Source organism: Gilliamella sp. Pra-s60 (genome assembly GCF_009795755.1).
Classification (GTDB): Bacteria; Pseudomonadota; Gammaproteobacteria; order Enterobacterales; family Orbaceae; genus Gilliamella.
The window spans coordinates 1-114603 of the sequence record NZ_WTFA01000005.1 but is presented as its reverse complement, the minus strand read 5'-3'; the positions used below and the strand labels follow the sequence as shown (position 1 = coordinate 114603).

At 35.3% G+C, this 114603-nt stretch carries 110 protein-coding genes and 4 tRNA genes; 42 read left to right on the top strand and 72 right to left on the bottom strand.

Features of this window, described 5'->3' with window-relative positions; translation table 11 throughout:
* Window positions 1-73: 73 nt before the first annotated feature.
* Window positions 74-1714 (bottom strand): hypothetical protein, encoded by a 1641-nt coding sequence (locus tag GQ596_RS05830; protein WP_160400740.1) that lies wholly within the window; start codon window positions 1712-1714, stop codon window positions 74-76.
* A 312-nt stretch (window positions 1715-2026) separates the two neighbouring features.
* On the opposite strand from GQ596_RS05830, the gene GQ596_RS05825 reads away from it, so the two are divergent.
* Window positions 2027-2362 carry a zinc ribbon domain-containing protein YjdM gene (locus GQ596_RS05825; RefSeq protein ID WP_160400739.1) on the top strand — a complete coding sequence of 112 codons (336 nt, stop codon included), beginning with the start codon at window positions 2027-2029 and terminating at the stop codon, window positions 2360-2362.
* Window positions 2363-2523: 161 nt separating this feature from the next.
* Here GQ596_RS05825 and fliR read toward each other — a convergent pair whose 3' ends face one another.
* The 13 genes from fliR to fliF form a co-directional block, all read right to left on the bottom strand.
* A complete protein-coding gene (fliR, locus tag GQ596_RS05820; RefSeq protein ID WP_160400738.1) occupies window positions 2524-3318 on the bottom strand; it encodes a flagellar biosynthetic protein FliR in 795 nt (264 codons plus the stop codon).
* A 5-nt stretch (window positions 3319-3323) separates the two neighbouring features.
* Complete coding sequence (gene fliQ, locus GQ596_RS05815; RefSeq protein ID WP_160400737.1) at window positions 3324-3593, bottom strand: flagellar biosynthesis protein FliQ; 270 nt, start codon at window positions 3591-3593, stop codon at window positions 3324-3326.
* 8 nt (window positions 3594-3601) lie between these two features.
* The gene (gene fliP, locus GQ596_RS05810; protein ID WP_160400736.1) at window positions 3602-4339 is read right to left on the bottom strand and encodes a flagellar type III secretion system pore protein FliP; all 738 of its coding nucleotides are present in this window, start codon (window positions 4337-4339) and stop codon (window positions 3602-3604) included.
* 6 nt (window positions 4340-4345) lie between these two features.
* Window positions 4346-4777, bottom strand: coding sequence for a flagellar biosynthetic protein FliO (gene fliO, locus GQ596_RS05805; protein WP_160400735.1), 432 nt, complete (start codon window positions 4775-4777; stop codon window positions 4346-4348).
* Entirely contained in the window at window positions 4777-5157 is a 381-nt protein-coding gene (gene fliN, locus GQ596_RS05800) for a flagellar motor switch protein FliN (RefSeq protein ID WP_160400734.1), read from the bottom strand. The genes fliO and fliN overlap by 1 nt, the downstream gene beginning before the upstream one ends.
* Window positions 5135-6211, bottom strand: a complete 1077-nt coding sequence (gene fliM / locus GQ596_RS05795) for a flagellar motor switch protein FliM (RefSeq protein WP_160400733.1) — start codon at window positions 6209-6211, stop codon at window positions 5135-5137. Before fliM ends, fliN begins: the two co-directional genes overlap by 23 nt.
* A gap of 5 nt (window positions 6212-6216) precedes the next feature.
* Window positions 6217-6684 (bottom strand): flagellar basal body-associated FliL family protein, encoded by a 468-nt coding sequence (locus GQ596_RS05790; RefSeq protein ID WP_160400732.1) that lies wholly within the window; start codon window positions 6682-6684, stop codon window positions 6217-6219.
* A 156-nt stretch (window positions 6685-6840) separates the two neighbouring features.
* On the bottom strand, window positions 6841-8013 hold the full coding sequence (locus tag GQ596_RS05785) for a flagellar hook-length control protein FliK (RefSeq protein ID WP_160400731.1): 1173 nt from the start codon (window positions 8011-8013) through the stop codon (window positions 6841-6843).
* Window positions 8003-8464 carry a flagellar export protein FliJ gene (fliJ, locus tag GQ596_RS05780; RefSeq protein ID WP_160400730.1) on the bottom strand — a complete coding sequence of 154 codons (462 nt, stop codon included), beginning with the start codon at window positions 8462-8464 and terminating at the stop codon, window positions 8003-8005. The genes GQ596_RS05785 and fliJ overlap by 11 nt, the downstream gene beginning before the upstream one ends.
* 12 nt (window positions 8465-8476) lie before the next feature.
* A complete protein-coding gene (gene fliI, locus GQ596_RS05775) occupies window positions 8477-9862 on the bottom strand; it encodes a flagellar protein export ATPase FliI (RefSeq protein WP_202112548.1) in 1386 nt (461 codons plus the stop codon).
* Entirely contained in the window at window positions 9852-10646 is a 795-nt protein-coding gene (locus GQ596_RS05770) for a FliH/SctL family protein (RefSeq protein WP_160400728.1), read from the bottom strand. Before GQ596_RS05770 ends, fliI begins: the two co-directional genes overlap by 11 nt.
* On the bottom strand, window positions 10633-11631 hold the full coding sequence (gene fliG, locus GQ596_RS05765) for a flagellar motor switch protein FliG (RefSeq protein WP_160400727.1): 999 nt from the start codon (window positions 11629-11631) through the stop codon (window positions 10633-10635). Before fliG ends, GQ596_RS05770 begins: the two co-directional genes overlap by 14 nt.
* Window positions 11628-13346: a flagellar basal-body MS-ring/collar protein FliF gene (fliF, locus tag GQ596_RS05760; protein ID WP_160400726.1), complete on the bottom strand. Its 1719-nt coding sequence runs from the start codon at window positions 13344-13346 to the stop codon at window positions 11628-11630. Before fliF ends, fliG begins: the two co-directional genes overlap by 4 nt.
* A 175-nt stretch (window positions 13347-13521) precedes the next feature.
* On the opposite strand from fliF, the gene fliE reads away from it, so the two are divergent.
* Window positions 13522-13833: a flagellar hook-basal body complex protein FliE gene (gene fliE, locus GQ596_RS05755; protein WP_160400725.1), complete on the top strand. Its 312-nt coding sequence runs from the start codon at window positions 13522-13524 to the stop codon at window positions 13831-13833.
* A 164-nt stretch (window positions 13834-13997) separates the two neighbouring features.
* On the opposite strand, the gene GQ596_RS05750 is transcribed toward fliE, so the two are convergent.
* Genes GQ596_RS05750 through fliD form a run of 3 tightly spaced genes read right to left on the bottom strand, consistent with a single transcriptional unit; the run spans window position 13998 to window position 16181 of the window.
* Window positions 13998-14345, bottom strand: coding sequence for a hypothetical protein (locus tag GQ596_RS05750; RefSeq protein WP_160400724.1), 348 nt, complete (start codon window positions 14343-14345; stop codon window positions 13998-14000).
* 12 nt (window positions 14346-14357) lie between these two features.
* Window positions 14358-14738: a flagellar export chaperone FliS gene (fliS, locus tag GQ596_RS05745; RefSeq protein ID WP_160400723.1), complete on the bottom strand. Its 381-nt coding sequence runs from the start codon at window positions 14736-14738 to the stop codon at window positions 14358-14360.
* Window positions 14739-14747: 9 nt separating this feature from the next.
* A complete protein-coding gene (gene fliD / locus GQ596_RS05740; protein WP_160400722.1) occupies window positions 14748-16181 on the bottom strand; it encodes a flagellar filament capping protein FliD in 1434 nt (477 codons plus the stop codon).
* Window positions 16182-16517: 336 nt separating this feature from the next.
* On the opposite strand from fliD, the gene GQ596_RS05735 reads away from it, so the two are divergent.
* The 8 genes from GQ596_RS05735 (at window position 16518) to flgL (ending at window position 23926) form a co-directional block, all read left to right on the top strand.
* A complete protein-coding gene (locus GQ596_RS05735; protein WP_160400721.1) occupies window positions 16518-17330 on the top strand; it encodes a flagellin in 813 nt (270 codons plus the stop codon).
* 176 nt (window positions 17331-17506) lie between these two features.
* Window positions 17507-18223: an RNA polymerase sigma factor FliA gene (locus GQ596_RS05730; protein WP_160400720.1), complete on the top strand. Its 717-nt coding sequence runs from the start codon at window positions 17507-17509 to the stop codon at window positions 18221-18223.
* Window positions 18224-18412: 189 nt separating this feature from the next.
* The gene (flhD, locus tag GQ596_RS05725; protein ID WP_160400748.1) at window positions 18413-18733 is read left to right on the top strand and encodes a flagellar transcriptional regulator FlhD; all 321 of its coding nucleotides are present in this window, start codon (window positions 18413-18415) and stop codon (window positions 18731-18733) included.
* 13 nt (window positions 18734-18746) lie between these two features.
* A complete protein-coding gene (gene flhC, locus GQ596_RS05720; protein WP_160400719.1) occupies window positions 18747-19352 on the top strand; it encodes a flagellar transcriptional regulator FlhC in 606 nt (201 codons plus the stop codon).
* A gap of 60 nt (window positions 19353-19412) precedes the next feature.
* On the top strand, window positions 19413-20294 hold the full coding sequence (motA, locus tag GQ596_RS05715) for a flagellar motor stator protein MotA (RefSeq protein ID WP_160400718.1): 882 nt from the start codon (window positions 19413-19415) through the stop codon (window positions 20292-20294).
* Window positions 20294-21181, top strand: coding sequence for a flagellar motor protein MotB (motB, locus tag GQ596_RS05710; RefSeq protein WP_160400717.1), 888 nt, complete (start codon window positions 20294-20296; stop codon window positions 21179-21181). Before motA ends, motB begins: the two co-directional genes overlap by 1 nt.
* A 130-nt stretch (window positions 21182-21311) precedes the next feature.
* Window positions 21312-22955, top strand: coding sequence for a flagellar hook-associated protein FlgK (gene flgK / locus GQ596_RS05705; RefSeq protein ID WP_160400716.1), 1644 nt, complete (start codon window positions 21312-21314; stop codon window positions 22953-22955).
* A 14-nt stretch (window positions 22956-22969) separates the two neighbouring features.
* Entirely contained in the window at window positions 22970-23926 is a 957-nt protein-coding gene (gene flgL, locus GQ596_RS05700; protein WP_160400715.1) for a flagellar hook-associated protein FlgL, read from the top strand.
* Window positions 23927-24332: 406 nt separating this feature from the next.
* Here flgL and flgJ read toward each other — a convergent pair whose 3' ends face one another.
* The 9 genes from flgJ to flgB all read right to left on the bottom strand — a co-directional run bounded on the left by flgJ (window position 24333) and on the right by flgB (window position 31628).
* Entirely contained in the window at window positions 24333-25355 is a 1023-nt protein-coding gene (gene flgJ, locus GQ596_RS05695; protein WP_160400714.1) for a flagellar assembly peptidoglycan hydrolase FlgJ, read from the bottom strand.
* Between the two features lie 65 nt (window positions 25356-25420).
* Window positions 25421-26491 (bottom strand): flagellar basal body P-ring protein FlgI, encoded by a 1071-nt coding sequence (locus GQ596_RS05690; RefSeq protein WP_237399211.1) that lies wholly within the window; start codon window positions 26489-26491, stop codon window positions 25421-25423.
* A gap of 50 nt (window positions 26492-26541) precedes the next feature.
* Window positions 26542-27231, bottom strand: coding sequence for a flagellar basal body L-ring protein FlgH (locus tag GQ596_RS05685; RefSeq protein WP_160400712.1), 690 nt, complete (start codon window positions 27229-27231; stop codon window positions 26542-26544).
* Window positions 27232-27241: 10 nt separating this feature from the next.
* Window positions 27242-28024, bottom strand: coding sequence for a flagellar basal-body rod protein FlgG (flgG, locus tag GQ596_RS05680; RefSeq protein ID WP_160400711.1), 783 nt, complete (start codon window positions 28022-28024; stop codon window positions 27242-27244).
* Window positions 28025-28053: 29 nt separating this feature from the next.
* Window positions 28054-28812 carry a flagellar basal body rod protein FlgF gene (locus GQ596_RS05675; RefSeq protein ID WP_160400710.1) on the bottom strand — a complete coding sequence of 253 codons (759 nt, stop codon included), beginning with the start codon at window positions 28810-28812 and terminating at the stop codon, window positions 28054-28056.
* A gap of 14 nt (window positions 28813-28826) precedes the next feature.
* The gene (gene flgE, locus GQ596_RS05670; protein WP_160400709.1) at window positions 28827-30038 is read right to left on the bottom strand and encodes a flagellar hook protein FlgE; all 1212 of its coding nucleotides are present in this window, start codon (window positions 30036-30038) and stop codon (window positions 28827-28829) included.
* Window positions 30039-30053: 15 nt separating this feature from the next.
* Window positions 30054-30791: a flagellar hook assembly protein FlgD gene (locus tag GQ596_RS05665; RefSeq protein ID WP_160400708.1), complete on the bottom strand. Its 738-nt coding sequence runs from the start codon at window positions 30789-30791 to the stop codon at window positions 30054-30056.
* Between the two features lie 13 nt (window positions 30792-30804).
* The gene (gene flgC / locus GQ596_RS05660; protein WP_160400707.1) at window positions 30805-31215 is read right to left on the bottom strand and encodes a flagellar basal body rod protein FlgC; all 411 of its coding nucleotides are present in this window, start codon (window positions 31213-31215) and stop codon (window positions 30805-30807) included.
* A gap of 2 nt (window positions 31216-31217) precedes the next feature.
* Window positions 31218-31628: a flagellar basal body rod protein FlgB gene (gene flgB / locus GQ596_RS05655; protein ID WP_160400706.1), complete on the bottom strand. Its 411-nt coding sequence runs from the start codon at window positions 31626-31628 to the stop codon at window positions 31218-31220.
* A gap of 128 nt (window positions 31629-31756) precedes the next feature.
* On the opposite strand from flgB, the gene flgA reads away from it, so the two are divergent.
* The 5 genes from flgA (at window position 31757) to flhA (ending at window position 36651) form a co-directional block, all read left to right on the top strand.
* A complete protein-coding gene (gene flgA, locus GQ596_RS05650) occupies window positions 31757-32440 on the top strand; it encodes a flagellar basal body P-ring formation chaperone FlgA (protein ID WP_160400705.1) in 684 nt (227 codons plus the stop codon).
* A 73-nt stretch (window positions 32441-32513) separates the two neighbouring features.
* On the top strand, window positions 32514-32807 hold the full coding sequence (gene flgM / locus GQ596_RS05645) for a flagellar biosynthesis anti-sigma factor FlgM (RefSeq protein WP_160400704.1): 294 nt from the start codon (window positions 32514-32516) through the stop codon (window positions 32805-32807).
* A 33-nt stretch (window positions 32808-32840) separates the two neighbouring features.
* A complete protein-coding gene (locus GQ596_RS05640) occupies window positions 32841-33275 on the top strand; it encodes a flagella synthesis protein FlgN (protein ID WP_160400703.1) in 435 nt (144 codons plus the stop codon).
* A gap of 143 nt (window positions 33276-33418) precedes the next feature.
* Window positions 33419-34546 carry a flagellar biosynthesis protein FlhB gene (gene flhB / locus GQ596_RS05635; RefSeq protein WP_160400702.1) on the top strand — a complete coding sequence of 376 codons (1128 nt, stop codon included), beginning with the start codon at window positions 33419-33421 and terminating at the stop codon, window positions 34544-34546.
* Between the two features lie 17 nt (window positions 34547-34563).
* On the top strand, window positions 34564-36651 hold the full coding sequence (gene flhA, locus GQ596_RS05630; protein WP_160400701.1) for a flagellar biosynthesis protein FlhA: 2088 nt from the start codon (window positions 34564-34566) through the stop codon (window positions 36649-36651).
* Window positions 36652-36979: 328 nt separating this feature from the next.
* Here flhA and cas6f read toward each other — a convergent pair whose 3' ends face one another.
* The 7 genes from cas6f to carA all read right to left on the bottom strand — a co-directional run bounded on the left by cas6f (window position 36980) and on the right by carA (window position 48785).
* Window positions 36980-37549 carry a type I-F CRISPR-associated endoribonuclease Cas6/Csy4 gene (cas6f, locus tag GQ596_RS05625; RefSeq protein ID WP_160400700.1) on the bottom strand — a complete coding sequence of 190 codons (570 nt, stop codon included), beginning with the start codon at window positions 37547-37549 and terminating at the stop codon, window positions 36980-36982.
* Window positions 37550-37554: 5 nt separating this feature from the next.
* Entirely contained in the window at window positions 37555-38565 is a 1011-nt protein-coding gene (gene csy3, locus GQ596_RS05620; protein WP_160400699.1) for a type I-F CRISPR-associated protein Csy3, read from the bottom strand.
* A 35-nt stretch (window positions 38566-38600) separates the two neighbouring features.
* Window positions 38601-39524, bottom strand: coding sequence for a type I-F CRISPR-associated protein Csy2 (gene csy2 / locus GQ596_RS05615; RefSeq protein WP_160400698.1), 924 nt, complete (start codon window positions 39522-39524; stop codon window positions 38601-38603).
* On the bottom strand, window positions 39524-40903 hold the full coding sequence (gene csy1 / locus GQ596_RS05610; protein WP_160400697.1) for a type I-F CRISPR-associated protein Csy1: 1380 nt from the start codon (window positions 40901-40903) through the stop codon (window positions 39524-39526). The genes csy2 and csy1 overlap by 1 nt, the downstream gene beginning before the upstream one ends.
* Before the next feature lie 388 nt (window positions 40904-41291).
* Window positions 41292-44309 (bottom strand): type I-F CRISPR-associated helicase Cas3f, encoded by a 3018-nt coding sequence (cas3f, locus tag GQ596_RS05605; protein WP_160400696.1) that lies wholly within the window; start codon window positions 44307-44309, stop codon window positions 41292-41294.
* 97 nt (window positions 44310-44406) lie between these two features.
* Entirely contained in the window at window positions 44407-47622 is a 3216-nt protein-coding gene (gene carB, locus GQ596_RS05600) for a carbamoyl-phosphate synthase large subunit (protein WP_160400695.1), read from the bottom strand.
* Between the two features lie 2 nt (window positions 47623-47624).
* On the bottom strand, window positions 47625-48785 hold the full coding sequence (gene carA / locus GQ596_RS05595) for a glutamine-hydrolyzing carbamoyl-phosphate synthase small subunit (RefSeq protein WP_160400694.1): 1161 nt from the start codon (window positions 48783-48785) through the stop codon (window positions 47625-47627).
* A 271-nt stretch (window positions 48786-49056) separates the two neighbouring features.
* On the opposite strand from carA, the gene argF reads away from it, so the two are divergent.
* Window positions 49057-50067, top strand: coding sequence for an ornithine carbamoyltransferase (argF, locus tag GQ596_RS05590; RefSeq protein ID WP_160400693.1), 1011 nt, complete (start codon window positions 49057-49059; stop codon window positions 50065-50067).
* Between the two features lie 96 nt (window positions 50068-50163).
* Window positions 50164-50661 (top strand): phosphatidylglycerophosphatase A, encoded by a 498-nt coding sequence (locus GQ596_RS05585; protein WP_160400692.1) that lies wholly within the window; start codon window positions 50164-50166, stop codon window positions 50659-50661.
* A gap of 54 nt (window positions 50662-50715) precedes the next feature.
* Here the strand turns inward: GQ596_RS05585 and nadK are convergent, their stop codons facing one another.
* Complete coding sequence (gene nadK / locus GQ596_RS05580; protein WP_160400691.1) at window positions 50716-51594, bottom strand: NAD(+) kinase; 879 nt, start codon at window positions 51592-51594, stop codon at window positions 50716-50718.
* Window positions 51595-51747: 153 nt separating this feature from the next.
* Between nadK and grpE the strand changes: the two genes are divergently transcribed.
* Complete coding sequence (grpE, locus tag GQ596_RS05575) at window positions 51748-52341, top strand: nucleotide exchange factor GrpE (protein ID WP_160400690.1); 594 nt, start codon at window positions 51748-51750, stop codon at window positions 52339-52341.
* Between the two features lie 46 nt (window positions 52342-52387).
* Here grpE and def read toward each other — a convergent pair whose 3' ends face one another.
* Complete coding sequence (gene def / locus GQ596_RS05570; RefSeq protein WP_160400689.1) at window positions 52388-52900, bottom strand: peptide deformylase; 513 nt, start codon at window positions 52898-52900, stop codon at window positions 52388-52390.
* A gap of 155 nt (window positions 52901-53055) precedes the next feature.
* Here def and dprA point away from each other — a divergent pair, with 155 nt between their 5' ends.
* The gene (gene dprA, locus GQ596_RS05565) at window positions 53056-54162 is read left to right on the top strand and encodes a DNA-processing protein DprA (protein ID WP_160400688.1); all 1107 of its coding nucleotides are present in this window, start codon (window positions 53056-53058) and stop codon (window positions 54160-54162) included.
* A 97-nt stretch (window positions 54163-54259) separates the two neighbouring features.
* Here dprA and rraA read toward each other — a convergent pair whose 3' ends face one another.
* The 5 genes from rraA to GQ596_RS05540 form a co-directional block, all read right to left on the bottom strand.
* Window positions 54260-54751, bottom strand: a complete 492-nt coding sequence (gene rraA, locus GQ596_RS05560; protein ID WP_160400747.1) for a ribonuclease E activity regulator RraA — start codon at window positions 54749-54751, stop codon at window positions 54260-54262.
* An 89-nt stretch (window positions 54752-54840) separates the two neighbouring features.
* Complete coding sequence (locus GQ596_RS05555) at window positions 54841-55743, bottom strand: 1,4-dihydroxy-2-naphthoate polyprenyltransferase (RefSeq protein WP_160400687.1); 903 nt, start codon at window positions 55741-55743, stop codon at window positions 54841-54843.
* Window positions 55744-55838: 95 nt separating this feature from the next.
* The gene (locus GQ596_RS05550) at window positions 55839-56987 is read right to left on the bottom strand and encodes an ABC transporter permease (RefSeq protein ID WP_370516487.1); all 1149 of its coding nucleotides are present in this window, start codon (window positions 56985-56987) and stop codon (window positions 55839-55841) included.
* A 16-nt stretch (window positions 56988-57003) separates the two neighbouring features.
* Window positions 57004-58143, bottom strand: coding sequence for an ABC transporter permease (locus GQ596_RS05545; protein ID WP_160400685.1), 1140 nt, complete (start codon window positions 58141-58143; stop codon window positions 57004-57006).
* Window positions 58125-59096, bottom strand: a complete 972-nt coding sequence (locus GQ596_RS05540) for an HlyD family secretion protein (protein ID WP_160400684.1) — start codon at window positions 59094-59096, stop codon at window positions 58125-58127. Before GQ596_RS05540 ends, GQ596_RS05545 begins: the two co-directional genes overlap by 19 nt.
* Window positions 59097-59457: 361 nt before the next feature.
* On the opposite strand from GQ596_RS05540, the gene GQ596_RS05535 reads away from it, so the two are divergent.
* The gene (locus GQ596_RS05535; protein WP_160400683.1) at window positions 59458-60747 is read left to right on the top strand and encodes an NAD(P)/FAD-dependent oxidoreductase; all 1290 of its coding nucleotides are present in this window, start codon (window positions 59458-59460) and stop codon (window positions 60745-60747) included.
* A 109-nt stretch (window positions 60748-60856) separates the two neighbouring features.
* Entirely contained in the window at window positions 60857-61456 is a 600-nt protein-coding gene (locus tag GQ596_RS05530) for a YiiX family permuted papain-like enzyme (RefSeq protein WP_160400682.1), read from the top strand.
* Window positions 61457-61458: 2 nt separating this feature from the next.
* On the opposite strand, the gene rnhB is transcribed toward GQ596_RS05530, so the two are convergent.
* Genes rnhB through fabZ form a run of 4 tightly spaced genes read right to left on the bottom strand, consistent with a single transcriptional unit; the run spans window position 61459 to window position 64465 of the window.
* Window positions 61459-62049 (bottom strand): ribonuclease HII, encoded by a 591-nt coding sequence (gene rnhB / locus GQ596_RS05525; RefSeq protein ID WP_160400681.1) that lies wholly within the window; start codon window positions 62047-62049, stop codon window positions 61459-61461.
* On the bottom strand, window positions 62043-63194 hold the full coding sequence (lpxB, locus tag GQ596_RS05520) for a lipid-A-disaccharide synthase (RefSeq protein ID WP_160400680.1): 1152 nt from the start codon (window positions 63192-63194) through the stop codon (window positions 62043-62045). Before lpxB ends, rnhB begins: the two co-directional genes overlap by 7 nt.
* On the bottom strand, window positions 63194-63973 hold the full coding sequence (lpxA, locus tag GQ596_RS05515) for an acyl-ACP--UDP-N-acetylglucosamine O-acyltransferase (RefSeq protein ID WP_160400679.1): 780 nt from the start codon (window positions 63971-63973) through the stop codon (window positions 63194-63196). The genes lpxB and lpxA overlap by 1 nt, the downstream gene beginning before the upstream one ends.
* A 45-nt stretch (window positions 63974-64018) precedes the next feature.
* Entirely contained in the window at window positions 64019-64465 is a 447-nt protein-coding gene (fabZ, locus tag GQ596_RS05510; protein WP_160400678.1) for a 3-hydroxyacyl-ACP dehydratase FabZ, read from the bottom strand.
* A 231-nt stretch (window positions 64466-64696) separates the two neighbouring features.
* Between fabZ and fkpA the strand changes: the two genes are divergently transcribed.
* The 3 genes from fkpA to tusC are packed head-to-tail and all read left to right on the top strand — an operon-like array spanning window position 64697 to window position 66321.
* Window positions 64697-65569 (top strand): FKBP-type peptidyl-prolyl cis-trans isomerase, encoded by an 873-nt coding sequence (fkpA, locus tag GQ596_RS05505; protein ID WP_160400677.1) that lies wholly within the window; start codon window positions 64697-64699, stop codon window positions 65567-65569.
* The gene (gene tusD, locus GQ596_RS05500; RefSeq protein WP_160400746.1) at window positions 65538-65954 is read left to right on the top strand and encodes a sulfurtransferase complex subunit TusD; all 417 of its coding nucleotides are present in this window, start codon (window positions 65538-65540) and stop codon (window positions 65952-65954) included. The genes fkpA and tusD overlap by 32 nt, the downstream gene beginning before the upstream one ends.
* Entirely contained in the window at window positions 65914-66321 is a 408-nt protein-coding gene (gene tusC / locus GQ596_RS05495) for a sulfurtransferase complex subunit TusC (protein ID WP_370516486.1), read from the top strand. Before tusD ends, tusC begins: the two co-directional genes overlap by 41 nt.
* 255 nt (window positions 66322-66576) lie before the next feature.
* Here tusC and nagE read toward each other — a convergent pair whose 3' ends face one another.
* Entirely contained in the window at window positions 66577-68106 is a 1530-nt protein-coding gene (gene nagE, locus GQ596_RS05490; RefSeq protein ID WP_160400675.1) for an N-acetylglucosamine-specific PTS transporter subunit IIBC, read from the bottom strand.
* A gap of 249 nt (window positions 68107-68355) precedes the next feature.
* Here nagE and nagB point away from each other — a divergent pair, with 249 nt between their 5' ends.
* Genes nagB through GQ596_RS05475 form a run of 3 tightly spaced genes read left to right on the top strand, consistent with a single transcriptional unit; the run spans window position 68356 to window position 71579 of the window.
* Complete coding sequence (gene nagB, locus GQ596_RS05485; RefSeq protein ID WP_160400674.1) at window positions 68356-69162, top strand: glucosamine-6-phosphate deaminase; 807 nt, start codon at window positions 68356-68358, stop codon at window positions 69160-69162.
* A gap of 11 nt (window positions 69163-69173) precedes the next feature.
* Window positions 69174-70316: an N-acetylglucosamine-6-phosphate deacetylase gene (gene nagA, locus GQ596_RS05480; RefSeq protein ID WP_160400673.1), complete on the top strand. Its 1143-nt coding sequence runs from the start codon at window positions 69174-69176 to the stop codon at window positions 70314-70316.
* Between the two features lie 36 nt (window positions 70317-70352).
* The gene (locus GQ596_RS05475) at window positions 70353-71579 is read left to right on the top strand and encodes an ROK family protein (protein WP_160400672.1); all 1227 of its coding nucleotides are present in this window, start codon (window positions 70353-70355) and stop codon (window positions 71577-71579) included.
* A gap of 66 nt (window positions 71580-71645) precedes the next feature.
* On the opposite strand, the gene asd is transcribed toward GQ596_RS05475, so the two are convergent.
* The 11 genes from asd to GQ596_RS05420 all read right to left on the bottom strand — a co-directional run bounded on the left by asd (window position 71646) and on the right by GQ596_RS05420 (window position 80012).
* Window positions 71646-72749 (bottom strand): aspartate-semialdehyde dehydrogenase, encoded by a 1104-nt coding sequence (gene asd, locus GQ596_RS05470; RefSeq protein ID WP_160400671.1) that lies wholly within the window; start codon window positions 72747-72749, stop codon window positions 71646-71648.
* Window positions 72750-73466: 717 nt separating this feature from the next.
* Entirely contained in the window at window positions 73467-73910 is a 444-nt protein-coding gene (locus GQ596_RS05465; RefSeq protein ID WP_160400670.1) for a PTS sugar transporter subunit IIA, read from the bottom strand.
* Window positions 73911-73918: 8 nt separating this feature from the next.
* Window positions 73919-74917 carry an SIS domain-containing protein gene (locus tag GQ596_RS05460; protein ID WP_160400669.1) on the bottom strand — a complete coding sequence of 333 codons (999 nt, stop codon included), beginning with the start codon at window positions 74915-74917 and terminating at the stop codon, window positions 73919-73921.
* Complete coding sequence (locus GQ596_RS05455; protein WP_160400668.1) at window positions 74914-75999, bottom strand: SIS domain-containing protein; 1086 nt, start codon at window positions 75997-75999, stop codon at window positions 74914-74916. The genes GQ596_RS05460 and GQ596_RS05455 overlap by 4 nt, the downstream gene beginning before the upstream one ends.
* Window positions 76000-76011: 12 nt before the next feature.
* The gene (locus GQ596_RS05450) at window positions 76012-76833 is read right to left on the bottom strand and encodes a PTS system mannose/fructose/sorbose family transporter subunit IID (RefSeq protein WP_160400667.1); all 822 of its coding nucleotides are present in this window, start codon (window positions 76831-76833) and stop codon (window positions 76012-76014) included.
* Entirely contained in the window at window positions 76814-77650 is an 837-nt protein-coding gene (locus GQ596_RS05445) for a PTS sugar transporter subunit IIC (protein WP_160400666.1), read from the bottom strand. The genes GQ596_RS05450 and GQ596_RS05445 overlap by 20 nt, the downstream gene beginning before the upstream one ends.
* Before the next feature lie 17 nt (window positions 77651-77667).
* Window positions 77668-78135 carry a PTS sugar transporter subunit IIB gene (locus GQ596_RS05440; RefSeq protein WP_160400665.1) on the bottom strand — a complete coding sequence of 156 codons (468 nt, stop codon included), beginning with the start codon at window positions 78133-78135 and terminating at the stop codon, window positions 77668-77670.
* 11 nt (window positions 78136-78146) lie between these two features.
* Entirely contained in the window at window positions 78147-78830 is a 684-nt protein-coding gene (locus tag GQ596_RS05435; RefSeq protein ID WP_160400664.1) for a GntR family transcriptional regulator, read from the bottom strand.
* Window positions 78827-79549, bottom strand: coding sequence for a GntR family transcriptional regulator (locus GQ596_RS05430; protein ID WP_160400663.1), 723 nt, complete (start codon window positions 79547-79549; stop codon window positions 78827-78829). The genes GQ596_RS05435 and GQ596_RS05430 overlap by 4 nt, the downstream gene beginning before the upstream one ends.
* Window positions 79550-79838: 289 nt before the next feature.
* A tRNA-Pro gene (locus GQ596_RS05425) sits at window positions 79839-79915 on the bottom strand.
* A gap of 21 nt (window positions 79916-79936) precedes the next feature.
* Window positions 79937-80012: transfer RNA gene (locus GQ596_RS05420), tRNA-His, on the bottom strand.
* 497 nt (window positions 80013-80509) lie between these two features.
* On the opposite strand from GQ596_RS05420, the gene GQ596_RS05415 reads away from it, so the two are divergent.
* Together GQ596_RS05415 and GQ596_RS05410 are read left to right on the top strand one after the other, a co-directional pair.
* On the top strand, window positions 80510-81190 hold the full coding sequence (locus tag GQ596_RS05415) for a response regulator transcription factor (protein WP_160400745.1): 681 nt from the start codon (window positions 80510-80512) through the stop codon (window positions 81188-81190).
* An 18-nt stretch (window positions 81191-81208) separates the two neighbouring features.
* Window positions 81209-82504, top strand: a complete 1296-nt coding sequence (locus GQ596_RS05410; protein ID WP_160400662.1) for an ATP-binding protein — start codon at window positions 81209-81211, stop codon at window positions 82502-82504.
* A gap of 6 nt (window positions 82505-82510) precedes the next feature.
* On the opposite strand, the gene GQ596_RS05405 is transcribed toward GQ596_RS05410, so the two are convergent.
* A complete protein-coding gene (locus tag GQ596_RS05405) occupies window positions 82511-83182 on the bottom strand; it encodes a D-alanyl-D-alanine carboxypeptidase family protein (RefSeq protein WP_160400661.1) in 672 nt (223 codons plus the stop codon).
* A gap of 207 nt (window positions 83183-83389) precedes the next feature.
* Here GQ596_RS05405 and GQ596_RS05400 point away from each other — a divergent pair, with 207 nt between their 5' ends.
* Genes GQ596_RS05400 through GQ596_RS05390 form a run of 3 tightly spaced genes read left to right on the top strand, consistent with a single transcriptional unit; the run spans window position 83390 to window position 85808 of the window.
* Window positions 83390-84553, top strand: a complete 1164-nt coding sequence (locus tag GQ596_RS05400; RefSeq protein ID WP_160400744.1) for a bifunctional tRNA (adenosine(37)-C2)-methyltransferase TrmG/ribosomal RNA large subunit methyltransferase RlmN — start codon at window positions 83390-83392, stop codon at window positions 84551-84553.
* A 34-nt stretch (window positions 84554-84587) separates the two neighbouring features.
* A complete protein-coding gene (locus GQ596_RS05395; RefSeq protein ID WP_160400660.1) occupies window positions 84588-85205 on the top strand; it encodes a hypothetical protein in 618 nt (205 codons plus the stop codon).
* Between the two features lie 30 nt (window positions 85206-85235).
* Window positions 85236-85808 (top strand): manganese efflux pump MntP family protein, encoded by a 573-nt coding sequence (locus tag GQ596_RS05390; RefSeq protein WP_160400659.1) that lies wholly within the window; start codon window positions 85236-85238, stop codon window positions 85806-85808.
* Between the two features lie 156 nt (window positions 85809-85964).
* Here the strand turns inward: GQ596_RS05390 and GQ596_RS05385 are convergent, their stop codons facing one another.
* The 5 genes from GQ596_RS05385 to GQ596_RS05365 form a co-directional block, all read right to left on the bottom strand.
* Entirely contained in the window at window positions 85965-88094 is a 2130-nt protein-coding gene (locus GQ596_RS05385) for an AAA family ATPase (RefSeq protein ID WP_160400658.1), read from the bottom strand.
* Between the two features lie 14 nt (window positions 88095-88108).
* Window positions 88109-89743 carry a hypothetical protein gene (locus tag GQ596_RS05380; protein WP_160400657.1) on the bottom strand — a complete coding sequence of 545 codons (1635 nt, stop codon included), beginning with the start codon at window positions 89741-89743 and terminating at the stop codon, window positions 88109-88111.
* A gap of 287 nt (window positions 89744-90030) precedes the next feature.
* Window positions 90031-91677 carry a chaperonin GroEL gene (groL, locus tag GQ596_RS05375; protein ID WP_160400656.1) on the bottom strand — a complete coding sequence of 549 codons (1647 nt, stop codon included), beginning with the start codon at window positions 91675-91677 and terminating at the stop codon, window positions 90031-90033.
* Window positions 91678-91724: 47 nt separating this feature from the next.
* Entirely contained in the window at window positions 91725-92018 is a 294-nt protein-coding gene (locus GQ596_RS05370; RefSeq protein WP_034915350.1) for a co-chaperone GroES, read from the bottom strand.
* A 144-nt stretch (window positions 92019-92162) separates the two neighbouring features.
* Window positions 92163-92600: an FxsA family protein gene (locus GQ596_RS05365; RefSeq protein WP_160400655.1), complete on the bottom strand. Its 438-nt coding sequence runs from the start codon at window positions 92598-92600 to the stop codon at window positions 92163-92165.
* A gap of 159 nt (window positions 92601-92759) precedes the next feature.
* Between GQ596_RS05365 and GQ596_RS05360 the strand changes: the two genes are divergently transcribed.
* Together GQ596_RS05360 and GQ596_RS05355 are read left to right on the top strand one after the other, a co-directional pair.
* Window positions 92760-92835, top strand: a tRNA-Phe gene (locus GQ596_RS05360).
* A 211-nt stretch (window positions 92836-93046) separates the two neighbouring features.
* On the top strand, window positions 93047-93313 hold the full coding sequence (locus GQ596_RS05355) for a hypothetical protein (RefSeq protein WP_160400654.1): 267 nt from the start codon (window positions 93047-93049) through the stop codon (window positions 93311-93313).
* Between the two features lie 659 nt (window positions 93314-93972).
* Here GQ596_RS05355 and GQ596_RS05350 read toward each other — a convergent pair.
* The gene (locus tag GQ596_RS05350; RefSeq protein WP_160400653.1) at window positions 93973-95562 is read right to left on the bottom strand and encodes a hypothetical protein; all 1590 of its coding nucleotides are present in this window, start codon (window positions 95560-95562) and stop codon (window positions 93973-93975) included.
* Window positions 95563-96096: 534 nt separating this feature from the next.
* Here GQ596_RS05350 and GQ596_RS05345 point away from each other — a divergent pair.
* A tRNA-Met gene (locus GQ596_RS05345) sits at window positions 96097-96173 on the top strand.
* Between the two features lie 40 nt (window positions 96174-96213).
* Here GQ596_RS05345 and metF read toward each other — a convergent pair.
* From metF to GQ596_RS11250, 4 genes are all read right to left on the bottom strand, one after another.
* A complete protein-coding gene (metF, locus tag GQ596_RS05340) occupies window positions 96214-97089 on the bottom strand; it encodes a methylenetetrahydrofolate reductase [NAD(P)H] (RefSeq protein WP_160400652.1) in 876 nt (291 codons plus the stop codon).
* 134 nt (window positions 97090-97223) lie between these two features.
* Window positions 97224-99497 carry a 5-methyltetrahydropteroyltriglutamate--homocysteine S-methyltransferase gene (gene metE, locus GQ596_RS05335; protein WP_160400651.1) on the bottom strand — a complete coding sequence of 758 codons (2274 nt, stop codon included), beginning with the start codon at window positions 99495-99497 and terminating at the stop codon, window positions 97224-97226.
* Window positions 99498-99671: 174 nt separating this feature from the next.
* Entirely contained in the window at window positions 99672-100226 is a 555-nt protein-coding gene (locus tag GQ596_RS05330; RefSeq protein WP_160400650.1) for a DUF1440 domain-containing protein, read from the bottom strand.
* Between the two features lie 210 nt (window positions 100227-100436).
* On the bottom strand, window positions 100437-101546 hold the full coding sequence (locus GQ596_RS11250) for a restriction endonuclease (protein WP_160400743.1): 1110 nt from the start codon (window positions 101544-101546) through the stop codon (window positions 100437-100439).
* A 257-nt stretch (window positions 101547-101803) separates the two neighbouring features.
* Here GQ596_RS11250 and recN point away from each other — a divergent pair, with 257 nt between their 5' ends.
* The 5 genes from recN to GQ596_RS05300 are packed head-to-tail and all read left to right on the top strand — an operon-like array spanning window position 101804 to window position 106687.
* Window positions 101804-103465: a DNA repair protein RecN gene (recN, locus tag GQ596_RS05320; RefSeq protein ID WP_160400649.1), complete on the top strand. Its 1662-nt coding sequence runs from the start codon at window positions 101804-101806 to the stop codon at window positions 103463-103465.
* A gap of 52 nt (window positions 103466-103517) precedes the next feature.
* On the top strand, window positions 103518-104744 hold the full coding sequence (gene coaBC, locus GQ596_RS05315) for a bifunctional phosphopantothenoylcysteine decarboxylase/phosphopantothenate--cysteine ligase CoaBC (protein ID WP_160400648.1): 1227 nt from the start codon (window positions 103518-103520) through the stop codon (window positions 104742-104744).
* Window positions 104728-105186 carry a dUTP diphosphatase gene (gene dut, locus GQ596_RS05310; protein WP_034909576.1) on the top strand — a complete coding sequence of 153 codons (459 nt, stop codon included), beginning with the start codon at window positions 104728-104730 and terminating at the stop codon, window positions 105184-105186. Before coaBC ends, dut begins: the two co-directional genes overlap by 17 nt.
* Entirely contained in the window at window positions 105183-105776 is a 594-nt protein-coding gene (gene slmA / locus GQ596_RS05305) for a nucleoid occlusion factor SlmA (RefSeq protein WP_160400647.1), read from the top strand. The genes dut and slmA overlap by 4 nt, the downstream gene beginning before the upstream one ends.
* A 59-nt stretch (window positions 105777-105835) precedes the next feature.
* Window positions 105836-106687, top strand: a complete 852-nt coding sequence (locus GQ596_RS05300; protein ID WP_160400646.1) for a mechanosensitive ion channel domain-containing protein — start codon at window positions 105836-105838, stop codon at window positions 106685-106687.
* A 78-nt stretch (window positions 106688-106765) separates the two neighbouring features.
* On the opposite strand, the gene cysE is transcribed toward GQ596_RS05300, so the two are convergent.
* A complete protein-coding gene (cysE, locus tag GQ596_RS05295; RefSeq protein WP_160400742.1) occupies window positions 106766-107527 on the bottom strand; it encodes a serine O-acetyltransferase in 762 nt (253 codons plus the stop codon).
* Window positions 107528-107867: 340 nt separating this feature from the next.
* Between cysE and GQ596_RS05290 the strand changes: the two genes are divergently transcribed.
* A complete protein-coding gene (locus GQ596_RS05290) occupies window positions 107868-108872 on the top strand; it encodes a LacI family DNA-binding transcriptional regulator (protein ID WP_160400645.1) in 1005 nt (334 codons plus the stop codon).
* Between the two features lie 41 nt (window positions 108873-108913).
* Here the strand turns inward: GQ596_RS05290 and GQ596_RS05285 are convergent, their stop codons facing one another.
* Window positions 108914-110383, bottom strand: a complete 1470-nt coding sequence (locus GQ596_RS05285) for a glycoside hydrolase family 32 protein (protein WP_160400644.1) — start codon at window positions 110381-110383, stop codon at window positions 108914-108916.
* A 272-nt stretch (window positions 110384-110655) separates the two neighbouring features.
* Here GQ596_RS05285 and GQ596_RS05280 point away from each other — a divergent pair, with 272 nt between their 5' ends.
* Window positions 110656-111615, top strand: a complete 960-nt coding sequence (locus tag GQ596_RS05280) for an aminoimidazole riboside kinase (RefSeq protein WP_160400643.1) — start codon at window positions 110656-110658, stop codon at window positions 111613-111615.
* A 61-nt stretch (window positions 111616-111676) separates the two neighbouring features.
* On the opposite strand, the gene ispC is transcribed toward GQ596_RS05280, so the two are convergent.
* The 3 genes from ispC to deoC all read right to left on the bottom strand — a co-directional run bounded on the left by ispC (window position 111677) and on the right by deoC (window position 114351).
* Window positions 111677-112855, bottom strand: a complete 1179-nt coding sequence (gene ispC / locus GQ596_RS05275) for a 1-deoxy-D-xylulose-5-phosphate reductoisomerase (RefSeq protein ID WP_160400642.1) — start codon at window positions 112853-112855, stop codon at window positions 111677-111679.
* A gap of 1 nt (window position 112856) precedes the next feature.
* Entirely contained in the window at window positions 112857-113618 is a 762-nt protein-coding gene (gene deoR, locus GQ596_RS05270) for a DNA-binding transcriptional repressor DeoR (RefSeq protein WP_160400641.1), read from the bottom strand.
* 61 nt (window positions 113619-113679) lie between these two features.
* On the bottom strand, window positions 113680-114351 hold the full coding sequence (gene deoC, locus GQ596_RS05265) for a deoxyribose-phosphate aldolase (RefSeq protein ID WP_160400741.1): 672 nt from the start codon (window positions 114349-114351) through the stop codon (window positions 113680-113682).
* Window positions 114352-114603: the final 252 nt, after the last annotated feature.

The following is a 114603-nucleotide window of genomic DNA, read 5'->3' as shown; positions in this document are numbered from 1 at the left end:
CTTTTTTATATTATCCCCTCAGGCACCATAATCGCCCCCCGCGCCCTAAGGATTAAGAACTAAACGCTAAAAGCTAAGGTGCGGTGCAAAGGCCATTGTTGGAGTCCCTGGCGTTGAGGCTGGTGACGGTGCCGAGGTACGCGAAGACAAGGAACTGGTCGCTACTTGAAACGTCACTCGTCCAGTAGGCGTCGGCGGAGAAGCCCGCATCAGCGTAGTAGTTCATGTAGCCCCACTCCGTGAAAAATCCTGCTCCTATGTGACGCATGTAATCATTACCTGATGAACGAGGTGAGGCGCCTAAATTGTACCACTTTGAATTGGTTAAATCCCTTACCCGTACCATACGATAACCCAAACTTCTACACCATGCTGTTTGAGTAAAAGCGCTATCCAGTTTATTACCACGATGGACGAACCACTGCTTTAACACAAATCCATACCGAACCTCATTACCACTTCTATCCCTTCCCACCAACTCGAAAGTCTGTGGCAAAGATGGACGTGTAAGTCGACTTGGATTACCTGAGCTTATTTGACTACTACTTGCCCTTGGACCATGCAACGTTACCCGTGTTACATTTTTGGATTTATCACTAATCCATTTATCAGCTTGGACAGTATACCCAGCAGGGTCTCTGAATGTACCAGAACGAGGCCTTGTCCAACTCACCGTTGCGCTTATACTTCCACTTGTGTTAACTGTCCAACTTAACTGACTTGCGTCTAATCCACCTATATCTAAATCAAAATACAAGCCATCTGCTCCTGTAGTAGGAAAGTTCCTGTCGTAAGATGATGGACTCGTTGACTGAACTAAAAAGCCCTTAGTAGGAGACCATATGTTAGCAGGACCTGCATAGCGGGGGTTGTCCCCAGAAATGATGCCAGTTGTTCCACCAAACAACAAATTCGGCCTGACCGAACAAATACCTGCATAATCATATGGATTAATATAATAATCCACCGTTGCGCCACTAAAACTACTACTCCTTGGCACCCCATACTGCGTACTTAATGTGCCACCTGTACTTGTTAAAGTTACCTTATAAGGTGCACTACATATACTTAATGCATCGCTGCGATTAACCGTTCTACCGTTTTTATCCCTAAACGCCACCGATATACTCCCCGATGCCGTTACTCCACCTACTCCCTGTCCGTCTCCATCATCATCACCCCAATAACCCTGACTGACCAAATCATTCATCGTGATTGAACTCCTTGATGGTGGTACTATCGTCTCTATATGACTTAAGTTACTCCCCACATATGGCAACCTGATTGGATTAGTTGGCGTGGATGGGTTGGTTGACCTTGTGTATACCGTGCCATCCTGCAACTTTATTGACAATAAACGGTCTGTATTCGTTAATTTTGTCTGTCCATTATCAAACGTTAAATACGGCGCACTCCCCTCGATAGCCCTTGAAGTATAAGCCGTTAACGCCTCTGTATCCTGCGTATATGACAATAACAACAATGGCGCTAAGAATAATGCCGATTTTGATAATAATGGTGATTTAAATAGTAATGGCGGTTTGAGTAACCACTTGAATATCGGCGGTAATTTTGCCGATGACGGCGTCGATTTCGCTACGCGAAATGACTTCGGTAATGAAAATAACTGTGGCGCCCTATTTTGGCCACTGTGCGAATCAATAAGATTTAGGGCATAGGTTTGGCAGGCCAGATGCCAGATGCCAGATGCCAACCATGGTAATGCATTTTTTATTCCCTGTCAAGTAATTTCTTGTTTTTTCTCGATTTTTCTATCCGTTCGCTTTATTTTTGAGCGATTCCCTGCTTGAATAAGCCTTAAAATTATAGCTTGATGGCGAATAATCTGCCACTTTTTTTGTTAATTTATTGTAAAGATTTGTTATGTTGTGGGGTGGATTAATATTGATAATGTCTATGTATAAATAAAAGCAGTTAATAGAAACTTAGCGCTGAATGCTATGACTTAATAGCATTTTTTGCTATAGTAAGCGTCATTTTATTTAATTTGGAAGAATGATAACCCATGGAATCTATACCTAATTGCCCTGCTTGCCAATCGGAGCATACTTATCACGACGGTACTTTTTATGTTTGCCCTGAATGTGCGCATGAATGGGATCCAAACGAAGTTGCGGCTTCTGACGATGGATTACAAGTCAAAGATAGTAATGGTAACTTACTTGCCGATGGTGATGATATTATTTTGATTAAAGATCTTAAATTAAAAGGATCATCAACAGTGCTTAAAAAAGGTGCGAAAGCGAAAGGTATTCGTTTAGTCGAAGGCGATCACGAAATTGATTGTAAAGTTGATGGTATGAAAATCATGCTAAAAGCCTGCTTTGTTAAAAAGGCTTAATAGAAAAAAGCTAAATACTGTGTCAATGTTGGTCTATCAGCATTGATACAGTTTTTTAAACATCATGGCTTAATTTAATTTATTGCTAAAAAATGGTCAGGAAAGTTATTGATTTTATTGAAGTTTTTATTTTGTTTTTTTAATTTAATCCGTTATCAATATCACCACTTTAAATACCACAACACGTTCGAAATTTTTTCAAACATTTGTTCAAAAACAAATTCTACAAATGCTGGTAATGTTGTCATTAGGTAAGTGAGCATACATAATCCTAATAATAGCGTTGCAGGGTAGCCGACAACAAAGATTGATAATTGTGGTGTCATTCGGTTAAGTAGCCCTAGTGATATATTGACAATTAGCAGTAAGGTCATTAAGGGAAGTGCTAGCATAATACCGTTAATAAATAGTAGTTTGCTGATTTCGATCAGTACCAAATATCCATTTGCTTGCAATGACATTAATCCAATGGGAATAATGTCAAAACTGTTTGATATGCCATAGAGTAGCCATAAATGTCCATCAAGATTTAAAAATGTTAATAATGCAATAAGGTTTATTAGGCGTGATAATACCGATGTCGATGGTCCGCCGATTGGGTCAAAAAAAGTTGCCATTCCTAGCCCCATTTGCATGCCAATTAATTCACCAGCAAACCGCATGACCATAAACGCCAATTGCATAGTAAAGCCAATTAGTACGCCAATCATGACTTGTTGAGCTGTGATTATAACCCCCATTAAAGAGTATATTTTGATGCTGTCATCAAGATTTGGTAGCGGTAGTAAAATGGTAATAAGTAAGGCTAGGCTTATTTTGACACGGTTTGGGATCTCTTTTTCACCCAAAATAGGCGCAGTCGCAATTAACGCTAATATACGCACAAAAGGGAAAAAACTATTTTGCACAAAAGAAAAGAAATCAATATTAAATAAACTATTACTATCAAAATCCATTATAGTTAACGTGTTAAATTAGGTATGTCAGTAATGACAGTTTGTAGGTAGTCAATCATGGTCGATAACATGGTTGGCCCCCATAAGGTTAAGACGACAACAACGGCAATAATTTTAGGTATAAACGATAATGTCATTTCGTTAATTTGTGTTGCCGCTTGTAATAAGCTAATAATAAGCCCCGTAATTAAAGCAGCGAGTAATATTGGCCCTGCAAGTGATGCGGCAACTTTTACTGCCTGTATTGCTAAGGTGCTTATATATTCTGGTGACATGGTGTGACTCAACTAAAAAAGCTTTGCGCTAATGAACCTAGCAATAGATGCCATCCATCAGCCAAGACAAATAACATTAATTTAAACGGTAAAGACACGGTCGCTGGTGGCACCATCATCATACCTAATGCCATAAGTGTGCTAGCAACCACAAGGTCAATCACTAGGAAAGGAATAAAAATAGTAAAACCAATTTGAAATGCTGTTTTTAATTCACTGACAACAAAAGCTGGAACAAGCACTCTTAATGGAATGTCGTCACGGGTTTGAATGTTATTGGTGTGAGACATGTTGACAAATAGCGCTAGGTCGTTTTCTCGCGTTTGGGTTAACATAAATTGTTGTAATGGCTTGCTTGCTTTGTTTAAGCCTTCTTGCATAGTAATTTGATTTTGCGAGTAAGGTACATAAGCTTCTTCATAAATTTTATCAACCACTGGTGACATAATAAAAAAGGTCATAAAAAGCGCAATACCTAAAATAACTTGATTAGGTGGTGCTGACTGTGTGCCAAGTGCATTACGTAATAATCCTAGTACAATAATGATGCGTGTAAAGCTGGTCATCAAAAGTAATATGGCAGGAATAAAAGTAAGTAAACTTAAAAATACTAATGTTTCAACGGGTAATGCCCAACCTTGTTCACTACTGAGTGGTTGTGCGATAGCTGATAATGTGGATGTTTCAGCATAGCTTGGCAGACTAAATAACAATAAGCTTAGTAAAATAGTTAAATTTGATCGCACTTGTTGTTACTCCTTTTTGGTTTTCAACGCAGCTTGTAATATTTGTTGAAATGCATTATTTTGAGCCGAGTTTTTACCTGTTACATTTTGTTTAAGTAGCGTTTGAGTGCGTTGTTCATCGATGGTGTGAAGTAGTGTCATTTGTTGTGGCGTAACCCCAACAATTAATAATTGATTATCAACATGAACCATAATAATGCGTTCTTTTGGGGTAATGTTGTATGTCGCTTTGATATCTAACCATTGGTGGGATTTTTTTTTCCAGCCCATTCGTTTAGCTAGCCATCCACATAATAAAATAAAACCAATGACCACAATTAGCATTAGCCCCATTGATGATCCCACTTCGGTATAGATATTTAATTCAGAAGAAGGTGCCAATAAAGTGCTTGTTGTACCAATAGTTGGTTGTTCTAAAGAGGATTGTTTGCTTGTCATTAGCGACTCAATCTTCTTACTCGTTCTGCTGGGGTAATAATGTCGGTAATGCGTACACCGTAGTTATCGCCCACAACAACAATTTCACCTTGAGCAATTAAGTAGCCATTAATTAATATATCTAATGGCTCGCCTATCTGACCATCTAAAGCTATGACCGAGCCTTGGGTTAGATTTAAGAGATCTTTAATAGCCATTTTAGTTCTGCCTAATTCAACGCTTAAATTTACAGGAATATCAAGGATCAAATTGATATCATTTTTTTTATCTTCTGTTTGCTGTGGCGATAGTGTTTCAAAAATGGTCTCTTGAGTGATAATTTGGTCACTATTTATATTAGATGGTTGTTTGTCATCACTATTTTGTTTGATATCCGTCATTAAAAACTCCTTCATTCAATTGCTCTAATACAGGGTTAATGACCTGCTCAACTTGAATTGCATATTGTTTATTCATTTTGCCATAATGCCCCGTTAAAATAGGTACGCCCCCTACGGTGACATCAAGGCTTGTGGGTTTTTCGATCATTAAAACATCATCAGTCTTTAAGGCTAATAATTTGGCTACAGAAGTATTGACAGTAGCAAAATTAGCGACTAGTTCGACCGCAGATTGTTTGATTCCGCTAGTTAGCGAGCTCATCCAAACATTATCATCTTGGTAAGTTTGTTGCTCAATCGGTGGTTTGATGAGCAGCTCTTTGATAGGTTCAACCATTGAATAAGGAATGCAAACACAAAAAGTTGCTTTACTATTACCGACTTCGACTTTAAAGTTGCTTGTTAAAACAATATCATCAGGCGAATTGGTGATATTGGTAAATTTACTTTGTATTTCAGAGCGAATATATTCGGTTTCAATCGAGTAAACATCCGCCCATGAGTTTTGATAGATAACTAATGCTAACTCTAAGACTTTTTTAATAATTTGCTGTTCTGTGTGGGTAAACTCTCGTCCTTCTGTTTCAATTTGAGTCGAGTGTCCATCGCCACCAAATAAGGAATCAACAATAATAAAAACCAATTCAGGCGAAAATGAAAATAAGCTTGCACCTCTTAATGGGTTAAGGTGTACAAGATTTAAATGCGTTGCCGACGAAATTTCAGAAAATTCTTCAAATGTAAGTGGTTCAACGGGAGATGCTATCACATCGGTATTGCGACGTAATCGGTTAAATAAACCAATTCGAAATTGTCGAGCAAAACGTTCATTAATGATTTCTAATGCAGTTAAACGCTCAGGAATAAAGCGATGTTTAACGGATAGATCATAGGGTTTTACATTGGGCGTTTTACCCAATGTAGGAAAATTGAATGCAGCGTCAACCTTTGAATTGTTTGCAGAATTTTCTTCTGTTATTAATGAACAATCTAAGGTTTGCTCCTCGTTGTTATTTTCATCAAGGCTTGTTGTTGATTCATGATTATCAGACATGTTAATCACCGTATAATAAAATCAGTAAATAGCACTTCATCAATCTTAACAAAATGTTTTGCATCATATTGTCGGGATAAGGCAGTTTTTATCTGCTCTTGTAAATCGATTTTTCCTTTTTCTTGTTTTAGATTATTAACATATTGTTTTGAGGTTAAAAGTAGTACATCGCTTCTTACTTCGGGTAAATAATCTAATAACACTGTTTTTTGGTCTTCATTCGCCACACGTAAAACAATACCGACATATAGCGTTTTGTTAATGTCGATACGTTCTTCCGAAGCAGGCAATGAAAGAGTAAATGGCTTTAATGTTAAAAATACAGGCGATGTGACTTCAGGCTCTTCTGGTTCTTTAATTGTGCTGTGTGAACCTTTTTGAAACCACAAATAAGCTGCAGCGCCTACTGCTAACAGTGTAATAAGAATAAGAAATAAATTTAAAATACTTGATTTCTTTTTGGTTGTTGGCATGTTTATTCTTGTCTCTATAATATTTAAAAGGTTCTACAATTCATTTAGTGTCTATAGCGACAAGAATAATAAATCATATTTTTAAAATTGATTTGAAGAATAGGCAATAAAACATTACCTATTTAAACGCTTTACTCCATTGAGCTTGTATAAGCTTTAAGCAAGAATACTGATTCTTGTACTTAGTGATCGGTTTTCAAAGTGAATTGGATCAATATTATCATCTGCCGTATCAAGTAATATTTCTCTTTGTGGTTGGCTATTTTTTTTAGGGTGATGCATGGCTGATTGTTGTGAATCGCTCATCATCGAAAAGTCACCAATATTGGCTTGTTCTAGTGTAATGCCTTGATGTTCTAGTGATGTTTTTAAAAAAGGTAATGCCGATTCTAACATTCCCTTAACAACATGATGTGCAGCCATCATATTCAGGTTCATTTTATCGTCATTTATTTCAAGTTTAATGTGCAAAGATCCTAATTCTTGAGGCTGTAGTTTAATTTCAGCAGTTTTAAGGTTTTGACGATTAAACATAACAATTTGTTCAGTTAGCGAGGTTTGCCATTGTTCATTGCTAACTTGTGTTGCTAGGTTTATTGTCGATGGCTTTACCGTAGCATTTACTGACGATAATAACGAACTCGGCCCATTTGTATTCGGTGCTAATAAAAATTCTTTATTGTGATATTCAGTCGCATCTGGATTATAATTATTGGTTGCAAATTGAGTTTGTAAATTATCTATTTTTTGAATGATATTACTCGCATTTTGCTTATTTTTAGTGTGATTTATATTAGAATTAAACTCGCCCCTAATGTTTGCCGCTTGCTTACGAGTAAGCGCTGGCTTTACCTCTTTTTTATTATCCGCTAATAGCATGACATCGATTTGTGAATTCGTTTTATTAATTAAGTCTTCACTACCATAAATAGAAGAAAGCAACTTTGTTGCCTGCTCATTTGTTGCAGTATCAGTCGATAAATCCCCTAATGAATCAGTATTTATATTACCCGTTATTAATGAATTTTGATCAATGTCGAGATCACTATGTCCAGTTGCATCAAGCAAAGTAGAATGCATTTGATGTTGTGGTACGCTATTAAAAGGATAAATGGCGATAAATGACATGTCGGCATCGTTATCTTGATGTTCCTCATTCTCACCATTTGACTTGGCATTAATTATTTTTTTATTTTTCTCTGTTGGGTTTTCACTAAATTGCAATAGTTGCTGAAAATGATCATTATCGTTAACCATGCTATCGGTTTCAACAAGTTCTGATGGGCGAGAAGCGGTAAGATTTAAATCATTAATCAGATTAATATTCATTTAATATTCTCCTTGCTAATTGTAATTGCGCAAATTCATCTGTCAGTTTTTGTTGTAACCGATTTTGCTGTCGTAAATATTGGTTATGCTGTTTGTTGAGTAATGTGGCATACGTGTTTACGTTTTTTTGCGATTGATTAAGGTTTTTTATAATTTGCTTTTGTTTGAGATCTAACGATAACAACAATTTTTTTTGTTGCTCAATGCCTTGCTCAATAGACGCAATAAACGATGTAAAGTTGCTTAACTCACTGCCTTTTATGCCTTCAGATAAGGCATTATTTAATTTTTGTTGATATTCAACATAATAATCCGTTAACGCATTAAGCTGTGATTGTGCATTTTGTTGATTCTCATTCGCGCTTTTTAGCTTCATTAAATTATCGTCAACCGCTTTTTGTGCCAGTTTTTTTAATGTAGTAAAGGCTATTTTTGATGAATGTTTATTCATAGCACACGATTCCTAACGAGTTAGTTGCGGTGCAACTATGTCCGCTAATTGTTGATAGGCATCTTGATAACTGCAGTGTTCATAAATACCTTGTTGTAAAAATTTTTGCATTGTGGGATATAGTGTTATTGCTTTGTCTAATAAAGGATCAGTACCCGCTACATAAGCACCGACATTGATTAAATCACGGTTTCGTTGAAAACTTGAAAACAGTTTTTTAAATAATCGTGATTTTTTTTCGTCTTCGGGGGGGGTTAGGTCGGTCATAACTCGACTAATCGAAGCTTCAATATCAATAGCAGGATAGTGTCCTGATTCGGCAAGTGCTCGTGATAATACAATATGCCCATCTAAAATTGCTCGCGCAGAATCAGCAATCGGATCTTGTTGGTCGTCACCTTCAGTTAATACCGTATAAAAGGCAGTAATTGCACCTTTACCGCTTTCGTCATTACCTGCTCTTTCAACTAATGCCGGTAATTTTGCAAATACCGAAGGCGGATATCCTTTCGTCGCAGGGGGTTCGCCAATTGCTAAGGCAATTTCTCGTTGTGCCATGGCATAACGAGTTAATGAGTCCATAATCAATAAAACGTTAAACCCTTGATCACGAAAGCTTTCAGCAATTTTAGTGGCATAGGCCGCACCTTGTAAGCGCAATAAGGGGGATACATCAGCCGGTGCAGCAACCACAACCGCTCGAGCTAAACCTTCTTCACCCAATATGTTTTCGATAAAGTCTTTAACTTCTCGACCTCGTTCACCGATCAAACCAACCACAATGATGTCCGCTTGAGTATAACGCGCCATCATACCAAGCAAAACACTTTTACCCACGCCAGATCCTGCAAATAAGCCCATTCGTTGCCCTTGCCCTACGGTCAGTAACGCATTTATTGCTCTTACACCAACATCTAATACTTGGTGGATTGGCGTTCGTTGTAATGGATTAAGTGATTTACTTGCTAACCCCGCATACTCAATATGTTCTGGTAAAGGTTTGCCATCTAACGGCTTACCCATGGCATCAACAACTCTACCTAATAACCCCATGCCTACTGGCAATACTTTATGGCTAAAGTGTGTTAGATCATATTGTTTAGTATAAACTCGTGCACCCAATAAAATACCGTCTGTTGATTCAAAGGGCATTAAATAAAGCGTTTGATCTTTAAAGCCAACTACTTCGCACTCAACAGGCTCAATTTGCCCCTCTGTTTGTCGCTCAACTAGGCAGTTAGATCCTAAAGGTAATTTTAATCCAACCGCTTCAAGGACTAGTCCCGATGCTTTGACCAAGCGCCCATATTGACGAATTAAAGATAAAGATTCCAGTCGCTGTGTCGCTTGGGTAATTTTATCTGACCATAAAGATGAATATTTCACGTTAATGATCATCCTGTTGCAAACAGTCAGACATGATTTGCCAATGATTGTTGACACTGGCATCAATTTCGTTGGTGTCAGTAAAAATTTTACAGCCCCCTATTTCAATGTTAGGGTCTGCAATGAGTTGCCACTGATATTGTAAGTTTTCTCCATTAAGCATGGGTTCTAACCATTGCCAATCAGTGGGATTAAGGTGTAATGACATAGGTTCTGACAAAATTGAACACTGATCGACCAATATTTTTATCGTATGCATTAGTTGTTTTTGTTTGATTTTAGTAAGACTGCCGACTGTTTTTTCGGCAGCAATTAACGCTAAATCAAACAACTTAGGTACGATTAATTCATCAATATCATTAATTGATTGTGCAAAATTATTAGATATATCCGTTATAGCGCAAATAGTTTTGTGTTTTTCATCATTCAATTGTTGTTCAATCTGCTCTCGCCCTTCTTGTTGACCAAGAAGAAAGCCTTGTTCGTAACCTGCTTTTTTTCCTTCTTCAAATCCCGCCTCTTGACCTAAATTAAAGCCCTCTTGGTAGGCTTGTGTTTCCACTTCCTGCTTTAATTGCTCCAATGTTTGTTGGATAACTGCGGATTCTGAATTTTCGGTATTAAGTTCTGATTCTGGCTCTGGTTCAATCTCAAGATCAGGCTGTAACACACTAACTTCGGTTTGCTCTATCGCTTTGTTTTCGTTTTCGTTTGCATTCGATAGCGAACATGTAGCTAAATCCCGAAAATTTAGTGGTTGCCAGTTCAATTGATTGGATTGATTATACGTATTCATCATCACCACTAGTTAAGATCATTTCGCCACTTTCTGCTAATCGACGCGCAATAACCAAAATTTTCTTCTGTTCGGTTTCAACTTGCGATAAACGTACTGGCGGTCTGTTTTCAAGATCTTCACGTAAAATCGATGCGGCACGTTGCGACATGTTACTTAATAGTTTGTCACGTAATGCTGTTGACGCACCTTTTAAGGCGATGATGAGTACTTCGTTATCGACTTCTTTAAGTAGACGTTGGATACTTCTATCATCCACTTCAACAAGATTTTCAAATAAGAACATTTCATCAATAATTTTCTGTGCAAGCTCACCATCATAATCACGTAATGAGTTGATAACTTGCTCTTCTTGCTGAGATTTCATTAAGTTAATAATTTCAGCCGCTGTACGAATTCCACCCATATTATTCAGTTTAATATTTTGACCATGTAATAACGTTGATAATGATGCTGATAACACTTTAAGCGCTGATGGTTCAACACCACCAAATGTGGCTATTCGCAACATAACGTCATTACGTAACTCATCATCAAATAGATTCAAAATTTCAGCCGCTAAATCACGATTTAAATGCACTAATATTGTCGCAATAATTTGTGGATGTTCTTTTTTAACAAGATCAACCGCTCGTGCAGCATCAACAAAATTCAGCATTTCAAGACCGTCAGTTGCTTCTTCACGATCAGTATTTAATAGATCGTCAAGTAAGCGTTCGGTTTTTTCACTACCAATGGATTTTTCAAGTATTGTACGTAAGTATCCATCAGTGTCTGTATTTAAAACAGCACAATCATCAAGTGTTCCTTGACACTCATTAAGTATACTTTTTAACTGTTCTTGAGAAAGCTGAGGCAATGACATCATTGCACCACTGATTTGCTGTACTTCCTTCGAACTTAAATACTGCATCACTTTTGCAGCCAGCTCTTCACCTAATACCATTAATACGGTGGCCGCTTTTTGAGACTCACTTAAATTCATTGTTCGGTGTCCTCCTTATTCATCCAGCCACGAATTATCAATGCCATAACACGAGGATCTTTTTCGACAACTTTGCGGATGTATTGCTGTTGTTGCATGTTATCTTCAAATATTTTCTGCTGTTGTTTACTGTGCGCCTTATAATCTAATTTTTCCTCGGCAACAGTTGATGCGTCAGTGGTTTTATCACTTAAAATTAGATATTGTCGTTGTACTTTTACCCATAGCGAACGTAATACTTTTCGCCAAACAACCCATAAAATCAAAGTGTAAATCAAATACTTACCAATATTTTTAACCGTTTGATAAAATTCATTGGTTTTCCAAAATGCCAGGCTGTTATCTTCATCTAATTGTTGATCGGTGAATTTTAAGTTGGCTACAGTGAGTGAATCACCACGTACATCTGAAAATCCCATCGCTTGGCGGGCTAACAACTCAATATTTTTAAGTTCATCGTTATCTAGTTTTACCCATTGCTCAGTACTAGCTGGCTCCTGACTATCATCAGATTCAGATTCATTTTCACTGGGTTCGATTGTGACAAATTTATAATTAACTAAAACGGCAACAGATAAGCGTTTAATTCGCCCTTCTGGTATTTGACTGTGTATAACTTGCCGGTTTACTTCAAAGTTGACTGTATTATTTGATTGTAGGTTGTAAGATTGCGCTTTATCTGTTTTTTCAGTCGATGCGGTTTTTGTTTCATCTGCATCAATCGGTGCACTAGACGTTGGCAACGGTTGGTTAGATAGCGCACCAGGCACACCACCTATACCATAACTATTGGCGGATTGTTGGTTTTCCATTTTCTGCTTACTACGAATAGTTTGATTCGCAATATCGCTATTAGGATCATACGTTTCTGATGTTGATTCTTGTCGACTAAAATCAACATCGGCATTAACTTGTACTTTAACATTATTTTTACCTAGAATGGGTATAATAATCTTTTCTACTCGTTGGCGAATACTCTCTTCAATCCGTTCACTAAATTCGAGTTGAGCAACATTCGTATTTCTGTTTCGGTAACCTTCACCCGTTAATAAATGACCATGCTGATCGATGATAGTCACTTTATCTGCCTGTAATTCAGGCACACTGCTTGAAATTAAGTGAATAATAGCTTCGATTTGACCTTGTGATAAACTTCGGCCTGGTAGTAAAGTTAATGCAACAGAAGCTGATGGTGATTTTCGCTCACGAACAAATAACGACGGTTTTGGCATTGCCAAGTGCACTCTAGCATCATCAATACTACTGATGATCGATATTGTTCTGGATAATTCACCTTCTAGTGCGCGTTGATAATTGATTTGCTCATTGAATTGACTCATACCAAAGCTTTCTTTGTCGAGTAATTCAAAACCAACAGAACCACCTTTAGGTAATCCTTGTTGCGCTATACGTAAACGGGTATCATACACCTTGTCTTGTGGAATTAAGATTGTCGAACCTGAGGCAGAAAACTGATAAGGAATATTCATCTTATCAAGTTGACTAATTATTTCGCCACCATCTTTATCATTTAAATTACTAAATAAAACACTATAAGACTCATCCTTAGCCCATAAATAGATAAAACTAACAATAGCTATTGTAATTACACCTGCAATTAACAATGCCATTTTTTTGTTTTGTTTTAGTTGATCGGCAAAAGGCAACTTATTGAAAATTGACTCGCCCTTATTATTGACTGTTTCGCTAGCCATAGCATCCTGACTCTAAACTATTTAGATTAACTCTGTAGTTTATTATCCATGTATTTAAAAAATTCAATGGCAAGAAAAGCGCACAGTTTTCCCCTTACTTAAACTCTTTGATTTTTTGTTTTTATGATAAATTTAACGATACATTGGCAGAATAAACGAAAAAATAATTATCAAGATGAATACAATCAATATGTTAAACTCAATTGAACTGGCTAATTTAAATGAGTCAGCTTCTATTACCCCAAAAGCGCATATTACTGATAAAAAAAGCTTTGGTTCAGAGCTAAAAACGGCTTTGGATAAAATAAGTCAATTGCAAATACAAGCAAATCAACAAGCTACAGCATTTGAAATGGGTGATACTAATATTTCGCTAAACGAGGTAATGGTTAGCATGCAGAAATCATCAGTATCATTGCAGTTTGGCATTCAAGTGCGGAATAAACTGGTAGCTGCTTATCAAGAAATTATGAATATGAATGTTTAATTCATAGCCTCTATTAGATAAAAAATAAAAAGCGATATTTTGTGTGTGGCTGTTTTATGTATGATTATTCACATTGGCATAAAATACTATATTTAATCAACACAGTAATAGATTTTTATGGCCTTATTATAAAAAATAAGGCCCGAACCAAATGCTCCTAAAATTTATATTAAATTTGCAATTTTTTGGTAATTTCCTACTTTGTTCTGATAATCAACATGCTTACCAATCAACTCTCTAAGCTGAGTATGACGAGCAATGATCAATTGAGTCAGTTGTTGTTGATAACTAAGTATATTTTTAATATACATACGCACAATATCTTGATGCTGCGGGGGCATATTTTCAATGCTAGCGAAATCATCAACCAACATAATTCCTTTTGATAATTGAAGATATTTCGTTTGCCAACTCACTAATAAATCCCAGTTTTCATCTCTTGCATTAATTAACATTTGTTCAATAACATAATTAAATTGTTCGTATTGTTCTAGTAATTGATTTCCTTTCATAATCATCCTTTTTTATTTTGCAATTTCCCGCCAAGATTCAGCAATATTGTTTAATAAATCAAAACAAGATTGCAGTTTTTCTTTATCATTATGTAAATTGGCTAAGATTAATTGTTGGCTAATATAGTGATAAAGGCGATCTAAATTTTCGGCAATTTCGCCGCCTTTTTCTAAATCTAAACAGCTTTTAAGACCGTTATCAACAATATTAATTGCTTTAGAAATTGCCGCACCTTTACCTGCGATATTACCTTTTTGAATATATAAAATTGCTAATTTAATTGCGTTAAGTGCACCATCAAATAATAAAACAATTAATTGATGCGGCGAAGCCTGACTAACACGCGTTTCTAAATTGACTTGTTCATAGGCTTTCGAACCTAATTTATACATTATTTTCCTCTATTTTTTTAAGTTTGCCATCATATCAAATTGTGTTGTTAAATAATTACTCATACTATCTAAAGAATTAATTAAAACATCTAATTTAGTAAATTGAACTCGATAACGTTCAATAGTTTGCTCAATTGAATTACTTACTTGCTCGTGACGTTTATCCAATGACTTTAATGTTGCATTTAAACCGTTAGTTGCTGAATCAATCATGCCATCACTATCAATAAACCCACTAACTTTGGCGAAAACTTCATTAGCAATTCCGGTAGTTTTACCATCACCTGTAAACAATGTCGCTACGGCATCACTGTTTTCACTCAGTGCGTTTTTTAGCTTATTTTCATTAATGGTTAACGTACCATTCTTGTCCATATTAATACCAATTTGAGCTAATACCGAAAACTCGCCAGCTTGTCCTTTAGAAAATATGGAACGAATACTTTGATCTATATTACGTAATGTTGCATCACCAACAAGCGGACCATTACTACTGTTTAGCTCCTTGGAATTTTTTTCATCAGCGGTAAACTGGGTTAATGTTGATATTGTGGATTGTAGCTGATTAAATGCCTCTACCCACTCTTTAATCGCTTCTTCGGCTTTTTCATCATCCGCAGTTATCGCTAAATTTTGGCTGGTTGTTGTCGTTGCTTTTAACGTAAGATCTACACCTGCAACCACATCTTTGACGGTATTAGAACTGCTTGTTATAGCAATACCATTAAACGAAAACTTAGCATCTTGCGCTTTTGAAACTTCAGTCATATGGCTATTGTTCGGTTGATTAATATCAAACCCAATAATTTCATTTAACTTCTCATCATCAGATGTGATAGAGGTAATAGTTTGTAACTCACCAGTTTCTTTCGAAGTAATAGCTAATTGATAACGACCATCTCCAGAACGAACAACTGCAGCATTCATTGTTGATGGGCTTGTTTTTCCATTTTCATCAACAAATTGAGCATTGTTAATTGCGTTGGCGATTGCTTCTAATGAGGTTTCGTCTTTAGATAATGTTACATCAAGCTTATCGCCATTTGCTTGTTCAATAGTAATAGTTCGTGTTTCATTACCATTACCTAGCTGAGTTGCTTTATCATTGATAGCTGATGTTGCAACTCCATGAGAAGTCGCTAATTGATCCACGGTAACAGCATAATTACCTAATGCCGCTTTACTATTTACTTTTACTGAAAAATAATCATTATTACCCGTTGCCGTTCGACTTTGAAACAATTCCTTTTTTTGTAATTTTGCGGTTGCCGTATTAAATGTAGTTAATGCACTCTTTAATTTACCAAAACCACTAATTTTGGCATTAATCGCCTTTTGTTGCGTAGTGATTGGTGTTAACCGTGTTTTTTCTGCTGCTTCTAATTGATTTAAAATTTCACCCAGATCGATTCCAGAACCAATCCCTAATGCACTCATTGCCATGATTTAATCTGCCTATAACAATTATTCAATATTTATTATATCGGTTAGTTTTTCTAAAAATTTAGCATCAACTCAGTATTTATTTAATAGGGAAGAAACTGTCTGTTTTTACGAACAGAAAATAACCATTGAAAATTTATTTATAAAACAAATAACATAATGATTTATTTATTAATATTTATAGTTTTTGAAAAAAAATAACCTTTTTTAAAAAATATAAATGTTAAAAAAACTAAAGTTCCTTATTTTATTACCGATAAGTTATATATCAGCAAAAGTATTGAAAAAAATATCAATATATCGTTGATTTTATTATTTATATTAATGGAGATAAAAATGGCACAAGTAATTAATACTAATACAATGTCTTTAATGGCAAGAAATAATCTTAACAACTCTCAAAGCGTTCTTGGTACAGCAATTGAGCGTCTTTCTTCTGGTATGCGTATTAATAGCGCAAAAGATGATGCAGCAGGACAAGCTATTGCTAACCGTTTCTCTTCAAATATCAAAGGGTTGACTCAAGCAGCGCGTAATGCAAATGATGGAATTTCACTTGCACAAACTACTGAAGGTGCATTAAATGAAATCAACAACAACGTTCAACGTATTCGTGAACTAACTGTTCAAGCAGCAAATGGTACTAACTCTAAAAGTGACTTAGAGTCTATCCAAAATGAAATCGATCAACGTTTAGATGAGATTGATCGTGTTTCTAAACAAACTGATTTCAATGGTTCTAAAGTATTATCTGAAGATAAAACACTTAAAATCCAAGTAGGTGCAAATGACGGCGAAACCATTGAAATCAATTTGAAAAAAATTGATAGTTCAGAGCTTGGTTTAAAAGATTTTAACGTATCTGAAACTCCAACAGCAGATCCATTAAAAACCATTGATGCAGCATTATCAAAAATTGATGCATTACGTGGACAGCTTGGTGCGGTACAAAACCGTTTCGAATCAACAGTAACAAACATCAACAATACTGTAAACAACTTAAGTTCTGCACGTAGCCGAATTGAAGATGCAGATTATGCAACTGAAGTATCAAACATGACTCGTGGTCAAATTTTACAACAAGCAGGTACATCAGTATTAGCACAAGCTAACCAAGTACCACAATCTGTATTATCTTTATTACAGTAATTATGATCATCTATTTTTGGTCATTCTAAGTTTATCATATAGTCATAACGGTGTTTTTATAATGCTGTTATGACTAATATTTATAATTAGCTATTTTTTACCCCTTTATTCTGCCCATTAAATTTACCAACTATCGTCATAATACGGTTAAGCACTTTTTTAACATTGGTTCAAAAATGGATAATAGCTTATATAACTCGCATGGTGTAATAAACCAAATCGATTGGAAACAGTATATTCATTTGGTTCGTAATGAAGCTTTAAAATTAGCTGTTCGCTTACCTACAACAGTTGAACTGGATGATTTATTACAAGTTGGCTATATCGGTTTATTAGATACAATAAAGCGTTATGACAAATCACAAGGTAATACCTTTGCTACTTTTGCCATACCAAGAATTAAAGGCGCAATGCTAGATGAACTACGCAACCGTGATTGGCTGCCAAGAAAAACTCGAAAACAGATTAAAGATGTCACAACAGCCATTAATGAGTTAGAGAAACAGCTAGGAACATCCCCTAGCGATGAGCAAATTGCCCAATATTTAAAATTATCAATTAGTGAATACCGTAAGATTTTATTAGATTCAAATTGTAGTCAAATATGTTCATATGATGAAATTCATCAAAAACTTGGCGATAACATTGATGCCATTATTGAAAATGAAGAAGATAATAACCCTTTTTTAGCCATAATAGATGAAGAAATTCGTAATACAGTAATTCAACAAATTGAAAATTTACCTCAAAAAGAAAAACTCGTTTTATCACTTTATTACCAAGAAGATCTTAATTTAAAAGAGATTGGTAAAGTTATGGATATTAGTGAATCAAGAGTAAGCCAATTACATAGCCAAGCAATAAAAAGAATACAAAGTAAACTCACTTTTTAGAAAAAATAAAAAAATAAGTGAAATAAAATGCAAACAATCGAAAATAAATTGAAATAATTTTTTTATTGACCTTTGTCGTTTAAAAATGTAACTTTACGCATATAAAAAAATATTTTACTTTAATTTTACTATTTATTCGTTTTTTTACGCGAATAAAATAAATATAGATTGGTGGCAAAATTGGGAAATATATTAGATGACGATATTCTTAAATGTATACATCATTTGAATTTGTCGACACTACTATTAAGTCAGAAAATGATAGAAAAAGATAAAGTGATGGCAATGTATCGATTAGGTATTGATGAACAAACAGCAGATATACTTAGCAGTTTAAGTACCTCTCAAATGTTAGTTTTATCAGAAACCAATCAATTAATATTTCAATTAAGATTTGAAAACGCAGAAATGATGAAAAAACTGACAGAAGAATCGCGAGTTAGAGATATAAAGCAGATGCATACAGGGATTCTTTTATCAAGTTTGCTATTAGACTCACTTAATAAGTAGCTAAGGAAACAAAATGACAAGTACAAGTATTATTCAAAAATATCAAGAAACCCAGCTTGCCATCAAATTAATTTCCCTTGGTGGTAGAATTCAAATGTTGGAAAGTGAAACTAATTTAAGCCGAAATAAACTGATTAAGCTTTATAAAGAGATTCAAGGTTGTCCTCCTCCTAAAGGTTTATTGCCTTTTTCAACTTCGTGGTTTATGACATGGGAACCGAATATCCATGCCAGTATTTTTTATAATGCTTATGCTTTTTTAGTTAAAAACGGCCTAAAATCAGGCATTCAAACAATCCTAAAAGCCTATCAACTTTATCTGGAACAGTGTCAATTTTCACACAAAGAGGAGCCTGTTTTAGGATTAACCAGAGCCTGGATTTTAGTCAAATTTGTTGAAAAAAATATTATGCAACAATCATGCTGTACAGCTTGTCGTGGACTTTTTATTACACATGCTTATCACCCCAAAAACACGTTTACTTGTAGTTTATGCCAACCACCATCAAGGGCAGACAAGAATCATAAGACACCAAAAGAAAATAATGAAAAGTGTCTGAAAATGTTATCTACATTAAGCAATTTAAATTCATCCGTTGCCACACAAATAACGGCTTAAATAAATATTAAAAATATTTCAGCAAGTTAACTTTTATTTTATGGAGAAAGAAGAAAGTCAATGCTAATAATTATAGGGTATATTGTCGTCATCGCCTCAGCACTCGTTGGTTATGTGCTTAGTGGTGGCTATTTAGCAGTACTATTTCAACCACTTGAGTTATTGATTATTGGTGGTGCTGCAATTGGTGCTTTTATTGTCAGTAATGAACAAAAAACGATAAAAGCAACACTCAAATCGCTAGGGTCATTATTTAAAACATCTAAATATAATAAAAATCTGTATTTGACACTGATCAACTTAATGTACACCGTTTTAACCAAAATTCGTCAAAATGGAGGATTATCAATCGAATCAGATATTGATAATCCCCATGAAAGTGAATTATTTAAACAATATCCACTTATTTTAGATAACCCTAGAATCTGTGATTTTATCACCGATTACTTACGACTTATGATCAGCGGCAATATGGATGTATTTGAAATCGAAACACTTATGAGTGAAGAGATTGAAACCTTTGTTCATGAACTTGAAAAACCAGTTGATGCCATTTCAAGTATTGGCGATGGACTACCTGCATTTGGAATTGTTGCAGCGGTAATGGGAGTTATTAATACACTTGCACAAGCAGATAGACCCGCTAGTGAACTTGGTGAACTTATTGCACATGCGATGGTTGGGACATTTTTAGGGATCTTACTTGCTTATGGATTTGTTTCGCCATTAGCTGCTTTATTGAAACAAAGAAACGCCGACGTAATCAAAATATTAGAATGCACAAAAACCATACTAATTGCTAGCATGCATGATTATTCACCACAAATTTGCATTGAATTTGGACGAAAAACGATATTTTCTCATGAAAGACCGTCATTTTTTGAATTAGAAAAATATATCCAAGAAATTAAAGATAAAAATATCAATAAAAATAACGAGTAATGAAAGATCAATCTGTAAGAATAATAGTTAAAAAAAAATCGGGGCATGGTGGTGGGCATCATGGTGGTTCATGGAAAATCGCTTATGCTGACTTTATGACTGCCATGATGGCGCTGTTTTTAGTCATGTGGTTAATTTCGACATCTACACCACAAGAGTTGAAAGGCATTGCGGAATACTTCAGAACGCCTCTAATTATTGGTTACAATGGTGGTAAAAACATTAGTGATAGTGAAAGCCCTATCCCTGGTGGCGGCGATGATGTGAGTAAACAGCTTGGTGAACAAAAAAATGATGTTGTGTCACAGAATGAATTTGAAAAAAAGCAACTTGAAAAAATACAAATGATTGAAGCGGCACGAAAAATTTATGATATTTTCGATCTTGATGAAAAATTAAAAAAGTTAGCACCTAATCTTATTATTGAATTAACTGAAATGGGTTTACGAATTCAAATTTTAGCCTCTGACGATAAACCAATGTTTGATGTAGGTAGTGCAACAATCGATCCTAATATGCGAGAAATTCTGCAAACTTTAGCCCCAATTATTAATTCATTACCCAATAAAATTACGTTATCAGGACATACTGATGAACGGCAATACTCAACAGGCGATCGAGGATATAGCAACTGGGAATTATCAGCCGATAGAGCCAATTCATCAAGAAGAGAGCTTATTGCTGGTGGTTTAGATTCAAGCAAAATTATTCGTATTATTGCCTTAGCCGATACAGTAAATTTAAACAATCCAAACTACAGTAATGATGCCAACCGTCGTATTAGCATCTTGATCTTAAATAAAGCAGCACAAGAATATATTGAGTCTGAAAACAACATGACAGGTATTGATTTTTTAAAGCAAAGCCAATCCACTAGCGAGCAATAATCAAAAGATAAACCGTCCACGGCATTATCCAAAAAATAATTAAAGTTTTGGTGAATTGCGCCGATATAAACAGTAACCCGTTCGTTTAATAATAATATTATTAACTGAAACTATAAATTTAGGAGTTTTTATGACAAATTCATTGATGAATACAGGTATTAGTGGATTAAATGCTGCACAAAATATGCTGAATGTAATAAGCAATAATATTAGTAATGCCCATACAACAGGTTACAATCGTCAACAGCAAATTTTACGTCAAGCTAATGGAACTCAACATAGTTTTGGTTTTGTGGGTAATGGTGTTTCGGTTTCATCGGTGAACCGAGCCTTTAACCAATTTGTGGTTGGACAACTGCGCCAATCACAATCGCAAAGCGGTTCAATTAAAGCCTATTATAATGAATTATCAAAAGTCGATAACCTATTGGCAGAAAATGACAATAGTATTTCATCACAACTCAACAACCTTTTTGCAAGTTTAAATAAACTAGCTTCAAATGCAGGTGATGCATCAACAAAACAAACGGTGATTAGTGATCTCGCATCGTTAACTAGTCAGTTTAATAAAACAGAAAAGAACTTAAAAAATCAAATCGCTAATATTAATACTGAATTAAGTAGTAATGTAGATAAAATCAACACTTATACTCAGCAGATTGCTGATCTCAATCAAAAAATTTCACAACTACAATCAGTGGGTAACGGCCTTGAACCCAATGCATTACTTGATCAGCGTGATCAACTTGTTAACGAACTGAGTGAAATCATTGGTATTACCGTTACTGAGCAAAACGGACAATATAATTTATCATTAGCCAATGGATTAAATTTAGTTCAAGGTTCTTCTGTAAATGTATTATCAGTCCAACCTTCAGCAGATGATCCCTCGTTCAATACAATTATTTATACACACCATTCAGGCGCAACACAGGAATTAACTAGTCAGAACATCACATCAGGCTCATTAAATGGTCTATTAACCTTTCGAGAAGGCCCTTTAACCGACGCACGCAATCAACTAGGTTTAATCGCTCTCAATTTAGCAGAACGCTTTAACGAAGTGCATATGTCGGGTATCGATATTAATGGTAATCAAGGCGAAAAGTTATTTGATTATAACCATCCTAGTTGTATCACCAATACTAAAAATCAAGGTAATGCCTCGGCTAAAATCGAGTTTACATCGGTTACAGATGTAAAAGCATCTGATTACAAAATAGAATTCAATGGCAAAGATTGGGTTGTCACAAGATTATCCGATCATCAACAAATAACCCCAAAAATGGAAGGGAATAAATTGGTTTTTGATGGTCTATCTATTGAAATAAGCGGTAACGCAGTGAGTGGTGACTCTTTTATGATTAAACCCGTGGCGGATATTGCTTCGTCATTAGAACTGTTGGTTAAAGATGTCAATAAACTAGCAACAGGTTTTGATGACGAAGAAAATGGCGCTGGCGATAATCGTAATGTTGCTAAATTATTAGAAATCCAACATGAAAAACTTATCAATGGTACAACAACGCTAAAAAGTGCTTATACAACCTTAGTGAGTTACATTGGTAGCGAAACTCAAACAGCTAAAGTTTCATCTCAATCAACGCAAAATATAACTCAGCAAATTTATGAGCAAAATCAATCAATATCTGGAGTTAATCTTGAAGAAGAGTATATCTCAATGCAAGTTTATATGCAGTACTACCAAGCGAATGCAAAAGTGATTGATACGGCAACAACACTATTTGATACCATTTTAAGTTTAACTAAATGATAAAAGGATAAAAAATGCGCCTTAGTACAAACTCGCTCTATCAAAAAAATACACAAAGTATTTTAAATACTAATAGCAAATGGCAAAAATCTGGTTTACATCTAGCAACAGGAAAAAAAATTTTAACGCCATCAGATGATCCTATGGGAGCAGCACAGTCATTAATATTGAAACAAGCGCAAGCTCAAAATGAGCAGTTCCAAGCTACGCGAGAAAGTACTGAAAAAACACTAAGTCGCCAAGATACGCTTTTGTCGGAAATCAACACCGTCATTCAATCAATTCAAGAAACCTTAGTTTATGCTGCTAATGAAACATTAAATGAAGAAAATAGGCTAGATATTGCCAATAAATTACAAGGTTTAAAAGATCAACTGCTTTCGTTAGCTAACTCAAAAGACACAAACGGTAACTACATTTTTGCTGGTAAAAAAAATGACACACCTCCTTTTATAAAAAATGAATCAGGCGAAGTCACTTATATTGGTGGAAGTACCTCTGTAAATGTTCTGATTGATGACTCAAGAGAGGTCTCGGCAAGTTTTACAGGTATTCAAGTATTTATGACTGATGCCAATGTCAAAAATGCCGATGGTTCACCAGCAGAAAGCAATATTTTTGCCAGTATTGATTATGCACTCGATGCATTAAAATCAGACTTAAATTATGATGATGAAAAAAGTGTTGAAGCATTTAGAGAAGGGTTATCAAAAGCTCGCAACGGTGTCGACAATTCATTTAACAATATTTCAACGCTTAGAGCAGAAGGCGGTTCGGTATTATCCGAAGTAAACAGACTAATCACACTAGGCAAAACGTTAGATATTGAATTTCAAACACAAATTAGTCAATTTGAAGATGTAGATTGGTATGATGCCATTTCAGAATACGCCATACTACAAGCAAATTTACAAGCTGCACAATACACCTTTATGACAATGCAAAGTATGTCACTGTTTCAAATGAAATAAGCATTGCATGCTGATTTGTGCAACGTGATCTTACCCCCTAAAATAATTCATCCCCTATAGGAGGCTTAACGCCTCCTTTTTTGCAGAAATGTTCAACAAGTAATGCCATATCATGCAAGATAATCGATCAATGTAATGGTATAACTAACATAAAAAATTAAATTCAAAAAACTTTAATAAAATCAATAACTTTCCTGAACGATTTTTATCGCTGTTATGATATCTGTTTTTTAGCGTTTTGGTGTAACAAAGATTTTTATAAGTGATATGGTTTTTATAAGTGACATGGCGGCGGTGCTGTTTAAAACCATTTTGTGAAATTTAGTGATTTTCTAGTATGGTTTAGTCACTCGCCGTTTAAATAAAAACATATTGTGTATTGTATTTAAATCAAGTATTCCTATTCTCAATTAAACGCAATTTGCCTAAACCCCGATACCTTTGTGGGTGAACTATTTTGGGCTATTTGTTCAATACGTCCAATGATTTTAATCAATTTGTCGCTGTAATTTGGATCAGTGGCATAATGTGCCGCTTGTAGTGCTTTGGCTGCTGTTCTGGCGTCTGGCGCATTAACTACTGCACGATAACGGGGACTATTTGTTAATAAATTAATATAATCGGTAAGCGCATGTTGTTTGCTATTATAGACCTTAAATTGGTCTTGGATTTTTACCATATTATTATTAATGTATTCTTGGGTAGTTAATCTCGTTGAGCGTCCCTGCCATGATGATGGTGCTTTAATGCCAAAATAATTGTAGCTTGATTGATTATTCTCTGTTTTTATTTGCTTTTGTCCCCAGCCTGTTTCTAAAGCCGCTTGCGCAATAATAACCTCATAAGGAATACCTGAACGTTTTGCAGCCTGCTTGGCAGGTTCAAGCCATTCGGTTACAAATTTAACAATATGTTCGTCTTTTCCATCTTTTATGGGTGTTTTTAACGATAATTCGTTGGTTGAGTTTGTTGTCTGATTTGCCTTGTGTTGGCGATAAAGCATTTGCCCTAATGCCTGAGGTGATATATTAGATGATACATCACTAAATAAAGACTGCGCTAACCGAAGATTTTGCGGGGCATTATTGGTATTTGATTGTAAATTTACCTTTGTTGATGGCGATGCATGATGACTTAATTGTTTAGTAATAATGTCAGCCAGTCCAAAGCCTTTACCTGCCGCTTGCTGTGCAATTTGCTGATCAAACATTGAAGTAAACAGTTGTGTAGCGGAATGATTAAATAAACCACTTTCTGGTACGGCTTTGCGCATTGACTGCATCATCATATTGATAAATAGCGTTTCAAACTGCTCAGCAACTTGCCTAATGCTTCCTGCCGAACCATTTGCAACACTGCGTTTTAATTGATTAAGCCCAGAAAAATCATAAGCAAAATGATTTAAAGATTGACTTATTTTATTATTCATACTGTATTTTCTTTTTTTATCATGCCTAATTTATATTACTCATAAGCCATGTAATGACAAATAAGTTAAATTGTTTCTAAAGCTGCATGTAAGCAACCTGCTGTTTTTAGTGCTTCTAGTATCGACATTAATTCGGTCGGATTAGCGCCGAGCACATTGAGTGAATTAATTACATGATTTAAGTCTGCACCTGATGCTAGGTTGTGTAGTGCCCCCCCTTCTTGTTCTACACTGATTTGATTTTCAGGTGTGACAACTGTCGCGCCGCCAGCAAGTGGAGTATTGGGTTGGCTAACATTGAGTTTACGATTAATAACCACCGACAAATTACCGTGCGCCACAGCACAATTATCTAATCTAACTTTTTGGTTCATCACAACAACACCAGTTCGAGTATTGATTACCACTTTTGCCGATATAGGCGTTGCGGCTATTTCAAGGTTTTGTATTTGTGATAATAGCTTTACTTTTGCAGTATTTTCTTCTGGCATTTGCAAAGCGATTGTTGTGCCATCTAATGCGACAGCGATATTTTTTTGTAGTCTGTTAATTGCGTCCGAAATTTTTAACGCTCGGGTAAAATCAAATTCGTTAAGGTGTAAATGGATAATATTTTGTTCATTTAAGTTGATTTCTAACTCGCGTTCAATTGTTGCGCCATTAGGAATCGAAGCCCCTGCCATTTGGTTAATACTAACACTACTTCCTTTATTGCTTGCGCCCATTCCACCAACAAAAAGGTTACCTTGAGCAATAGCATAAACTTGATTATCAGCGCCTTTTAATGGCGTCATGATTAATGTGCCACCTCGTAAACTTTTGGCATTACCGAGTGAAGATACGACAACATCAATTTTTTGTCCAACTCGTGAATAAGAGGGTAATTTGGCTGTCACCATTACCGCTGCAACATTTTTCAGTTGCATATTGCTTCCTGACGGCACGGTAATACCTAGTTGAGATAACATATTAGTGATGCTTTGAATGGTAAAGGGGGTTTGTGATGTTTGATCGCCTGTTCCATCAAGCCCAACAACAATACCATAGCCAACTAAAGCGTTTTCTCTTACACCTTGAATAGTGACTAGATCACGTATACGTTCAGCATGTCCATTCGGTATGACCAATATCATCATAAAGATAACACTAAAAAAGGAACGCAGTTTTTTTATCATAATCAGACTCGTTAAAATGGGGAAAGATTTAAAAATAGACGCTGTAACCAGCCCATTGTTTGTGCTTCATCAATATAGCCATTGCCAACATATTCAATGCGAGCATCGGCAACTTGTGTTGATATAACGGTGTTATTACCACTTATGGTTCTTGGGTTAACCACCCCCGAAAAACGGATAAATTCGGTGCCTTGATTAATCGCAATCTGTTTTTCACCAATTACTTTTAAATTACCATTAATCATGACATCTTGAACGGTAACTGTGATAGTACCGCTAAATGTATTTTTGGCATTAGCGCCACCAGAACCTTTAAAGTCATTGCTTCCAGAAAGATCTGTTTCGGCTTTGCCTCGACCAACTAATCCATCTAAAAAAGTGGGGATTTTTTTTACCCCTAAATTTACTGAGCCATTACGCCCCGCATTAATAGATGAACTTTTACTGGCGCTCACGTTTTCTTGCAAAACAATTGTTAACACATCCCCTACATGACGAGGGCGACGATCTTCAAACATAGGCTGATAACCAAAGCTACTAGGTTGAGTAGCTTGGTAAATCGAACCACTGGTGTTCACAATTTCGGGCATTTGCGGCACTATGCTAGTTTCGCCTTCAACTAATGCTTTTTTAGGCAACTGTGCACAGCTAAATAAAAAGAAAGCAATTAGAATATAAAGATATCTTATTTTGTTTATCATAGACTCATGCTTATAACTGATTTAAACGCTGTAACATTTGATCAGATGCCGAAATGGCTTTACTATTAATTTCGTAAGCGCGTTGGACTTGAATCATATTAACCAGTTCTTCAGCAACGTTGACATTAGAGGTTTCTGTATAGCCCTGATATAGCAACCCTGCACCATTTAATCCTGGGGTATTTTCGGTCGATGTTCCCGAACTTTCGGTTTCTAAATACAGGTTTTCACCAATGCTTTCAAGTCCTGCATCATTCATGAATGTGTGTAACGTTAATTGACCAACTTGGACCTGTGTTGATTGATTAGCTAACGTCACATTTACTACGCCGTCACGGGCAACAGTCATTTTTGTTGCATTAGATGGAATCGTAATGGTGGGCTGAATTTCATAGCCTGCAGCCGTAACTAATTGACCATTTTGGTTAACTTGAAACGAACCATTACGAGTATAAGCTTGTGTTCCATCCGGTAATAAAACCTGAAAAAAGCCCTGACCATTAATCGCAATATCACTGCTATTATCAGTTGCTTCTAAATTTCCTTGGCTATGTAAACGCTCTGTTGCAACAGGGCGAACACCAGTACCAATTTGTAAACCTGATGGTAACGTTGTTTGCTCTGAAGATTGAGCCCCTGGTTGGCGAACAGTTTGATATAATAAATCTTCAAATACGGCTCTTTGTCTTTTAAAACCACTGGTACTAACATTGGCCAAATTATTAGAGATAATATCCATATTCATTTGTTGTGCCGTTAAGCCGGTTTTAGCAATCCATAATGATTTGATCATTTTTCTTCCTACTTAATATATTGATAAATCTAAGTTAGCGATAAAATTTGATTCGCTTTTTGTGCATTTTCATCAGCCGTCATGATTTCTTTCATCTGCATTTCAAAATGTCGAGAATGGCTAATCAAATCAACCATTGTTGAAACAGGATTGACATTACTACCTTCTAATACCCCTGACATGAGTTTTGCTTTTGGGTTATCTTGCAATACCGCGCCACGTTGGTTGCGAGCTTCGTCAGTAAGTTGAAAAAAACCATCATCACCACGAACAACTTCATGACGTTCAAGATGCACTTTTTTGATTTTACCTGCTTGGGCAATGGTGGTTGGTTTATTACCTGCACCCAATGCAGAAAGCGTTCCATCACTGCTTATACTCACTTGCGATTGTTGTGGCACGGTTAAAACACCATTATCACCAACTAAAGGGTATCCTTGAATATTCAGTGTGCCATTTTGGTCAATTTGAATAGCACCATTACGCGTATAAGCTTCACTACCATCAGGAAGTTGTATGGCTAACCAGTGGTCTTGGGCTAAAGCAACATCTAAATTTCTGCCTGTGTAATTAAATTCACCCATTGCTGAATCAAACATTGGCGTTGTGGCTGTAACCATAGTTCGTGTCGGCATCGTTTGACTCCCAACAATAGGCACAGCTTTCATTGCTGTTAACTGAGCCCGAAACCCTGTTGTAGAGACATTGGCTAGGTTATGGCTAGTGATTGCCTGTTGATGAAGCGTTTGGCTTGCTGCCGACATTGCTGTATAAATTACACGATCCATAAATAACCTTTCAATTAGCGTAAATTAACTAACGTGTTTAGAATCTGATCCTGTGTTTTAATAGTCTGTGAATTAGATTGATAATTACGCTGAGCAACGATCATATTCACTAATTCTTGGCTCATATCAACATTAGATGATTCAATCGCACCACTAGTTAGTGAACCAAATGTACCAGAACTTGCTGCGCCTAAAACTTCGGTACCAGAGTTAATTGTTGATCGCCAGTTATTGTTACCTGCTGATTCTAAGCCGTTAACATTAGCAAAATCAGCCATAGCAATTTGACCTAATAACATTGTTTGCTGATTTGAATAAACACCATAAATCGAACCATCATCATTAATACTATAGCCAACTAAATCACCTGGTGCGTAACCATCAACTATTGGTGTTTTAATGCTGCCGACTTCTTTGCCCATATTTTGCTGAGAACTATTCGCTAACGATAGCGTAAAGGTATTATCCGCTGAACCATTTAAACCATTAATATTAATAGTCATTTCAGGATCACTAATTAATTTACCAGAAGAATCAAACTCCATTTGCCCAATTCGTTGTAAGGTTGCATTAGGATCGCTACTATCAAGATAGTGAACATCCCATTGATTATCGGCTGTTTTTACATAAAAAAGCTGAACATTACGTTGATTACCCAAAGAATCATAAGTAGTAATAGTTGTAGAATAATTGAACGTATCAGCATCAAGTGCGTTAACAGGTTGTTTTGTTGGCACCTTGCTATTTGAATTTAAATTAGTTTGCAAAGAAGCTTTTGTGGTAGCCGATGCATTTAACATTTCTTGCGAAATTTTTAATGGTCCTGGCGCTGCACCTTGCTGTACTTTTGGTGGCGTTCCTGTTGCAAGATACCCAGTCAGTTGTAAGCCATCAGTAGACACAATATTTCGTTCCGCATCCAATTGAAATTGCCCATTACGGGTATAGTAAATTTGACCATTGCTATCAACTAAGCGAAAAAAACCATTTCCTGAAATCGCAACATCTAAGCTGTTATTGGTCGTTGTTGCTGTGCCATCATTAAAATTTTGCATCACACTGGCCACTTTTACGCCCATTCCCACTTTTGACCCAGCATAAATATCAGCAAATGAGATGCTTGCACTTTTAAAGCCGACGGTTGCCGAATTGGCGATGTTATTGCCAATAACATCTAATTGTTTTGATGCAGCATTCATGCCGCTTACTGCTTGAGAAAACCCCATAGAACTTCATCTCCTTTAAAGAATTTGACGAACTTCGTCAATACTAATAGAACCAAGAATACCTAAATCGAGTAATACTTTATTGTTAACTTTACTGTTAATCACGCCATACACGACTGAATAAGATAACGATGTAGAGGATACTTTTTGCCCATCATTAGTGGCATTGACTGAAAAGGTATAACTCCCATCAGGTGCAATTGTTCCATCATTTAACATGCCATCCCAAGTAAAAGAGCTGACCCCAGCAGGAATCGCACCTAAATCGACTTCACGAACCACATTCCCCTTTTCATCTTGGATGGTAATAACCACTGAATCTGCATCACGCATCAATTCAAAACCAAAAGGCGTTGTGATAGTTTCTTTATCTGGTTTGGTAGTATCAAACATATTGATACCATTAGGATCCGGGGTTGCTACTAAAATTTTATTGCCAGGTACCATAACGCCTTTACCAATCATATTGCTAGCATTAACCGATAAGCTATCGTCAATTTGCCCCGAAACCATGCCTAATGTGGTGTTAAGTCTTTCGATTCCTGCTAACGTATTAATCTGAGCAAGTTGTGAGGTTAACTGACTATTATCCATTGGGTTTGTTGGATCTTGGTTTTTCATTTGTGCAATCAATAACGTTAAGAAATTATCTTGTAACTCTTTACTAGAATTACCGTCAGACGTGTTTTTTTGCTTTGTTTGAGGACTTTTTACTCCTGAAGATTCTGAAACCAGTACATTCGATACTCCCATCAGTAACTCCTTATTATTGTCCTAATGTCAGTGTTTTTAGCATTAACGTTTTTGCTGTATTAATGACTTCAATATTTGCTTGATAACTGCGTGATGCAGAAATGGTATTAACCATTTCTGCAACTGCATCTACGTTTGTTTTTTGAATATAGCCTTTTGAGTCAGCTAAAGGGTGATTAGGTTCATAAACTAAATTCATTGGTGTTGGGTCATCAATAACCTGCGACACTTTAACCCCTGCAATACTATTATTAGGGAAACCTTGATTATCTACTTGAAAAACGACTTGCTTGGCACGGTAAGCCTTACCGGATGTACTTGTTACACTATCAGCATTGGCTAAATTACTAGCGCTAACATTCATTCGTTGGGTTTGCGCCATTAATGCTGACCCAGATATTGCAAAAATAGAAAAGCTCATCATTATTATCCTTTTTGTAATACTGACATAATATTTTTAAACTGTTCACCTAAAAACGTTAAATTGCTTTGGTAGTGAATACTATTATCAATAAAAGCAGTGCGCTCTTGATCCATTTCGACAGTATTACCATCGGCTGATGCCTGATAAGGAATTCGATAAAGCACATTTTGATTAGGCTTAATTGATACCGCTCCTCGGATATGATTATTTGAGGTTGTATTTAGGTTGAAATGATTAATATGGCTCTGGTTGTTAAGTGCCTTAGTTAACTCAGCATTAAAATCAATATCTCTAGCCTGATAGTTAGGCGTATCGCTGTTTGCGATATTTGTAGCTAATATGTTTTGTCGTTTTTCTCGTATATTTAATGCTTGCTGATGAAAATTAACAAAAGTATCTAATTTATCCAACATAAAATTGTCTCACTTTTTTTGATGGTGAGAATTTTAAGCGAATCAAAAAAAAGTCATTGAAGAAATAACGGTAAAAATTGCCCTTATTTCAAGATTCATTTAATACAATGATAAAGTAAAATCAGTTTATGAATAATTTAAAACAAGTAAATATGATTAAAATTGCAAAATTAACATTCGCTATTTTTATACTATTTAGTTCGAGTACGGTTTTAGCTAATTCACTTGATAAACAGATTAATAATTTACTATTTCAACAGATTAACCATAAAACTGATGAGATTGTAATTACTTATCTTTCATCTAAACCTAAATTGGATTGCGATACACCAATACTTTCACTATTAGATAAAAAAAAATTATGGGGCAACATAACTATTAGTGCTCAATGTGATAATAAGAAAACATTTATCCAAATGCATGTTGCTGTTGTAGGTAACTATATTGTTGCTAAACAGTCAATAAATGCGGGAGCAGTAATCAGCAAAGATCATATTCGTATACAATCAGGTCGGCTAGATAAATTACCTTCTTCGGTTATTTTAAATGAAGTTGATGTACTTAATCGTATCGCTTTGCGTCATATCAATCAGGACGAGCCAATAAAAACAACAATGCTTCAAAATAGTTGGCTAGTAAAAGCAGGACAAATAATTAAAGTGATAATTTATGGAGAAGGTTACGAAGTGTCAACAAGCGGTAAAACGCTTAGTAATGCCGTATTAAATGAGAAAATTAGAGTCAAACTAAATTCTAATAAGATTGTCGAAGGAACACTTACTCAACAAGGAGTAATCATTTTCAACAAATAATATTAATGATTTTTTTATTATTGCCGATAATAAAACTAAACACTTAAATCTTCAATTTGATTAAAGGTATTTTATGAGTATAGATGCAACAAAATCCGTTACAACCATATCAGGGCTACTTAAAAATGATGTCGTCAATGAGCAACAAAAAAATGAAACAGCATCTGTACAAGCAAAAAATTGTGTCAATGTGAGTACCAACGTAAGCATAACTCAACATTCAATGGATCTTCTACATTCAACCGATAAGGATATCGATGTAGAAAAAATTGAACAAATAAAACAAGCTATTACTAATGGTTCATGGGTTATTGATACACATAAAATTGCAGATAAGTTAATTGAACAATTATTAAAAAATATTTAAAAATAAATAAATCACAATGATAGGAATATAAAAATGCAAGAACTCAATAACACTCTTAACAAAATAACAGAAATGTTACAAATGCTTTCAGAAATCCTGCAAACAGAGCAACAAATATTAATTGAAAATAGCTTAACAACTCAGTTAAATGAAATTATTAATCAAAAAAGTCAGCTATTAATTCAATTAAAATTACTGGATGAGAACCGCATATTGTTAAGCAAACAATTTAACATTCACCCCCCTTATGAAGAAAACTCAACAATCGCAGCTCATTGGTTATCAATCACTGATACAACAGCATTATTATCAAAGATAAATCGTGATAACGGATTAATTATTCAAAACCGCATGAAAGTAACTCAGCAATCAATTAATTATCTTAAAGGTATAAATAATCCAGTTGTGTATACCAAAAACGGCTACCAACAATCCGATGTCATTTCGTCAAAACGCGCTAAAGCTTAGTAGGAAATAGATATTTTTGATGGTAAAGGCGATAAATAGCACCAAAAATACCCTCTTATTCAGCCAATAACTTGTGAGTAATTAGTTCATACTGTTAGCATTGTAACTGTTAAACAAACTATAAAGTTTTATTTAATGTCATCATGGCTGACGATAGTGATCTAGATAAAAGTGAACAACCTACCGATAGCAAAATAAGAAAGGCTAGAGAAAAGGGGCAGATCCCTAGATCTCGAGAATTAACCTCTTTGTTAATATTGCTAATAGGTATTTCTTTATTTTGGGTAATGGGATCACATTTAGTTAACCAATTAATCACAATTATAAAAACTGCAATCAAGGTTTCGTATAAAACCGATGATAGGTTAATTGTCTTTAATTTAGTTAACTTATTAATCCATGGTTTTTGGGCAGTTGTACCAATTTTTTTAGGTTTAGTTATTATTGCTATATTTGCACCACTTTGTGTTGGTGGTCTGTTATTTAGCTTGCAATCAATCAAACCTAATTTTAAAAAACTCAATCCAATATCAGGATTTGGCAGATTATTTAGTACTAAAATTTTTTCTGAATTGTTAAAGAGTGTGCTTAAAGTAATACTAATTACTATGGCTTCAACGCTGTTTTTAATGCATCATTTTTATGACATGTTATCGTTACCTAATATGTATTTAAATAATGCATTAACGAAATCAACACAGTTAATTATTCTTTGTGGAATTCTTAGTATTATTGCTTTAATACCGATGGTGGGTTTTGATATCTTTTATCAAATTTGGAGTAATTTAAAAAAATTAAAGATGTCAAAACAAGAAATCAAGGATGAATTTAAAGAGCAAGAAGGTAATCCACAAATCAAAGGGCGAATTCGTCAAATGCAACAAGCAATGGCAAGACGCCGAATGATGAAAGATGTGCCGAAAGCAAATGTCATTGTCACAAACCCAACCCATTATGCGGTTGCTCTGCAATATGATGAAAAAACAATGATGGCCCCAAAGTTATTGGCAAAAGGTACAGATAAAATTGCGCTACGCATTAAAGAAATTGCTAGTGAACATAACATTCCCCAATTAGAAGCACCTCCACTTGCACGAGCTTTATATCGTCACGGTGAAATAGGTGAAACGATTCCAACCGAACTATATGCTGCTGTTGCACAAATATTAGCTTGGGTATATCAATTAAAGCAGTGGCATAAATATGGTGGTGATAAACCAGCAAAACCAAATAATTTACCTATACCAGAGTCATTATCTGTAAATAAATAAAGGCACTTATACACCTTATGATTAAATCTAAACTTCTTAATTTATTATCGACCAATACATTAAAAAATGGTCATTATCAAATTTTAGCAGGTCCGCTGCTAATTTTATTGATTCTTTCAATGATGGTATTACCTCTGCCTGCATTTATTTTAGATCTGTTTTTTACGTTTAATATCGCTTTATCCATTATTATTTTAATAGTAGCGCTTTTTACTAAACGGGTGCTTGATTTTGCTGCTTTTCCAACAGTCTTACTTTTTGCTACTTTATTACGGTTATCGTTAAATGTCGCTTCAACCCGAGTAGTGTTATTGAAAGGACATACAGGTAGTGCTGCTGCGGGGCGAGTTATTGAGGCTTTTGGACACTTTTTGGTTGGTGGTAATTTTGCTATTGGTATTGTGGTATTTATTATTCTGGTCATTATTAACTTTATGGTTATCACCAAAGGGGCAGGTAGAATAGCCGAGGTTGGTGCACGTTTTGCATTAGATGGTATGCCAGGAAAACAAATGGCAATCGATGCCGACCTTAATGCTGGTCTAATTGGTGAAGATGAGGCCAAGTTGCGCCGAGCTGAAGTGACCCAAGAAGCAGATTTTTATGGTTCAATGGATGGTGCCAGTAAATTTGTACGAGGTGATGCTATTGCAGGCTTACTTATTATGGCAATTACCATTATAGGTGGTTTATTAGTAGGTGTTATGCAACATGGTATGGCCCTTTCTGATGCAAGTAAGACCTATGTATTGCTGACTATTGGTGATGGATTAGTTGCACAAATACCATCATTAATTATTTCAACCGCAGCTGGGGTTATTGTTACTCGTGTTACATCACAAGATAACATCAGCAATCAAATGCTCAACCAACTTTTTAATAATCCTCAGGTATTAATTTTAACTGCAGTAGTAATTGGCTTACTTGGATTAATACCAGGAATGCCAAATATCGTTTTTTTACTTTTTACCACTTTTTTATCACTTATCGCTTGGTGGTTAACAAAACAGAAAAAAACAGAACCCAAGGCAACAAATAAAATCAAAGAAACACAAGCAACTGCGCCTGCTAATATTGAAGCAACATGGTCTGATGTAAATATTGAAGATATTTTAGCAATGGAAGTAGGATATGGCTTAATTCCCATGGTTGATCAAAATCAAAATGGGGAATTATTAGGAAGAATTCGTAGTTTACGCAAGAAATTCGCGCAAACACTGGGCTTTTTACCCCCACAGGTACATATAAGAGATAACCTTTCATTAGCGCCTTATCAATACAAGATATTTATAAAAGGTGGCGAAATCGGCAGTGGGGAAATTGTTAATAATAAATGGTTAGCTATAAATCCCGGTAAGGTGACAGAAACCATTGAAGGTATTGCAACAACCGAACCAGCTTTTGGACTGCCTGCGGTTTGGATAGATGAAAGCAATAAGGAAAATGCGCAAATATTAGGGTATACCGTTGTTGACACTAGTACTATGATTGCTACTCACTTTAATCACTTATTACAACAGTTTGCTAGTGATTTATTGGGTCGATTGGAAACGCAAGAACTACTCGACAAAATAAAACAAGATATCCCCAAATTAGTGGAAGATTTTATTCCGGGTATTGTAACATTAACTACTTTTCATAAAATACTGCAAAACTTGATCGCAGAAAAGGTTTCAATTCGAGATATGCGAACTATCATTGAAACAATCTGCGAGCATGCACCAACCCAAAGTGACACTTATCAATTACTTAGTATGGTAAGAATCGCATTAGGTAGAGTAATTACTCAGCAATGGTTCCCCAGTACAGCACCAATCAATGTAATAGGGTTAAATATTAATTTAGAACGTTTATTATTACAAGCTCTCCAAAATACTAGCAATTTTGAACCAGGGCTTGCTGAACATATTATTGAGCAACTGCAAAAAGCGCTTAATCAACAAGAGGCAATTGGTGCACCACCAGTATTATTAGTAAACCATACATTAAGACCAATGCTTTCACAATTTTTAAGACCTAATTTTCCTCAATTAGCGGTATTGTCAAATTTAGAAATTACTGATAATCGAGAAATAAAAGTGAGTACGCAAATTGGGGCAGAATAGTTATGATAATGGTCAAAATTCAATCCGAAAGTTTTCAAATAATTTTCTACACTGCCTACGCGGCATTGAAGTGGTAAGAATAAAAGGGGCGCTTTTATGTTACTTTCTAAACTGCCTACACGGCATTGAAGGTTTTCTAAAACGATGAAACATTCGCAAAAGCTTTCTAAACTGCCTACACGGCATTGAAGTAGAATTTTATCTCAATAATGCCTTATTGTAAAAGAGCATACTGCACTTTTCCCAATTTTTACCCTTTTTTTGAGTCTATTTTAATATTAATAATAATCAATATGTTAAAATCATCCTCAAAAAAAGGGTTAATGATTTAAAAATCAGGAACTGTTGCGTTTTGGCTTAGTCCATAGCTATTAAATGTGCCTTGCACAGGCTCTGGGCATTTTTCTTGCTTTAACCACAAAATGAATCTTTGACCTGTACTTTTACTATTCAAATGAAGATGTGGGTATTGCAAATGAACACTTCCCCACTTTTCAACCATTTTATTTTTCACTTCAGGCGTCCATTTGCCTTGTGCTGTTAATCTTTTTTCAGCACGTCTTAACGCACTCTGACCTTTAGGATTAACACGACTAAAACGTAAATGGCCTTTTATCGTCGTCGGTACTGTTGTGATAGCCATCAATAAAGCATAATCACTAATCGATGATTTTTGCTGTATATCTGCTTTAAGTTTTTGTAATTCCTGCTCGGTACCAAATAGGCGAATCACTCCGCCTAATGTTCGGTGCAAATGGTAACAAGGAAAACTAATTGCGATATTTCCTTGGTGATTAACTAAAATTTGGTGCAGTGACTGCATGACTTGATTCATCACGTCCACCTCGGTTATCTCAATTTGCGAAATAGCTCGCAGCTCTAAATAGTGTGAGTGCATATTATTTACTCCTTGCCACTAGCACCAAAGACACCACCACGAATTAATACCGCAATCACATAATGTTGTTGCTCAAGCAATGGTTTTTCACCTTTTAATACCCAATTATCAAATAAGGTATAAAAGTCTAATTTCTGTTTTGGTTGTCGGAAAGCATGCCCCATTGATGTCACCGAGCCATACGGTTCTATTGCTATTGGGAATTGAGCATTATCGTCATACCAAGTATCGATAGTTCGAATTGCATTGCTGATTTTTTGTGAATGCATGGCCGCTTGTTTGTTCTTCTCATACAATACTTTACTTTTAGTTTTGCCAGTATCTAGAATTAATTCTTGTGACGGGTAGACTTCTTGACCTAAGCCCATTTTCAATTTGGCTTCAACGTTAAAAATCACAAACTCTTTACCACATAATCCTGCTTCAATCAGTGTAGCAAGATCATTCACCGATTTATCATCATAATCAAATGAGTTTAGTTGATATTGTTTAACATCACTGACTTCAATCATTGGTTTTTTTTCATCTTTTCGAGTAATCGAAAGGCTAATTTGCTCTGCTGCCATACGGTTACGCCATAACCAACGGCCACTTAAGATATTAATAGCATAACGCTTAGCTAGTGCTGTCAATCCTTGCGTTTGAATATAACCCTGCGTTGTTTTTTCTAGTTCTTTTTGATATTCGATATCATTACACACTGATGGTTTACCTAAAAATGGCAACACTTTACAGCTCCATGTAACGATCAAAGTATCTTTATCGGCATCTAACGAAGCGACATCTACTGTTTGTAAATTTGGTTTTTGTATTTCAGCATCTAATTTGGTTGGATCGTTTGCCACTGTATTTTTAAGACGATTTGAAATAGTGCCTCGGACTGATTTTTCAGTGACTACAACAGGATATAATTTACCGTTATCGGTATTATCTTGCTGTGCAAAAATCGCATCTGAAATATCAAAACTACGTTCAAAAGCAAGTACACTTGCGGTTGTCATTTTATCTTTACTCATAATGTATTCCTTAGTCTATAATTCTCTAAATTTATTTAATTGCTTTCTTGATTGATAATATAAATTTCTGCATCATTAGATTGCAATTCACTGCATTTATAACGCCAAAAAGCCTGTGATAAATTCTCTTTCAAACGTAAAGGAAAGACCCATTTACCAAGCCCATAAATACACTCCACAAATTGCGTAGCATGCTCATTACTGCGCGCATGTTCAACCTTACCCGCTGAAAATAACGGTGAAATAGCTTGATAACCCAAATGCAAAGGAACAAGCCAACCACGACCTTGTTTAACCGATGTGGTTTGCCAGTGATCTTTTTCTTGTGGATGATGATGCAACATCGCTGTTTCAATCAAGGCATCAAGCGCTGTAGCATTAGGATCTTGTTGCTGTAATTCAGTAGTGATATCTTGTAAATCTTGTGGTGCTTCAACTAAAACAAATGCTGGTAACAAAGCTTTAATTAAATCATCATGAGATTTAAAGGCAGGGAATAATTCTACCGATTCAATAGATTCTACATATCCACCAGCTATACGTTGCTGGTATAACTTATTCTTCATCTGTGTAATAAATTCTTCTTTATCTTCAGATTTATTCAAACAAGACCGAGACTGCACTTTTACTTCTACAACTAATGAAACATCCAGATGAACACGCCCTTCTTCAATAATTGAACGAGTACTACCATTTTTAGCTAGTGGATTGCGTGTTAATCGAAAAGTATAATCCGCATAGTTGTTTGGTCGATAAACTTGTACATCACATTCATGACAGGCGATTAACACACCATCTAAGTAAATAGGATTTTCTGATTCAATTTTACGACTTAAAGCATGAATCGCACCCAAAAACCCCGAAATAGCCGGAAAGCCATACGTTAATGGGCTAGAAATTGCATTGGCATTATGAATTTTGACATGATCAAATAATAAATAATAACGTAATGATGCCATTAAAAGATCCCCTCCCGTTTACGTTGACTTGCTTTTACCGCAGTTCTAAATTCACGACGCCATTCATTTGAATCATTATCAGAAAAATCTATTTTTAGATCTTTAAATTTTTCATCTAATGCATTTTCTATCCACTTAGAAAAATCTTTTTCTAAACTATTTAACCATTCACCTTGTTCATACAATCTTTTAAAGTCTTCTTCACCCTCTAGTTCAGCTCTTTTAGGATCAAGCCATAATTTTTGATTTAATTTAAGTAAATATTCTCGGCTCCAACCTGCTGGCATATTCTGTTGAATATGTTTCGCAAATTTTAGTAGTGGAGATAAGATTGCCACAAATGCATCTTTGCGATCATCACGTTCTTTTATTGTATTTTTAGAAGATTTAACCATGTCAAACAATGTATTAAAACCAAAACTGCAAAAATATTGCAGGGAATCATTAAAGATATTCTCTCTACGTTCAGTAATTGATGGAAAACATGATTTTTCAAATTTTGGAGGCATTGATGGTAATAAGAAATTACGTCCTCCCTGACTACTTGTTAATTGACTGACACCTTGAGGATTACTTCCACCCAATTTAACTACAGCCAAATGATGAAATGAAAAATAAGGCTGATGTTCAATCTCTTTAATTCGTCGTAGTTCTCGCGCTTTTTTATTTTCTTCCGAGAACCTTGTTTGCACTTTTTGATAAACTAAATTACATAATGAACTAGGATGTAGTGGAATTAATAAACGATAGTTATTTTCTTGCTGCGATAAATAAGTTTCTTCACTATTGGGCCAATATAATTGCTTATTAAGCTCCGAAGCTTTTGGATTTCCAAAATCATTAAAAATAGCTTTTTTAAAGTTAGCTAAATAAAGCGATGCTTTTTCTTTATCGTCAGAAAGCGCAGCTAAAACAGCAGGATGATCATTTACAATCAATTTTAAAAAGGTTACATCATCTATAATAAATTGATTTAATAGAGAAAAAATATCAAGAGCAGCAGCATTCCCAGAACAATCAAGCGGAAGGGTTATAGGTGTAGCTGAAGAAACATATAGCTGATTAATCGGTTGGGATTGTGTTGAATAATTGATATTATCACCAAGACTTGAAGAATGTATGCTTTTGCTATTATTAGTGCCCATTGAAATCCATAAGATTCTTCTTGTCGCAGCATCTTCCATCCACGTTTCAAAATCAAATCGTTGAGCAAGCTCATCTAACTTTTGCTGAGTTTCATTTACTGCAACCTGATCGCCTGCTTCTTTTGCTTTTTCTAACTTAGTAACTTCACTTTTATAACTACTATTATTGGCAAGTCGTTGTTGTAGAAATTCCAAAATTACCTTTCTTATATCTTGCCAAGAAATACTATTCATTGGCTCTCCTTATGTTTTCTTACATTTTAATAAAATTAGAATAAAATAAATCCTGCCAAAGATCAAACAAAAAATGATCAAAAAAAATAAACAAAAAAAGAAATAATAAAAGAAAAAATAATACTTAAAAGGATGTTTTATTTACACCAATCTCTCAAAAATTAACTAATTTATAGAGTAGGACTTTATTTTTTATAAACCGCTTATTCAGCGGTAAAATACTCTTCAAAGGAAAGAAAATACTTAAAATTTCTCAGCAACCTATGCGGTTGTTCATTTTAAGTATAAAAGAATTATTTCTTTTATACTAGTCGCTTTTATTTATCTGAAGATTTTTTGACAAAAAAATTTTATATAACTATATGTTTCAATATAAAAAAATATCCTTTTATTTCTTATTTTTATAAAATCCCAAACAAGGATTAAAACACCAACTTTTTTTACTATTTAAGTTAACACTACAAAATTCATTAGCTAATCGATATTGATTTTTATCAGGAAAATGTTGGGCTATTTTTTCTATGGCTTGTTGTACTGTATTGGTTAGCCATGGTTGAATTTGTGGGTTTTCAAAGGACCAATTTTCTAATTCGATTGCTCTATTTCTTTGTTTTAGCGATTTTTCATTTGGTGTTTGTCGTGCGATTTCGCTAAAAGTGAAATTCAATTTACCATCTTCGTCTATTTGACAGATCCATTCATCTTGCTGTTCATCGGATCTAAATGGCGAAATCGCCTGTAAATGGACACAATGGTGATGAGCTAAGCCTTGTTGCCAATAGCTGGTCACGTAATTACTTTTACGGGCATTAATCGCAAAGAGATCTGCCATGACCTTATGTTCTAATTCGGCGAGAGTCAGCCCATCTTCTGGGCAGGACTTAATACGTGGAACCGCATCAATATTTACTAACTGATGCTCAGGAATCAGTTCATGGGTTTTATGGGTTTTCAGCAAGAATAATGGCTCTTCTTCAAACCCTGGTTTAGTAAAACAGGCTTTATCCGTACGATACTTAGATTCAATTGCTTTTAAATTCGAGCCTAATATGGCCACATTGGCCTTTTGTGCAATTTTTTGTGGCCGGTGACGCCAAACGCGTCCAACTAACTGAATAATAGATCGCATGGATGATGGTTCGACAATCGCCCAATCATAATCGTGATCACGCCCGACTTCGGTGACGGGTGTGCCAATCACAATAAAGATATGATTTTCTTTTTTACTACCTTTTATCGCTTGGCGAATTTCTGGTTGGCTAAATAGAGCCTGTTCATCACTGCGATTTAAAATTCTATCAAGTTTTTCTTCTAATTGGCTACGCAATAACAGCAGTTGTCGAGCATGATAAACCACGATATGAAAAGCAGTATCACTAGGTAACTTCTTTTGTTCGTAAATTTGTTCGGTAAGTGAAATAACATCTTCTGTATGGGCAAAACGCATTAAACCGATACTTACCTTTTTTTGTGATTTTTTATCAATTTGATGATGATCTTGGTGAAATTGATAAGCTTGATCTAATAATTGTTTAGCTAGCACACCATAATTAATTTTTTGGTTTTCTGTTTTATTTTCTTGGTAATTTAGTAGATCTAAGATATGCCCTTGGCGACGAACTGCGCTTTGTGCTAATTGATGAATGCGCATTGCTACAAATTGTTGATGATGATCTCGAAACGTTTTAGTATCAGCAATTTGTGATATCGACTGTTCATATTCATCAAACCAACCACATACAATGGTATTATCGGCATATTGGTTATTTTGATTCCAAATTTTTCGTCCTGCTTGGTAAGCATCAAATAATCCGGCAATTAAATCTGGCGTTAAGGTCGCCGATGACAGTAGTACTTTGCTCCCAAACAATCCAGCTAAATGGACTAAACGCGCCAGCGCTGGCAAGTCGTGTTGATCAAAATCATCCGGTTCATCTAAAATCAAATCTGAGGTTAATAATCTTAACGTTGGTGCAATATATTTACCGCCTCGGATACATTCGCTAGCTTGAATAATATGGTCAATTGTACATGTCACAATAGGCGCATAAAGTAATTGCCGTGCTTTACTGTCTTCGATAATAGTACCTAATTCACAATCAGCAATACCACTTTCTGCTACATCAATATATTCATCAAGTAACGATTCGATAGATTCACTACCTTGGTTTTCTGATTTTTTTTGAGAATCGTTTTGTTCAATGTCTTCACTACTCAGTTCAAACAAGGTTTTTGTGGCTCGCCCACCCACTAAAATCGCCAGATGTTCATCACTTAAGTGTAATCTTTCTCTTAATGCTTTACCTGTTTGCAACGTTAAAACACGTAATCCCAATGCAATGGTAAAACGCACGCCCCGTTTTGGATTTGAAAGCGCATACATAATCCGCCCATTGGCTAAGGTTTTACCACAGCCAGTCGATGCCATATTAACACCAAAAAAGCCACATTCATCAGATAGTTGTTGATAACTTTTTGCTAAATCAAAAGCATGATTTTGCCATTGGAAGCGTTCGACAGTTGTATGTTCAGTAAAATATTTGTGTTGATTAATTGTAGGGAGTTGGGTAGTAATTTTAGTTAATAAGTTAGCAAAACTCTCTGAATATTCAGCAACACCTAACAAATGTTCATCCAAATACTGCTTAGTTTGCTTGCCTTCTTCACCTAGATAGGTGTTGGCAATTAGTGTTTGTTGGTAATTATTCTTTTTAGCTGTAGGTGGCAAACTGGAATAATTGTAGTCAGCCGTCATCAAACATAAGCGCGAAATATGTAATAAAAAAGGATCTACTTGGCTTAACTGTATTAATGATTCTTGATTTAAACCTGCTGTAGCATATTCATTTAGTTTGTGTAGCCACAGTTTACTATTTGTTACGCTATCTTGAAGTTCCCAGAAATTTTCAGGTGCAGGATGCTGACTAAAATTGTTTTTAACCCATCCTTCAACTGCAGTTAAATTTTCATAAAAGCTATCTATCGTTAACTTAGAAATATCAAAATCATCATTTTGCATACCTTTAAAATCTTTTGGTTCTACGAGTACAAAAAATGGCATTCTATGATGCGAAACTATAAGCCAAGCAATCCATTGTGCTAATATTGGTAATATTGTGAGATCATTATATTCAATTTTGGTTAATTCTTTATGCCAATCTAGGGTTTGATTTTGAAATTCAGTAAAATTTGCTAAGCGCTCCAATACAGCTTGATTGGTAGTACAGCCTTGAATCATCAATAAAAATAGTTGTAATGAAATCCATTCATGACGATAAGGATCAGCTGCAACAAGACCTTTATTTAATTTATCTTGAAAGCCAACTGTTGCTTTGCCAAGGTCATGTAGTAATGCAGAAATAGCCGTAATTAATTGAATGTCTTTTAGATAAGAAGAATGAATCATATCCATGATAATAACTAATTAAATTGATTGAAATATAGCAAATAAATTAACATTATTCTGTATTAAAGACGAGTGATACTCGTCTTTATCTTTGTGATTAGCAATAAAGTTGCTGTAATGGCGTTACAGTTTGTGCCGGATCGTAATCTAGCGCTGCAGTTGTAGCATAAGCAGCATTCATCGTGGTATCGTAATGTACCTTATATTGAATGGCACTTCGACGTAATACTTTTGACGCTTCAATAGCTGCTCGTCCAGAAGTGGTATTAAGAATATAGCTATATTCGCCATTTTTTATATGGTCATGGATATTTGGTCGCCCTTCATTTTCTTTTTTTACAATTTGGCATGGTATATTTGCTTGTTGTAATACCTTTGCCGTGCCAATAGTTGCATCAATACTAAATCCATGATTAATTAATCGTTTAGCTACCTCTAACAGCCTTGTTTTATCCTGATCGCGAACCGATAATAATGCTTTTCCTGATTTTTTCATATTGGATAAACTACCAAGTTGTGCTTTAGCAAAGGCTTCTGCAAAGGTTTTACCGATTCCCATGACTTCCCCCGTTGAGCGCATTTCAGGACCTAAGATTGGGTCGACGCCACTGAATTTATTAAACGGTAATACCACTTCTTTTACCGAATAATAAGGAGGAATCACCTCTTTAGTCACATTTTGCTTGGCAAGTGATTGCCCCGTCATCACGCGAGCCGCTATTTTCGCCAGAGGTAAACCCGTTGCTTTTGAGACAAAAGGTACAGTGCGAGCTGCACGAGGATTGATTTCGATCAAATAAATTTGATTATCTTTCACCGCAAATTGCCCATTCATTAAACCTTTTACATTGAGTTCAAGTGCTAATTGTTTGGCCTGCAGTCGTAGTTTGTCTAAAATATCTGCAGTTAAGGTGTGTGTTGGTAGCGAGCAAGCAGAGTCGCCCGAATGAATTCCTGCTTGTTCAATATGTTCCATAATGCCACCAATCAGGATTTGCTCACCATCAGCAATGACATCAATATCAACTTCAATTGCATCATCTAAAAAGTGATCAAGTAAGACTGGTGCATTATTTGATTCGCTTACCGCTGTTTTAAAATAACGCCTTAAATCTTGTTCATTATAGACAATTTCCATTGCTCGACCACCTAATACATAAGAAGGTCTAACCACTAATGGGTAACCTATTTTTTCTGCTTCAATGACAGCCTCGTTAATATCGGTCACTGTGGCGTTGACAGGTTGTTTTAATTCCAGTTTATCGACGACTTCTTGAAAGCGTTTACGATCTTCGGCTTTATCTATAGCATCAGGTGAGGTACCAATAATTGGTAGCCCAGCAGCTTCAAGCGCACGAGCCAGTTTTAGCGGTGTTTGCCCACCGTATTGCACAACAACACCATCTGGTTTTTCAACATGTGCAATTTCAAGCACATCTTCAAGCGTAACTGGCTCAAAATAGAGGCGGTCAGAAGTATCGTAATCGGTTGAAACCGTTTCTGGATTACAGTTAACCATAATGGTCTCATAACCATCCTCGCGCAGTGCCAATGCCGCATGTACACAGCAATAATCAAACTCAATACCTTGCCCAATCCGATTAGGACCACCACCAAGGATCATAATTTTTTTACGACTAAATTGAGGATTAGCTTCACATTCTTGCTCATAGGTTGAATAAAGATAAGCGGTATCTGTTGCAAATTCAGCCGCACAGGTATCAACACGTTTATAAACAGGGTGAATTTGATATTGATGACGTAAATCGCGAACAGCTTGTTCTGTGGTATTAAGCAATTTGGCGATGCGTAAATCTGAAAAACCTTTACGTTTTAATTGCCACAATGTTTCTTGATCAAGCTGTGCAAGTGATTGTTCCTTTAGCTTGTTTTCAAGGTTAACCAACTCTTCAATTTGTACTAAAAACCAACGATCAATATTGGTTAGTAAAAAGATATCTTCTAAGTTGAATCCTGCTCTAAAAGCATCAGCAATATACCAAATCCGATCAGCGCCCGCTTCTTGGAGCTCATAACGAATTTTGGTGATATTTTTTTCATCAGCATAATTATCAATTTTAGGATCAAATCCTGAAGCGCCAACTTCAAGCCCTCGCAACGCTTTTTGTATCGATTCTTGGAAGGTACGCCCAATGGCCATGACTTCGCCAACCGATTTCATTTGTGTGGTTAAACGGTCGTTACAACCAGCAAACTTTTCAAAATTAAAGCGTGGAATTTTGGTTACAACATAATCGATTGATGGTTCAAATGAAGCGGGTGTTTTCCCCCCTGTGATATCGTTAGATAATTCGTCAAGTGTATAACCAACTGCCAACTTAGCTGCGATCTTAGCAATTGGGAATCCTGTTGCTTTCGAAGCTAAGGCTGATGAGCGTGATACCCGTGGATTCATTTCAATAACGATCAAACGCCCTGTTTTAGGATCGACTGAGAATTGCACATTGGAGCCACCAGTTTCAACACCTATTTCACGCAGAACCGCAATTGAAGCGTTACGCATAATTTGGTATTCTTTATCCGTCAAAGTTTGTGCTGGAGCCACCGTAATTGAATCGCCAGTATGAATTCCCATTGGGTCAAAGTTTTCAATGGAGCAAACAATAATGCAGTTATCATTTTTATCACGCACTACTTCCATTTCATATTCTTTCCAACCAATCAACGATTCATCAATCAGTAACTCATTAGTTGGCGAGAGATCAAGTCCGCGAGTACAAATTTCGTCAAATTCTTCAGTGTTATAGGCAATACCGCCACCAGTTCCGCCCATAGTAAATGACGGACGAATAATGCAGGGAAAACCAACTTGTTCAAGTACGGAATAAGCCTCTTTAAGTGAATGTGCAATACCTGATCGTGCGGTATCTAGTCCGATTTTTTTCATCGCTTCATCAAAGCGTTTGCGATCTTCAGCTTTATCAATAGCATCAGCTTTTGCACCAATCATTTCAACATTAAATTCTTTCAATACGCCTTGTTTTTCAAGCTCTAAGGCGCAATTTAGTGCTGTTTGCCCGCCCATAGTCGGTAAAATAGCATCAGGTCTTTCTTGTTCAATAATCTTGCGAACACTTGTCCAGTGAATCGGTTCAATATAAGTAGCATCAGCCATTTCAGGATCAGTCATGATAGTTGCTGGATTTGAATTGACTAAAATAACCCTGTAACCTTCTTCACGCAGGGCTTTACAAGCTTGTGCGCCTGAGTAATCAAATTCACATGCTTGACCAATAACAATTGGGCCTGCGCCAATAATTAGTATACTTTTTATATCTGTTCGCTTAGCCATAATTATTGCTCCTGCTTATAAATTTTAATTAACTCAATAAAGTGATCAAAAAGAGGGGCGGCATCATGAGGTCCAGGACTAGCTTCAGGATGACCTTGAAAACTAAAAGCCGGTTTTTTGTTGTGGTGAATACCTTGCAATGAGCCATCGAACAGTGATTTATGTGTCGCTCGTAAATGAGCAGGTAAACTTGCTTCATCTACCGCAAAACCATGATTTTGTGCCGTGATCATTACCTTCTTATTTTCTAGATCTTTAACTGGATGATTACCACCATGATGACCAAACTTCATTTTGATAGTTCTGGCACCACAAGCAAGCGCAAGAAGTTGATGCCCTAAGCAAATACCAAAAATAGGAATATTTGTATTTAAAAACTGCTTAATGGCATCAATGGCATAAGTGCATGGTGCAGGATCACCGGGGCCATTAGACAAAAAAATACCATCAGGATTTAATGCGATTACTTCGTCTGCCGTTGTTTTTGCCGGTACGACAGTTAATTGACAACCACGTTCAACTAACATTCGTAAAATATTATGTTTTACACCAAAATCATAAGCAACAACATGGTAAGGTAGTTCATTTTCTAATTTTGAATTTTTGTGTTCATTTTGTCTTGTCCATAAACCTTGAGTCCATCTATAACTATTAGAGCAAGTTACAACTTTGGCTAAATCAAGTCCATTTAATCCTTTAAAATTTATTGCCTGTTGCTTAGCATCCGCGGCTTTTGCTAACAAGGATTGTTTATCTTTTGCCGTTATAATCACACCATGTTGTGCACCTTTTTCACGCAAAATACGTGTTAAATGACGTGTATCAATATCAGCAATGGCAACTACATTATGTTTTTTTAAATAGCTAGAAAGATCGAGTTCATTTCGATAATTACTAGATAATAATGGTAAGTCACGAATGATTAGCCCTTTTGCATAAACTTGCTCTGACTCGGCATCTTCATTGTTAGTGCCAACATTACCAATATGTGGATAAGTTAATGTCACCAATTGCTCGCAATAAGAAGGATCAGTAAGAATCTCTTGGTAACCGGTCATTGATGTATTAAACACTACCTCACCAACAGCTTGTCCGTCAGCACCAATTGACTTACCAACAAATTGTGAACCATCTTGTAACATAAGGAGGGCATAAGTTCGCATGATTTAAAAGGCCTTTTTGAATAAAAAATCATTATAAATGAATAAAAAAACAATTATACTTGTTTGCAGTAGACAATATTTAAGCATTTTATTACAATTTTTTAAACAAAAAAAGCAATATCATAAAAAATAAATAGATAATAATGTCTAATTTTTGAGACGTTATGACTGAAATAAACAAAATATTATCTCTATTATCATGTTTAGCTTGAATTTGCATAATTATTCAAATAGAATCATGTAAATATTTGTCGTCATTTAGGAGCTTATCATGCACGGTTTTTATCAGCGCCATTTTTTACGGTTACTTGATTTTACCCCTACCGAAATTAATCAATTAATTGATCTTGCTATTGAATTAAAACAAGCTAAACAACAAGGCAATGAAAAAAAACATCTGATAGGTAAAAATATTGCGCTTATCTTTGAGAAAGACTCTACCCGTACTCGTTGTGCTTTTGAAGTGGGCGCTTTTGACCAAGGGGCTCAAGTTACCTATTTAGGACCAAGTGGTAGTCAAATTGGGCATAAAGAGTCAATTGCTGATACCGCTCGAGTACTTGGCCGAATGTATGACGGTATTGAATATCGTGGTTATGGCCAAGAGATCGTTGAAACCTTAGCAAAATATTCTGGAGTCCCTGTTTGGAATGGTTTAACTACCGAAGCACATCCAACCCAAATTTTAGCTGACTTTATGACCATGAAAGAACATGTCGGCCAACGTGAATTAAAAACTGTTAAGTTTGCTTATTTAGGCGATGCACGTAATAACATGGGAAATTCGTTAATGGAAGGCGCTGCGTTAATGGGAATGGAAATTCGTCTTGTTGCGCCAAAAGCTTGCCAACCCGAAGCTGAACTGTTACAAAAATGTCAAGAAATTGCGAAAACGACAGGAGCCAAAATCATCTTAACCGAAAATGTTACTGAAGGGGTTAAAAATATCGACTTTTTATATACTGATGTGTGGGTATCAATGGGTGAACCTAAAGAGGTTTGGGATGAGCGGGTTAAATTATTAACGCCTTATCAAGTAAATGAAAATGTAATCAAACTCACCAATAATCCAAATGTCAAATTTATGCACTGTTTACCTGCCTTTCATGATATGAATACTACTGTTGGTAAACAAATGGCTGCTCAATATGGTTTAACCAATGGACTTGAAGTGACTAATGAGGTGTTTGAATCTAAGCACAGTATTGTTTTTGATGAAGCAGAAAATCGCCTGCACACCATTAAAGCGGTAATGGTTGCAACATTAACTAAAGATGAATAATATTGTCGTAATCAATACATAGATACTTAGCTAAATTAAGTATTTCCTCTTTGCCGGCTTAACGTCGGCAAATTTTATTTAAAAGAATATTGAATCATGACAAAACAAGAACGAAATAAAGATTTTAAAAAATTCCTAAGACTAAGTAATCCTATTCATTTTTTAGCTGTTGGACTAGGAAGTGGTATGTCGCCAATTATGCCGGGAACAATGGGATCACTAATGGCTATCCCTTTATGGTTAATGTTTTGTGATTTGCAACCAGCTTTATATTGGGTATTTATTTTTGTGACATTTATTTTTGGTTGTTTTGTTTGTCAAAGAACATCCGATGATACACACACTCATGACTCAGGGCATATTGTTTGGGATGAATTTGTGGGAATGTGGATAACTTTATTTTTTATACCACAAACCTCACTGCTATGGATTGCTATAGCATTTTTGGCTTTTAGAGTTTTTGATATGACAAAGCCTTGGCCAATTCGTTGGTTTGACAAACGAGTACCAGGTGGATTTGGCATTATGGTGGATGATGTAATTGCCGCAATATTTTCATCATTCACCGTTTATGTTATAACACTGATAATTTAAGTTGTGATTTTATACGGAAAAACATATTTTCTTGAAAGTTTTCTACAAAAAAGGCTAAAACATCTTTTGCGACCACCCTAACTTAGTAGAAAGATTATTAAAATAATCATAATCTTTGGTATGAATCAAATTAAATTCATACAAAGATCGACGAATAATTACATCTTGAGTTGGTTTGACTGGTAAAATAATCTGACTATCACAAGCAATATTGAGATCCAGTGCTGTTGTTGGAAATTTTAGGCGTATAGGATTATCACTTTTAATCACTAATGGTCTGACCGCTAGCGAGTGAGGAAACATTGGTGTAATAATTAAAGCATCTAAATGGGGTGCTAAAATAGGTCCACCAGCTGATAGTGAATAAGCGGTAGAGCCTGTCGGTGTCGCAATAATTAAGCCATCAGCCCGTTGTGAAAATGCATTGTGTTCATTAATGTAGACATCGTAATCAATCATATGAGCAACAGTATTTGGCGTTACGACAATTTCGTTAACTGCAAACCCTGAATTAATTAATTTACCATTATCATAAATAGAAACTTCAAGTAAAAATCGGGGATCATTATCATATTGGCCAGCAATAACAGGACTTAATTGTTCAATCACTTGTTCATGAGAGATATCAGTTAAAAAACCTAAATTACCTCGATTAACACCAATTACCTTAATTTTATAGTGTGATAAATAGCGTGCGGAACGCAACATATTACCATCACCACCCACCACAATAGCCAGATCCGCTTGTGTTCCTATTGTTTCTAGTGATGCATACTGCTTAACAGAAAATGAGATATGCTCTTTTAACCGTTCTTCAACTAACACTCGAATGCCAAGTCCAACCAGCCAATCATAAAGCACTTGATGGGTTTCCATTGCCTCTAACTTACGTGGAAGCCCAATAAGGCCGATGCATTTAAATGGTGTATCCATAAAATATCCTTGTGTTTTTCATATAACTATATGTATTTTTTAGTTTTAATTCAAAAAAACATATATCAACATGCCGAGGAGCTTGTAATAATAAAATTTATCCCCATAATAACTGTTATTCACTCAGTTTTCGACTACATTATGGAGTACCTTATGACAGAACAAGATAAAAATATGTCAGAAAATGAAACTAACGAAACTAATATTGACACATCAGCAGAAGAAACAATCGAGCAAGAAGCCCCTGCACAACCCAATATTGAAGAGCAACTAAAAGCAAAAGATGTTCGCATTGCAGAGCTTGAGCAAGCATTACAATTGGCTAAAAAAAATGAAAGTGAAGCAATGATTCGTGCTCGAGCAGAAATTGATAATGTTCGTAAACGTGTTGAACAAGATGTTGATAAAGCTCGTAAGTTTGCGCTAGAAAAATTTGCTAATGAATTATTACCCGTTATTGATAATCTAGAGAGAGCTTTAGAATCTACAGATAAAACCAACCCAGAGCATAAAGCTACTGTTGAAGGATTAGAGTTAACATTAAAATCATTTTTAGATACTGTTAAAAAATTTGGTATTGAAGTGGTAAATACCGAAGATTCGCAATTAAATCCTGATATGCACCAAGCAATTAGTATGGTGGAATCGCCAGAACATCAATCAGGGCAAATCGTTAATACCATTCAAAAAGGTTATACATTAAATGGCCGATTAATTCGCCCTGCAATGGTAATTGTTGCTAAATAACTTATTAGATAAAAAAACTAACGCCACAAATTAGTGGCGTATTATTTTATTTATTTCGTTGCTCTTCACGAGCAAGTTTCTTCATTTTTTGCTCGATTCGTTGACGTTTAAGTGGAGAAAGGTAATCAACAAAAAGTTTACCTTTCAAGTGATCCATTTCGTGCTGGATACAAATAGCAAGTATCTCATCGGCATCAATTTCATAAGGATTGCCATGACGATCTAGTGCTTTAATTTTGATTTTTTCTGCTCTTGGCACAAAACCACGACAATCTGGTACCGATAAGCATCCTTCCTCAATACCTGTTTCACCTTCTTGGCTTATCACTTCAGGATTGATGATCACATAAACTTGGCTTTTATCTTCTGATACATCAATAACAATAATTTGTTCATGCACATCAATTTGGGTTGCAGCAAGACCAATTCCGTTTTCATCGTACATAGTTTCAATCATGTTATCAATGATCGTTTGTAACTCAGGGGTGAACTCGGTAACAGGCTTAGCAACTTTGCGAAGTCGTTCATCAGGAAAACGTAATACCGGTAAAATAGCCATAAATTATTCGATCTACTCCTCAAATTTTGGTTTTATTCAATCTGCTGTTTATTGTAAACATTTATCATACTGATGAATAGCTTTTGTTAGCTATTGATAGTATTTATCTTATCAATTCAAAATATCTAAATTATTTAACATGAGTGCAAAAAGTCATGATGAGTAAATATGAGTTTTTATTACGAATTTCAATGCTTAGTTATGGGAAACGAGCCATTTTTGTAAAAATTGGGCAGATCTTTACAAACAACTTACCTAATAGTATTCAAAACGTTTCTTATGTATTAGATAAGTTGAAATTGTCTGATGCTCAATTAGCGCTATTTTATGAGACTTCATATCTCCATTTTGAACCAATACTTGAATGGCTAGATTCACCTAGCCCTCCAAAATATCTTATTGCCTATTGTGATAATGACTATCCATTATTACTTAAACAAATTTGCTCTCCACCTTTATTATTGTTTGTTTTAGGTAATCGTCAGCTATTACATTCGCCTCAACTAGCTATGGTCGGAAGTCGAGAATTTAGTGAATACGGAGCACAATGGGGAAGATACTTCGCTAGTGAGTTAGCTATTAATGGTTTAACAATAACCAGTGGTTTAGCATTGGGCTTAGATGCTATTTGCCATCGTGGAGCACTTGATGTGTCGGGTTATACTGTTGCGGTATTGGGTAGTGGTTTAGCAAAGATAGCGCCAAGGTCAAATCTAAATTTAGCTAATGATATTTTGTCGCAAGATGGGGCGATTGTATCGGAATTTTTACCGTTTGAAAAAGCCAGATCGGTTTATTTTCCTCGCCGAAACCGAATTATTAGCGGGTTAAGTTTGGGTACCTTTGTGGTTGAAGCTTCAGAAAAAAGTGGTTCATTAATTACTGCACGTTATGCACTTGAACAAAATCGCGATGTATTTGCCTTACCAGGTGATATTAATAATGAAAACTGTAGTGGAACACATTATTTGATTAAACAAGGCGCTTATTTAGTTTCTAAACCTACTGATATTTTAGAGCATTATTGTAGTTATTTATCAGTAGTAAATAATTCTCATAATCAGCCTAAAGAAAAACCATGTAATTCTATTTTGTACCCTGAAATTTTTTCTATTATTCACCATCAGCCGATTCCTGTTGATATTATTGCTCAGCAAGTGAATATGTCGATTTCAGAAGTTACCACTAAATTGTTAGATATGGAACTAGCAGGATTAATTAAAACGGTAACTGGTGGTTACATTCGTAATCTAGTAATTTAAAATTAAAAAGATTTTTGTTAAAAATTTTCAGATAAGTAGATGTTTAAGTATAAAACCCGCCGATAAATATCGACGGTTTGAGTGTTGAGGTTATTTTTTATTTATCTTCAATTTCAAGAGCAATTTCAGATAATATAATACCGGTGTTATCGGCATAAACAAAATCACCTGAAAAAAAGGTTACACCACCAAAATTAACACGAATATCAATTTCTCCAACACCTTGGTCTTCGGCTCCTACTGGAATAGCAGCTAGAGCTTGAATGCCAATATCAGCTTCAGCCAGATAATCAACTTGGCGAACAGCACCATAAACAATAATTCCTTCCCATTGATTTTGAACAGCAATATCTATCAGCTCTGCATCAATTAACGCACGACGAACAGAGCCCCCCCCATCAATGACAAGGATTTTACCTGCACCATTGGATTGTAAAATTTCGTATAGTAAGCCGTTATCTTCAAAACATTTAACCGTTACAGCTTGACCTGAAAACGATGTTACGCCACCAAAATTACTGAACATTGGTTCAACTACGTTAACATCTTCTGGATAATAATCGCAAAGAATTGAAGTATCAAACTCCATCATCAAATCTCCTTTTGCTGTCATGTTTAATGATATTTAGTATAACGCTAACATTAAGTAAAACGATATTAAATTTAAATAAACGTGAGCTAGCTCAAAATAATACCCAAACAATAAAGTAAATTAGTGAATAAAGCAAGCTTAACCATTTGTATTAATAAAGGCACGGCCGTTTTTATACTATTAAATTTAAACAAATCATTAATATGTTTGATATATAACGGTAAGATTAAAAGAAATAATCCACTATAAATTGTGTGTAAATAGTAATAAGCAAATAGGCTAAATAAAATAAATGAACTTAGCAATAACAATAGATGGTAATATTTTCCTAAAGTTTTCCCCATTAATACAACCAATGTTCTTTTATTATTTGTGCTATCGCTATCAATATCACGAAGATTGTTAATATTTAAAACAGCAACAGCAAGCAATCCACTACTAACCGCAGGTAATATAATTGATACAGGTAATAATTTTACTTGTAAAAAATAACTACCTATTACACCCACTAGACCAAAAAATATCAATACAGATAAATCACCTAATCCAATATAACCATAAGGTTTTTTTCCTATCGTATAAGTAATTGCGGCAATAATAGATAGTAACCCTAGTAATATAAAAATCAAAAATTGATAAGTATTATGGCAGGCAATGATGATCAAACTCAAGCCTGATACAATACATAAGAAAATGTTAATATACAGGGCTATTTTTAACTGCTCAAGAGTAATAAGCCCTAATTGAATCCCTCGAGTATGAGCAAGCACATTTTTCCTATCACTCCCTTTAACTGCATCACCATAATCATTGGCTAAATTAGATAATATCTGTAATAAGCTGGCAGTAATGAGTGAAAGTAACAATATAAGTACATCGAAAGATTGTTGCCAATAGGCCAATGCATTACCCAATAAAATAGAAGAAAAAGAAAGTGCTAAAGTTTTAGGACGAAAACTGATAATCCATGGATAAAATTTCATGTGCATTTAATATATCATTTATAACTAGCAAAATAAGTGTTTACATAATAGACATCAAGATGTGTTACATTTTAACAGCTAATAATGAGCTTGTTAGTATTTTATTTTTTTGTTTGCATTTTGTAGTTTTTAAATAATCGTCTTATTCGACCATCTCGTAATGCAGCAATAAAAATACCCAGTGAACCATATATAATTCCGAGTAATAAAATCATAAACACATTAAATAAATTATCTTTTAGACCTAATCCCATTTGATTTACACCTGCAATCATATTCGTTGCCCAAGTTGATGGTAACATTTTAGAAACAACTTGCACCCAAAATGGCATCGCATCAAGTGGCCAAATTGTGCCTGATAAATAAAAGACCGGAGTTGTCAAAAATGCTAGCGTTAAATAAATCATTTCGGTTTTTCGTAAGCATTCTGTTAGTAATTTACTGAGTCCTAAAACACCAAGCAATAAGGGAAATGTCATAATTAAAATTTCTGGAATATTAGCAAGCTGTCGATAGCCAAGAATCCAAGGCCATAAGCCAAATAGTACAATAGATAAAAATAACCAGATAGGAATTAATCCACTTAAGCTACCCAATATAACTATTTTAGGTGGCTTACCTTGAGGTAGAGAACTTAATGTAATATTGGTACGTGTTGTCGCAATTAAGAAAGAGTGTTGCAATAACATAACTAATAAGCCTGGAAACGTAATAGCAGCAAAACTGATACCGGGGTTATAAAGTGGTTCTGTTTGCCCTTTGATTGGCGATAAAATGATATTAATCTGTTTATCTGAAAATCCATTATTACGCATTATTCGAGTATTATATTCAGTTAATATCTGCTGATAGATCCCTTTTATATCAACTTGTATTAGCCCATTAGCTAAACGACTTGAGGCATCACCATAGGCAGGTATAGTGACTTCCTGACCACTTAATAAACGTTTTTCAAAATCATTAGGGATAGTAAATACTGCAAAAAGTTTATGATCATTAATATCATCATAAGCCTGTAATGAACTATCATACATAACTGTTTCAATTTTAGAGCTGGTATTTAAAGAACGAATTAAACTCCGACTTGTTGATGTATGATCTTGATCAACAATAGCAACCGGTAAACTAGTGATAGTACCATTACTATAAACTAAGCTCATTAATGAAACAGATAATAGTAATAATAACCACATTGGTCTTACTAACATAAATAAAAATATTTTTACGAATGCAGAACAAAATATTTTAATCATCCTAGTATTCCTCCTACTGTGAATGTAACCGTCTTACTAGGCGTTTTCTTACTAAGACTGTAATAATTATTGGGTAGATCATCAAAATACCACAGGTTTTTAACACAGAAAGATAACTAGAATGGCGTAAAAACAGATCAAACAACTTATTAAGCGCATAAGTTAAAGGCTCAAGTGATGAAATAAATCTTGCAATCCAAGGCATTGAAAGTTCTGGAACAACAATGCCAGAATAAGTTAATGCAAGCCCGACTAATATTCCTATATAGGTATAAGCATCAATAGCTGTTTTGGTAAAACTATAAAGCAAAATACCAATACTTTGCGCTGCAATGACATAGAAAAATACAACAATAATCATGGCAAATGGCGAGCCTGATACACGTGCATCAGAAAACAGAACTAACATCGCAATTTCAAAAATAAGTAACATTGTATACCAAATGGTATAGGGGGCTAACTTACCAAGGACAAATGGGTAAGTAGGCCGTGTTCTTTTGGGTAGTTGCGATAAAATATGTATTGTGGTTGTTACCACAAATAATTGTAACAAATGAACTACTGCTGAAAACTGTTGAAAGTACATTGAGTTACCGCTAGCATTAAATAACCCATCATAATTAAAATTGACTTTTGCAAGTGGGGGGACTGGTAGCCCAATACTGGTTGCCAATGTGGTGCGATATTGGGTATTTAATGATGCAATTAAACCCGAATAATCCATAATGGAATACAACCCAGCACTGTAATATAACGCATTATAATACAGCATTGGGGTTGGTTGATGACCGGCTAATACATCTGATTCAAAATTAGGGGGGATATATAAAATGGCATAAATTTTTGCTTTTTGTAAATCACCTTTGGCCAAAGAAAGCTGATTGCCGTAGTTGATAAGATTAGCATGCGCACCGGCATTAAGATCACGTACTATTTCACGTGATAAAACACTTTTATCATTATCAATATAACCAACAGGAAGATCGAATAAAACACCACGATAGAAGATACTACTGATTAATACAAAAATAATAAGAGGTAAAATCCACATTAACCAGTGAAACGTAAACCGCTTAAATATAACAAGTATTTCTGCATTAAATGCTTGTTTAAAACGACACCAAAAATCCCAAATTAGTTGTCTAATTTCCATAATGCACTCATACCTGCACGTAAACCCTCAACAGGTTTAATTGGATAAAGCCGAACTTCAAAGGTTTTTAAATCAAAATCCCCTGTTGCTCGTGTTGCACGCTTTGTAGCATAATCCCCCATTGGAGCAATGTAACGAATCTCGGCCTCAATTTCTTTACCACCAAGTGCAGGAACATCAAGCTTAACATGATCGCCTTTATGAATATTGGGCATAATATTTTCACGAAGATTAAATATAAAGTAAGCTTGAGGAAGTTGAATAATAGTCAATAATGGACTATTGGCGTTAAACAGTTCACCGACTTCGGCAGGTACTGAGCCAACTTCGCCACCTACAGGAGCTTTTACTTGTAAATCGTCATATTGAATTTGTAATTGTTTAAGTTGTTCTTCTGCTTGTTTTAATTGCGCATCATAAATTTGTCGTTGTTCAGCACGATCACCATTTTTAGCTTGATCTAAATTTGCCTGCGCTGACTGCACTTGTTGAAAGGCTGCATCACGAGTTTTTAGTGCATTATCTAATATTGATTGTGACAAAAACCCCTTTACTGAAATAGCTTTATTGCGATCATACTCTTTAGATGCATTATCATAAGCTACTTTGGCTTGTTGAAGTAACGCTTCATAGTAACGAATGCTTTCTTCACGTGTACCATGTTTAGAAAGCTCAACTTGAGCTTTTGCTTGTTCACAAACCGCTTCGGCAGCTTTAACCTGCGCCAATAACTCTGGGCTATCAAGCGTAATTAAAACATCGTTAGGCTTAACATCATCCCCACGATTAATATGAATGACTTGCACTCGCCCCTTGGCTTTAGACACAACATTAATATTCGGCGCATCTACTTCACCTTGTAATATAAGCGGGCTATTGTGTGAGCGAATTAAAATCGTCATTGATATCAAAATAACGATCAACGTAATCATAATAAAAATTTTTTTATTCATAAAATTTTGTGTATAGAGTGATGGTAAAGACGTAAGGCATAAAGAATGAAAATCATCATACGCTATATTCTGCAAATATATGACTATTTTTATTCTAATATTATACGAAAAGTGCTTTATAATTGTTAAATAAAACAAAAAATCATTTTAAATCAATATAATTAATACTATTTAAACTATCATAGTAAATAATTTTCGTTTTTATACTATAAATAGCTATAGATGGTTTTTAACAATTGTAAACCATCATTTTAATAGATTTTATATATAAATGATATTAGTTAAAAGAAATAGATAAAAACCTACTTATTTAGTAAGATATTAACAAAGTTAAAATATAAAGTATTAAAAAGGATTAAATATGATAAGAATAATTATTATTGGTGGCGGTGCAGGAGGATTAGAATTAGCAACTGACCTTGGTGATAAACTAGGAAAAGGAAACCAAGCTGAAATTACACTAATAGATAAAAATAGCTATCATATTTGGAAACCTTTATTACATGAAGTTGCCACAGGTGTTTTAAACGAACAAGCAGATAGAATTGATTATACTGCACAAGGTCAACAACACGCTTTTCAATTTATTCAAGGTACTTTTACCACTCTTAATCGTGAAGAAAAACAAGTTATTATTAACAACTCAAATGATGAATTTATTTCGGTTCCATATGATATTTTAGTTGTAGCAATTGGTAGTACTTCAAACGATTTTGGAACACCAGGAGTAAAAGAACATTGTATTTTTTTAGATGACCAAAATGCTGCAATTCGTTTACGTGAGACTCTCATTGCAAAATTTGCAAGTTTTTGTTCAATTATTGATGAAAATCAAACAAAAGATGAAGACAAAATCCGTATTGCTATTGTTGGTGGTGGAGCAACTGGTATTGAATTAGCTTCAGAATTACCCCACATGGTTGAAACATTTGGTGCTTGTGGGCGTAATAAAATGTGTTCGGACTTACTGGATGTATCGGTTATTGAAGCAACTGATCGTATTTTACCCGCATTACCAGAAAAAACAGCATTAAGTATTACTAAAACCTTACAACAACGTGGAATTCATGTATTAACTAAAACCATGATAACTAAAGCGGAAATCGATGGTTTTTATCCAAAAGAAGGCGATACTATAAATGCAGATATTATGATCTGGACCGCAGGGGTAAAAGCACCCGATTTTTTAAAGGAAATTGCAGGTTTAGAATCAAGCCGTTCTAATCAACTTGTTGTTAAACCAACATTACAAACCACACGTGATGATAATATTTTTGTAATTGGTGATTGTGCTTACGCAATGCAAGATAGCGGTAAAGCTTCTCCCGCTACGGCACAAGCAGCACATCAGATGGCAAAAATATGTTATGAAAACATTATTAACAAATTAAATAATAAACCAATGAAATCATTTAAATATACAGATAATGGTACTATTATTTCTTTACACGACACCGCACAAGGAGTGGTTAAAATTGCCGGTAAAGGAGAAATGAACGTTAAAGGATTCTTTGCTTTAATGATCCATCGCCTGTTGTATCGTATGCATCAAGCAAGTTTGTTAGGTATTGTCAAAACAATCCGATTTGCTAAAGCGAGTAAAGAAATGTATAAAAATAAATTTGCTTCTATATTTACTCATCAAGACTAATTTACTCTCTCCCTCTTTTTTTTCTTCAATAGCTACTTATAAATGCACTTTTATAAGTAGCTATCTTATTTTATACTCCAATATATTGTAAATTTTCTTGGTAAACCTAATGCGTTTTATTTTTATGCTTACCTTATTGAGTGCTAGTTTTATAAGTATTGCTAGCTATACACCCAAAGATGGAGATATTATTTTTCAATCTTCACAATCAAGACAAAGTCTGGCTGTTGAACAAGCAACAAATTCGCCATATAGCCATATGGGTATCATTTTAATTAAAAATGGCAAACCATATGTTTTTGAAGCAGCTAACAAAGTCGTTTATACACCACTAAATAGTTGGATTGCTCGTGGTAAAAATAAAAAATATGTAGTTAAGCGTTTAAAAGATCATAATCTGTCGAATAATGATGTTAGAAATTTAAAAAAAATTGCACAAACGTTTGAAAATAAACCATATGATATTTGGTTCGGATGGGATGATCGTTATATTTATTGCTCAGAATTAGTTTGGAAAATCTATAATAGAGCCCTAAAATTAAAAATAGGTCAATTGCAAACTATCAAAGAGTTCAATCTTTCATCGCCTGCAGTTAAACAAAAAATAAAAGAACGTTATGGAAATAGGATCCCCTATCAAGAAACGGTTATTTCACCCGTTTCTATGTTTAATTCACCACTACTAACAACAGTTGATAAGCAATGGTAATATTAAAATAACGTTAGATTTTTGACTGGTGCAAAACTTTTTCGGTACAAATGATTAACACCATGTTGCTCAATTGCCGCTAAATGTGCTTTAGTTGGGTAGCCTTTATGTTTAGCAAGGCCATATTTTGGATATAATTTATCTAACTCAATCATTTCACGATCACGAGTAACTTTAGCTAGGATTGAAGCAGCGCTGATTTCTGCAACCAACAAATCCCCTTTAATAACCGCTTGAGTTTGAATACCAAAATCAGGACAACGGTTGCCATCAACTAATACAAAATTGGGTTTTATGGGTAATCCAGATACTGCCCGCTGCATAGCAAGCATGGTGGCATGTAATATATTTAATTTATCAATTTCATCAACCGAGGCTCTTGCAATACACCAAGCTAATGCATCTTGTTTAATAATATCAAACAGTTGTTCACGTTTTTTTTCAGTCAGTTTTTTGGAGTCAGTTAACCCTTTTATTGATTTGTTAGGATCTAAAATAACCGCTGCGGTAACTACATCACCACAAAGTGGACCTCGTCCAACTTCATCAACCCCTGCAATTAAGGTAGCATCTGGATAGGTAAACTCTAGCAATGTGGCTCCTTTAATACATCAAGTACAGCTTTAGCGGCTTGTTCATCAGCATTACAACGAATTTGATTATGCAAAGATAAAAATGTCTGCTTTAGCTCTGAATTATCACCTTCTAAAAAAGGGATAATGTGATTAACAATATTTTCAGCAGTGCAATCTTGTTGTAATAATTCTGGCACAATCTCTTTACCCGCTAAAATATTCGGTAATGAGACATAAGGTGTTTTAATCAATTTTTTTGCAAGCCAAAAGGTAAAAGGCTTCATTTTGTAGCCAACAACCATTGGGCATTTAGCTAGCATGCATTCTAATGCCACAGTACCCGAAGCCAAAATTGACGCATTACTTGCAATCATTGCTTCCCGAGCATGACCTTCTAATAACTGCATTTCAAGTTGGGGAGCAATTTCTGTTTTAATCTTCTCAAACTCTTGTCGCCTTTTTTCGTTAACTAAAGGTACTAAAATATGTAAATCAGGGTAGCGTTGGCGTAATAACTGTGCTGCTTTTAAAAAGGGAGCCGATAATAATGTCACTTCAGCATGACGGCTACCTGGCAATAAAGCTAAGCAACGACAATGTAGTGGAATACCTAATTGTTGACGCATTGCTGTTTGATCTGGATTAAGTGGAATATCGTCTGCCATTTTATGACCAATAAAACGACAAGGTACATCAAACTTATCATAAAAGGCTTTTTCAAACGGTAAAAAAGCTAAAATGAGGTTGGTATTACGTTTGATCTTGAATACACGTTTTTGTTTCCAAGCCCAAACCGATGGACTCACATAATGGATTGTTTTAATGCCTGCTTGTTTTAACTTGCCTTCTAAAGAAAGATTAAAGTCAGGTGCATCAATGCCAATAAATATATCTGGCTTAAGTACGATTAAACGCCTAGTAATATCTTTGCGAATTGCCAAAATGCGGCGTAATCGCCCCAAGACTTCAACAATACCCATCACTGATAACTCATCCATTTCATACCAAGCTTCACAGCCTTCGGCTTGCATTTTAGGACCAGCAATACCAACAAAATGAATGTTAGGATGATGATGTTTGAGTGAACGAATTAGACCTGCGCCAAGAATGTCGCCAGAGGGTTCACCAGCGACTAAAGCTACAGTTAATGGTTTATTGGTCATTAACGGATAATGCCTCGCGTAGAACGCGTAAAAAAGTCAACAAACAGTTGCACTTCAGGATGTTGCTTTGCAATGGTTTCGATTTCAATTTTAGCTTCATCTAACGTCAAACCATTTCGATAAAGGATTTTATAAGTATTACGAATCGCCTGTAGAGCATCTTTACTAAACCCTCGACGTTTTAAACCTTCGTAATTGACGCCATGTGGAGTGGCATGATTACCTTGCGCTATAACATAAGGCGGAACATCCTGCGCAATGCCCGAACAGCCACCAACCATAACATGCGATCCAATCACACAAAATTGATGAACAGCAGTCATGCCACCAATAATGACATAATCATCTAATTGAACATGTCCGCCTAACGTCGCATTATTGGCTAAAATACAACGATTCCCAATATGACAATCATGAGCAACGTGAGCATTAATCATCAATAGGTTATCGCTACCAATACGTGTTAGCTCGCCTCCTTGAACTGTACCACGATGAATTGTCACACTTTCGCGAATCATATTGCGATCGCCAATTTCAGTGCGAGTTGGTTCTCCACGATATTTTAAATCTTGGTTTACTTCGCCAATTGAAACAAATTGATAAATTTGGTTATCTTTACCAATTTTGGTATGCCCATTGACGACGACATGCGATTTTAAAAAAGTTCCATCACCAATTTCAACATGTTCACCAATAAAACAAAAAGGTCCAATTTTAACGTTTTCACCAATCTTTGCCCCTTTTTCAATTACTGAACTAGGGTGTATTTCTGTTGCCATAGCCGTTCCTTAATACTGCTTTGGAGATACTCTAAAAAATTGATGTTATTTGCGAGCACACATCATTTCTGCTTCGCAAACTAACTTACCATCAACGGTTGCAACACCATGGAATAGCGCAATGCCTCGACGTTCTTTGATATATTCAACATCTAACACAATTTGATCGCCAGGTACAACTGGACGCTTAAAGCGTGCTTTATCGATTGATGCAAAATAATAAAGCTGCCCAGGTGAGAGTTCTTCAATGCTCTTAAATGCCAAAATCCCTGTTGCTTGCGCCATAGCTTCTAGAATTAATACCCCAGGGAAAATGGGTTTATTAGGAAAGTGCCCTTGGAAGAAAGGCTCATTAACCGTGACATTTTTGATGGCTTTTAATGTTTTACCTTTTTCATAACTAAGTACGCGATCAACCATTAAAAATGGATAACGATGAGGTAACAAACTGATGATTTCTTCAACATCAAGGGTATTAAGTTCGGTAGTCAAAATAGCTATCCTTATACATTATTTACTATAAATTTTATGCATTATAACTGAGGATACCACTTTCACTCAAGGATGATTTCAATTGCAAAATATTGCTTATTTTATTTTATTACCAATACAGTGATATAATTTCTAAAATAAATGAGTTACAAACCCTATGTTATCTTTTGCTAAATAAGATATAATAATCAAATTGACTATCTAAAAGAATTTCTAACTTGGAGAAGTAGAATGAAATCATTAATTAAAATGACCTTAATAAGTAGTGCAATTATATTAACATTAGCTGGTTGTGATGATAAAAAATCATCCGACACAAGTAGTTCAACTATTGAAACAAATAAAACTACAATTTCAACTGATACGCAAAAAAAAGCCGACACAAGCAGTTCAACTACTGAAACAAATAAAATTACAATTTCAACTGATGCACAAAAAGAAGCCTATGCATTAGGCTCTTCGTTTGCAACATTCATGAAAACAAATTTAGAACGTAACGAAGTTGAAGCAGATCAAAAATATTTAATCAGTGGTTTTAATGAAACATTCAACGGTGCATCACAACTAAACGAAAATGAAGTTAAAACTATTTTAGATGCATTTGATAAACGAATTCAAAAAGAAAGCCGAGAGCGTTTTGAAAAACAAAAAATCGAAAACACAGCTACTGGTAACAAGTTCCGTGAAGAATTTGCAAAACAGGACGGCGTTAAAAAAACTAAATCTGGTTTACTTTATAAAATTCTGGAAAATGGCTCAGAACAACATCCAACAGAAAGTGATACCGTTATCGTTCATTATACAGGTACATTAACTGATGGTCGTAAATTTGATAGTTCTTATGATCGTAGCGAACCAGTTAAATTCCCTCTTAATGGAGTAATAAAAGGTTGGATTGAAGGAATTCAATTAATTGGTGTTGGTGGAAAAATCAAACTTGTTGTACCACCAGATCTTGGTTATGGCGATCAAAATATTCCAGGTCAAGAAGGCAAAGCTGGAATTCAACCTGCATCAACATTAGTATTTGAAGTTGAATTACTAGGAATTGATAGTGATAAAAATGATACAAATGAAGAGCCAATGGAAGAACAAGCAGAATAACAAACCGCTTACTCACTTGATTGATTCTTTAAGTTATACGCTTATTATTATGGGTCCTGCTTATGGGACCCAATCTGCTTATTGTGCATATCAATTTGCACAAGCTTTACTGTCCAGCTCTTCTCACACGATTAAAAATATCTTTTTTTATGCTGATGGCGTTTATAATGGCAATAGCTACACCGATCCTGCCAGTGATGAGTTTAATTTAGTTTCAGCTTGGCAAGAACTAGCAAAAACACACAACTTAACATTAACTATTTGTGTTGCTGCTGCGCAACGACGCGGTGTTATCAAAAACAATCTTGCAGATTATTTTCAATTAACCGGTCTTGGTGAACTTAGTGAATCAATTGCAACAACCGATCGAACCATTCAATTTTAACATTAAGGCTGAAATGAAAAAATTAGCAATTCTTATCTACTCTCCACCTCATGGAAAAGCCAAAGGTCGAGAAGCACTTGATATTGCATTGGCCACATCAGCTATTAATCAAGTTTCAGTTTTTTTTGTCGATGATGGTGTCTTTCATTTATTACCAAATCAACAACCTGATAGCATTTTAATGCGGGATTATATTGCAACATTAAATATGCTTGAACTTTATGATATTGATGATGTGTATGTCTGTGAATCTTCACTTAAATCAAGAAACTTAACCCAGATAGCCAGAAATATCCCGAGTAAAATCATTAATACCCAGTTATTAAATCAACTATTAACGACTAAAGATGTAATTTTGCGATTCTAGTTTTATGCCAAAAGAAAAATCTTAAACCACAACAACAAGCTTATATCTAAGCAAAAATAAGTCAGGAAAGCCATTGATTTAATTGAGGTTTTTATTTTGTTGTTTTTTATCAAAATATATATTGTAGCGTTTATAAATAGAGCAAAAGATCTATAAAGTTAAATCAAATAAACAATCCACTCTATTTTTGCTTATTTAAATAAAGTGGATTATTGTGTTAGTTTTATTTAACTTGGTTCTTATTTTACTGATTGACTAAACAAGTTTTTTCATCTCATCGGCAATTTTTTCAGCCTGAGTACCAACAATAATTTGTACACCTGTTTTACCGAGTTTAATTACAGCCATAGCGCCAAGTGCTTTAGCAGCTTGCTCATCAACCAATTCTGAATCATTTACACCTAAACGCAAGCGGGTAATACAAGAGTCAATGTTAGTTAAGTTTCCTTTCCCACCAACAACCACTAGATATTGTTCAGCAAGTTTAGATGTATCCCCAATGACTTGTTTTTTCTGGGTACTTTCAGTTGACGAAACAGTCGTATCTTCATCTTCTCGACCCGGTGTTTTAAGGTTGAATTTTACAATTACAAAACGGAATACTACATAGTAGACCACAAAGAATACTAAACCTTGAAGGATTAACATATACCAATGGACAGCAAGTGGATTACCAGATTGAAGTACCATGTCAATTAAACCTGCGCTAAAACCAAATCCACATATCCATTGCATTGCTGCTGCAATATAAAGTGAGATACCTGCTAAAACCGCATGTAAAAAATAAAGTACAGGCGCAACAAACATAAAAGCAAATTCTAGTGGTTCAGTAATACCAGTAAAAAATGCAGCAATAGAGGCTGCAAACATGATTGATGCAGTTTTATCTTTATTGCCTTTTTTAGCCGTATGGTACATAGCTAATGCTGCACCAGGCAGACCAAACATCATAACAGGGAAGAATCCAGCTTGGTAACGGCCTGTAATACCTATAACAGCATTACCTGCATCAATAGAAGTTTGTCCACCTAAGAAATAAGGGATATCGTTAATTCCAGCCACATCAAACCAAAATACTGAGTTTAAAGCATGATGTAAACCAACAGGAATAAGTAAGCGGTTAAAGAATCCATAAATGCCAGCCCCCACAGATCCTAATTCTTTAATATATTTACCAAAAGCAACTAGTGCGTCATAAATCGTTGGCCAAACAAAATATAAAACAGCTGAAACTAACAGCATCACAACTGAAACAACAATTGGTACCAATCTTTTTCCACTAAAGAAAGATAGCGCTTTATGTAATTCAACCTGACTAAAGCGATTATAAAGTTCGGCTGCAATAATACCAACAAGAATACCAATAAATTGGTTATTGATACTATTAAATGCTGGTGGTACTAGTTTTTGCCAATCTTTAACGGTCTCTGTATCTATTCCCTGAAAGAAAGCAATCGATTTTGGTGATAATAAGGTAGTTATAATTAAAAATCCCACTAAACCAGAAAGTGCTGCAGCACCATCTTTATCTTTAGACATACCATAAGCCACACCAATAGCAAAAAGTATTGGCATATTACTTAAAATAGCACTACCAGATGTCACTAAAAACTTAGCAATAATACTAGCATCCCATTCCATAAGTCCAAACAAGTTTACATGATTAACCCACTCTATATGACTAATCCACTGACCAATCCCTAGTAGTATTGCAGCGGCAGGCAGAACTGCCACAGGCACCATAAGTGAACGCCCGATACGTTGTAAATAAGCTAAAATTCCCATAAGTTTAACCTCATATAGTTATTAGGGGGTTATAATAAAAAGTAATGAAATTTTACATCTTTAAGCGATGATAATTAAGTATTATTATTTCACTCTATATTATTTATTTTACTTCGCAAATTAATTGTTCCTTTTTTGTGATTTAAATCACCATTTTTTTTGATTAATTGGTTTAATATAGTAAAATAAAGCCAACATATTTTATTTTAAGAAAAAAGTTTTTAATTATATCACAAAAGGTAAAACCACATGAGACTTATTCCTTTAGAAAATGCACAAGAAGTCGGTGCTTGGGTTGCACAGCGCATTGTTAATAAAATTAACGAGTTTAAGCCTACTGCAGATCGTCCTTTTTTATTGGGGCTACCAACAGGTAGTTCACCATTAGTTATGTATCAACAATTGATTAAACAATATAAAGCAGGTAACGTCAGCTTTAAACATGTTGTAACCTTTAATATGGATGAATATGTTGGCATTCCAGAAGATCATCCGCAAAGCTACCACACATTTATGTACGAAAATTTTTTCAATCATATTGATATTGATAAAAACAATATCCATATATTAAATGGTAATGCGCCAGATATTGATCAAGAGTGCCGTCAATATGAAGCAAAGATCAAAGCTTACGGTAAAATAAATATCTTTGTTGGAGGTGTAGGTCAAGATGGGCATATTGCTTTTAATGAACCGGGATCTTCGCTTTGTTCACGTACACGCATCAAGACATTAACAGAAGATACACGCATTGCTAATTCACGCTTTTTTGATAATGACGTGAATCAAGTACCAAAACATGCGTTAACCATTGGTGTTGCGACTTTAATGGATGCTCAAGAAGTTATTTTATTAGTTTGTGGTCATAACAAAAGCTTAGCATTACAAGCAGGTGTTGAAGGGGCGATTAATCACCTTTGGACTGTCACAGCACTACAAATGCACCCTGCATCAATTATTGTTTGTGATGAACCAAGTACTGATGATCTTAAAGTTAAAACGCTAAAATATTTTAAACAAATGGAAGCTAATAACCTAAAAGTGACCATTTTATAAAGGATAACTCAATGTATGCATTAACAAATTGCCGTTTTTATACAGGTTATGAAATTCTTGATAACCATGCTGTTATTATTAACGGTGATAAAATTACAAAAGTCTGTAAACAAAACGAATTACCTGCAGATATCAAGATTGAAAATCTACAAGGCGCAATTGTTGCGCCTGGATTTATTGATATCCAAGTTAATGGTTGTGGTGGTGTGCAATTTAATGAAACGCTTGATGCACTGAGCGTTGAAACATTAGAAACGATGCAAGCCACAAATATCATTTCTGGTTGTACTAGCTATTTGCCTACATTAATTACATCAACTGATGAGTTTATGATAAAGGCAGTTAACGTGATGCGTGAATACTTAACTAAGCACCCTAATCAAGCTCTTGGTTTGCATCTTGAAGGACCTTATATCAGCCCTGAAAAAAAGGGAATTCATGATGAAAATATTATTCGACAACCGTCACAAGAAATGATTGACTTCCTTTGCAAAAATGCTGATGTGATTAAAATCATTACGTTAGCGCCAGAAAGAGTTGAAAGCCATTTCATCAAGCAATTGGTTAATGCTGGCATTCATGTTTCGGTTGGTCATTCCAATGGTCATTATGATGACTGCCGTCGGGGGTTTAATGATGGTATTCGTTTAGGAACACATTTATTTAATGCTATGCCTTATATTTCTGGGCGAGAACCTGGTGTGGTTGGTGCAATTTATGATGAGCCAGACGTTTATGTCGGTATTATTGCTGATGGTCAACATGTTAGTTGGGCAAATATTCGCAATAGTCATAAAATCAAACAAGATCACTTAATTTTAATTACTGATGCGATGTTACTTGCCGCTTCTAATTTAGAATCAGGCGTATTTGCCGGTAAAACCATTTATTATAAAGATGGTCGCTGTGTTGATGAAAATGGCACATTGGGTGGTTCATCGTTAACCATGATTGAAGCCGTAAAGAATGCAGTTGAATGTGTCGGTATTGCATTAGACGAAGCGTTAAGAATGGCAACACTTTACCCCGCCAAAGCAATCGGTGTGGATAAAGAACTTGGTAGTATTAATGAAGGAAAAATTGCAAATCTTGTTATTTTTAATCGTGATTTTTCAATCGTTAAAACAGTTGTTAACGGAGAGATGAGTCGCTAAAATACCAGATAATTGTTCAAAAATATTGAGTAGTATATGACATTTAATTATCTGAATTTAGTGGGTAATGCGGAATTAATTAAGCAACTAAATTATGCAATGATTTATCGCTTGATTGTTCAGCAAGCACCACTCTCTCGCATTCAATTGGCTGAAATCAGCCAATTGGCTCCAGCAAGCATTACCAAAATAACCCGTCAACTGATTAAAAAGAAATTAATTAAAGAAGTCGATGCTCAGCAATCAACGGGCGGCCGCCCTGCTGTTTCAATTGAAGCAAAATATGGACAATATCAAGCTATTGCGGTGCAATTAAGCCGTTCACATATCACAATTGAGCTATTTGATTTAGGGGCAAAATGTTTGGTATCAAAAAGATATTCACTTACTAACTTTACCGAGCAACAGGTGCAAGACTATTTAATTGCATTACTTGAAGGTTTTATTCAAGAAAATAGCAAGAAAATAAAATGTTTAGTCGCGATATCGATTGTATTACCGGGATTAATTGATTCAGTCAATGGTATTATCCGTTATACGCCACATATTCAAGTAAAAGAATGGGCTTTAGCCAACATACTACAAAAACACTTTAATGTTTCCATTTTTGTTGGGAATGATATTCAAAGCTTAGCATTAGCTGAAAGTTATTTTGGATCAACCCAAAATGTCGATGATTCTATATTAATTCGTGTTCATCGAGGAGTAGGATCTGGTGTTATTGTTAATCAGCAACTATTAACAAACCACAATCAAAGCGCTTGTGAAGTAGGGCATATTCAAGTAGATGCATTAGGTGAACGTTGCCATTGCGGTAACTTCGGCTGCTTAGAAAATCGTGTCGTTAATAAAGCCATTGAACAGCGTGCTAAACAGATGATTGAACAAGGTTATATTTCAAAACTTACTGCCGAGCAGTGCAATATCAATCATATCTGCCAATATGCAAACCAAGGTGATGAACTAGCGATAAAACTCGTCAAAGATGCTGGCGAAAATCTTGGCAGAGCAGTTGCCATCATGGTTAATATTTTCAACCCGCAACGAATTGTATTAGCAGGTGAAATAACTAAATCACCTGAAATTCTATTAAATGCAGTAAATAGCGCTCTAAATGCACAAAGTTTAGAAGATCTGCGCAAAAACCTTACTATTACTTGCTCACCGTTAGATGATAAGTCGGCAATTGGCGCATTTGCATTAGTGCAACAAGCTTTATTTAATGGTTCACTACTGATGACGCTACTTGAAGAGAATCTATAGTATACCTTATCATATATAAAAGCCCGATAATTCGGGCTTTTTTAATTAAGTTTGAGCTACTACAAATTAAGCTAAAATGCGTAACATTCTACGCAGTGGTTCTGCAGCGCCCCATAACAGTTGGTCACCGACAGTAAAAGCAGACAAATAGTCTTTACCCATATTCAATTTACGTAAACGCCCAACAGGTGTAGTTAATGTACCAGTAACTGCTGCTGGGGTTAATTCTCGCATTGAAATTTCGCGATCATTAGGAACGACTTTTACCCAATCATTGTGCGCAGCAAGAAGCTTTTCAATTTCTGGCACACTAATATCTTTTTTCAATTTAATCGTAAACGATTGACTATGACAACGCAAAGCTCCAATACGAACACAAAGTCCATCAACAGGAATAATCTGACTTGTTCCCAAAATTTTATTGGTTTCGGCTTGCCCTTTCCATTCTTCTTTACTTTGTCCATTATCTAGTGCTTTATCGATCCAAGGAATTAAACTTCCTGCTAATGGCACACCGAAATTATCAGTAGGTAAACTACCATCACGCATTTTTTGTGTCACTTTACGCTCAATATCCAAAATAGAGGAATGCGGATCTTGTAGCTCTTTTGCTACTTCGGCATTTAACATACCCATTTGCGTTAATAGTTCACGCATATGGCGAGCACCACCACCAGATGCCGCTTGATAAGTCGAAACAGAAACCCAATCTATAAGATTTTCAGCAAATAACCCACCTAATGACATTAACATCAAACTAACCGTACAGTTACCACCTACAAAAGTTTTAATACCACTATCTAAAGCGGTATAAATGTTAGTTTTGTTTACAGGATCAAGAACGATAATTGCATCATCTTCCATTCGTAACGTTGAAGCTGCATCAATCCAATACCCCTGCCAACCTGTTGCGCGTAATTTTGCATAAATCTCTGAGGTATAATCACCACCTTGGCAAGTGACAATAATATCTAATGCCTTTAAAGCATCAATATTATCTGCGCTTTGTAATATACCTGTTTTTCCACCAAAAGTTGGGGCTGCTTGACCCGCTTGAGAAGTAGAAAAGAAAACAGGATTGATATAATCAAAATCATGCTCTTCAACCATACGTTGCATAAGCACAGAGCCCACCATTCCACGCCAACCGACAAAACCAACATTTTTCATAATTTATTTCCAATAAGTAGAGGTTATATAAAGCAATATTTTATCTATTAAAACAAAATATCACCATAAAACAAGTAAGATAAGAATTATTTTTAGATAGGAGTAAATAATAACGTGGTGTTATATATTGAAAGACAAAACAACGACAATAACAAACAAAAAAACGAATCATCATCTGTACCAAATACTTTTCCTGAATAATTTTATTTATTACGCTAACATTTTGATTAATTTTATCTATTTTATTTTCTAAAATGATCAGATTATTAGCCGACTTATTTATAACAGGTTATATGTGTCTAACATTTTTGTTAGTTGGTATACTTCTTCGTGCGTGTTGGCACATTCAGAGTAAAAAAGTTGTCTATTTTATGTGTTTTGCCAGATGTTTTATTCCCTTTTATTTATTATACAAAATAATCAAATGTATAATTGTGAAGATGAACAAAATACAAAACGATTAAATAATAAAGAACATAATAAAAAACACAGAAGAGCAATAAAGAAACAAGAAAGAAAAAGAATAAAAAAACTTGAAAAGAACTCAAATAAATAACTTAATCATAAAATTCAAATGATTGTTAATTTAGCGCAAATGGATATATGACAAAGATATAAACACTATTAATATTTAAATTATTTATAGGAATATTATAGAATTTGGTGACAGAATTAACTGTCACCTGTAAATAGAAATACACAAAATATAGGATGAAATCAGAAATCCTCATCCTGACTTTTATTATCCATTATTGAAACAATGTTATATCGTTCAATACTTTTTACCGATGCATCAATTACTTCTGATAGCAAATCATTCAGTTTATTTTCGTCATCGGTTCTTAACGTAAAAGTTGTCAATAACATTGGAATATTAACACCCGCTATAACTTCTAATCGAGGATATTTAGAAACCAAATTAACCACCGTATTAAACGGTGTCCCTCCTTTTAAATCAACAAAACATAAAACATCAGAGCTTTCACGGGTTAACTTTTCTAACTTCTGCTCAATCTGCTGTTGAAAATCATCTAAGGATTGCCCCATTAGAAAAGGCACTGCCTCGCATTGAGCTTGTTTACCACAAATCATTTCAACCGTTTCAATCATACTGTTAGCTGTTGATCCATGAGTACTTATTAATACCGCAACCATTGACATTACTCTCCTTAATAATCCAAGCAACGATAATAACGGCGAATCGTCATTGGATGGCGATTTAAATGTTCAACATATGCATCAATACGATTATTAATAGTACGAAAAACAAATGGAGAAAGATGACCGCGATATTTTTCTGATATACCTGGTAGTTCGTAGTCTTTAGTATCAATGATAGTGTAATTTCCACAAATTTTAGGTAAAAACTTTGCAACCCTTTCGCTTAATGGGCGTTGAGTATCTTCACCAACATACACTGTAACAGCTGTATCACGATCAATAATTTCTAGTGTACCATGGAAAAATTCAGCTGACTCAATAGATTTTGAACGTAGCCAATGTTGCTCTTCCCAATAACACATTGCATGAGAATAAGTCGCCCCCCATTGATTACCCGCACCAACAAAATAATGCATCGTATCATTATGATGTTTTTCAGCCACTTCTTGCCCAAACTTATCAGCTTTTTTAGCAACAGCAACAATATTTTTAGCAAAGTGCTGATCCATTTGTTGATAAAACTCATCATAATCAGGAAACTCATCAGCTAAAAACATTAAACGATCAGCTGTCATAAAGAATTTTAATTGTTCATTCATTGGATAAGAAATAACATGATCAACCATTTTTCCTAATGGAGAGTCTGCTTTATCTAAAAAAGCTAACACTGTAGCTCCAACTTCTTTTTGAATCTTATCGATAGCTTGAACTACTTCTTGGGTTGAACCCGTTACAGATGAAATAATAATTAATGTGTCTTTAGTAATTCTCTTATTACCGGTTACTAAGTACTCTGCAGCATGTTGAATAAAAGTCTCAATAGCCGATTTTTCCTTCATATGTACAACAGCTTGCATTGAAGATGCATAAGTACCACCAATACCCAACCAACAAACATTGCTATAACCACGTTTGTGGATTTGATCAATAAATTGATTAATTTTAGGGCGTAAAGCTAATGCTCCATTCATACTGTCTAGTTCTTTTTGTTCGTCAAATTTTCTCATTTTGTAATCCTTTTAATTTTAGATTTTGTTATTTGGTCAAATTCTGGATATGTCGATTTTTCAAGATTGTAGCCTTTTAATTGCGATATCTGATAGCTTAATAAGTGAATAGGAATAGTCATAAATAATGAAGTTAATAGTTCATCACATTCAATATTTAGGCATAAATCACATACTCCTAAACCACTCGCGTTATGTGCATAAATAGTTGAAATATTTGGAACATATTGATTTAAAAATTCTTTTAAACTCTCCGATCTTTTCACTAAACGACCATGTGGTTCGATAAAGATAATACAATCATCAGAATGTAAACCTAAGTACGGACCATGCATGTACTCTTCTAGTTCTTTACCAAAAGCACTATTTCGTACTGTCTCTGTAAATTTGGTTTCTCCTTCTCTAGCTACACCATAAGTTGCTCCATAACCAATCAGAATGATTCTTTCAGCACGATAAAAAAGATTCTCATGTCGATTAACCCAATCTTTTGATTGTTTAATAATTTGAGGTAATGATTGAGTAATTTTTTGTATCTGCTTGAAATAAAATTCAAATTGTTCACTATTCAAACACTCTATTTTTTGACCAATAGTTAAAGTGATTAACATTAAATCAAGAATAGTCACACTATAACCAGCACTAACATATGGCATTTCTTCAATAGGTATTCCCATAGATAACACATGGTTACTTACCTTATATAATGGACTTTTGGGATTGCTCGTAAGGGTATAAATAGTTTGGTTGTTATTAACAAATTGTTCGACCAAGTGAATGGTTGAGTAACTCTCCCCTCCTTGCGAAATAGCAAAATATAAGGTATTAGGATCATCATAATATAAATAATTAGCGGCCATTGATGGATCTTCAATATAGACAGGTATTTTTAATAACTTGCTCATTAAAGGTCTTGCACCATAAGCTGCATTAGCACTAGATCCTGTAGCAAATATAACAATTGAATTAAGTTTTTTAATCCCAGTTAAATCAATAGTACTACAAAATAGTGTTTGATAATTATTTAGAATACTTTGATAATATTCAGGTTCTAACTCAACATAATCAGCAATGCTTTTCATTTTTTTTCCTTGTTATCCCAATATCCCACTCCAAGCACCAAAAATACCAATAAAGGCAATTAATAAAAGAATCCAATGAGCCTTAATATCTTTCTTAACTAACGCAAAAATAAACACTGTAAACAATAAAGGAAGAATTTGAGGTATAATCCCATCAAAGATATCTTGTAACGACGAAGCATCTGTGCCTGAACCTATTTTTAGCGGCATATTTAATGTTACCATCGTAGCCACCATCGCACCTACTACACAAAGTCCTAAAACCGATGCACCATAGGATAATTTATCCATCAAGCCTGTCTTTTGAACTTTTTCAATAAACGATGTACCAATGTTATACCCTATTAACAAACCAAAATAACGAGCTAACATCGCAGGAATGTTGAAAATTAATAAAAATAAAAGAGGTCCTAAAATATTACCTTCAAGAGCTAATGAAGTACCTATACCAGTTGCGATAACACGTAATGTTCCCCAAAAAAATGAATCACCTAAACCACTTAATGGTCCCATCAATGCAATTTTCACATCATTAATTGAGCTTTTATCAAAATCACTATCTGTAGCGTTTTGCTCTTCCATAGCAATAGAAATCCCTAAAGGGAAGGTAATTAACCATGGTGTGATATTGTAAAATTCTAAGTGCCTTTGATAAGCATCAGTTAATTTTTCTTTATTATCACCATATATTTTTTCTAAAGCTGGACGCATGGCATAGGAATAGCCTAAATTCATTTGTCGTTCGTAATTCCATGACCATTCAGCGGTAAAAGACCGCCAGAACGTCCTTGTCAATTCTTTATTAGTTATTAATTTAGAATTCTTCATTTTCATAATTGATCTCCTGCACATTTACAGTGTTATCCATATTATTATTTAACTTCTGGTTACCATCTTCTATTACGTCTTTTTTCCCATTAAATGCAGAGTAACCGGTCAAAATTAAAGCGATACAAGCGCCAAAAATTGCAACCCCAGTAACAGGTACCTTCATATATACGGCTAAAGCAAAACCAAAGATAAAAAAGGTTGCATTTGTTTTTTTTATCATTATTTTCATTAACATAGCAAAACCAAACGCAGGTAGTAAGCCCGTTGCAATACCTAAACCATCAATAATAAATTTTGGAATTACTTCTAATAAATCATTGACAGCTGAGCTACCAAATAAATAGGATAAGCCTACAACTAAGCCTATTGGAAGATTAACAGAAAAAAATCCACCTAATAAATTCATTCTATCCATACCTTTACCATTACCTTCAGATGCATATTTATCAGCTTTATGAACAAAATAAGGAAGGATAAAAAGAAAACATAAATTTTTGACTAATAAAACTAATGAAGCAATTGGAATACCTAATGTTAAAGCAATTTCTGTACTTTTACCCGCACCAATAGCAAAAGCAGTACCTAACACACTTCCAGAAATAATTTCAGGAGGTATAGATGCACCAATAGAAAACGATCCAACAAAAGCTAATTCTAATGTTGCTCCAATAATAATACCTTGTGTAATATCCCCCATGACCAAACCAGCTAAGGTACAAGTAACTAATGGTCTAGATAACATTGATGAACCTAAAAGGTATTCACCATTTGCTAACATCGCAATTAAAGCTAAAAAAACGGCTGTTAATTCTATGCTCATTTTTTGTTCCCTCTAGACTATTTCTCAAATTTTTGCTTTGTTTCATTTGGAACTTGCTGAATGTAGACATCAACACCATCTTGTTGCAATCCTGTTAATAAATCTGCTTCTATATCATTTAGGTTAATGGTTTTAGAATAATTTTTAGTTCCTTCTCGTGGTTTAGTCCCTCCTAAATTTAGGCTTATTATTTTACCTTGCGTTCCCCGTATTAATTTTTCAGCATCAGCAACAGATTCTACAACAATTAGCATTTGATACTTATCTGTTATGCCCGAATTAATGGCATCTATACTGTCATCTATTGATTTCATCACTAATTTTGCATTTTCAGGTTTAGCTAAACGAATAGCAGACTTTCGTAATTCGTCATTTGCAACAATATTGTTAGCAACTAAAATCGTATTTGCTCCAACACTTTCGAACCATGAAACAACAACTTGACCATGCAATAAGCGGTGATCGACGCGTAATAATTTAATCATTGGTATACCTCCTAGGTAAAATCAACTACATATTTGGTATTGCAAGAAAACTTGAGCTCAATGGCTATTGGTTCGCTATTAATATCAAAATAGTAGTTAGATATTTTAAATAATGGGTCATTTATTTTGCATTGAAACTGTTTAGCTAATTCAGCATTAGCTACAATTAACTGCAAATCTTGCTTTAATTTATCTACTTTTTTCTTTCCAGAGTTAGTGATTTCAAGTGCTGAAAGCACTTTTATTATAGAAATTTGAAAGTCTGGAAAATAGCAAAGAGGTAATAAAAAAATCTCTTTCACTACACTTCTATCAGAGACTTCTAAAAAACTAATGTAATAAATCAGTTCTGCTGATTTTATTTTTAATAATTGACTATAGTAATTTCCAGCTTGTCTTAGATAAAATTCTTTAATAACTTTTTTATGGCTTTGATAAGTATGGGGTTTAATAATACCTGTCATTTTTAGAATAGTTTGAGTAGAAAGTGTTGGTGCAACAAACAAACCAATACCTTTTTTTCTAATAACCATATTTTTATCAACTAATAGATCAATTGCTTTTCGAATAGTTGTTCTGCTTACGTTATAATCTTTTTGTAGCTTTCCTTCTGGAGGTAATTCCGAACCTACACCATATTGTCCTGTATTAATTTGCTCCATTAAATGAGCAGCTATTTTTTCAAACAAACTCATTCACATTTTTCCTTGTAATCAAAAATATTTTCAGCAGATAAATGATATCTAAATTTATTTCCGACTAAATATTGAATAGTATATTCAAAAGGATGAAAATTAGCATCAAAACTACTACTAGATACTTTATAAATCGGTGTGCCTTCAATCACTTGTAGATACATAGCTTTATCTTCGATTGCAACCTCACAACTGATTTCCTCACGTCCGTGACTAGGTACAAGATGGTAGTGCTCTTTCAAAAATTGATATAGAGAAACATCATTTAAATCTACTTGATCTAAATTTCTGAACTTATTAGATGATAAATAGGTGATTTCGTAGGATAACGGAAACTCATCCAATAAACGTTGCCGTATAATTCTAGTTAATTGCTCATTTGAACCAAAAAATGTTCTCAGTTCCTCGGGCATTCTAATTATTTGGTTAGAAAGAACTCTTATTTTTGTTTGGGCCCTATCGCTTTTTTTTACTTCTTCACTAAATGAAGACATTTTCAACATGTTTATCTCAAAAACTTGGCTCCATTCTAAGTTCTTCCCATTATGGAATAAATGACCTTCCATTATTAAGTCATTTAATGCTTTTCTCACTGTTGTTCGACTAACATTAAAGTATTCAGCAAGTCCTCTTTCTGTTGATATTCTACTAACAATAGATGGATTTGCCTTAATTTGTTCTTCGACATAAGTTCTAGAAGCAATATCACGATATTCCATAGATACTTCCCACTTTATTTGGATCTATTTATCCAAGATATGTATCTAAATCTACATAACAATAGGAAAGAAAGAAACAAAAAAATACATGTTACTAGATTTTAGTGCCAATATTGTTGCCTTGATCACAATTTTCAGCATCAATAAACTAAGTCATAAAAAAAAATAGAGCAAAGCAGTAACTTTGAATGAAATTTATAGTGAAAAGTGAACAATATTTTTAGTTGTTTATAAAAGAAGGTAATAATAAAAAAGCCTGCTCAGTTGAGCAGGCTTTTTTATTGAAAATTGGTCGGCGAGAGAGGATTCGAACCTCCGACCCACTGGTCCCAAACCAGTTGCGCTACCAAGCTGCGCTACTCGCCGTTAGATTTTTTCTCTACTAAATGGGGTGGCTAATGGGATTCGAACCCACGACAACTGGAATCACAATCCAGGGCTCTACCAACTGAGCTATAGCCACCATAGAAGCAGGACGAAATATTACGCATAAAAAATGATATTGTCCAGTATAATTTTTAAAAAACTCACCAATTGATTACATAAAAAGCGTTAAAGGTATAAAATTTGATAAACGAAATACCTTAAATTGTAATCAAATTTTGTAAATATTGACTTTCATACTACTTGTTGTTTTATTTTTTATCTCCATATTATTAATAGAAATGCTAGTAGTAAGACTATTTTTCAAATGATATAGATTTTGTTTTAGTTTATTCTTATTTCAAGATTGAATAGTATTTTTTTTAAAGTGAGCTGATAATGGTATTTTTCTTTTAGATAATGTTGAAAATATATACTAAAACATAAAATTAATCTCAAACTTCTTTGTATAATTAGATAGTAAATTAAATAATCAGGAATAGTTTAAAATATGTAATATTTTAGTAAAAATACCTGACTTTTTTTTATTATTGCAATAATGTAAAGACCTAAAATTAGATTATGGTGGCGATTATGATAAATATTTTATTAATTGATGATGATGTTGAATTATCACAAATGCTTAGCGAATATTTGACTAATGAAGGTTTTAATACCAAGAGTGTTTATTTGGGTAAAGATGGCATTGATGAAGCATTATCAGGAAAATATCGTGCTGCAATTTTAGATATAATGTTACCCGATATTAATGGAATTGATGTTCTTAAAAGTATACGTCAACAATGTAATATGCCTGTTATTATGTTAACAGCTAAAGGCGATAATATCGATCGCGTTTTAGGGTTAGAATTAGGTGCTGACGACTATATCCCTAAACCATGTTACCCTCGTGAATTATTAGCAAGACTACGTGCTGTTCTACGCCGATTTGATGAACGTGCAGTAGAAACGGTCGATGATAAAAAATACCATTTTAATGGTTTAACATTAGATTTACCACAACGATTATGTACTTGGAATGGACAAGTTATTGACTTAACGTCAACCGAGTTTAATTTGTTAGTATTACTTGTAAAACATAACGAACGAGTAGTTACGAAAGAAGAACTATCTGAAGTCGGATTAGGTAGAGCTCGTGAGCTTTACGATCGTAGTGTCGATGTGCACATTAGTAATATTCGTCAAAAACTACACCAAATTGCACAAAATGATGTAGCGATAGAGACTATTCGAGCTGTCGGTTACCGTATCCGTTAATAACCTGATAGGCTTGATATGAATCGTCGATTATTTTGGAAAATACTTATTATATTTGGGGTTATTTTTTATCTTACCTTCCAGTTAACTTGGATTGCATTTTCTATTTATGTAGGAAATAAAAATCAAAGATTCCTCAATCATATGCCGACAAAAGTCGATATGATTGCTCAGTTATTACATGTGGCAGGTGAAGATGAAACGCTTAATTTTATAGCACACTTACCTGAGCGAGAAAAAACTTTACTGTCAATAAAATTAGTTTCCCCATTTAATGAACAAGTCAATATTCTAAACGATGAATTAGAAACCCCAACATATGCTTATCAACGCATGGCCGCAGCACCAGACGGAACGCTTTATTCAGTTTCATTTAAAGAGGATAAGGATGATCATGATACAAAAGCATTATTCAATATGCCAATGACAATTGTATTACTTGGAATATGTGTTGGCCTTGTTTTTAGCCTCTTTTTAGCTTGGAACCTAACCAGACCAATGAGACTATTAAGGCAAGGTTTTTTTAGAGTATCCCAAGGTGATCTTTCTGTTAGATTGTTCAATAAATTAAAACCTCGTCGCGATGAATTAAGTGAGCTTGGTAAAGATTTTGATATGATGGTTGAACAACTCAATATTTTGCTCTCTGATCGTCAATCCCTTCTTCATGACGTTTCTCATGAACTTAGAACTCCACTAGCTCGTTTGCAGTTAGCAATTGGACTTGCTCAACAGAATAAACAAAATATTGATACAGCTTTAGCTAGAATTGAATTAGAATCAGAACGGTTAGATCAGTTGATTGGAGAGATTCTAAATTATTCTCGTGCAGAAATGAATAATCGTACCGATGAGTATTTTGATTTAAAAGACTTAATTAGTGTGGTGATAAATGATGCTAATTATGAAGCTAATCATCAGTTAATTGATGTACATTTCAATTTATCACCGATAACACATTCTATTGTTAAAGGGAATTCAGAGCAAATTCGGCGTGCAGTTGAAAACATTATTCGTAATGCTATTCGTTTTTCAACATCTGGACAAGCTGTAGACGTTTCGTTAAAAGAAACGGGTAAATATTTACAAATTGAAGTTAAAGATCGTGGTCCTGGTGTTGAAGAAAATAAATTATCCAGTATCTTTGAACCATTTGTCCGTATTCAGTCTCCTCAATTGGGTAAAGGTTATGGATTAGGACTTGCGATAGCAAGAAAGACCGTTATTATGCATAACGGTACTATTCAAGCAACAAATCGTGATGGCGGAGGGCTTATTGTAACAATATGTTTACCTTATTGGAGAAAGCTTTAATAAGAGTTAGTAACAATCGTTATTAACAGTTAATACATACTCTTTAACTAAGCTTTCTAGTCTGATTTTATCGTGACCAATAAAGTTTAATGTTTTCATGATAACGTTTGGATCACTCTCTAATATGGCTTTATATTGTGTAATATATTGGCTAGCAATGGGCTGATATGACCAGTGCCATTCTTCAAGTTGATATCCGCCTTTTCTACCACTATTAAATGCTTGGCAAAAACCATATTTTGGTAGATTCTCTTGAAGCCACTTATAAAGAATAATTCCTTTTTTATCATTTCTAAAATATTCCGAAGAAACGCTAGTAATATCAACATCAGTCCCCCAATGATGCCTTGATGTACCAGGCATTGATGAATATTTTAAAATTTCCTCGGCAATTTTTTGGGGATTGTTGAATTTAGCTGATAAAGTATCCCATTTTCGTTGCCAAATTCCATTTTGGTAAGTGTAATTACGCGTTGCACTTACCACTATAAAAGGAATATTTGGATGCGTACTTCTAAAGTCTTTAAAAGCCTTTATTAACTGCTCAGTTGCTTCTCTTTGCAGGTACATTCCTTTTTTATTAACAAGTAATTCGGTCGAGTCCAATGCAACAAAATCACTGTCCTTTTTTTCATCAAATTGCCCGGTTAGTTTATTTAATGGAATTGTTTGTGCCATAGTAAAACTCGAATAGAAAAGTAATGTTACTGTCTGAATTAAAATAAAAAATATATTTAATTTTGTTGGTTTTATTTTCATCTTAAATATTACATCGATTCTTTAATAGCAAGATAAGGTAAAAACCAGTATAATCTTTTCCCTAAAAATTGAAATAGCCATAATGTGTAAAAACGAGGCCTTATGTCAACATCATGTACATCCAACATGTCTGCTTGTTCAGACTCTCCAAACGCAATGAACCTAACAACAATGAATTCAAGTAACGAAAAAATAAATTTACTCAATTTTACGCGCAAGCAATTAAGAGAATTTTTTATTTCACTAGGCGAAAAGCCATTTAGAGCCGATCAAGTGATGAAATGGATTTATCACTTTGGAATAGATGATTTCGATCAAATGACCGATATCAACAAAAAACTACGAGAACAATTAAAAACTTTGACAGAAATTAAAGCTCCAAAAATTGCCATAGAACAACGTTCATCTGACGGCACAATAAAATGGGCTCTTGATGTGGGTAATAACCAGATGATCGAGTCTGTTTATATACCAGAGCGAGATCGAGCAACGTTGTGTGTTTCGTCACAAGTAGGTTGTGCATTAGAGTGTAAATTTTGCTCAACAGCTCAACAAGGGTTTAATCGAAATTTAACGGTCTCTGAAATTATTGGTCAAGTATGGCGTGCATCAAATGCGATTGGTGTAACGGGAAAATTAGCCGATAGACCTATTACCAATGTAGTTATGATGGGAATGGGTGAACCATTACTCAATCTATCTAATGTTGCCCCCGCCATGGAAATTATGTTAGATGATTTTGGCTATGGTTTATCCAAAAGGCGAGTAACCCTTTCTACATCTGGTGTTGTTCCAGCTTTGGATAAATTGGCAGGTATGATTGATGTTGCATTAGCTATCTCACTTCATGCACCAAATGATAAGATTCGTAGTGAAATTATGCCAATAAATCAAAAATATAACATGGCAATGTTACGTGATTCTATTTTGCGTTATCTTTCTACTTCAAATGCAAATCACGGTAAGGTAACGATTGAATATGTACTACTTAATCAAATTAACGATAGCGTTGAGCATGCTCATGAACTTGCTACATTTCTAAAAAATGTACCTAGTAAAATTAATTTAATTCCTTGGAACCCGTTTCCTGGCGCACCTTATTCACGTTGTTCAAATACTCGTATTGATCGTTTTATGAAAACATTAATGGGATATGGATTTACAGTCATTGTCCGTAAAACACGTGGAGATGATATCGATGCCGCATGCGGTCAATTAGCTGGTGAGGTTGTTGATCGTACAAAAAGAACACTTTATAAAAAACAAAACATTATCCAACAAACTATATAAGACTACATTTGTATAAAGAAAAAAGGAAGGATAAATGAAAAAACTGTTAATTATATTTAGCTGTTTTTTGATAATCATACTATCTGGCTGTCAAATGAAAAATAGTGATGAATTTGACCCAGAAAAAGCCGCTTTAGCAAGAATGCGACTTGGGTTGGGTTATCTTGCTAAAGCAAATGAATCAGAAGAAAACGTTAAAGCAGCACATTATAATCTAAAATTAGCAGCGCAATACTCACCAAACAATCCTCAAGTCATGTTGGCGATGGCTATGTTTGATCAACATGTGGGTGAATATAACGAAGCCGAAATGATTTACGAACGCATTACACTAATGCAACCAGGTAACGGATTATATCATGTTCATTACGGATCTTTTTTATGCGGACGAGAGCGTTATCAAGAGGCTAAAAAACAATTTCAACAAAGTCTTGATTTAGATCGCCACCGTTGGAAAGCCGATGCTTATGAACAGTATGGCTATTGTGCAATCCAAAACAATGATCGAAAAACAGCTGATTTGATGTTTAAGCAACTTTTTCAATACGATGCAAACCGTCGAGAAAATGTAAAAAAAACAGCTGAACTTTATCAAAATAAAGGCGATATAAAAATCGCAAATTATTTATTTTCTATAATAAAAAATAAATAATCACAATAATTTAAAGCAAGAGTATATGTCATGAGTTTTTTTGCTATTTTATTACTGGCACTGGCTATGTCAACCGATGCCTTTGCTGTCGCTGTATGTCGGGGAATATCACTTAAATCAATGCCGTTTTTAGGTGCTTTAAAAGTTGGTATCTTATTTGGTATTGTCGAGGCTATTACGCCATTACTTGGTTGGCTAGTTGGTTATATCGCACTTCAATATGTTGAGCAATGGGATCATTGGGTTGTTTTTGCTGTTATGCTATTTTTAGGTACTAACATGATCTATAACAGCTTTAAAAAGCCAGATGATTGCCAAGATGATAAAAGTATATCATCTAAAAAATCGTTTTTGATGTTAATTTTTACGGCAATATCAACCAGTATCGACGCATTTGCTGTCGGCGTAGGGTTAGCATTAGCAAGTGTTAATATTTATTTTGCAGCAGGAATGATTGGGATAGCAACGTGTATTATGGTGACGATTGGATTATTGCTAGGGAAAAAAATGGGCTGTTTAATTGGTAAACGGGCTGAGTTTTTGGGTGGGATAGTGCTTATTTCGATCGGTGTAATCACTCTTTATCAACATCTAATTAATTAGCCTTTTTCTCTCTTTATCTAATGACACCTTTTATCTTAAAAAGTATTATAATTTTTCAACTAGTTAAAAGATAAAATTAAAGTAAACCATACTAATTTAGAAATAAACTGTTACCTTATTGGTAACAGTTTATAAAAAAATCTATTTCATACTTTTTTAAATTTTACAAAATGTCATATCAAAGCTATGGGTTTGTTGATTATAAACTGCACTGAATATACCTTTATCATTAGGGTTTTGTAAAATATGATTTACGATAAATGGCCTAATATTCGTTTTAATATAACCAGGTAATCCCCTAGCACCACGAATTAAATCGTAATGATCATGGCAAAATGCACTTATACTAGAATCAGATATTTCTATAGTAAAACCTCGATGCTGATATGCTTGATTCAACTTATTAATTTCGCGACAAATAATCTGCTCAATTACTTCCATAGGCAAACGTTTAAAATGGAGAATATTTTCACGACCATTAAACCGATTAAGTAATTCCGAACGATAAGTATTATTGAGTTCATTTGTCGCCAATCCACGAGCTTCTTCATCTGTAAGGTTAGGATCTAAATAGTAAGGTTGTCCGATATTTGAAGTCATAATAATCATAATATCAGAAAAATCGACTGTTCGACCAACATTATCGGTTAACCGACCATCTGACAAAATCTGCAAAAAGATATTAAATACATCAGGATGAGCCTTTTCTATCTCATCAAATAGATAGATACCAACGGGTTTTGCTCTAACTGAGTTAGTTAATATACCGCCAGCTTCAAATCCTTCATATCCTGGTGGTGCACCAATCAATTTAGCGACAGCGTGTTTTTCCATGTATTCAGACATATCAAAACGAACTAATGACTTTTCATCACCATAGACATACTTCGCTAATGCTTTAGCCATTTCGGTTTTACCCACCCCTGATGGCCCTAAAAACAAGTAGGACATCGCAGGACCCGATTCTTCTAGTTCATCGACTTTAGCAACTTTTACTGAATTAGCAACATGTTTAACAATACTATCTTGACCAAAGATTCGTGATAATAAATTTGCTTCCAAATTAATCAAATTTTCAACTTCATTTTCATCAAGTTTATTTGCAGGAATTCCTGAAACTTTACTAAATTCAGTAATCACCTCTTGACGATTAAGCCTCAAATCTTTATTGGCTAACATCACCAATTTTTGATGTTGATTGTTATTCTGAGCAATTTCTGTATCGATTTGTCGAATCTTTTCTTTTAATTTAGCCACTGCAGGCGAATCAAATCCACCAGCAGTAAATTGAGCAAATGTCTTTATGGTAGTTGGTTGTGAATTATTGCTGTTATCCTCTTCTTCTTGCAATTGAGTGATTTCATCTTGCAATTGGAAACGTAATGTTTCAGCATCACGTTGATATTGATAAGTTTTATTAATTTCTGACTTTAATTCTTGCCAATCTTTTTGCCATTGCTCAAGTTGTTGTTGCAAATCTTGTTGTTCCACTTCATTAGTACTTTTTGCAATCTTATCCATTAATTCAACAATTTTAGGATGCTGTTTATGCGTAAGTTGTCGGTAACTAGCCAGTGCGCGATCTAGCAATGAAATTGCTCTTTGAGGTTGTGCTCCTCCCAAACCTAAACTATCACGATACTTACTGGTTAAGTGTATAGCTTCATCAATAGCATCTTCAGTAATTTGAATTTTATGATGTTCAGAAAGGTCTTTTGCTACCACTGAGACAATCGCTTTCAAATCATCTCCCACCGGTTCTTTAACATCGTAAAGTGTGTAAAGTTCTGGCATTTTGGTACTAGCTTTTAATACACTACTAAGCTTATCGTCTCGCACTTCTAAAATAACTTGAAAATTACTTGATTTATCGGCGTTATTTAACGCATTGATAAAATGAGCATTACCTGTATTATGTGCTCCCTCTAAAAAATTAGCCGTATCGGTAATAATTAGCACAGATTCAGGCGTTTGCTTTAACTTTTTTAAGATACTTTGAAACTCATTATTAATCTTAGCGCTGTCACCACTCGAAAATAGTGCATCACAATTCAACCAAAATAGCTTTTTTACAATCAAATCAAACGGTGTATCGGGGCTACTTTTAATAGCTTGTAAACCAAGGGTAAGCATTGAAACACCTACCCCTGCAGGTCCTGTTAATAAAAGTGAGTTGGATGATTTTCGAATAAGAATAGACGATATTCGTTCTAAATCATGCTCCCTGCCAACTAAAGTAAAATTAGGATACTGCGCTAAATATTCACGCCCTCTAACTAATAACATTATGCATTCCTTTATTACAGTTTAAAGGGGGACGTTGTGCCACTAGTGCTTTCATTTTTGGTTTCAGATTTTTCTGATAAAACATCACCTGTCACCGCAATAAATTCACGCGTATCGTTTTGAACGTCTTTAGACATTTTTTCAATTTCATCTAAATTCGCACGCATTGTTTCTAGTGCTGAGCGAGTAATTTCAGTCGCCTCTCTTTGGGTATCACCAAATTCTGCTAAGTTTTGTAACATAGCTTCTAAATCATTATTAATTTCATCACGCCCAGTTGCAATTCGTATTGCTTCATTTTTTGCAATATCGTTTGTGACTCGTGTCATTTCGGCTAAAGTATTACTCGCCATTGATTGTGCTTCATTAATTGCAGCGGAATTAACAGCTGTTACCACAACACTAAGTTGAGAGGCTACAGATGCAATACCTCGTGAATGCATTGCTCTTGCGCTTTCAACTTGTTTTTTGGTTGCTGCTTGCATATTGCGAATTTTGATGGCTTCAGTTGTTAATTCACCATAAGTTTGCATGGTATCAACTGTTGCAGTTGACACTGTGTCAATATGTTCATCTAAATTACGTCTTGCTTCATCAAGCTTCATTGACTCTAATAGATTATCGCCAACATCTTTATTTTCAAGTTCCTCTCTACGTTCCCGATGTACTTTTTCAACTTTTTTAGTGGCTTCATTCATAATGGCATAAATTTGTATCATATTGCCATTATTGTCGCTAAGTCCTTCAATTTGTTTAACCATTTTCTCAAGATGATTACGAATCGCACCAAAACGCTCTTTACCTTGATTAACAAATTTTAACGCTGATTCAACCATATCGGCCTGACGCAATGTATGCTGTTCTGAGGTTAAATTCAGTAACTCTTTTAATTTTTCAACATCCATTGATTCGGTACGTTGCTCATGGCGCTGAGTAATTTCTGTTTGGATATCATTTAACTCTTTATGTTTATTTTGTATTTGATCTCTTAACTTGGCTATTTTTTCTTCATTAATATCAATTTTTTCTTTTGATGCTGCTTTAATTTGTCCAAGACCAAAGAATTTTTTATCCTGCTGCAATAACACTATTTCTTTTTGTAAGTCAGATATTTGTTTTTCTATATTGGTAATTTTGCTTTGAACATTGATTTTTTGTTCCGCTTTTTCTTCATCCCATTCTTGATCGGCTTTGATTTGAGCTAAAGCATTGCGAGTTTCACCATTTTGGCGTAAGTTATACAGCGCATCGGTAAGTTCGGTAAGAGGTTTGATTTTTTCAATAAAGTCATTAAGATCATTATTAAAATCCGCATAAACTCTTTGTAACTCAGCAAACACTTCGGTATCGGTCATTTCGATACGTTGCTTAGACATCTCTTCTGAAATGGATTGCAAATATTCTTTAAAAGTATCAAATTCTTGAATTTTAGCTCTATCAGCCTCTTTATTATCAGTAAATTCTAAAATATGAGTGACTTCTTCTACTTTTTGTTCAAGTGAAAGGCTATCTGAAAAAATAACTTTAAAAAAAGTATTATCTTTAATGTTATCTAGTGGGCTTTCTGTTTTAGTTGTTTTTTGTCGTTGTCTAGCCGCGTAATCATTTTGTTCTATACTAGCCACTTTTTTTCTTGAAGATACACTCATTATTTCTTTCCTTATTATTTCTATATTTAATTATTACTTACCTATTTTTACCCCTATTTTCAATAAAAGGGATAAAGTTTGTAAAACTAATCTACTCTTACCACAAGATAAGTTACGTTTTTTTATCATTTTATTATCTATTTAACATTTTATTTTGACAAGTAAAAACAGCAATTAATACTAGAAAATAACAAATAAATACAAAATAAAAGAAAGGAGTTTATAAAAAAACCACTCGCATAACGAGTGGTTTATATTGAAATGTATCTGTTGTATTAACGGTAGAATTACATCATACCACCCATACCACCCATGCCGCCCATACCACCAGCAGCACCTAAATCAGCTTTATCATCTTTAGGTAGGTCAGTTACCATACATTCAGTTGTAATCATAAGACCAGCAACAGACGCAGCATATTGTAATGCGCTACGAGTTACTTTAGTTGGATCTAAAATACCCATTGCAATCATATCGCCATATTCTTCAGTAGCAGCATTATAACCATAGTTACCTTTACCGCCTTTAACAGCATTAACTACAACTGACGCTTCTTCACCACAGTTAGTAACGATTTGACGTAATGGAGCTTCCATAGCACGTAGTGCAACTTTAATACCTACGTTCTGATCTTCGTTAGCGCCCTTAAGGTCTAAAATTGCTGATGCTGCACGAACTAAAGCAACACCACCACCAGCAACAACACCTTCTTCAACCGCTGCACGAGTTGCGTGTAACGCGTCTTCAACGCGTGCTTTTTTCTCTTTCATTTCAACTTCAGTTGCCGCACCAACTTTAATAACAGCAACACCACCAGCAAGTTTAGCAACGCGTTCTTGAAGTTTTTCTTTATCGTAATCAGAAGTTGACTCTTCAATTTGTTTACGAATTTGTTCAACACGAGCAGAAATTAAAGACTCTTCACCAACACCATCAATGATAGTCGTATTATCTTTATTGATAACAACACGTTTTGCTTGACCTAAATCTTCAAGTGTTGTTTTTTCAAGCTCTAAACCAATTTCTTCTGAAATCACAGTACCCGCAGTTAAAATTGCAATATCTTGTAACATTGCTTTACGACGATCACCAAAACCAGGTGCTTTAACCGCAGCAACTTTAACAATACCACGCATAGTGTTAACTACTAATGTTGCTAACGCTTCACCTTCAACATCTTCGGCAATAATTAATAATGATTTACCTGCTTTAGCAACAGCTTCTAGAACTGGTAATAATTCACGGATATTAGAAACTTTTTTATCAGCTAATAAAATATATGGATTGTCTAATTCAACTGTTGCTGTTTCTGGTTTATTAATGAAATATGGAGATAAGTAACCACGGTCAAATTGCATACCTTCAACAACATCAAGTTCATCTTGTAAACCAGTACCATCTTCAACAGTGATAACACCTTCTTTACCCACTTTTTCCATTGCTTGAGCGATTAAAGTACCAACTGTTTCATCAGAGTTAGCAGAAATAGTACCTACTTGAGCGATAGCTTTAGAATCAGCGCAAGGAGAAGATAATTTTTTAAGCTCTTCAACAGCTGCAACAACTGCTTTATCAATACCACGCTTTAAATCCATTGGATTCATACCTGCAGCAACCGCTTTCAAACCTTCATTAACAATTGCTTGAGCAAGTACTGTTGCAGTAGTTGTACCGTCACCTGCTGCATCATTTGCTTTAGATGCAACTTCTTTAACCATTTGTGCACCCATGTTTTCGAATTTATCTTCTAATTCGATTTCACGAGCAACAGAAACACCATCTTTAGTAATGGTTGGTGCACCAAATGATTTATCTAATACTACATTACGACCTTTTGGACCTAAAGTCACTTTAACTGCATCAGCTAACACATTAACGCCTTGAAGCATTTTAACACGAGCGTCATTACCAAATTTTACATCTTTAGCTGCCATTTTCGTCTTTCTCCTAAATTCTGTATATAAGTTAAACTATTTACTAATTATGCTTGAACAATGGCTAAAATATCGCTTTCTGATAAGATAAGCACTTCTTCATTATCGATTTTTTCTGTTTTAACGCCATATCCTTCATTAAAAATCACGATATCACCAACTTTAACATCTAATGGTTGAACTTGGCCATTTTCTAAAATGCGACCATTACCTACAGCTAAAACCTCACCACGAGTTGATTTACCTGCAGCCGAACCAGTTAACACAATACCGCCAGCTGATTTTGATTCTACTTCTTTGCGTTTAATGATCACACGATCATGCAATGGACGAATTTTCATTAGTTATCTCCTAGCACTAATTTTTAAATAGATAATTATTAAAAATAAATCATAAAATTACGATTTTATAATATAGTTCACTTTACATGGGGGTTATTTTAAAATCTTCAAGAGGATAAAATAAAAAAAAGTTTAATTGATTGATTATTCGTCATCTTTGTATTTAAACTCACCTTCAATAATATCATTATTCTGGTCAAATGTTTGTGATGATACAAATCTTGATTTAATTGGCATTTTTCGAACAAGAAACCTCATAATATGCTCTTGAACATTAGGAATTAATAGCACAGCACCTAAAATATCGGTCAAAAACCCTGGAATAAGTAGTAAAAAACCGGAAAAAAGCAAGGCGACACTTTTAATGATTTCATCTTTAGGATTTTGATTATTAGCTATCTTTTGCTTCATAATACTAAAATTCTTTACCCCCTGAGTTTTAACTAATGAAAAACCAAGAATTGATGTTGCAATAATACAAACTAAAGCAAGAAAAACACCGATTGAATTTGCAACTACTATAAAAAAACTGATCTCAAAATAAACGTAAACAAAAAAGATAATAAAACCAATAAATCGCATACAACAATTCCTATAAGCATAAAAACAGATTAGTAAAAACTTGCTATTAATATGAAGATGATTAGCTAATTTTCAACCAAACAATACATGTTTTTAAAAATATCTTACAAAAGGGATTGACTGATAATCGTAAATCGTGTTTAATGTGCATCCATTGTTGCCCGGATAGCTCAGTCGGTAGAGCAGGGGATTGAAAATCCCCGTGTCCGTGGTTCGATTCCGCGTCCGGGCACCAATCACCAAATTCTAAGACCTGCTTCTAGCAGGTTTTTTTATGTCTAAAGCCTTTTCAAATAAGCCTTTCAGCTTGTTTCACTACTCAACCGAATTCAACTGGAATTGAAGGACTAAAACCCGTCACAAAACCAAGGTGTTTTTCTCCGGAGTTTAAATACAAAGTGGTCAGGTATTTTATAGACAATCATCTTTCACAAAATAAAACTGCTTTGGCGTTTGATATCCACTTTGGATATGTAGGTCGCTGGTTTAAAATATATCAAAAATATGGCAAAGCAGGTTTTTCAATGACACTGAATCCACCACAGGGAAAAGCGGATAAAAAAATGGCTCAAAAAGTTAAAAAAAATAGTGAAAAAACAAAAGAAGAATTGCTCGAAATGGTCAGTGACCTTGAAGTGGAGGTGGCTTATCTAAAAAAGTTGGATGCCTTACTTCGGCAAAAGAGATTGGAAAAAAAGAAAAGTATCAAATAGTTGATGAATTAAGGAAAAAATACCCCTTAAATAGTTAGTTGTTGGTGTTTAATGCTAATTATGCAAGCGGTTGATTTTGTTTGAAAAGAGTTAAATAAAAACTTCAATAAAATCAATACCTTTCCTGACCGTTTTTTTGGAGTTTTTGCGTTTTTTTTATAAAAAAGTGACTCATAAAAGCCACTCAAGGTTATGTTGTTGTCTTGTTACGACGGCGGACAAATTTGTCTGGAACAAATTTGAACATCTGAGCACAGCGAAGATGGCCTCGTAGAGGCGAGTATCAGGATGATACGAGTATTGCCGTAGGCCACATTCTGTAGCCAAAGCGTGGGTTTGCAAAGGGAATTCGCTTTAATTCCCTTTGCTCGGACGTTGTCACTGTAGCTATTTTGTTCACCAAAGGTCAAAACGTCCGAAACCTTGCCGTACTAAAAATAGACCACCGCTTTAAACCGCCACAGCGTAATCCACTAAAACTGCCATCGACACTTTCAGCGTCGGCGGCGGGGGGCGGCGCTATTGTGGCTTTGCCACAACGGCGCAACCCTAAGGGAAACGCCCCAACTTACGCGGGGGCTTGATTCTTTGTTATATTATCCCCTCAGGCACCATAATCGCCCCCCGCGCCCTAAGGATTAAGAACTAAACGCTAAAAGCTAAGGTGCGGTGCAAACAGCGAAAGAGCTGTAGCTGGCTCGGCCGCTGTAGACGTTGCCGCTGGTCGAGTAGACAGAAAACTGGTCGCTACCCGGCGCGTCGCTCGTCCAGTAGCCGTAGGTGACGAAGCCCGCACCAGCGTAGATGCTCATGTAGCCCCACTCCGTGAAAAATCCTGCACCTATGTGACGCATATAAATATTACCAGATGAGCTAGGTGCTGCGCCTAAATTATTATAGTTTGAATTGGTTAAATCCCTTACCTTAGACAATCGATAACCCAAACTTCTACACCATGCTAATTGATTAGAAGCGTTAGTTCTATTATTACCCCGATTGACGAACCACTGCTTTAACACAAAACCGTAACGAACCTCATTACCATTACTACCTCTACCTACCAACTCGAAAGTCTGTGGCAAAGATGGGCGTGTTAGTGAACTTGGATTACTTGAACTTATTTGACTACTACTTGCCCTTGGACCGCTCAATTTTACCCGTGCTACCCGTTTCCCTCTATCAACACGAGGAATCCAACTATCATTAGCTGCTACCACCGATACTGTAGCTGTTATTCCACCACGTGTGACCGGAGACCAAGTTAACTGAGCTACATCTAACCCCCCTATATCCAAATCAAAATACAAGCCATCTGCTCCTGTTGTTGGAAAGTTCCTGTCGTAAGATGATGGACTCGTTGACTGAACTAAAAAGCCCTTACTAGGATTCCATATGTTAGCAGGACCTGCATAGCTGCCTGTGCCCCGTTCTAGATTCGGCCTGACCGAACAAATACCGGCATTATCATATGGATTAATATAATAATCCACCGTAGCGCCACTAAAACTACTACTCCTTGGTACCCCATACTGCGTACTTAATGTGCCACCTGTACTTGTTAAAGTTACCTTATAAGGGGCACTACATATACTTAATGCATCGCTGCGATTAACCGTAGTACCGTTTTTATCGGTAAACGTTACCGATATACTCCCCGATGCCGTTACTCCACCTACTCCCTGTCCGTCTCCATCATCATCTCGCCAATATCCCTGACTGACCAAATCATTCATCGTGATTGAACTCCTTGATGGCGGTACTATCGTCTCTATATGACTTAAGTTACTCCCCACATATGGCAACCTGATTGGATTAGTTGGCGTGGATGGGTTGGTTGACCTTGTGTATACCGTGCCATCCTGCAACTTTATTGACAATAAACGGTCTGTATTCGTTAATTTTGTTACCCCTCCATCAAACGTTAAATACGGCGCACTCCCCTCTATAGCCCTTGATGTATAAGCCGTTAACGCCTCTGTGTCCTGCGTATATGACAATAACAACAATGGCGCTAAGAATAATGCCGATTTACATAATAATGGTGATTTAAATAGCAATGGCGGTTTTAATAACCACTTGGATATCGGCGATAATTTTGCCAAAGATTTTGCCGATGACGGCGTCGATTTCGCTACGCGAAATGACTTCGATGATAAAAATAACTGTGGCGCTCTATTTTGAACACCGTGCGAATCAATAAGATTTAGGGCATAGGTTTGGCAGGCCAGATGCCAGATGCCAGATGCCAACCATGGTAATGCATTTTTATTCCCTTGTCAAGTAATTTATTGTTTTTTCTCGATTTTTATATCCGTTCGCTTTGTTTTTGAGCGATTCCCTGCTTGAATAAGCCTAAAAATTATAACTTGATGGTGCATAATCTGCCACTTTTTTTGTTAATTTATTGTAAAGATTTGTTAGGGCGTGAGGAGGGGTTGCTTTGTTTTTTTGGGGGAAGTGGCATTTTTTATGAGTGCTTGAGTGGTCGTTTTTAGTCGCTGTTTTAGGTAGCGGTTTTTAATCGCGATTTTGGTAAAAAACACCTCAAAAAAAACTTCAATAAAATCAATACCTTTCCTGACTGATTTTTGTTAAGTTTGGTTCGTTTTTTTATAAAATAAGGTATTACTATTTTTCTATTATAGATGTAAAGATTTAATAATTATTGTGGTTTTTTTATTATACTTGGCAAGTATATTGTTATTTTTGTTTAAAAATAATGCTTTCACAACAAACAAGCCTTGCTTTATTATTTAATTACTATAATATGGTCACCTCTTTGACGCGGGGTGGAGCAGCTTGGTAGCTCGTCGGGCTCATAACCCGAAGGTCGTTGGTTCAAATCCAGCCCCCGCAACCAATTCTAAATCATTCTTTATATTTTCCTGTTTTTATATTCACTATTCCGATTTTGGCACCGCCAGCAATGTTGATACTGCTTCGCTAATGCGTCTTGCTATGTAGCTATTGTTCATAGTGTATAAATGAATGCCATCGACATTTTGTGAAACTAAATCAACAATCTGATCAATTGCATAAGCAATACCAGCATCACGAAATGCTTCTGGGTGGTGTTCGTATTTTGCCATCATTTGTTTGAATTTTTTAGGTAAATTCACTCCACACATCGATACCATGCGCTCGATTTGATTTTTATTGGTTACTGGCATAATGCCTGCTTCAATAGGTATCTTAATGCCCATATCGTAAGCTTTATCTAAAAAAGAATAAAAATAGTCATTATCAAAAAATAGCTGTGAAATAAGTTGATCAGTACCTGCATTGACCTTTTCTTTTAAGTGGATCAGATCTTGTTTTAGGGTTGAGGCTTCAAGATGTCCTTCAGGATAACATGCGCCAATCACGTTAAAATCACCGTTTTCTTTAATAAATGTTACCAGTTCGCTGGCAAAGCGAAAGTCATCTTTAGGTTGCACGTTAGGGCTGATATCACCACGTAACGCAAGCACATTATCAATTCCTGCACATTTAAGGTCATGTAGGATTTTTTGCATTTCGGCTTTATCAAAATTAATCCCCGGCAAATGAGCAACGCTTTCAATGCCATAAGTGTGTTTTACCGAATGGGCAATATCAATGGTGGTTTGTCCATTTAAGCTACCACCAGCACCATAAGTGACACTGATAAAGTCGGGTTTGAAGTAGCCAAGTTCCCGTAAGGTGCTATAAATTGTCTCTAACGGCGAGGTTTTTTTAGGCGGAAAAACTTCAAAAGAGAACACGGTTTTTTTATTAAATAATAGATTTGTTTTCATTTATCTTATCCATTCGTTAGGTCGCTTATTTCCCTTATTGACGTTTCCGCCGCCAAAATAGGCGGCGGAAGTGTAAAGCTAGGCAAAGTTCAATGTCTTTATAAAAAAGCACAACAACTTTGTAAAAACAGTGCCTAATTCAGTGTTTTTCTAACTTCTAAAGTAGCTTGAACAAGGTGTTGCAAGCTTTCAACGACTTCTTTTTCGCCACGCGTTTTTAAGCCACAGTCTGGATTGATCCATAATTTTTGGTTATCAATCTTCGCCAGTAACTTTTCAATCGTTGCTTTGATTTCGGCTACGGGTGGTACGCGTGGTGAATGGATGTCGTAAACCCCTGGCCCCACTTCGGTTTTAAAGTTGTTTGCATTTAGTACGTCAATCAACTGCAAATTAGAGCGAGAAGCCTCGAACGAAATAACATCGGCGTCCATTGCATCAATATCTTTAATAATGTCAGCAAATTCGCTATAACACATATGGGTGTGAATTTGCGTATCAGCTTGTACTTTGCTGTGTACCAATCTAAATGCAGGGATCGCCCAATCAAGGTATTCACTGTTCCAGTCGGCTTTACGCAGTGGTAGTTTTTCTTTCAATGCGGCTTCGTCAATTTGAATAACTTTAATGCCTGCGGCTTCAAGATCTAACACTTCGTCACCAATAGCCAATCCAATTTGGAATACTGATTCTTTTTGTGAAATATCTTCCCGTGGGAATGACCAATTTAGAATAGTCACAGGGCCTGTTAACATACCTTTTACGGGTTTATCAGTCAGACTTTGTGCATATTTTGAATATTCAACGGTAATCGGTTTAGAGCGTGAAATATCACCCCAAACAATCGGTGGCTTAACGCAACGTGTGCCATAAGATTGTACCCATGCTTTTTCGGTAAAGACAAAGCCATTTAAGCTTTCGCCAAAATATTCGACCATGTCATTACGTTCAAATTCACCATGAACTAAAACATCAATACCAATTTCTTCTTGTAATTTAATACACTGCGCAATTTTTTGTTTATTAAATTCAGTATATTCATTTAAGCAAATTTCGCCTTTTTTGAATTTAGCACGATTTAAACGTACGTCAGGCGTTTGTGGGAATGATCCAATCGTAGTGGTTGGTAATAGTGGTAAATTAAAGGCCTTTTTCTGCGCTGCTTCACGCACGGAAAATTCAGGTAAACGAGTAAAGTCTGAATCTTTTAACGCGGCCACTTTTTGGCGTACCACTTGGTTTGCGCCTTCGCGTTCACGAGTAAATAATGTTTGGTTAGCTTTATAAGTGGCATTATTTTCAGCGTTTGCTTCTTTAAATAACTGACCGAGTTCAGCAAGTTCTTGTAGCTTTTCTTGAGCAAAAGCAAAATAAGCACGTTGTTGAATGGTTAATTTGGTCTCATTTTGTAAAGTATAAGGCACATGCAATAATGAGCATGAAGTATTGATCACAATATTTGTGGTTTTTTGTTTGATTTTGCTTAGCAATGCTAAGGTTTTTTGGTAATTGTTTTTCCAAATATTTTTGCCATTAACCACACCAGCAAATAACACTTTATCAGCAGGGAAACCATTATTTTCAAGCAAAGTTAATGACTGTTTACCTTCAACAAAATCAAGTCCAATACCGTCAAAAGGTAATGCGATAAGTTCTTTATAACAATCACGCACATCACCAAAATAAGTTTGTAAAACAATCTTAGTTTGTCCTTTTACCGATAAAATGGCTTGATAAAGCTCCGTAAATAAAGCGATATCGTCTTTATTTAGATCCGTCACTAAAATTGGCTCGTCAATTTGGATCCACTCAGCACCCAGTGCGGTAAATTTTTGGATGATGTCTTGATAAGCTTTAATAATATCGGCTTTAAAATCAATAAGCTGTTTTTTACCTAAATACTGCGCTAATTTAAAAAACGTTAACGGACCAACCACAACAGGCTTAGTTTGAATGCCTAGTGCTTTGGCTTCTTGATATTCATCAAATGGTTTAGAGCCCGCTAATTTGATTTGTACTGAATCTTCAATCTCAGGCACTAAATAGTGGTAATTAGTGTTGAACCATTTTTTCATTGCAAGCGCACGAACATCGCCTTTTTCACCTTGATAACCACGTGCCATGGCAAAATAGCGGTCAAGTTCAGGCAAGCCCAGATCTTGATAACGTTGTGGAATGACATTAAGTAAACATGCTGTATCTAATACCGCATCATAAAATGAAAAATCATTAGATGAAATAAACGCGATTTTTTGTGATGCTTGTTGTTGTAAATGTTCAGCTCGTAACGCTTTAGCTTCGTTTAATAATTCGGTTTGTGTTTTATTGCCTTTAAAATAGGCTTCTGTTGCAAATTTCAGTTCACGAAGTTTACCAACTCGAGGGTATCCAATAACAGCAGTATTCATTTTTTATTTCCTTTTTATCGTTTTTATTTAGTGATAAAGAAGATAACAAAAAAAATAGATATTGAATAATTCTTGTTTTTTATTGGTTGATATAGTTTTTTTTTATACCAAATAAAATAAAAAATCCCACTATTGTTAAATAGTAGGATTTATTATTAATTCTATAACTTTAAATCATTTTTGACGCCATTCACCATGAATAGGTCTTGAAAAGTGGGCAAGTACCGCAATCATACAGACTTCGATCGATGCTCCCCAATAAATATGACCTAAAATTTCGCTCCAAAGCTCATAACCATTTAAATTCCATAACCAACCAACTGTGCCTTCGGCATCATAAGCAGGGTGACGAAAACCAAGCAATGGGATTAAAAAGCCATGCATCACAACCGTAATAATGATGCCATAAAATGCCCCATACCATAGGCGGATTTTATTCCAATAATATGCACCAGCCACATAAACAAAGGCAAAAGCAAAACTGAATAACCAGTGGTAAAGCGTCACCGCACCTAAAACACTTGCACCTTGATAAAGGTAATCGAGCGAATGAGAATCAATCCCAAGCCAACCCAGCCATGCATCAATATGTGCCGCTGGCGGTGAAATTTCACCCGGTACTCGTGGAGGCATATTAACTTCTGAACCCCATTTTACTAATGAACTGAAAAATCCGCCAATGATTGTTGTCCAAATGATAACTTGACGATTTGTTTTATTTCCAAACATATTTAGGTTCCCGTTGTTATGATAGATATGTGTTCAGATTATACTCCTGTGTAATTTGGGATAAAAGAGGAATAAGTGGGGTTGGTGGTAATTATTTATAGAGCGGTTTACACCGCTTTTGGGGTAGCTAGTTTTCAGGAGTATTTTCTATTTTCGTTTAAAATAAAGCAATTGATTAACAAAATATATTCTATATAGGCAACTAACTTTTTAATTTAAATCTTCAATCTGTTCTTCAAATACTGACATATCAATACTAAGTAATTCTAAAGAGTGATTCCGTTTAATACCTACTCCATTTTCAATAAGTAATTCAATTAATCGAGAGCCATCAATTAACGTAATTGGGGCTGCGCCTGGATAATTTGCTGCTTCGGCACAACCAGATGAAAATTTCCCGGTTGTGATTAATGTGCCTCGAATGGCTTTATGATAAGGTAAAGCTCCTCTTAGCTGATCAATCAATGGGCGATTAACAGAATTTTGCATACGCTTTACCTGAACGACTTCGGTAATTCTCGTAATCCCCACTTGCACATTACCAATAACATCAATTCCTTTATCACCAGATGCTTTTGTCACGTTCACATCTTCATAGCCCATCGCTTGTAATAATTGACCAATCAGTGCTTCAAAATGATATGGATTCATATTCTGTAACTGTTCTGATAATAATTTTTTTTGTTGCTCATTATAACGAACAATAGAATCCATAATTTCATCTAACGGATCACTGAGTTTTGCTTGTGGTGTTGTGTCTAACCATTTTCGACCACTATCTGTTATGTGATAAATAATCCCTTCGCGTTTTAAGAGTTTACGATCGACTAAATTTACAAGGCGAGCATATAACGTAGATTTACATGCTTGTTCACTATTCCATTTAGAATTTTGACGTAAATAAGTCATCCATTCAGGTAATAAATCTCCATTTTTAGCTTGTCCTCTAACGCTTAACAATTCTAATAATTGCAATACACCTTCCGAATCATCCAGCTCTAGCCAAACGTCTTTATCTCCCTTTAAAAAAGCTTGTCCTTTTGGTGAAGGTTGCCAATAACCTTGTATATCGACAGTCATTAGAGCGTTATTATTTATAAACATATAAGCACCATAGCTATGACGAGGATTTAACACATGATTATCCTGTATCCATATTTTATTTGCTATTTCAGCATATTCACCACTTAGTCGTTCACCAATCCAACTATCAGGTTCTGACCAATCGACTGGGTTCTGTGGAGTTCCTGACTGGCCACGAATATCGCTAATCATCCCATGTACAGACTTTTTACTGTAACCAGACACGGCTTTAATCATTGCAATAGTTTGTGCATATGTTGGAAATAGTGGCGTTATTGTTTTATATTTCACAGCTGATACCTTATGCTTTTGTGATAAGTTAACATATTAAAAATAATTAATTAAATAATAACTCTTTTTAATTAATCTAAAAGTTAACTGATTTTATAACAAAAAATAAGTCTCATAAACAAAAACCAAAAACCTGTATTTATTTACAGTGTTTTTACTGCTATACTGCTAACATTACAACTAGCCTTATTTATTAATTTATTATGATAACTCAACTAACTATTAATAATTTTGCTATCGTCGATCGGTTGCTTGTAGATTTTTCTTTGGGGATGACGGCGATTACGGGTGAAACGGGCGCAGGGAAGTCGATTGCTATTGATGCATTGGGATTATGTTTAGGAAATCGTTCTGATGCTTCATCTATTCGGCATGGTGCTGAACGTGTGGATATTTCGGCTTGTTTTGTGCTTGATGATACGCCAGCGGCTTTTGCTTGGTTACGCGAAAACCAACTTGATGAGGGCAATGAGTGCATTTTGCGACGAGTAATTAATCAAGATGGTCGCTCTAAAGCGTTTATTAATGGCCGTGCTGTTCCTATTTCGCAATTAAAAGATTTGGGGCAAATGTTGATTCAGATTCATGGGCAACATGAACATCAGCGCCTGTTACGCAGTGATTATCAGCAGTTGTTGTTAAATCATTATATGAATGAACCAACACTACTGGCCCAAATGCATCAAGCCTATAAGCAATGGAAAGAGGCAACACGGGCTTATCAGCAATATGAAACAACACGGCAAGAGCGTGATGCGCATATGCAGCTTTTGCAATATCAATTGAAAGAACTTAATGAGTTTTCGCCCATTGAGGGGGAATATCAACAAATTGATGAAGAATACAAACGGTTATCTAACAGTGAACAGCTAATTAATTTAAGTCAGCAATCTGTTATGTTGTTAGACGAGGCAGACGACTATAACATCAGCAATTTGCTAAACAGTGTAAAAAATAGTGTTCAAGAACTAACCTCGCTCGATCCTACGTTAAATAATGTTTATAACATGTTGGAAGACGCATCGATCCAAATTAAAGAAGCAAGCGATGAGCTTCGTCACTATAGTGAACGTTTAGAGCTTGATCCTGCTCGAGTTATGCAACTTGAACAGCGGTTATCTAAACAAATTGCTTTGGCACGTAAACATCATGTCTCGCCCGAAGAATTGCCAAATTTGCATCAAACTTTGTTAGCTGAATTTAAACAAATTAATCAGCAAGATGAGCAAAGCGAACAACTGAAAGCCAATATTACCAAATATCATCAAACCGCTGTTGAAATTGCCACAAAATTGCATCAAAAAAGATTAACAATAAGCAAAACACTAGCCAAAAAAGTGACCACTATCATGCATGACTTATCCATGCCGAATGGTCAATTTAGTATCGATGTTGCTTTTGATGACAAACGATTAAATGAAGACGGCGCCGATCAGGTAACATTTTTAGTCAGCACCAATGCAGGGCAAAGCACACAACCACTTGCAAAAGTGGCTTCAGGTGGTGAGCTGTCGCGTATTGCTTTGGCAATTCAGGTGTTAACTGCTCAAAAAATGGATACGCCAGCTTTAATTTTTGATGAAATTGATGTTGGTATTAGTGGACCAACAGCCGCTAAAGTCGGTCAGCTATTAAGGCAACTTGGTGAATCAACGCAAGTGATTACAGTAACCCACTTACCACAAGTTGCAGGACAAGCAAATCAGCACTATTTTGTTAGCAAACAAACCAACGGCAAGCAGACATCAACCGATATGCAAAAGCTAGATAATACAGGTCGTTTAAACGAACTTGCTCGGTTATTAGGGGGCGACAAAATTACTGATGCAACATTAGCCAATGCGAAAGAGCTACTTATTATCTAACCGAATTGTGGTAATATAACGCTTTCATTTTAGGTAGGAAGGAAGCTGGCTTATGAGTCTAACAGGTAAACGTATCTTATTAGGAATTACTGGCGGCATTGCTGCTTATAAATGCCCTGATCTGGTTCGTCATTTAAAAAAATGTGGCGCACAAGTGCGTGTTGTTTTGACCGATTCAGCTAGCCATTTTGTGACTAAAATGACATTACAAGCGGTTTCGGGCAATTCGGTATCGAGTGATTTATTTGATCCATCTGCCGAGCTGTCTATGAGTCATATTGAACTGGCCAAATGGGCCGATTTAGTCCTTATTGCCCCAGCTACAGCCAATATTATTGCCAAAATAGCTAACGGCATTGCCGATGATTTATTATCAACAGTTTGCTTAGCAACGCCGTCGCCAGTTGTCATTGCACCAGCGATGAATCAACAAATGTATAAAGCGGCGGCGACGCAACATAACTTATCAGTATTAGCATCAAGAAACACCTTAATTTTAGGGCCTGACAGTGGCTTTCAAGCCTGTGGTGATATTGGGCCAGGGCGAATGTTAGAGCCTGAAACAATCGTTGAAAATATTAAACAGTATTTTTCAACCACTGCGATACTTTCAGGTATATCGATAACGATTACTGCAGGACCAACAATTGAAGAAATCGATCCTGTCCGTTATATTAGTAATTACAGTTCGGGTAAAATGGGTTTTGCAATTGCAAATGCTGCGGCGCAAATGGGTGCAACGGTCACCTTAATCAGTGGGCCGGTTCATTTAGATACACCAAATAATGTTAACCGAATTGATGTTAAAAGTGCTAAGCAGATGTATGACAATGCATTAGAGCATGCTCAGAAATCGACAATATTTATTTCTTGTGCCGCCGTTGCTGACTATCATGCTAAAACAATTGCGACGCAAAAAATCAAAAAAACGGACGATAACGATGAACTTGTGATTGAACTAGTAAAAAATCCCGACATTGTTGCAAGTGTTGCCGCATTAAAAACACATCGTCCTTTTGTCGTAGGGTTTGCTGCTGAAACCAATGATGTTAAAGCTTATGCACTAAAAAAATTAACGACAAAAAATCTAGATTTAATTTGCGCTAATGATGTATCAGACAAAAGCATCGGCTTTAATTCTGATCAAAATGCATTAACGCTATATTGGCAAAATGGTGAGCAAACGTTACCATTAAGCAACAAACAACAATTAGCAACACAATTACTTGAAGCAGTTATAAAACGATATAAAGCGAGTCACGATGAAAAGAAAAATTGATATAAAAGTATTAGACAAACGTTTAGGAAATGAATTCCCGCTACCTACTTATGCAACTGAAGGCTCAGCAGGGATTGATTTGCGCGCAATGTTTGATAAAACAACCGAAATCAAACCAGGCGAAACCATCTTAACGCCAACAGGTTTATCAATGCACATTGCCGATCCTAGTTTAGCAGCATTGGTATTACCTCGTTCAGGGCTTGGTTCAAAAAATGGTATTGTGCTTGGTAATTTGGTTGGTTTGATTGATTCGGATTATCAAGGTCAATTGTTTGTGCCTGTTTGGAACCGAAGTCAAACCCCTTTTGTGATTGAAGCAGGCGATCGAATTGCCCAACTAATCATTGTTCCGGTTGTACAAGCTGAATTTAACATTGTTGATGAATTTGTTGAGTCAGCACGAGGTGAAGGTGGATTTGGGCATTCGGGTAAAAAATGATTGTGACAAACAAAAATAAAAATCGGAAAGAAGACATATTACAGGCATTAGCCAAAATGCTTGAATCCAATGAAGGTACACAACGCATTACGACAGCTAAATTAGCGGCAACGGTTGGGGTTTCTGAGGCAGCGCTTTATCGACATTTTCCTAGCAAAACCAAAATGTTTGAAAGCTTAATTGTCTATATTGAAGATATCTTGTTGTCTCGAATTAATGTCATTATGCAAGATGAGCCAAAAACATATACTCGCTTACAACTTATTCTTGCTTTGATATTAGGCTTTTCTGAAAAAAACCCAGGATTAACTCGAATTATGACTGGGCACGCATTAATGTTTGAACAAGATCAATTACAAGAACGCATTAGCCAACTATTTGAACGGATTGAAACACAAATTAAGCAAGTCTTACGTGAGCGTAAAATTCGTGAAGGCATTGCGTTCAGTACTGATGAGCGTATTTTATCTAGCCAATTATTGGCTTTTTGCGAAGGTATGATGGCGCGTTATTCTCGTTCAGGTTTTAAACATCTACCAACAACTGATTTTGATACACGTTGGGCTTTATTAGCTAAACAACTGATTTAGTTCATGTCGATAAAACACGTTGACAGAAATATCAGCTACCGATTACTGAGGATAATACTATGAGTAATAATAATACAAATTTTGAACTCTTTTTAAATCATATCATTTATTTTATCAAAAGATATGATGGGGTTGTATTTAGTTATATTGCCCATTTTTGCTTTGCTATTCTTATTTTGATTATTGGTAGAGCTATCGCTCGGTTTATTAGCAACCAATTAAAACGCATATTATCAAACCGCCATGTTGACCCGACTGTGGTTAAATTTGTCAGTGCCTTATCGTATTATGCCATCCTTGTTATGACATTGGTGGCAGTTTTAGGCCAATTAGGTGTACAAACCGCATCGATTGTCGCTATTATTGGTGCGGCAGGGTTAGCAGTTGGTTTGGCATTGCAAGGCTCTCTATCCAACTTTGCAGCAGGGGTTATTTTAATTATTTTCCGGCCATTTAAAGTAGGCGAAACAGTTGTGATTAATAGCCAACAAGGTGTGGTTGATTCAATACAAATTTTTTCAACATCCATAATCACATCCACCAACGAACTTGTTGTGATACCTAATAGTCAAGTCGTCAATTCTAATATCGTAAACTACACACGATTGCCTGAAAGACGTTTAGATTTGGTGGTTAATGTTGGATATGATTCTGATATTCAAACTGTTTACCAAGTGTTAAAACAAGCAGTTGATAACACAAAAAATATATTAACAACCAAAGAGTCAACTATTCGATTAGATGTTTTAGATGCTTCTTCAATGAATTTTAATGTATTAGTTTGGACATTAAATGAAAACTACGGAGCAGTAAAAGGTGAGCTACTTGAAAAGATCAAAAATGGATTAACGGAAAATAATATCAATATTCCATATCCAACTATGGATGTAAATGTTAACAATAAGTCGTAATTTATTAAATAATCCCTTATTAAATTGCCACTTATTTAAAATGCCGTCGATAAATATCAACGGCATTTTTTATCTTAATTAAATATCTTGATCCATATTTAACGCTGGTTTTTCGCAATCAGGGCAACCCACCACTTTGGCTGGCACACCTGCAACGGTGGTATGTTGTGGTACAGGATCTAACACAACAGAACCCGCTCCAATTTTAGCACCTTTACCGATTTCGATATTACCTAAAATTGTTGAGTGAGCGCCAATCATTACCCCTTCTCGAATTTTAGGATGACGATCGCCGTTTTCTTTACCCGTACCGCCTAATGTAACGGATTGCAAAATAGAAACATCATTCTCAATTACGACCGTTTCACCAATCACAATCCCCGTTGCGTGATCAAACATCACACCGCAACCAATTTTTGCCGCTGGATGAATATCCACGCCAAATACTATCGCAATTTGGCTTTGCAAAAAAATGGCCAATGATTTACGGTTTTGTTTCCAAAGCCAATGAGCAATTCGATAAGCCTGCAAAGACAAAAAGCCCTTGTAATAAAGAACAGGGGTTGAATAATAATTAGTGGCAGGATCACGAATATAAACAGCTATGATATCGCATATAGCGGATTGAATAATAGTCTCGTCTGCTTGATAAGCCTGCCTAGCAATTTCACGAATTTCAATAGCGGGCATAACCTGAGAGACCAGTTTATTAGCTAAAATATAGCTTAAAGCACTACCCAGATCTTCATGATTAAGTAAAGTTGCATGGAAATAACTTGCTAGCATTGGCTCGCTTTCCACTAATTCAAAGGCTTCTTGCCGAATGGTTTGCCATAACATTTCGGGGTTTACAACTATTTTTTTATCGTTCACTACAAGTCCCTATACACAATAACTAAAATTGCTAACATTGTTTCGCAAACTTATTAAGGAAGCAAGTGCTGTATTCATTTAACATTAATCAAAAGCCAAATTTAACGTCAACATAGTAAAATCAAAATAGTAACACAAATCACACAGCCCATTAAAAATCCAATCAGACAATCTTATACACCATAAAATTTATACATCATAATTGCTACTTTGTTCACATTTTTTATAATTTATCATTGTGTTATCATTTCATGTGATTATTATTAACAACAAATTGCTTTTAAATTGCTAAGTAAAAGGATTGTTAATGGTTTCAATAAAGGATGTTGCAAAACTGGCGTCGGTATCTTTGATGACAGTATCTAGAGCAATAAATGATCCCAGCAAATTAAACAAAGAAACATATAAGCGAGTCAAACAAGCCATTGATGAACTTAATTATGTTCCCCACTTGTCAGCACGCAAAATTAGAGGTAATAACTCAGGCCCTAGTGCTATTGGTGTTTTAGTATTAGAAACAGCCATGACACCGTTTTGCGTAGAATTACTACAAGCCATAGAAAAAACAGCACAAAATCATGGCTGGAATACCTTTATTGTTAATTTATTTGATGATAAAAATACTGATCATGCAATTAATACGCTATTGTCGTATCGTCCTAATGGCATCATCTATACCACAATGGAATTAAAAAAAGTCAAAATTCCTGACAAGTTATTAAATAAAAATGTTGTCTTAGCAAACTGCATTAGCGAATCAAAAAAACTAGCCAGCTATATTCCAGATAACTACTTAGGCCAATATCAGGCTATGCAACAAGTCATAAAAAAGGGCTACCAAAAACCATTATGCATCTACTTATCAGAAAACACCTTAACAACCCAAACCAGACGTCAAGCAATTGAACAAGCGTGGATAGATGCAGGAAAAAATTTAACAGACATCACCAACCATCATATAACAACAAGGCCCCAAAACCTAACTCAAGAATATATGATGACAATTGAAATACTAAAACAACATTGCAACAAAAAACCTAATTTTGATGTGCTGATTTGTGGTAATGATCAAATCGCATTTGTTGCTTATCAATTTTTGCTCAGCAAAGGATTAAAAATTCCAAATGACATTGCAGTATTAGGTTACGACAATATAGTAGGCACAGGCGAACTCTTTTACCCACCACTGACAACAGTCCAACAGCCTTATTACAAAATTGGCGAACAAGCGGCTTTACATATTATTGATGGAAAAAGCCAAAAAGAAGTGATACCTGTTACATCGCCTTATTTAGAAAGGGCATCTTTATAAATTATTTAGACAAATTGACCGCCTAGTGGCGATCAATATCATCACTCATAAATAGATTTTAACTGCCAACTATCTAACTGAATTACTTTTGCGCTTCCGTTTTCAGCAAATAGGTTAACCTCCCTTTCTGCGGGCAATTGTGGATAGATACGACTAGTTAGGCTATACAAATCATCATTAACAAAAACCTCGACTGACGAGGCATCAATAAAAACGTGCAAGGTTAATTTATCTGTTTCGGGTAACGGCACACTACGATAACCTTTTAATGCAAGGCCAGACAAGCTTCGATCAAGCACAAGACGATTCGATTGCAGATCAACAAACAGTAATGTAGCTTGCTTACCATTGTCAGTAGCAGCAAGTTGCAACCCAAACCGCTCAGCATCGCTTTGGGTTAAATCAAATTCAATCTTAAGCTCACAGCTAATGGATTGAATATGCGTATTTTTAAGTTGATTGTTTAGGATAATATTACTTAGCGATTGTGGCTTTTCTCGTAATGCTTCAAGCTCTTTAATTGGACGATTTCGGACTTTATTATCTTGATCTAAAATAAGTTCACGAGGAAGTGTAAACGCGCCTACCCACTTATCCTTTTGGCTTGGCATCGCTGACTGCCACATATCCATCCAAGCAAAAACAATACGGCGCCCATCAGCGGCAAGGAATGACTGGGGAGCATAAAAATCATGTCCAAAGTCCATTTCTTGGAACGGTTTAATGATTGAAAATCGCTCACTCGGCTGCCAGTTACCCACAATATAACCCGACTGAAACAAATTACGATATTGATAGCCCTTTGCTTTCATACCTTGTGGTGAAAACATCAAAACCCACTTATCGCCAAGCGGAAAAAAATCCGGGCACTCAAGCATATACACATTCGGATCGATATTACTAACAACCACATGATCGAACCGCCAATTGATTAAATTGTCTGAACGGTAAAGCAACACTTCGCCCACATTATTGGGGGTTCGTTGACCGACCACCATCCACCATTGACCATCTTGTTGCCAAACTTTGGGATCACGAAAATGCATAATACCGTCTTTAGGGGCAAGTACTGTGCCGTGTTTTTCAAAATTAACACCATCTTGACTAATTGCAAGACACTGGGTTTGACGGATCTGCTCGTCATCATTTTGGCCGTTTAACCAAACATGCCCAGTATAAAACAGACACAACTCGCCATGATTATCAACAGCAGAACCTGAAAAACAACCATTTTTATCAAAAGCTTGATCAGGCGCAATGGCTATTGGTAATCGATGCCATGTTACCAAATCATTACTAACGGCATGCCCCCAATGCATAGGCCCCCAAGTTTCATCATAAGGGTGATGTTGATAAAAGGCATGATATTGTCCTTTAAAATAAATCAAACCATTAGGATCATTCATCCAACCGGCTTGTGGTGCTAAATGAAAATGCGGATAATATTGCTTATTCATCTTTTTTTCTAAATTTTCAACAGCTTGATTAGCTTTATCAATAGCACTAGACATAAAATCCCCTTTATTCACCCAATATTAGATTGATATAATCGCAGAGTACTTGAATTTACGCTGTTAACGTTAACCATGCTAAAATAACAAGTAGGACATGTGATAAATATCACACATTTTTAATGCTAACCATGATTTTTTTGATAAATGATTTAGTCTATTATCAACCTTTGATAACGATATATCAAATAATAAAAATCTAACTCATTTATACAAAAATAGCGATAAATTCATCGAATTTAAACATAACTAACTACAAATTGAGTCGTAAAATGAAAAATACTAAAGTTTGGTCTCTTGGCGATGCGGTCGTTGATTTATTACCCCTTGGTGATATGAATTATAAAGCATGCGCTGGTGGCGCACCGGCTAATGTTGCCATTGGTGTTGCAAAATTAGGTCTTCAGTCGGGATTTATTGGGCGAGTAGGCAACGATCCTTTTGGTCATTTTATGGAAAAAACATTTTGCGAACATCACGTTGATTGCCAAAGTCTTGAAAAAGATGAACACCACAAAACCAGTACCGTAGTGGTTGATTTAGGTAACAACGGGGAACGAAGCTTTACTTTTTTAGTTTCGCCATCGGCCGATCAATTTTTATCTCAACAAGCGATTCCTAAATTTAACCAAGATATTTTACATTTTTGCTCTTTAGCACTAGTTGGCCACACTTGCCGACAAACACTCAAAACAGCAATTGACCAACTTAGTGCTCAAAATGGTTTAATTAGTTTTGATATCAATTTGCGTGAACAAATGTGGGTCGATAAAACCGAAATGCGCATAACAATCAACCAATTCTGCCATGATGCTGATATCCTTAAATTATCTGACGATGAGCTATTTTGGTTAACAGAAAGTGACCATTGGACAATTGCCCTAAACAAACTACAACAGCATTATCATGCACCATTAAAATTAATCACCAAAGGTAAAGATGGCTGTGTTGTATTATGGCAAGATAAAATGTTCTCGTTTAACGCTTATCATGTTAATAGCGTTGACACAACAGGCGCAGGCGATGCTTTTGTTGCAGGATTGCTCAGTAGCATTGCAACATCAGGAATGCCAAACGATAAATTAATGCTCGAAAGTATGATGACCGTCGCCAGTGCTTGTGGGGCACTAGCTACCACTAAAAAAGGCGCATTAACTGCGCTTCCAGATAGTGCGTTTTTACAATCATTTATTGCTGATAACCCTGCACTATCGGCTAAATTAATGGATTAACACTTAATGCTTATAAAGCTAATGTATGGTGAAACCATCACCATACATTTAACCATAACCGCTAATAAACTAATGCTTGTGATCTTGCCCAATCATCAATAATAAAGACATCATCAATCGAGTTAGGTTCAGGCAGATTAAGCTTGTCTAATACACTTGATACTTGCTTGGCAATATCCATAAAACCAATTTTATTTTGCAAAAAGGCCTCAACCGCAACTTCATTGGCGGCATTAAGCACCGTGGTGGCGGCTTGCCCTTGATTAAAAGCATCAATTGCCAATTTTAAACATGGATAACGGTCAAAGTCTGGTTGTTTAAATGTTAACGACGAAATTTGCGTAAAATCCAAAGGGGGCACGCTTGAAGGCACACGATCGGGGTAAGACATCGCATAGGCAATTGGCGTACACATATCAGGCACACCAAGTTCGGCCACCACACTACCATCTTGATAACGCACCATGGAATGGATGATTGATTGCGGATGAATAATAATTTCCATTTCATCAGTACTAGCATTAAATAACCAACGAGCCTCAATATACTCAAGCCCTTTATTCATCATCGTTGCCGAATCGACAGATATTTTTTTACCCATTGACCAATTAGGGTGAGCCACTGCTTGCTCGGGAGTAACGTGCGCTAGTTTAGCTAAATCCCAATCACGAAATGGTCCACCAGATCCTGTTAACACAATTTTAGTAATGCCATGATCAGCAAGACTAGCAAAACCTAAATCATGCTGTACCGCCGTTGGCAAACTCTGAAAAATAGCGTTATGCTCGCTGTCCACTGGTAACAACTCAGCGCCATACTCTTTAAGCGCTTGCATAAACAAATGCCCACAGGTTACTAGCGATTCTTTATTGGCCAGCAAAATACGCTTACCTTTTTTAATCGCAGCAAGCGTTGGTTTTAATCCTGCCGCACCCACAATAGCCGCCATCACTTGATCGACTTCAGGCAACTGCGCTAAGTCACAAATGGCGTGTTCACCACTTAATACATCAATATCCAATTTTAAATTAGCAAGATTTGCTTTTAACTCTGCCGCGGCTTGTGCGGTTGCCATGGCAACATATTTAGGCTTAAATTCTTGGCATTGCTCAGTCATTTTCGTTACATTGCTTCCACCAACTAAAGCATAAGCCTTAAAAAGCTGAGGGTTTTGACGAATAACCGTTAGCGTACTGCAACCAATTGAGCCTGTCGAACCTAAAATTGTAATGTTTTTCATATTAATAAATTAACGTTATCTTATGGTTATTAAAAAAAGTAATAAACTCATTACTCGGCGCTTTATCTGTAATAATTTGATTAAACAAAGTTAACCCACCAATAAAAGCTGGCCTAACTTGATCAAACTTAGTGTGATCCGCAATTAACATAGTTTGACCTGAACGTTGTATCGCGGCACGCTTCATATCAAGCTCATCAAAATGATAACACGTTACGCCTTGCTTAATATCAATCCCCGCGGCCGAAATAAATGCTTTATTTGGGCAAATCGAATTTAATTCACTTGGCTGACCAATGGGGCTAAAAATCGCATTATTCGCCTGATAATGCCCACCGCATAAAATTGTCTTACAATTGGGTTTATTTTGTAATGCTAAAAATGCGTTTAACGAATAACAGATCGCAGTAAACACCACATCATCATCAATAGCATCAATAATAAAAGGAATGGTGGTACCACAATCAAAAAACACGGTATCGTTTTCTACAACGCATTGACTGGCTATATTGGCAATATGTTGCTTTTCATAAACCTGTTTATCTTGTTGGTCTGACAAAAAGTACGGGGTGATTTGATGACGAGCATCACTAACAACATAGCCACCCAAAACACTTAGGGAACCGTCTACATTACTCAAATCTCGCCGAATGGTCATTTCTGAAACCGCCAACAGTTTGGCGGCATCTTTTAAATGAATCTTATCTGTTTTTTTTAAAAGTTGAATAAGATCATTCACTCTTTTTTGTGATTGTGTTTCCATGCTGATCCCATAAATCAATAATAACAAGCTACATAAGTAGCTTATTAATTGATATCATTGATTAATAATCACTGGTCGAAGTGGCATCGCCTGAAACAATCGCAATACCCGCACTAGCCCCTAAACGTGACGCCCCCGCTTGAACCATTTTTTCAGCCGTTTGACGATCACGAATACCGCCCGATGCCTTAACGCCCATCGCATTACCAACAGTATCACGCATCAACTTAACATCCTCAACCGTTGCGCCAGATACACTAAACCCAGTCGAGGTTTTAACAAAAGCAACACCGATTTGCTTACAGATTTCACAGACTTTAACAATTTCGTCTTTAGTTAATAAACAAGTTTCTAAAATCACTTTTAATGGCACAGCACCACACGCATTAAATACCGCCTCAATATCTTGTTTAACCGCATCCCAATCGTTGCTTTTTAACCACCCCACATTAATAACCATATCGATTTCTTGCGCACCAGCTTTAACGGCCATTTCGGTTTCAAAGGCTTTAGCACTAGTTAGCATTGCACCTAACGGAAAGCCAACCACTGAACACACTTTTACATCGCTACCTTTTAGCAAACTAGCCACTAAAGGAACATAGCCTGAATTTACACAAACTGAATAAAAGTGATATTGTTTGGCTTCTTCACAGAGTTTAGTGATTTGGTCTTTTGTTGCGTTCATCGCAAGTAAAGTATGATCGATATAGTTTGCATAATTCATAGTGATGTCCTTAAATTTTTTAGTTTTGCTGTCTAATTTAATGAATTTGTTAGGTGTAAAATGTTATTTAAATAACAGATATAAGGTGATAATGTTATTATAGTAACATTATGGGGGATTGTAAAAAATAGTACAGATAAAAATAAAAGGTTTTTGTTTTTTTGGAAAAAAACTCCTGGATTCAAACATGAAGTGCAATTTTAAACACGGTGGAGTGAAGAAAGTGAAAGGTGATTTATACTAGCACCTTCGCACCAC

Coding starts and splice junctions, on each gene's coding strand:
- GQ596_RS05825 (WP_160400739.1), top strand. CDS start 2,027: ATGGAATCTATACCTAATTGCCCTGCTTGCCAATCGGAGCATACTTAT.
- fliR (WP_160400738.1), bottom strand. CDS start 3,318: ATGGATTTTGATAGTAATAGTTTATTTAATATTGATTTCTTTTCTTTT.
- fliQ (WP_160400737.1), bottom strand. CDS start 3,593: ATGTCACCAGAATATATAAGCACCTTAGCAATACAGGCAGTAAAAGTT.
- fliO (WP_160400735.1), bottom strand. CDS start 4,777: ATGACAAGCAAACAATCCTCTTTAGAACAACCAACTATTGGTACAACA.
- fliN (WP_160400734.1), bottom strand. CDS start 5,157: ATGACGGATATCAAACAAAATAGTGATGACAAACAACCATCTAATATA.
- fliM (WP_160400733.1), bottom strand. CDS start 6,211: ATGTCTGATAATCATGAATCAACAACAAGCCTTGATGAAAATAACAAC.
- GQ596_RS05790 (WP_160400732.1), bottom strand. CDS start 6,684: ATGCCAACAACCAAAAAGAAATCAAGTATTTTAAATTTATTTCTTATT.
- GQ596_RS05785 (WP_160400731.1), bottom strand. CDS start 8,013: ATGAATATTAATCTGATTAATGATTTAAATCTTACCGCTTCTCGCCCA.
- fliJ (WP_160400730.1), bottom strand. CDS start 8,464: ATGAATAAACATTCATCAAAAATAGCCTTTACTACATTAAAAAAACTG.
- fliI (WP_202112548.1), bottom strand. CDS start 9,862: ATGATCATTAACGTGAAATATTCATCTTTATGGTCAGATAAAATTACC.
- GQ596_RS05770 (WP_160400728.1), bottom strand. CDS start 10,646: ATGAATACGTATAATCAATCCAATCAATTGAACTGGCAACCACTAAAT.
- fliG (WP_160400727.1), bottom strand. CDS start 11,631: ATGAATTTAAGTGAGTCTCAAAAAGCGGCCACCGTATTAATGGTATTA.
- fliF (WP_160400726.1), bottom strand. CDS start 13,346: ATGGCTAGCGAAACAGTCAATAATAAGGGCGAGTCAATTTTCAATAAG.
- fliE (WP_160400725.1), top strand. CDS start 13,522: ATGAATACAATCAATATGTTAAACTCAATTGAACTGGCTAATTTAAAT.
- GQ596_RS05750 (WP_160400724.1), bottom strand. CDS start 14,345: ATGAAAGGAAATCAATTACTAGAACAATACGAACAATTTAATTATGTT.
- fliS (WP_160400723.1), bottom strand. CDS start 14,738: ATGTATAAATTAGGTTCGAAAGCCTATGAACAAGTCAATTTAGAAACG.
- fliD (WP_160400722.1), bottom strand. CDS start 16,181: ATGGCAATGAGTGCATTAGGGATTGGTTCTGGAATCGATCTGGGTGAA.
- GQ596_RS05735 (WP_160400721.1), top strand. CDS start 16,518: ATGGCACAAGTAATTAATACTAATACAATGTCTTTAATGGCAAGAAAT.
- GQ596_RS05730 (WP_160400720.1), top strand. CDS start 17,507: ATGGATAATAGCTTATATAACTCGCATGGTGTAATAAACCAAATCGAT.
- flhC (WP_160400719.1), top strand. CDS start 18,747: ATGACAAGTACAAGTATTATTCAAAAATATCAAGAAACCCAGCTTGCC.
- motA (WP_160400718.1), top strand. CDS start 19,413: ATGCTAATAATTATAGGGTATATTGTCGTCATCGCCTCAGCACTCGTT.
- motB (WP_160400717.1), top strand. CDS start 20,294: ATGAAAGATCAATCTGTAAGAATAATAGTTAAAAAAAAATCGGGGCAT.
- flgK (WP_160400716.1), top strand. CDS start 21,312: ATGACAAATTCATTGATGAATACAGGTATTAGTGGATTAAATGCTGCA.
- flgL (WP_160400715.1), top strand. CDS start 22,970: ATGCGCCTTAGTACAAACTCGCTCTATCAAAAAAATACACAAAGTATT.
- flgJ (WP_160400714.1), bottom strand. CDS start 25,355: ATGAATAATAAAATAAGTCAATCTTTAAATCATTTTGCTTATGATTTT.
- GQ596_RS05690 (WP_237399211.1), bottom strand. CDS start 26,491: ATGATGATATTGGTCATACCGAATGGACATGCTGAACGTATACGTGAT.
- GQ596_RS05685 (WP_160400712.1), bottom strand. CDS start 27,231: ATGATAAACAAAATAAGATATCTTTATATTCTAATTGCTTTCTTTTTA.
- flgG (WP_160400711.1), bottom strand. CDS start 28,024: ATGATCAAATCATTATGGATTGCTAAAACCGGCTTAACGGCACAACAA.
- GQ596_RS05675 (WP_160400710.1), bottom strand. CDS start 28,812: ATGGATCGTGTAATTTATACAGCAATGTCGGCAGCAAGCCAAACGCTT.
- flgE (WP_160400709.1), bottom strand. CDS start 30,038: ATGGGGTTTTCTCAAGCAGTAAGCGGCATGAATGCTGCATCAAAACAA.
- GQ596_RS05665 (WP_160400708.1), bottom strand. CDS start 30,791: ATGGGAGTATCGAATGTACTGGTTTCAGAATCTTCAGGAGTAAAAAGT.
- flgC (WP_160400707.1), bottom strand. CDS start 31,215: ATGATGAGCTTTTCTATTTTTGCAATATCTGGGTCAGCATTAATGGCG.
- flgB (WP_160400706.1), bottom strand. CDS start 31,628: ATGTTGGATAAATTAGATACTTTTGTTAATTTTCATCAGCAAGCATTA.
- flgA (WP_160400705.1), top strand. CDS start 31,757: ATGAATAATTTAAAACAAGTAAATATGATTAAAATTGCAAAATTAACA.
- flgM (WP_160400704.1), top strand. CDS start 32,514: ATGAGTATAGATGCAACAAAATCCGTTACAACCATATCAGGGCTACTT.
- GQ596_RS05640 (WP_160400703.1), top strand. CDS start 32,841: ATGCAAGAACTCAATAACACTCTTAACAAAATAACAGAAATGTTACAA.
- flhB (WP_160400702.1), top strand. CDS start 33,419: ATGGCTGACGATAGTGATCTAGATAAAAGTGAACAACCTACCGATAGC.
- flhA (WP_160400701.1), top strand. CDS start 34,564: ATGATTAAATCTAAACTTCTTAATTTATTATCGACCAATACATTAAAA.
- cas6f (WP_160400700.1), bottom strand. CDS start 37,549: ATGCACTCACACTATTTAGAGCTGCGAGCTATTTCGCAAATTGAGATA.
- csy3 (WP_160400699.1), bottom strand. CDS start 38,565: ATGAGTAAAGATAAAATGACAACCGCAAGTGTACTTGCTTTTGAACGT.
- csy2 (WP_160400698.1), bottom strand. CDS start 39,524: ATGGCATCATTACGTTATTATTTATTATTTGATCATGTCAAAATTCAT.
- csy1 (WP_160400697.1), bottom strand. CDS start 40,903: ATGAATAGTATTTCTTGGCAAGATATAAGAAAGGTAATTTTGGAATTT.
- cas3f (WP_160400696.1), bottom strand. CDS start 44,309: ATGATTCATTCTTCTTATCTAAAAGACATTCAATTAATTACGGCTATT.
- carB (WP_160400695.1), bottom strand. CDS start 47,622: ATGGCTAAGCGAACAGATATAAAAAGTATACTAATTATTGGCGCAGGC.
- carA (WP_160400694.1), bottom strand. CDS start 48,785: ATGCGAACTTATGCCCTCCTTATGTTACAAGATGGTTCACAATTTGTT.
- argF (WP_160400693.1), top strand. CDS start 49,057: ATGCACGGTTTTTATCAGCGCCATTTTTTACGGTTACTTGATTTTACC.
- GQ596_RS05585 (WP_160400692.1), top strand. CDS start 50,164: ATGACAAAACAAGAACGAAATAAAGATTTTAAAAAATTCCTAAGACTA.
- nadK (WP_160400691.1), bottom strand. CDS start 51,594: ATGGATACACCATTTAAATGCATCGGCCTTATTGGGCTTCCACGTAAG.
- grpE (WP_160400690.1), top strand. CDS start 51,748: ATGACAGAACAAGATAAAAATATGTCAGAAAATGAAACTAACGAAACT.
- def (WP_160400689.1), bottom strand. CDS start 52,900: ATGGCTATTTTACCGGTATTACGTTTTCCTGATGAACGACTTCGCAAA.
- dprA (WP_160400688.1), top strand. CDS start 53,056: ATGATGAGTAAATATGAGTTTTTATTACGAATTTCAATGCTTAGTTAT.
- rraA (WP_160400747.1), bottom strand. CDS start 54,751: ATGGAGTTTGATACTTCAATTCTTTGCGATTATTATCCAGAAGATGTT.
- GQ596_RS05555 (WP_160400687.1), bottom strand. CDS start 55,743: ATGCACATGAAATTTTATCCATGGATTATCAGTTTTCGTCCTAAAACT.
- GQ596_RS05545 (WP_160400685.1), bottom strand. CDS start 58,143: ATGGAAATTAGACAACTAATTTGGGATTTTTGGTGTCGTTTTAAACAA.
- GQ596_RS05540 (WP_160400684.1), bottom strand. CDS start 59,096: ATGAATAAAAAAATTTTTATTATGATTACGTTGATCGTTATTTTGATA.
- GQ596_RS05535 (WP_160400683.1), top strand. CDS start 59,458: ATGATAAGAATAATTATTATTGGTGGCGGTGCAGGAGGATTAGAATTA.
- GQ596_RS05530 (WP_160400682.1), top strand. CDS start 60,857: ATGCGTTTTATTTTTATGCTTACCTTATTGAGTGCTAGTTTTATAAGT.
- lpxB (WP_160400680.1), bottom strand. CDS start 63,194: ATGACCAATAAACCATTAACTGTAGCTTTAGTCGCTGGTGAACCCTCT.
- lpxA (WP_160400679.1), bottom strand. CDS start 63,973: ATGGCAACAGAAATACACCCTAGTTCAGTAATTGAAAAAGGGGCAAAG.
- fkpA (WP_160400677.1), top strand. CDS start 64,697: ATGAAATCATTAATTAAAATGACCTTAATAAGTAGTGCAATTATATTA.
- tusD (WP_160400746.1), top strand. CDS start 65,538: ATGAAGAGCCAATGGAAGAACAAGCAGAATAACAAACCGCTTACTCAC.
- nagE (WP_160400675.1), bottom strand. CDS start 68,106: ATGGGAATTTTAGCTTATTTACAACGTATCGGGCGTTCACTTATGGTG.
- nagB (WP_160400674.1), top strand. CDS start 68,356: ATGAGACTTATTCCTTTAGAAAATGCACAAGAAGTCGGTGCTTGGGTT.
- nagA (WP_160400673.1), top strand. CDS start 69,174: ATGTATGCATTAACAAATTGCCGTTTTTATACAGGTTATGAAATTCTT.
- GQ596_RS05475 (WP_160400672.1), top strand. CDS start 70,353: ATGACATTTAATTATCTGAATTTAGTGGGTAATGCGGAATTAATTAAG.
- asd (WP_160400671.1), bottom strand. CDS start 72,749: ATGAAAAATGTTGGTTTTGTCGGTTGGCGTGGAATGGTGGGCTCTGTG.
- GQ596_RS05465 (WP_160400670.1), bottom strand. CDS start 73,910: ATGTCAATGGTTGCGGTATTAATAAGTACTCATGGATCAACAGCTAAC.
- GQ596_RS05460 (WP_160400669.1), bottom strand. CDS start 74,917: ATGAGAAAATTTGACGAACAAAAAGAACTAGACAGTATGAATGGAGCA.
- GQ596_RS05455 (WP_160400668.1), bottom strand. CDS start 75,999: ATGAAAAGCATTGCTGATTATGTTGAGTTAGAACCTGAATATTATCAA.
- GQ596_RS05450 (WP_160400667.1), bottom strand. CDS start 76,833: ATGAAAATGAAGAATTCTAAATTAATAACTAATAAAGAATTGACAAGG.
- GQ596_RS05445 (WP_160400666.1), bottom strand. CDS start 77,650: ATGAGCATAGAATTAACAGCCGTTTTTTTAGCTTTAATTGCGATGTTA.
- GQ596_RS05440 (WP_160400665.1), bottom strand. CDS start 78,135: ATGATTAAATTATTACGCGTCGATCACCGCTTATTGCATGGTCAAGTT.
- GQ596_RS05435 (WP_160400664.1), bottom strand. CDS start 78,830: ATGAGTTTGTTTGAAAAAATAGCTGCTCATTTAATGGAGCAAATTAAT.
- GQ596_RS05430 (WP_160400663.1), bottom strand. CDS start 79,549: ATGGAATATCGTGATATTGCTTCTAGAACTTATGTCGAAGAACAAATT.
- GQ596_RS05410 (WP_160400662.1), top strand. CDS start 81,209: ATGAATCGTCGATTATTTTGGAAAATACTTATTATATTTGGGGTTATT.
- GQ596_RS05405 (WP_160400661.1), bottom strand. CDS start 83,182: ATGGCACAAACAATTCCATTAAATAAACTAACCGGGCAATTTGATGAA.
- GQ596_RS05400 (WP_160400744.1), top strand. CDS start 83,390: ATGTCTGCTTGTTCAGACTCTCCAAACGCAATGAACCTAACAACAATG.
- GQ596_RS05395 (WP_160400660.1), top strand. CDS start 84,588: ATGAAAAAACTGTTAATTATATTTAGCTGTTTTTTGATAATCATACTA.
- GQ596_RS05390 (WP_160400659.1), top strand. CDS start 85,236: ATGAGTTTTTTTGCTATTTTATTACTGGCACTGGCTATGTCAACCGAT.
- GQ596_RS05385 (WP_160400658.1), bottom strand. CDS start 88,094: ATGTTATTAGTTAGAGGGCGTGAATATTTAGCGCAGTATCCTAATTTT.
- GQ596_RS05380 (WP_160400657.1), bottom strand. CDS start 89,743: ATGAGTGTATCTTCAAGAAAAAAAGTGGCTAGTATAGAACAAAATGAT.
- groL (WP_160400656.1), bottom strand. CDS start 91,677: ATGGCAGCTAAAGATGTAAAATTTGGTAATGACGCTCGTGTTAAAATG.
- GQ596_RS05370 (WP_034915350.1), bottom strand. CDS start 92,018: ATGAAAATTCGTCCATTGCATGATCGTGTGATCATTAAACGCAAAGAA.
- GQ596_RS05365 (WP_160400655.1), bottom strand. CDS start 92,600: ATGCGATTTATTGGTTTTATTATCTTTTTTGTTTACGTTTATTTTGAG.
- metF (WP_160400652.1), bottom strand. CDS start 97,089: ATGAAAACAAATCTATTATTTAATAAAAAAACCGTGTTCTCTTTTGAA.
- metE (WP_160400651.1), bottom strand. CDS start 99,497: ATGAATACTGCTGTTATTGGATACCCTCGAGTTGGTAAACTTCGTGAA.
- GQ596_RS05330 (WP_160400650.1), bottom strand. CDS start 100,226: ATGTTTGGAAATAAAACAAATCGTCAAGTTATCATTTGGACAACAATC.
- GQ596_RS11250 (WP_160400743.1), bottom strand. CDS start 101,546: ATGATTAAAGCCGTGTCTGGTTACAGTAAAAAGTCTGTACATGGGATG.
- recN (WP_160400649.1), top strand. CDS start 101,804: ATGATAACTCAACTAACTATTAATAATTTTGCTATCGTCGATCGGTTG.
- coaBC (WP_160400648.1), top strand. CDS start 103,518: ATGAGTCTAACAGGTAAACGTATCTTATTAGGAATTACTGGCGGCATT.
- dut (WP_034909576.1), top strand. CDS start 104,728: ATGAAAAGAAAAATTGATATAAAAGTATTAGACAAACGTTTAGGAAAT.
- slmA (WP_160400647.1), top strand. CDS start 105,183: ATGATTGTGACAAACAAAAATAAAAATCGGAAAGAAGACATATTACAG.
- GQ596_RS05300 (WP_160400646.1), top strand. CDS start 105,836: ATGAGTAATAATAATACAAATTTTGAACTCTTTTTAAATCATATCATT.
- cysE (WP_160400742.1), bottom strand. CDS start 107,527: ATGTTATGGCAAACCATTCGGCAAGAAGCCTTTGAATTAGTGGAAAGC.
- GQ596_RS05290 (WP_160400645.1), top strand. CDS start 107,868: ATGGTTTCAATAAAGGATGTTGCAAAACTGGCGTCGGTATCTTTGATG.
- GQ596_RS05285 (WP_160400644.1), bottom strand. CDS start 110,383: ATGTCTAGTGCTATTGATAAAGCTAATCAAGCTGTTGAAAATTTAGAA.
- GQ596_RS05280 (WP_160400643.1), top strand. CDS start 110,656: ATGAAAAATACTAAAGTTTGGTCTCTTGGCGATGCGGTCGTTGATTTA.
- ispC (WP_160400642.1), bottom strand. CDS start 112,855: ATGAAAAACATTACAATTTTAGGTTCGACAGGCTCAATTGGTTGCAGT.
- deoR (WP_160400641.1), bottom strand. CDS start 113,618: ATGGAAACACAATCACAAAAAAGAGTGAATGATCTTATTCAACTTTTA.